Source organism: Mesorhizobium sp. M4B.F.Ca.ET.214.01.1.1 (assembly GCF_004791545.1).
GTDB classification, from domain to species: domain Bacteria; phylum Pseudomonadota; class Alphaproteobacteria; order Rhizobiales; family Rhizobiaceae; genus Mesorhizobium; species Mesorhizobium abyssinicae.
This window is the reverse complement of record NZ_SRUX01000007.1, coordinates 115343-229313: the sequence shown is the minus strand read 5'-3', so window position 1 is coordinate 229313 and position 113971 is coordinate 115343. Positions and strand designations below refer to the sequence as shown.

General features: G+C 60.9%; 103 protein-coding genes and 5 pseudogenes (1 of these 108 only partly in view). 47 read left to right on the top strand and 61 right to left on the bottom strand.

All coding sequences use genetic code 11. The features are described 5' to 3' along the window. On the top strand, window positions 1-1210 hold the 3' portion of the coding sequence (locus EN857_RS16205) for a glycosyltransferase (protein WP_127310183.1). 20 nt of this gene lie to the left of the window's left edge; 1210 of the gene's 1230 nt are visible here — the last part of the coding sequence; the start codon falls outside the window, past its left edge; the stop codon is at window positions 1208-1210. Further along, window positions 1207-2868, top strand: coding sequence for an O-antigen ligase family protein (locus EN857_RS16200; RefSeq protein ID WP_127310182.1), 1662 nt, complete (start codon window positions 1207-1209; stop codon window positions 2866-2868). The genes EN857_RS16205 and EN857_RS16200 overlap by 4 nt, the downstream gene beginning before the upstream one ends. A gap of 18 nt (window positions 2869-2886) precedes the next feature. Here EN857_RS16200 and EN857_RS16195 read toward each other — a convergent pair whose 3' ends face one another. Next, window positions 2887-4905, bottom strand: coding sequence for an acyltransferase family protein (locus tag EN857_RS16195; protein WP_187331235.1), 2019 nt, complete (start codon window positions 4903-4905; stop codon window positions 2887-2889). Between the two features lie 70 nt (window positions 4906-4975). Further along, window positions 4976-6991 (bottom strand): acyltransferase family protein, encoded by a 2016-nt coding sequence (locus EN857_RS16190; RefSeq protein WP_187331234.1) that lies wholly within the window; start codon window positions 6989-6991, stop codon window positions 4976-4978. A 394-nt stretch (window positions 6992-7385) separates the two neighbouring features. On the opposite strand from EN857_RS16190, the gene EN857_RS16185 reads away from it, so the two are divergent. Both EN857_RS16185 and EN857_RS16180 read left to right on the top strand, forming a co-directional pair. After that, window positions 7386-8399, top strand: a complete 1014-nt coding sequence (locus tag EN857_RS16185) for an NAD-dependent epimerase/dehydratase family protein (RefSeq protein ID WP_187331233.1) — start codon at window positions 7386-7388, stop codon at window positions 8397-8399. Between the two features lie 170 nt (window positions 8400-8569). Next, entirely contained in the window at window positions 8570-9184 is a 615-nt protein-coding gene (locus EN857_RS16180) for an undecaprenyl/decaprenyl-phosphate alpha-N-acetylglucosaminyl 1-phosphate transferase (RefSeq protein WP_245478345.1), read from the top strand. 235 nt (window positions 9185-9419) lie between these two features. Here EN857_RS16180 and EN857_RS16175 read toward each other — a convergent pair whose 3' ends face one another. Beyond that, window positions 9420-10142, bottom strand: coding sequence for a helix-turn-helix domain-containing protein (locus EN857_RS16175; protein ID WP_245478344.1), 723 nt, complete (start codon window positions 10140-10142; stop codon window positions 9420-9422). A 168-nt stretch (window positions 10143-10310) separates the two neighbouring features. On the opposite strand from EN857_RS16175, the gene EN857_RS16170 reads away from it, so the two are divergent. From EN857_RS16170 to EN857_RS34770, 10 genes are all read left to right on the top strand, one after another. After that, window positions 10311-13049, top strand: coding sequence for an MFS transporter (locus EN857_RS16170; RefSeq protein ID WP_127391737.1), 2739 nt, complete (start codon window positions 10311-10313; stop codon window positions 13047-13049). A 14-nt stretch (window positions 13050-13063) separates the two neighbouring features. Beyond that, window positions 13064-16804, top strand: coding sequence for a nitrate reductase subunit alpha (locus tag EN857_RS16165; protein ID WP_127311191.1), 3741 nt, complete (start codon window positions 13064-13066; stop codon window positions 16802-16804). Continuing rightward, a complete protein-coding gene (narH, locus tag EN857_RS16160; protein WP_127311190.1) occupies window positions 16801-18327 on the top strand; it encodes a nitrate reductase subunit beta in 1527 nt (508 codons plus the stop codon). The genes EN857_RS16165 and narH overlap by 4 nt, the downstream gene beginning before the upstream one ends. Continuing rightward, window positions 18327-19019, top strand: coding sequence for a nitrate reductase molybdenum cofactor assembly chaperone (gene narJ, locus EN857_RS16155; protein WP_127391736.1), 693 nt, complete (start codon window positions 18327-18329; stop codon window positions 19017-19019). Before narH ends, narJ begins: the two co-directional genes overlap by 1 nt. 12 nt (window positions 19020-19031) lie before the next feature. Then, window positions 19032-19811, top strand: coding sequence for a respiratory nitrate reductase subunit gamma (gene narI / locus EN857_RS16150; RefSeq protein ID WP_127282306.1), 780 nt, complete (start codon window positions 19032-19034; stop codon window positions 19809-19811). A 3-nt stretch (window positions 19812-19814) separates the two neighbouring features. Beyond that, the gene (locus tag EN857_RS16145) at window positions 19815-20714 is read left to right on the top strand and encodes a peptidylprolyl isomerase (protein ID WP_127311189.1); all 900 of its coding nucleotides are present in this window, start codon (window positions 19815-19817) and stop codon (window positions 20712-20714) included. Between the two features lie 11 nt (window positions 20715-20725). Further along, a complete protein-coding gene (locus EN857_RS16140) occupies window positions 20726-21007 on the top strand; it encodes a hypothetical protein (protein ID WP_127282308.1) in 282 nt (93 codons plus the stop codon). Further along, a complete protein-coding gene (gene glp, locus EN857_RS16135) occupies window positions 21004-22260 on the top strand; it encodes a gephyrin-like molybdotransferase Glp (protein WP_127310525.1) in 1257 nt (418 codons plus the stop codon). The genes EN857_RS16140 and glp overlap by 4 nt, the downstream gene beginning before the upstream one ends. A gap of 99 nt (window positions 22261-22359) precedes the next feature. Continuing rightward, window positions 22360-22956, top strand: a complete 597-nt coding sequence (locus tag EN857_RS16130; RefSeq protein ID WP_127310526.1) for a DUF2478 domain-containing protein — start codon at window positions 22360-22362, stop codon at window positions 22954-22956. 7 nt (window positions 22957-22963) lie between these two features. Continuing rightward, the gene (locus EN857_RS34770; protein WP_167509424.1) at window positions 22964-23101 is read left to right on the top strand and encodes a hypothetical protein; all 138 of its coding nucleotides are present in this window, start codon (window positions 22964-22966) and stop codon (window positions 23099-23101) included. A gap of 98 nt (window positions 23102-23199) precedes the next feature. Here EN857_RS34770 and EN857_RS16125 read toward each other — a convergent pair whose 3' ends face one another. From EN857_RS16125 to EN857_RS16110, 4 genes are all read right to left on the bottom strand, one after another. Continuing rightward, complete coding sequence (locus tag EN857_RS16125) at window positions 23200-26466, bottom strand: efflux RND transporter permease subunit (RefSeq protein ID WP_127310527.1); 3267 nt, start codon at window positions 26464-26466, stop codon at window positions 23200-23202. After that, entirely contained in the window at window positions 26463-27473 is a 1011-nt protein-coding gene (locus EN857_RS16120; protein WP_127310528.1) for an efflux RND transporter periplasmic adaptor subunit, read from the bottom strand. The genes EN857_RS16125 and EN857_RS16120 overlap by 4 nt, the downstream gene beginning before the upstream one ends. Before the next feature lie 65 nt (window positions 27474-27538). Next, window positions 27539-27742 carry a DUF2892 domain-containing protein gene (locus EN857_RS16115; protein WP_127310529.1) on the bottom strand — a complete coding sequence of 68 codons (204 nt, stop codon included), beginning with the start codon at window positions 27740-27742 and terminating at the stop codon, window positions 27539-27541. Window positions 27743-27767: 25 nt separating this feature from the next. After that, entirely contained in the window at window positions 27768-29060 is a 1293-nt protein-coding gene (locus EN857_RS16110; protein ID WP_127310530.1) for an FAD/NAD(P)-binding oxidoreductase, read from the bottom strand. A 168-nt stretch (window positions 29061-29228) separates the two neighbouring features. On the opposite strand from EN857_RS16110, the gene EN857_RS16105 reads away from it, so the two are divergent. The 4 genes and pseudogenes from EN857_RS16105 to EN857_RS16090 all read left to right on the top strand — a co-directional run. Continuing rightward, window positions 29229-29525, top strand: coding sequence for a metalloregulator ArsR/SmtB family transcription factor (locus tag EN857_RS16105; protein ID WP_127287183.1), 297 nt, complete (start codon window positions 29229-29231; stop codon window positions 29523-29525). 136 nt (window positions 29526-29661) lie between these two features. Continuing rightward, window positions 29662-30066: a host attachment protein gene (locus EN857_RS16100; protein ID WP_127287182.1), complete on the top strand. Its 405-nt coding sequence runs from the start codon at window positions 29662-29664 to the stop codon at window positions 30064-30066. Window positions 30067-30783: 717 nt separating this feature from the next. Further along, entirely contained in the window at window positions 30784-31227 is a 444-nt protein-coding gene (locus EN857_RS16095; RefSeq protein WP_245478313.1) for a pyridoxamine 5'-phosphate oxidase family protein, read from the top strand. 139 nt (window positions 31228-31366) lie between these two features. Beyond that, window positions 31367-31558: pseudogene (locus EN857_RS16090) on the top strand (NapC/NirT family cytochrome c); the annotation flags it as partial. A 142-nt stretch (window positions 31559-31700) separates the two neighbouring features. Here the strand turns inward: EN857_RS16090 and EN857_RS16085 are convergent. Further along, window positions 31701-32153, bottom strand: coding sequence for a pyridoxamine 5'-phosphate oxidase family protein (locus EN857_RS16085; protein ID WP_127310531.1), 453 nt, complete (start codon window positions 32151-32153; stop codon window positions 31701-31703). Window positions 32154-32499: 346 nt separating this feature from the next. Here EN857_RS16085 and EN857_RS16080 point away from each other — a divergent pair, with 346 nt between their 5' ends. The 5 genes from EN857_RS16080 to EN857_RS16060 all read left to right on the top strand — a co-directional run bounded on the left by EN857_RS16080 (window position 32500) and on the right by EN857_RS16060 (window position 41429). Next, on the top strand, window positions 32500-33339 hold the full coding sequence (locus tag EN857_RS16080) for a universal stress protein (protein ID WP_245493231.1): 840 nt from the start codon (window positions 32500-32502) through the stop codon (window positions 33337-33339). A 12-nt stretch (window positions 33340-33351) separates the two neighbouring features. Then, entirely contained in the window at window positions 33352-34989 is a 1638-nt protein-coding gene (locus EN857_RS16075; protein WP_127391759.1) for an MBL fold metallo-hydrolase, read from the top strand. Window positions 34990-35063: 74 nt separating this feature from the next. Beyond that, a complete protein-coding gene (locus EN857_RS16070) occupies window positions 35064-37622 on the top strand; it encodes a cation-translocating P-type ATPase (RefSeq protein WP_127309462.1) in 2559 nt (852 codons plus the stop codon). Between the two features lie 182 nt (window positions 37623-37804). Next, window positions 37805-40192 (top strand): phosphoketolase family protein, encoded by a 2388-nt coding sequence (locus EN857_RS16065; protein ID WP_127309449.1) that lies wholly within the window; start codon window positions 37805-37807, stop codon window positions 40190-40192. Between the two features lie 70 nt (window positions 40193-40262). After that, window positions 40263-41429 carry an acetate/propionate family kinase gene (locus tag EN857_RS16060; protein WP_127309450.1) on the top strand — a complete coding sequence of 389 codons (1167 nt, stop codon included), beginning with the start codon at window positions 40263-40265 and terminating at the stop codon, window positions 41427-41429. A 43-nt stretch (window positions 41430-41472) separates the two neighbouring features. Here EN857_RS16060 and EN857_RS16055 read toward each other — a convergent pair whose 3' ends face one another. Beyond that, window positions 41473-41988: a GNAT family N-acetyltransferase gene (locus EN857_RS16055; RefSeq protein WP_127309451.1), complete on the bottom strand. Its 516-nt coding sequence runs from the start codon at window positions 41986-41988 to the stop codon at window positions 41473-41475. 64 nt (window positions 41989-42052) lie between these two features. Next, window positions 42053-42700 (bottom strand): helix-turn-helix domain-containing protein, encoded by a 648-nt coding sequence (locus EN857_RS16050; RefSeq protein ID WP_135858863.1) that lies wholly within the window; start codon window positions 42698-42700, stop codon window positions 42053-42055. A 486-nt stretch (window positions 42701-43186) separates the two neighbouring features. On the opposite strand from EN857_RS16050, the gene EN857_RS16045 reads away from it, so the two are divergent. The 3 genes from EN857_RS16045 (at window position 43187) to EN857_RS16035 (ending at window position 45700) form a co-directional block, all read left to right on the top strand. Next, on the top strand, window positions 43187-43435 hold the full coding sequence (locus EN857_RS16045; RefSeq protein ID WP_127309452.1) for a hypothetical protein: 249 nt from the start codon (window positions 43187-43189) through the stop codon (window positions 43433-43435). 104 nt (window positions 43436-43539) lie between these two features. Beyond that, on the top strand, window positions 43540-44280 hold the full coding sequence (locus tag EN857_RS16040; protein WP_127391760.1) for a metallophosphoesterase family protein: 741 nt from the start codon (window positions 43540-43542) through the stop codon (window positions 44278-44280). A gap of 19 nt (window positions 44281-44299) precedes the next feature. Further along, on the top strand, window positions 44300-45700 hold the full coding sequence (locus EN857_RS16035; protein ID WP_135858861.1) for a bifunctional serine/threonine-protein kinase/universal stress protein: 1401 nt from the start codon (window positions 44300-44302) through the stop codon (window positions 45698-45700). Window positions 45701-45734: 34 nt separating this feature from the next. On the opposite strand, the gene EN857_RS16030 is transcribed toward EN857_RS16035, so the two are convergent. Both EN857_RS16030 and groL read right to left on the bottom strand, forming a co-directional pair. Beyond that, entirely contained in the window at window positions 45735-46556 is an 822-nt protein-coding gene (locus EN857_RS16030) for a universal stress protein (protein WP_127309455.1), read from the bottom strand. A 137-nt stretch (window positions 46557-46693) separates the two neighbouring features. Next, window positions 46694-48316 carry a chaperonin GroEL gene (gene groL / locus EN857_RS16025; RefSeq protein WP_127309463.1) on the bottom strand — a complete coding sequence of 541 codons (1623 nt, stop codon included), beginning with the start codon at window positions 48314-48316 and terminating at the stop codon, window positions 46694-46696. 363 nt (window positions 48317-48679) lie between these two features. Between groL and EN857_RS16015 the strand changes: the two genes are divergently transcribed. Continuing rightward, a complete protein-coding gene (locus EN857_RS16015) occupies window positions 48680-49201 on the top strand; it encodes an SRPBCC family protein (protein WP_245511326.1) in 522 nt (173 codons plus the stop codon). Here the strand turns inward: EN857_RS16015 and arcC are convergent. The 4 genes from arcC to arcD are packed head-to-tail and all read right to left on the bottom strand — an operon-like array spanning window position 49156 to window position 53831. Further along, a complete protein-coding gene (gene arcC / locus EN857_RS16010) occupies window positions 49156-50118 on the bottom strand; it encodes a carbamate kinase (RefSeq protein WP_128345999.1) in 963 nt (320 codons plus the stop codon). The two genes, EN857_RS16015 and arcC, sit on opposite strands and share 46 nt — an antisense overlap. Before the next feature lies 1 nt (window position 50119). Then, entirely contained in the window at window positions 50120-51121 is a 1002-nt protein-coding gene (argF, locus tag EN857_RS16005; protein ID WP_127393371.1) for an ornithine carbamoyltransferase, read from the bottom strand. An 18-nt stretch (window positions 51122-51139) separates the two neighbouring features. Further along, window positions 51140-52354, bottom strand: coding sequence for an arginine deiminase (locus EN857_RS16000; RefSeq protein ID WP_127309464.1), 1215 nt, complete (start codon window positions 52352-52354; stop codon window positions 51140-51142). Between the two features lie 10 nt (window positions 52355-52364). After that, window positions 52365-53831, bottom strand: coding sequence for an arginine-ornithine antiporter (gene arcD / locus EN857_RS15995; protein ID WP_127393370.1), 1467 nt, complete (start codon window positions 53829-53831; stop codon window positions 52365-52367). A gap of 301 nt (window positions 53832-54132) precedes the next feature. Between arcD and EN857_RS15990 the strand changes: the two genes are divergently transcribed. Beyond that, window positions 54133-54627 carry a sulfocyanin-like copper-binding protein gene (locus EN857_RS15990; protein ID WP_127309460.1) on the top strand — a complete coding sequence of 165 codons (495 nt, stop codon included), beginning with the start codon at window positions 54133-54135 and terminating at the stop codon, window positions 54625-54627. A 58-nt stretch (window positions 54628-54685) separates the two neighbouring features. Here EN857_RS15990 and EN857_RS15985 read toward each other — a convergent pair whose 3' ends face one another. From EN857_RS15985 to EN857_RS34765, 6 genes are all read right to left on the bottom strand, one after another. Further along, window positions 54686-55276 carry an NAD(P)H-dependent oxidoreductase gene (locus EN857_RS15985; RefSeq protein WP_127282009.1) on the bottom strand — a complete coding sequence of 197 codons (591 nt, stop codon included), beginning with the start codon at window positions 55274-55276 and terminating at the stop codon, window positions 54686-54688. A 32-nt stretch (window positions 55277-55308) separates the two neighbouring features. After that, on the bottom strand, window positions 55309-55695 hold the full coding sequence (locus EN857_RS15980) for a hypothetical protein (RefSeq protein ID WP_127282046.1): 387 nt from the start codon (window positions 55693-55695) through the stop codon (window positions 55309-55311). A 74-nt stretch (window positions 55696-55769) separates the two neighbouring features. Beyond that, window positions 55770-57014, bottom strand: a complete 1245-nt coding sequence (locus tag EN857_RS15975) for an MgtC/SapB family protein (RefSeq protein ID WP_128346000.1) — start codon at window positions 57012-57014, stop codon at window positions 55770-55772. A 13-nt stretch (window positions 57015-57027) separates the two neighbouring features. Then, on the bottom strand, window positions 57028-57477 hold the full coding sequence (gene trxC, locus EN857_RS15970; RefSeq protein ID WP_127393769.1) for a thioredoxin TrxC: 450 nt from the start codon (window positions 57475-57477) through the stop codon (window positions 57028-57030). Between the two features lie 33 nt (window positions 57478-57510). Continuing rightward, window positions 57511-59364 carry a heavy metal translocating P-type ATPase gene (locus EN857_RS15965; RefSeq protein ID WP_135858859.1) on the bottom strand — a complete coding sequence of 618 codons (1854 nt, stop codon included), beginning with the start codon at window positions 59362-59364 and terminating at the stop codon, window positions 57511-57513. Window positions 59365-59550: 186 nt separating this feature from the next. Further along, window positions 59551-59727, bottom strand: a complete 177-nt coding sequence (locus EN857_RS34765; RefSeq protein WP_187331232.1) for a hypothetical protein — start codon at window positions 59725-59727, stop codon at window positions 59551-59553. 284 nt (window positions 59728-60011) lie between these two features. Between EN857_RS34765 and EN857_RS15960 the strand changes: the two genes are divergently transcribed. Next, entirely contained in the window at window positions 60012-62693 is a 2682-nt protein-coding gene (locus tag EN857_RS15960) for a bifunctional acetate--CoA ligase family protein/GNAT family N-acetyltransferase (protein ID WP_128271877.1), read from the top strand. A gap of 16 nt (window positions 62694-62709) precedes the next feature. Here EN857_RS15960 and EN857_RS15955 read toward each other — a convergent pair whose 3' ends face one another. Next, window positions 62710-64275, bottom strand: a complete 1566-nt coding sequence (locus EN857_RS15955; RefSeq protein WP_127282014.1) for a bifunctional aminoglycoside phosphotransferase/ATP-binding protein — start codon at window positions 64273-64275, stop codon at window positions 62710-62712. A gap of 47 nt (window positions 64276-64322) precedes the next feature. Then, complete coding sequence (locus EN857_RS15950; protein WP_127282015.1) at window positions 64323-64721, bottom strand: cytochrome c; 399 nt, start codon at window positions 64719-64721, stop codon at window positions 64323-64325. A 176-nt stretch (window positions 64722-64897) separates the two neighbouring features. Here EN857_RS15950 and EN857_RS15945 point away from each other — a divergent pair, with 176 nt between their 5' ends. Then, window positions 64898-65734 carry a universal stress protein gene (locus tag EN857_RS15945; RefSeq protein WP_127392835.1) on the top strand — a complete coding sequence of 279 codons (837 nt, stop codon included), beginning with the start codon at window positions 64898-64900 and terminating at the stop codon, window positions 65732-65734. A 45-nt stretch (window positions 65735-65779) separates the two neighbouring features. On the opposite strand, the gene EN857_RS15940 is transcribed toward EN857_RS15945, so the two are convergent. The 8 genes from EN857_RS15940 to EN857_RS15905 all read right to left on the bottom strand — a co-directional run bounded on the left by EN857_RS15940 (window position 65780) and on the right by EN857_RS15905 (window position 73210). Next, window positions 65780-66976 carry an HlyD family efflux transporter periplasmic adaptor subunit gene (locus EN857_RS15940; RefSeq protein ID WP_135858857.1) on the bottom strand — a complete coding sequence of 399 codons (1197 nt, stop codon included), beginning with the start codon at window positions 66974-66976 and terminating at the stop codon, window positions 65780-65782. A 4-nt stretch (window positions 66977-66980) separates the two neighbouring features. Then, entirely contained in the window at window positions 66981-69344 is a 2364-nt protein-coding gene (locus tag EN857_RS15935) for an FtsX-like permease family protein (protein WP_127392834.1), read from the bottom strand. Between the two features lie 4 nt (window positions 69345-69348). Further along, entirely contained in the window at window positions 69349-70056 is a 708-nt protein-coding gene (locus EN857_RS15930) for an ABC transporter ATP-binding protein (RefSeq protein WP_187331231.1), read from the bottom strand. A gap of 89 nt (window positions 70057-70145) precedes the next feature. After that, window positions 70146-70580: a pyridoxamine 5'-phosphate oxidase family protein gene (locus tag EN857_RS15925; RefSeq protein ID WP_127282018.1), complete on the bottom strand. Its 435-nt coding sequence runs from the start codon at window positions 70578-70580 to the stop codon at window positions 70146-70148. 11 nt (window positions 70581-70591) lie between these two features. Beyond that, on the bottom strand, window positions 70592-71311 hold the full coding sequence (locus tag EN857_RS15920) for a phosphoribosyltransferase family protein (RefSeq protein ID WP_127282019.1): 720 nt from the start codon (window positions 71309-71311) through the stop codon (window positions 70592-70594). A 3-nt stretch (window positions 71312-71314) separates the two neighbouring features. Continuing rightward, window positions 71315-71743 carry a DUF2267 domain-containing protein gene (locus EN857_RS15915; protein WP_127282020.1) on the bottom strand — a complete coding sequence of 143 codons (429 nt, stop codon included), beginning with the start codon at window positions 71741-71743 and terminating at the stop codon, window positions 71315-71317. Window positions 71744-71863: 120 nt separating this feature from the next. Beyond that, window positions 71864-72640: a hypothetical protein gene (locus EN857_RS15910; RefSeq protein WP_245478242.1), complete on the bottom strand. Its 777-nt coding sequence runs from the start codon at window positions 72638-72640 to the stop codon at window positions 71864-71866. A gap of 21 nt (window positions 72641-72661) precedes the next feature. After that, a complete protein-coding gene (locus EN857_RS15905) occupies window positions 72662-73210 on the bottom strand; it encodes a Spy/CpxP family protein refolding chaperone (protein ID WP_245478241.1) in 549 nt (182 codons plus the stop codon). 143 nt (window positions 73211-73353) lie between these two features. On the opposite strand from EN857_RS15905, the gene EN857_RS15900 reads away from it, so the two are divergent. Next, window positions 73354-73581 carry a hypothetical protein gene (locus EN857_RS15900; RefSeq protein ID WP_127282021.1) on the top strand — a complete coding sequence of 76 codons (228 nt, stop codon included), beginning with the start codon at window positions 73354-73356 and terminating at the stop codon, window positions 73579-73581. Window positions 73582-73655: 74 nt separating this feature from the next. Here EN857_RS15900 and EN857_RS15895 read toward each other — a convergent pair whose 3' ends face one another. Continuing rightward, window positions 73656-74195 carry an Hsp20/alpha crystallin family protein gene (locus EN857_RS15895; RefSeq protein WP_127282022.1) on the bottom strand — a complete coding sequence of 180 codons (540 nt, stop codon included), beginning with the start codon at window positions 74193-74195 and terminating at the stop codon, window positions 73656-73658. Window positions 74196-74554: 359 nt separating this feature from the next. Between EN857_RS15895 and EN857_RS15890 the strand changes: the two genes are divergently transcribed. Further along, window positions 74555-74893 carry a phasin family protein gene (locus tag EN857_RS15890; protein ID WP_127282050.1) on the top strand — a complete coding sequence of 113 codons (339 nt, stop codon included), beginning with the start codon at window positions 74555-74557 and terminating at the stop codon, window positions 74891-74893. Between the two features lie 40 nt (window positions 74894-74933). Then, a complete protein-coding gene (locus tag EN857_RS15885; protein WP_127282023.1) occupies window positions 74934-75293 on the top strand; it encodes a cytochrome c in 360 nt (119 codons plus the stop codon). Window positions 75294-75332: 39 nt separating this feature from the next. Here EN857_RS15885 and EN857_RS35745 read toward each other — a convergent pair whose 3' ends face one another. Further along, complete coding sequence (locus EN857_RS35745; protein WP_245511330.1) at window positions 75333-75749, bottom strand: lipoyl domain-containing protein; 417 nt, start codon at window positions 75747-75749, stop codon at window positions 75333-75335. Between the two features lie 175 nt (window positions 75750-75924). On the opposite strand from EN857_RS35745, the gene EN857_RS15875 reads away from it, so the two are divergent. Beyond that, window positions 75925-76737: a universal stress protein gene (locus EN857_RS15875; protein WP_127310000.1), complete on the top strand. Its 813-nt coding sequence runs from the start codon at window positions 75925-75927 to the stop codon at window positions 76735-76737. Further along, window positions 76731-79406: a magnesium-translocating P-type ATPase gene (gene mgtA, locus EN857_RS15870; RefSeq protein ID WP_245493248.1), complete on the top strand. Its 2676-nt coding sequence runs from the start codon at window positions 76731-76733 to the stop codon at window positions 79404-79406. The genes EN857_RS15875 and mgtA overlap by 7 nt, the downstream gene beginning before the upstream one ends. Before the next feature lie 70 nt (window positions 79407-79476). Here the strand turns inward: mgtA and EN857_RS15865 are convergent, their stop codons facing one another. Next, window positions 79477-79944, bottom strand: coding sequence for a DUF2231 domain-containing protein (locus tag EN857_RS15865; protein ID WP_127390799.1), 468 nt, complete (start codon window positions 79942-79944; stop codon window positions 79477-79479). 117 nt (window positions 79945-80061) lie between these two features. After that, window positions 80062-80457 carry a hypothetical protein gene (locus EN857_RS15860; RefSeq protein WP_135858855.1) on the bottom strand — a complete coding sequence of 132 codons (396 nt, stop codon included), beginning with the start codon at window positions 80455-80457 and terminating at the stop codon, window positions 80062-80064. Window positions 80458-80469: 12 nt separating this feature from the next. Here EN857_RS15860 and EN857_RS15855 point away from each other — a divergent pair, with 12 nt between their 5' ends. From EN857_RS15855 to EN857_RS15845, 3 genes are read left to right on the top strand one after another with little or no spacing between them, the layout of a single operon-like run. Continuing rightward, window positions 80470-80796 (top strand): PepSY domain-containing protein, encoded by a 327-nt coding sequence (locus tag EN857_RS15855; RefSeq protein ID WP_245478069.1) that lies wholly within the window; start codon window positions 80470-80472, stop codon window positions 80794-80796. Then, on the top strand, window positions 80793-81458 hold the full coding sequence (locus EN857_RS15850; protein WP_127282029.1) for a response regulator transcription factor: 666 nt from the start codon (window positions 80793-80795) through the stop codon (window positions 81456-81458). The genes EN857_RS15855 and EN857_RS15850 overlap by 4 nt, the downstream gene beginning before the upstream one ends. After that, a complete protein-coding gene (locus EN857_RS15845; RefSeq protein WP_127308696.1) occupies window positions 81458-82801 on the top strand; it encodes a HAMP domain-containing sensor histidine kinase in 1344 nt (447 codons plus the stop codon). Before EN857_RS15850 ends, EN857_RS15845 begins: the two co-directional genes overlap by 1 nt. Before the next feature lie 7 nt (window positions 82802-82808). On the opposite strand, the gene EN857_RS15840 is transcribed toward EN857_RS15845, so the two are convergent. From EN857_RS15840 to EN857_RS15830, 3 genes are all read right to left on the bottom strand, one after another. Then, complete coding sequence (locus EN857_RS15840) at window positions 82809-83273, bottom strand: hypothetical protein (RefSeq protein WP_245478070.1); 465 nt, start codon at window positions 83271-83273, stop codon at window positions 82809-82811. A gap of 447 nt (window positions 83274-83720) precedes the next feature. Beyond that, the gene (locus EN857_RS15835; RefSeq protein WP_127308697.1) at window positions 83721-84230 is read right to left on the bottom strand and encodes a nucleoside kinase; all 510 of its coding nucleotides are present in this window, start codon (window positions 84228-84230) and stop codon (window positions 83721-83723) included. Between the two features lie 305 nt (window positions 84231-84535). Continuing rightward, window positions 84536-85954, bottom strand: coding sequence for a LuxR C-terminal-related transcriptional regulator (locus tag EN857_RS15830; RefSeq protein ID WP_245493249.1), 1419 nt, complete (start codon window positions 85952-85954; stop codon window positions 84536-84538). Window positions 85955-86221: 267 nt separating this feature from the next. On the opposite strand from EN857_RS15830, the gene EN857_RS15825 reads away from it, so the two are divergent. Then, window positions 86222-86485 (top strand): hypothetical protein, encoded by a 264-nt coding sequence (locus tag EN857_RS15825; protein ID WP_245478071.1) that lies wholly within the window; start codon window positions 86222-86224, stop codon window positions 86483-86485. Here the strand turns inward: EN857_RS15825 and fixJ are convergent. Both fixJ and EN857_RS15815 read right to left on the bottom strand, forming a co-directional pair. Beyond that, window positions 86482-87096: a response regulator FixJ gene (fixJ, locus tag EN857_RS15820; protein WP_127284842.1), complete on the bottom strand. Its 615-nt coding sequence runs from the start codon at window positions 87094-87096 to the stop codon at window positions 86482-86484. The genes EN857_RS15825 and fixJ overlap by 4 nt on opposite strands. Next, window positions 87086-88639: a PAS domain S-box protein gene (locus EN857_RS15815; RefSeq protein WP_127284841.1), complete on the bottom strand. Its 1554-nt coding sequence runs from the start codon at window positions 88637-88639 to the stop codon at window positions 87086-87088. The genes fixJ and EN857_RS15815 overlap by 11 nt, the downstream gene beginning before the upstream one ends. Window positions 88640-88826: 187 nt before the next feature. Between EN857_RS15815 and EN857_RS15810 the strand changes: the two genes are divergently transcribed. Further along, window positions 88827-89636: a universal stress protein gene (locus tag EN857_RS15810; RefSeq protein WP_127308701.1), complete on the top strand. Its 810-nt coding sequence runs from the start codon at window positions 88827-88829 to the stop codon at window positions 89634-89636. 100 nt (window positions 89637-89736) lie between these two features. Next, entirely contained in the window at window positions 89737-90006 is a 270-nt protein-coding gene (locus EN857_RS15805) for a DUF6455 family protein (RefSeq protein ID WP_127284839.1), read from the top strand. Window positions 90007-90759: 753 nt separating this feature from the next. On the opposite strand, the gene EN857_RS15795 is transcribed toward EN857_RS15805, so the two are convergent. The 11 genes from EN857_RS15795 to EN857_RS15745 form a co-directional block, all read right to left on the bottom strand. Beyond that, window positions 90760-91527, bottom strand: coding sequence for a CBS domain-containing protein (locus tag EN857_RS15795; RefSeq protein ID WP_320254843.1), 768 nt, complete (start codon window positions 91525-91527; stop codon window positions 90760-90762). After that, entirely contained in the window at window positions 91524-91697 is a 174-nt protein-coding gene (gene ccoS / locus EN857_RS15790; protein ID WP_127284837.1) for a cbb3-type cytochrome oxidase assembly protein CcoS, read from the bottom strand. The genes EN857_RS15795 and ccoS overlap by 4 nt, the downstream gene beginning before the upstream one ends. Beyond that, window positions 91694-93985: a cation-translocating P-type ATPase gene (locus tag EN857_RS15785; protein WP_127308702.1), complete on the bottom strand. Its 2292-nt coding sequence runs from the start codon at window positions 93983-93985 to the stop codon at window positions 91694-91696. The genes ccoS and EN857_RS15785 overlap by 4 nt, the downstream gene beginning before the upstream one ends. Beyond that, a complete protein-coding gene (locus EN857_RS15780; RefSeq protein WP_127308703.1) occupies window positions 93982-94479 on the bottom strand; it encodes a FixH family protein in 498 nt (165 codons plus the stop codon). Before EN857_RS15780 ends, EN857_RS15785 begins: the two co-directional genes overlap by 4 nt. Continuing rightward, window positions 94476-96035, bottom strand: coding sequence for a cytochrome c oxidase accessory protein CcoG (gene ccoG / locus EN857_RS15775; protein WP_127308704.1), 1560 nt, complete (start codon window positions 96033-96035; stop codon window positions 94476-94478). Before ccoG ends, EN857_RS15780 begins: the two co-directional genes overlap by 4 nt. A gap of 179 nt (window positions 96036-96214) precedes the next feature. Then, window positions 96215-97078: a cytochrome-c oxidase, cbb3-type subunit III gene (gene ccoP, locus EN857_RS15770; protein ID WP_127308705.1), complete on the bottom strand. Its 864-nt coding sequence runs from the start codon at window positions 97076-97078 to the stop codon at window positions 96215-96217. 2 nt (window positions 97079-97080) lie between these two features. Continuing rightward, window positions 97081-97230: a cbb3-type cytochrome c oxidase subunit 3 gene (locus EN857_RS15765; RefSeq protein WP_127284833.1), complete on the bottom strand. Its 150-nt coding sequence runs from the start codon at window positions 97228-97230 to the stop codon at window positions 97081-97083. 11 nt (window positions 97231-97241) lie between these two features. Further along, on the bottom strand, window positions 97242-97973 hold the full coding sequence (gene ccoO, locus EN857_RS15760) for a cytochrome-c oxidase, cbb3-type subunit II (protein ID WP_127284832.1): 732 nt from the start codon (window positions 97971-97973) through the stop codon (window positions 97242-97244). Window positions 97974-97984: 11 nt separating this feature from the next. Beyond that, window positions 97985-99595: a cytochrome-c oxidase, cbb3-type subunit I gene (gene ccoN / locus EN857_RS15755; protein WP_127284831.1), complete on the bottom strand. Its 1611-nt coding sequence runs from the start codon at window positions 99593-99595 to the stop codon at window positions 97985-97987. A 231-nt stretch (window positions 99596-99826) separates the two neighbouring features. Further along, window positions 99827-100531: a Crp/Fnr family transcriptional regulator gene (locus EN857_RS15750; RefSeq protein ID WP_127308706.1), complete on the bottom strand. Its 705-nt coding sequence runs from the start codon at window positions 100529-100531 to the stop codon at window positions 99827-99829. Window positions 100532-100678: 147 nt separating this feature from the next. Further along, complete coding sequence (locus tag EN857_RS15745; protein WP_127308707.1) at window positions 100679-101407, bottom strand: Crp/Fnr family transcriptional regulator; 729 nt, start codon at window positions 101405-101407, stop codon at window positions 100679-100681. Window positions 101408-101541: 134 nt separating this feature from the next. Between EN857_RS15745 and hemN the strand changes: the two genes are divergently transcribed. After that, window positions 101542-102915, top strand: a complete 1374-nt coding sequence (gene hemN / locus EN857_RS15740) for an oxygen-independent coproporphyrinogen III oxidase (RefSeq protein ID WP_127308742.1) — start codon at window positions 101542-101544, stop codon at window positions 102913-102915. Between the two features lie 22 nt (window positions 102916-102937). Here the strand turns inward: hemN and EN857_RS15735 are convergent, their stop codons facing one another. The 6 genes from EN857_RS15735 to EN857_RS15710 all read right to left on the bottom strand — a co-directional run bounded on the left by EN857_RS15735 (window position 102938) and on the right by EN857_RS15710 (window position 107404). Beyond that, window positions 102938-103369 (bottom strand): potassium channel family protein, encoded by a 432-nt coding sequence (locus EN857_RS15735; RefSeq protein WP_127284771.1) that lies wholly within the window; start codon window positions 103367-103369, stop codon window positions 102938-102940. Between the two features lie 100 nt (window positions 103370-103469). Beyond that, the gene (locus EN857_RS15730) at window positions 103470-103919 is read right to left on the bottom strand and encodes a group III truncated hemoglobin (RefSeq protein WP_127390802.1); all 450 of its coding nucleotides are present in this window, start codon (window positions 103917-103919) and stop codon (window positions 103470-103472) included. Window positions 103920-103943: 24 nt separating this feature from the next. Beyond that, the gene (locus EN857_RS15725; protein ID WP_135858852.1) at window positions 103944-104816 is read right to left on the bottom strand and encodes a formylglycine-generating enzyme family protein; all 873 of its coding nucleotides are present in this window, start codon (window positions 104814-104816) and stop codon (window positions 103944-103946) included. Between the two features lie 72 nt (window positions 104817-104888). Continuing rightward, window positions 104889-105998 (bottom strand): copper-containing nitrite reductase, encoded by a 1110-nt coding sequence (gene nirK / locus EN857_RS15720; RefSeq protein ID WP_127308709.1) that lies wholly within the window; start codon window positions 105996-105998, stop codon window positions 104889-104891. A 238-nt stretch (window positions 105999-106236) separates the two neighbouring features. Next, window positions 106237-106683, bottom strand: coding sequence for a pseudoazurin (locus tag EN857_RS15715; protein WP_127284774.1), 447 nt, complete (start codon window positions 106681-106683; stop codon window positions 106237-106239). 142 nt (window positions 106684-106825) lie between these two features. Then, complete coding sequence (locus EN857_RS15710) at window positions 106826-107404, bottom strand: NnrS family protein (RefSeq protein WP_127390796.1); 579 nt, start codon at window positions 107402-107404, stop codon at window positions 106826-106828. Between EN857_RS15710 and EN857_RS15705 the strand changes: the two are divergent. After that, window positions 107403-108099, top strand: a pseudogene (locus EN857_RS15705) (NnrS family protein); the annotation flags it as partial. The gene EN857_RS15710 and the pseudogene EN857_RS15705 overlap by 2 nt on opposite strands. Window positions 108100-108213: 114 nt before the next feature. Next, window positions 108214-108920: pseudogene (locus EN857_RS15700) on the top strand (Crp/Fnr family transcriptional regulator). Here the strand turns inward: EN857_RS15700 and EN857_RS15695 are convergent. Beyond that, window positions 108917-109132: a DUF1858 domain-containing protein gene (locus tag EN857_RS15695; protein WP_127284777.1), complete on the bottom strand. Its 216-nt coding sequence runs from the start codon at window positions 109130-109132 to the stop codon at window positions 108917-108919. The pseudogene EN857_RS15700 and the gene EN857_RS15695 sit on opposite strands and share 4 nt — an antisense overlap. A 345-nt stretch (window positions 109133-109477) precedes the next feature. Further along, window positions 109478-109631 (bottom strand): annotated as a pseudogene (locus EN857_RS15690) (FAD-binding oxidoreductase); the annotation flags it as partial. A gap of 748 nt (window positions 109632-110379) precedes the next feature. On the opposite strand from EN857_RS15690, the gene EN857_RS15685 reads away from it, so the two are divergent. After that, entirely contained in the window at window positions 110380-111633 is a 1254-nt protein-coding gene (locus tag EN857_RS15685; RefSeq protein ID WP_091595769.1) for a site-specific integrase, read from the top strand. Here EN857_RS15685 and EN857_RS15680 read toward each other — a convergent pair. After that, on the bottom strand, window positions 111614-111868 hold the full coding sequence (locus tag EN857_RS15680; protein WP_091595894.1) for an AlpA family phage regulatory protein: 255 nt from the start codon (window positions 111866-111868) through the stop codon (window positions 111614-111616). The two genes, EN857_RS15685 and EN857_RS15680, sit on opposite strands and share 20 nt — an antisense overlap. Window positions 111869-112124: 256 nt before the next feature. Here EN857_RS15680 and EN857_RS34760 point away from each other — a divergent pair, with 256 nt between their 5' ends. Both EN857_RS34760 and EN857_RS15670 read left to right on the top strand, forming a co-directional pair. Continuing rightward, window positions 112125-112262: a hypothetical protein gene (locus tag EN857_RS34760; RefSeq protein ID WP_164746654.1), complete on the top strand. Its 138-nt coding sequence runs from the start codon at window positions 112125-112127 to the stop codon at window positions 112260-112262. 1245 nt (window positions 112263-113507) lie between these two features. Continuing rightward, window positions 113508-113702 (top strand): annotated as a pseudogene (locus tag EN857_RS15670) (transposase); the annotation flags it as partial. Window positions 113703-113971: the final 269 nt, after the last annotated feature.

Below are 113971 nucleotides of genomic sequence, written 5' to 3'. Positions count from 1 at the left end.
GACATCCGCTATCGTTCCTTCGACGGCCATCGCCAAGAGTCGTCGTAAGGGCGTACTTTTTGTGATCGGATCGCTAAACCTTGGCGGCACGGAGAGCCAACTCGTACTCCTCGCCAAGGAGTTGGCGCGCCGAGGATGGAGGGTCGAGGTTTTTGCGCTTACGCCGGTAGGCAACATACTGGCCGAACCTCTGACCCGCGCCGGTGTACCAATTTTCTACGGCCGCCACCGACCGAATTCCCCTGCCGCCGGTTCAAGGACGTCGCCGGGTTTGAAGGAGTTGATGGTCCTCCTGGCTGCGGCCACCTGGGTTTTCAGGCGGGTGGCTTGGACACGACCGAGCGTGGTCCATGCGTTTCTGCCGCTGACCAATTTCCTCGGCGCCATAGCCGGACGGTTAGCGTTGGCACCACTTATCGTCACATCACGGCGTGGCCTCGGCAGCCACCAGGAACGCTGGCCTTGGCTCAAATGGATGGATCGGTCCGCTAACCGTTTTTCCGATGTCGTGGTTGCGAACTCTCTTGCTGTCGCGGCAGACACGGCGACGCGGGACAACTACAGCATCAACCGCATCAAAATTGTCGCAAACGCCCTCGATTTTAGCCGGTTCGACAATATCGGCGATCGTCGCAATGGGACCCGGGCTCGACTTGGTCTCGGCCCAGATGAGGTGGGCATCGTCATTGTCGCCAATTTGATACCGTACAAAGGTCATGACGATCTGATCGAGGCGATTGCCCTTGCGTGCAAAGTGCGCCCGAACATCAAACTCTTTATGGCCGGGCAGGACCGGGGAATCGGATCGGCTCTGGCGCAGCAGGCTGAACGCCTCGGCATCGGGCGCAACGTGCAAGCCCTCGGAGTTCAGAGTGATATCCCGGGCTTACTGGCAGGCATGGATGTCGGCGTGATCGCGTCCCATGAGGAGGGCTTTTGCAATGCCTTGATGGAGAAACTGGCGGCCGGCCTCCCGGTAGTGGTTACAGACGTAGGCGGAAATCCGGAGGCAATCTCAGGCCTGCCAGGATGTGTTTTGGTACAACCTCGCGCTCCCACTGACCTCGCTCGAGGTTTGCTGGAGACAGTAGACCGTCTGCCAAAGCGCAAAACGGAACAGGAGTTTCGCCAGCGGATAATGCGCCAGCGCTATTCGATTGAGGCTATGGCCGACGCCTATGAAGCGCTCTACTTCACGGGGAATGAATGAGCGGGGTTGCAGATGTGGATTGCTCACTAGGCCCGTCGCTGCAAACGAAGTTAGTGAACCTTTCGGCCGGCTTCTGCGCTTTCACAGTCGTTGTATATCAGGCCTGGTTTATGCCTTTCTCCCTGCCATTGTTCACCGGGCGAGATGGCTATCTCAGGTTGGTCTTATACGCGCTCTATGGCGTTGTACTTATCGTCTCTTTGGCAGTGGTAGTGACGCGACGTGACGTGCGCAAAGCTATTTTGCCGCTGGCAATCGGCGCCGCGATTGCGGTGGTACCAATCGCTCTGCACCCTATAGGGATCGTCAACAGGAGCTATTTGACAACTCTTGCTCTTGGTGGCTCTGCAATCACTCTGATGCTTGCGTTTGCCCCACCGATTGTGCTGCGGCTGTCCGCTTCGGTTACGGCCCTCAATGCTATCGCTTGCTTCCTGGATGTGCTTTTCACCCATGGCTTTACCACTACGGTTGGCCGTGCTGCGGGGTTAGCAGTCAACCCGAATGTGGCCGCTGCGGGACTCTTGCTCGGCGGCGCGGCGAGCTATCGCGCCGTACCCAAGGAATGGCGCCCTGGTTTTCTCGTCCTGGTTGGTGGGGCGCTTGCAATCACCTTGTCCCGCTCCACCATTCTTGCCGCCGTCGCCACCGTCTTCCTTCCAAGTACGGTTGGCATCTGGCAATATTACAGAGCTGCCCGAAGATTCCGGATCGACACCGCTGCTTGGATGCGGGCTCTCGCTGTGGCTGTTGTGCTGCTATTGGTAACTTCCGTAGCACTGACCACTAACCGCTACTTTCGAGCTGCCATTAGCCAGTCTTTCGCAGGAGTGTTGTCCGTAAACACGGACCTTAGTGAGGCAGGCGAAGCTGTCGACACGTCGCTCGCCCGGGCAGCGGCTCCGATAGGACATCCTCCCCAAACAAATGACGCGAGCCCGCTTTCGATTGAACCGCCTGAGTTGGCGTCTTCTAGAAGCGGCCCAGCTCTATCCGAGGAAAGCCTGCCAGGAGATGTCGCCTCTCCTCCCAAAGCGAGTCCGTCTGCATCAGGCGCGGCCAGGATTCAGGCCCTCAGCGAACGGCTGACAGGTGAAGGTAAGAGAAATTCTATCTCCGCCCGCGCTCTGTTTTTGGAACGCGGCCTATTGGCATACCGGACAGGCGGTTTTTTTGGTCGTGGGCTGGAGGAGGCTCATGTCTTTGTTCCTCACAACACTTTTGTCCTTTTTGCTATCGCTTTCGGCCATATCGGCTGGCTGGTCCCACTCGGCTTCCTCGTGTTCGCCTTCTCGTTGGTTCGTGACGCCGAAGATCTGCCACTCGGGGTCGCTCTCTCAGGCGTTATGCTGACTTCGCATGATGTCTTGCTGACGCCGAGTTTGTTCATACCCGTGGCTATCGGCATAGGCAGCATGCTCGCCGCAAAGACCAATCCCAGCCGAAGCAGAGAAGCATATTCGAGCTTTGTGTTTGGAATAGGCGGAGGCGTCGGGTTATTCGCTGCCGCTTCCGTTGTCCTGTTGATTTCGCCGCCGACCGGTGTCGATCTCACGGCTAATCCGCTCTACTTCATGCTTTTGGGGACCGTCGTCGCCTGGGCTGTTGCGACACTTTATTTTTTCTGTCGCTCTCGTCGAAGCGGCCCCGGCGCATAGGCGAGGCGCTTGGCGCGACTATCCGGCCCGCCGAAGGTCGATCGACTGGACGGTCAGATCACCTCGGAGCATCTCGATAATTTTCGGAACAATGAGCCTCGCGCCGAAGATCGAGAGGTGGTTCTCGTCGACGTAGAGGCTGTGCCCTGCGCTGTTTGTCATTCGGCATTCCGCGGCGGGGCAGATCGCGTCCAGCGGATCAACGAATTGAAACTGGGAATGGCGGCCTGCAAAAGCCGCGAAAGCCGCTTTGAATGCGACATGCTCTACCTTCGAGGACGCCGGGCATGGAAGCGAGAAATAGTTCGGCCTGAGAGCACAGATCAGGTTCGTGTTTGGAGCGTGTCCGATCAAGATGACCGGTCCGCGAAACCCGGTGTACAGCTTGGAGATGTCTTCGAGCATTGTCGGAAACAGCTTTGCCAGATTACGGATATCGACAGGCGCCCCATCAGCCTTCCTTTCTAGAATGTTGCGATATCCTGGCCAGCGCTGAGCGTGGACGATGGCAGCGATCCCCCCAGCGTTCAACCAACGGGCTGCTTGTTCTGTTGCGGCTCGACAATGTTGCGTCACCGCGCCTCTAGGCCGGCTCTGAAGGTCCGCTCCGAAATAGCAGCTGCCGGCTTGCGCTAGCAGGAAGTGAAATTCCTTCCCGCCAAGCTCTTCAAGGGCGCGGGTGTAGTGGTCAACGTGCGAGTCCCCGACGATGAGAATCTTCGTCGGGCTTTGAAGATTTCCGAATTCGCAGAAATCCTCACAGCCACGAGAGCCCGTGATCGATTTCAAGGTCGATCGATCGGCCAGTTCACCTCCCGCGATCGCCGATGGCGACCGCCAAGGCATACCGTCCCACATTGAGTAGCTGATCAGCGAGAGGGTAAGCAGGCCTGCCAACGCAAGCCCTGCGGGTCCGACGAAGCCGCGGCCAACACGATACGGCTGTTCAACGAAGTGAAACATCATGACTGCCAAGGCGAGAGACAGGAACCCGACGAGAACAGCCTCTTTCGGCAGCAGCGGCCGCAGAAGGCCATACTCACAGAATACGATCAGGGGCCAGTGCACTAGGTAAAGTGAATAGCTGATGCGCCCGACATAGGCTGCGGGGCCATTGCGTAAAACAAGCGCCACATGTCGTGAGCGATCCGCGTAAAGCACCATCGCGGCTCCGACTGTAGGCACGAGCACATTGAGGGCGGGTGCGTGCGCCGTGTCGTCCAGAAAGAAGACGGCGCTGCCTATGAGCACCAATCCAAGCAAGGCGAGGAGTTCGTGGGTAGCCAAGGCTCGCGGGTGTGGAAGCCAGACCAATACCGCGCCACAAGCAAATTCGAACACGCGGAAAGGCATATTGTAAAAGACGGTCGCCCGGCCGTCCGAAAGCCATTCGGCAGTCCGCGTTCCAGCAAGCAGCCAAAATGATCCGTCTTGGAATGCGAAAATTAGCCAGAAGCCCAAAACTGCGATCGCCAGGATTGGCCAAACCATCCGACGTCGGAATAGGGCGAGCAAACCCGAAAGCAGGAGCGGCCACACGCAATAGAACTGCCACTCGACACTCAGGGACCAAGTGTGCAGCAGGGGCTTCATACGCGCGGCCAGGTCGAAGTAGCCGGATTCTCGCCAGAAGAGTACGTTCGAAACCCCTAGAGTGGCGGCCAAAAGCGACTCTGCGAAGGTCTCCAAGTGCTGTGGAGCGAACAGAAGAACCGCAGCAATGCACGACAGGGCCAGTGTCGCAAAGAGAGCCGGCAGCAGCCGGCGAGCGCGGCGCCGATAGAACTGCGCCAGGCTGAAACGCCCTCCGTCGATATCGGCTACAACAATCTTCGTGATCAGAAAACCGCTGATCACGAAAAAAACATCGACACCGACAAAGCCACCGGAAAACCCGAAAATCCTCAAATGAAAGCAGAGCACTGCCAAAACAGCGAGCGCTCTAAGGCCATCTATCTCTGCCCGATGATGGTTCAGCCTGTCCCGTGTTGCGAGTGACGCAGCGGAGGTCGAACCGCCTTGCTCCTCAACGGGCAAGGCAACGCTGCTTCCCCGCCAAGTTGCGCCAGCCGTAGTTGAAGACAGGGCTTGGCGGTTTCGCATGCCCCTAGTTGCTCTTGAGGGTTGTCGGAGACCGTGGAACGTTCATGACCGATACCCGCGTCTGCCTGTCATCAGCAGCGAGGGCCTGGTAGAGGCCCATCACCCGCGCGAGCACGTCGTCGGTCTCCGGCTTCAAGTTTCTGCGTACATGCGATGCATCGCGGTAAATGAACTCACCATTGATGTAGGTGGCGCACTGCCCGTTCGGGCACATCCCTTTGAGCGGATCGACAAAGAACACCCCGTCATGCTCAGTGAGCGACGCCAGCGCGGCGACCATCGGTGACCACACCCGCAGGATCCGCTCACTGTCGATATCGGTCGAGCAACGCCTCAATATCCTGCTTTCGCGCATCGCCGCGCACGAGGTCAAATCCAAACCTGGCCCAGGCACCTGACCAATGATTCCAACGCGCCGCTCGGGAGCGGCGATTTCTTCAACGAGGCTTCGCAGGCCGTCGCGCATCAGCAGGACTTGGTCCGCTTGCCGCCCGTCGTCAGCAACGACATTGGTGTAGGCAAGGCTTGTCCAGGCTGAGGACAGAACCACGAGGTCGATGTCCGTGCGCTGTCTCAGCATGCTGACCGCGGCCGTTCGGGACGATGCGCAGCTTTCCCGGTAGTTAGGTTGCTCCGGAAAGTCGCGATGGACACCTTCTCCGAATGCGGCCGGGCAGGCATGATAAAGAAAGAAGGCCGTATTCTCCCTTTGGCCAACCGCATCCAATAGCGGGGCGAGATGCTCCGCATGGCTGTCACCCCACAGCATGGCATGGCGTGCCGCCTTGTCCCAAGGTGCTCCGAATGCGCAAAACGTGCCGTCCAGCTCGGCGATCTTGACCATCCGCGGACACGGCCAGTCCCACATCACCTCGAGGCTGCGCATCGCCTCAACCTCCCTCGGGATTCTGCTGGCGATACCCCCCGCTTGGAAGATTGAATTGCCGCACAGACCGACCATCAACGCTGCGGTCGCGCCGGCGATGACGGTTCTCATCGGGGGCGGCCGCAGCCGGCGAACGGGTTCTTCGACGAATCGCCAGGACAAATAGGCCGTCGCCCAGGCTGCCGCGATGAGGATCAGCGCTTCGCCCGCTGTCGGCATCGCGCCGCCGGCATAGTGACGGAAAAAGACCAGAATCGGCCAGTGCCAGAGGTACAGGCTGTATGAAATTTTTCCTGTAAAGCGGAGCGGCCCGCTTGAAAGAACCGCCGTAGCGATGGAAGGAGAACAAGGCCAGACGAGCAAGACAGCACCAGCCACCGGGGCGAGTGCACTCAGTCCCGGAAATGGCTGGCTCGAGGATAGCCAGATGGAGCTAGCGGCTATCAGGCAAAGGCCAACCAAGCCGAACGCCTCGGAAGTGCCACGGCGGCCGATCGGCGGAACAAAAACCAGCAGTCCGCCTAGTGCCAGTTCCCAACCCCGGCTGAAGGGAGCATAGAACGCTTGCTTGGGATCGACTGCCACCAGGTGCAGGGCAGTCGAAAAGCTGATCAACGCGACAAGGCAGATCGCCGCCACGGTCGGCGACCGCTGGCGCCGCCACAAGCGGTTGGCGATGAACAAGAGAGCTGGCCATACGAGGTAGAACTGCTCTTCGACGCCGAGGGACCAAAGATGCAGGAGCGGCAGTAGAGTCGCCTCGCGGTCGAAATAACCAGTGTTCCAGAGGAAATAGTAGTTTCCAAGCCCGGCAGCGGAGAAGGCCGCACTGCGCCCAAGACCGGCATAGTCACCCGGGAGCAGAAGAAACCAACCCGCCGTGAGCGACAGCCCGATCATCACCAGCATTGCTGGCAGGATACGACGCGCGCGCCGACCGTAGAATTCGGCGAACGACAGTTCGGCGCTCTCCGCAACCAAAAGGCGTGTGATCAAGTAGCCCGAGATTACGAAGAAGATGTCAACGCCGATGAATCCCCCCGGAAAACCGGGAACGCCGAAATGAAAAAGGATGACGGTGATGACCGCGACAGCGCGCAAACCGTCGACGTCTGCCCGATAATCGAACTTCAAAGGTTCCCCCGAGCTATCTGTCGAAACGTCATAGCGTGATTGCAATCGGTGAGTCGACGGCGCGACAAGGCGCGGCCTGCGACGTTGCGATTCCAATAGTTTCGAATACTACCGCTTCCTTGCAATGCTAGACCGCGAGAAACATGGGGATACCCTGACAATTCATTTCACGCTAGAACGACAAAAACCTACACAGGTGTACCGGAATCAGTTCTGCCTGTTGGGCTAGGGGCAGCTGGCTCCCGGGGACATGTCGGGGCTTCGTTGGAGATATCGAGGGCCACCGAAAACTCGGCCGACTTGTAGAAAACGAGTTGTTCATCGTGTCCTTGACTGTATAGAAAGGCTATCCCGTGCGTAGCGAGGGCCACGGGTCGTTCTGGAGGCGGCAACTTTGGACAACCATAGCCCGGACGTGGTTGAATTCGGCCCGCGGACACATGCCCTGGTTACAGGTGGCGCGGGCTTTCTTGGATCGGCGCTGGTCGATCTGTTACTTGACCGCAATTGCAGCGTAACCGTCATCGATGATCTCTCGAACGGCTCGCTTCGCAACCTTCCGGTCGGCAATCCCCGCCTGACGATCCGTACCTTCAGGGTCGGCAGCCCGGCCTTCAATGCGGCGGTCCATGACGAGGTTGGTCTGGCTGACGCCGTATTCCATCTGGCGAGCCCGATCGGGGTTCAGCTTGCCCACACGGAACGCTTTGCTGTCACCAGCGGCATTCTTGAATCAGGTTGCGCAATCGTCGAGGCGTGCCGGCTGCACCGGCGTCCGCTTCTCTATACGTCGAGTTCGGAAGTTTACGGCTCCGGTCGCGACCGTCCGATTACAGAGTCCGATCCTGTGGTGACGGATCTCCGACCGCGATGGGGATATGCTGCCGCCAAGGCAGCGGTTGAGCATCTGATAGCCGGATTGTTTTTCGATTTCGGCATTCCCGCCTGGATTGTGCGGCCGTTCAACATGGCTGGGCCTCGGCAGCGCTCGGCGACCGGCCTCGTGCTGCCGGTATTTGTAAACTCGGCCTTACGGGGCGAACCGCTTGTCGTTCACGACGACGGCGAGCAAAGGCGGGCATTCCTGCATGTTACCGACGCCGCCGAAGGGTTGCTCCTGGTCATGCAATGCCGATCCTTGCGAGGACGGCCGGTCAATCTGGGTGGCAGCGAGGCAGTGCAGATCGGAAATCTCGCAAGGATGGTGGTTGAGGCGACCAACACGAACGCGCCGATCGTCATGAAGTCTTCCAACGCGGTCTATGGCGAGAAGTTCGCCGTAACGCATGATCGCGTACCGGATACGAGTCTTCTGAGCACCATGACAGGCTGGCGCCCGCTGCGAAGCACAAGGCAGACGATTGCCGACTGCATCGAGCATATGCGTACCGAACGAGTGATGGCTTGACGCTTGGCTTATTGGTCCCGTTCATCGGGGCCCTGTTCATTGCGGTTCCTGGCGTATGGCTGTTCGCTCGCCTTGCGAGGCGCATCGGGGCTGTCTCCAAGGTCAAGAGCGACCGATGGCACACATCGGGCGAAGTCCCTCGACTTGCAGGGCCTGCCCTACTGATCGCGATGTCTCCATGGCTTCCGGTTGGCCATATCCTGTTGCTGGCTCTTCTCTGCCTAGTCGGCGCACTCGATGATGTCCGATCCCTTTCCGCCGGCGCCAAGGCAGCAGCGTTGGCCGCGGCGGCGATACTTGCCGGGATCATCACAGGTTTTTGGTGGGTACCGATCGTCATTTGGATCGCCTGCAACGCGGTCAACATGCTCGATCACGCCGATGGACTTGCCGCGACCACAATCGCAGCCGCCTCTTTCGGCCTCGGCGGTGATGCCGGGCTGGCCTGCGCCGGTGCCTGCCTCGGGTTCCTTTGCTTCAACTATCCGCCAGCACGTGTCTTCATGGGTGACAGCGGCAGCCTTCTGCTCGGCGCGGCAGTCGTGCTTCACGCTTCGGAAAGAGGTTTCGGCTCCTCGTTGGCGTGGCTTGCCGTCCCACTGATCGATGCAGTATTCGTTATCATCCGCCGCTTGCGACGAGGACGGCGGCCTTGGATTGGCGGTACGGACCACCTCGGCCATACGTTGCTGCGGCTGGGCGTAGGCGGTAAGACTTTACCGGCCCTTTATGGGGTAACGGCACTCGCACTAGGCTTGGCATTCACTGCTTGGCAAAGTTCATAGAACCAAACGGGTATCACAATCCCCAGGCCGCCTTCCGAAACCGCAGCCCAGCACGCTGCGAAATATGGCGGCAATTTTCGGTGCCCTCGACTTATGTGACCTGGGTGTTCGCGGCAGAAGGGTTCATTCAACCACGGCCGATATCATCGCCAGTCCTGACAGAAGGTTGGGGAGAGCACCTGCGGCAAATCCGCTGCCAAGCTCAGGTTGACTATGGCCGGACTAGGCGCGACGATCAGATTGCAAAGCCCTCACCGTCCGTCCCGTCGATGAGCGGGTCGGGAGCGCATGCGGCGGCGACGCGGGCCGCATCGAGAATTTCGATCGTCTGGCCGTCGACCCTGATGCCTGACTTTCCCAGGCTCGACAGTGCACGCGAAAAGGACTCGCGTGTTATGCCGAGCTCGGAGGCGATGAGCGTCTTCTCGAACGGCAGAACGGCTCGGTCCGGCGTGCCCTGCCGCTTCGACAGGGCCAGGAGATAGCAACCAACGCGCTCGGTCGAGCTCCTTAGCTTAAGGTTCTTGATCTGCCGGACCATGCGTCGAAATTGAGCGGCGAGGCTTCCGATCGCCGCATGAGCCAGCAAAGGCTCTACTTCCACCGCCGCCCGAAACGCTCCCGCTTGAATCAACAAGAACCGCGAAGGCTCTGGCACTCGGGCCTGCATGAGATAAGGCGCGCCGGTCAGGACGGCGGCGGGTATGACGAGATCTGGGGCTCTGACAGCCTCGATCAAGACTTCACGGCCTTCGGCCGATCGTCCAAACAACTGGGCCGACCCTGCCAGCACGATCAGCTGGAAGTTCGGCACGTCGCCTTGTTCGAACAGAACGGTGCCTGCGGACACGCTGTGCACCATGGCATGTCGCATCAAATCGGTCCGGCGGGGTACGGGTAACCCCCGAAACAACGGCAGCTCCTCCGGCGCCACGCCCTCATACGTCAGGTCATCCAAATGTGTCGTCTCCGATTTGAGGCTTCCCTTTGCTTCCGCATCCTGAGTGACAAATGTCACGGCATGCCTTGATTTGGATCAATGCCGGATGATGCCGGCTTGGTCATGCTGGCCTTGAGGGGGCGAGAGTCCGCTCCTTGAGGCCAACCGTCTAAGAGGCTGCCGACAATGAAAACAACCGCGGATCCGAAGTCCGGTCAAATCCTGGGCGCAAGCACGGCGGCATTTACGGTCTGCTTCGCGGTCTGGACCATCTTTTCCATCATCGGCATTCGCATCCGCCAGGAACTCGGCCTCAGCGAGACGGAGTTCGGCCTGCTCCTCGGCACGCCGATCCTGACGGGTTCGCTGCTCAGGGTGGCGCTTGGCATCTGGACCGACCGCTACGGGGGCCGGATCGTCTTCACGGTGAACATGCTCGCGGCCGCGGTCGCAACTTTCCTTCTGTCGTATGCTCATACCTATCCTCAGATGCTGGTCGCAGCCCTCGGCGTCGGGATCGCCGGCGGCTCCTTCTCGGTCGGTGTCGCCTATGTGTCGCGTTGGTTCCCGCCGCAAAGACAAGGTACGGCGCTTGGTATCTTCGGTGCGGGCAATGTCGGTGCCGCCGTCACCAAATTCCTCGCCCCCTTCGTGCTCGTCGCCTTCGGATGGCAGGCCGTGGCTGAGGCCTGGGCAGCGGCCCTCGTCGTCATGGCCGCCATCTTCTGGTTCATGACGGATGACGACCCGGTCATCGTCGAACGTCAGCGATCCGGCATCAAGCCGAAAAGCGCGTGGCTCGAACTCGAACCATTGAAGAACGTGCAGATCTGGCGTTTCGCGCTCTACTATTTCTTCGTGTTCGGCGCCTTTGTCGCGCTCGCGCTTTGGCTGCCGCAATATCTCATCAACGTCTACGGCCTCGACATCAAGACGGCCGGCATGATTGCTGCCTTCTTCTCCGTGCCGGCGAGCCTGTTTCGCGCCTATGGCGGACACCTTTCGGACAGCTTCGGCGCGCGTCGCGTGCTCTACTGGACCTTCATGATTTCGGTGGCGGCGACCTTCGTCCTTTCCTATCCACCGACCGACTACGTCGTCCACGGCATCAACGGGACGACCGCCTTCCACATCGAGATGGGCCTCGTCGGCTTCATCGTCACTATATTCGTGCTCGGCTTCTTCATGGCCCTCGGCAAGGCCGCCGTCTACAAGCACATCCCGGTCTACTATCCCGACCATGTCGGTTCGGTCGGCGGACTCGTCGGCATGATCGGCGGCCTTGGCGGTTTCGTGCTGCCGATCCTGTTCGGCTTGCTGCTTGACCTGACGGGCCTCTGGACGAGTTGCTTCATGGCGCTCTTCTTGCTGGTCTCCGGCGCGCTGATCTGGATGCATATGGCGATCCGCCAGATGGAACGCGGCACCGTTGGCGAGGCCCTCGCCAAGCTGCCGCCTTTCCCGGAAATGCAGGACATGCCCACGCCTGTGGCAAAGGCCCGGACTGGCGGTGCTCTAACCGACTGGCGTCCGGAGGACAAAGCGTTCTGGGCTGAAACCGGCCGCCGCATCGCGAAACGCAATCTGTGGCTGTCGATACCGGCGCTACTGCTTTCGTTTGCCATCTGGCAGGTGTGGTCAGTCGTCGTCGCCAAGCTTCCGCTCGTCGGCTTCACCTTCACCACCGACCAACTCTTCTGGCTCGCCGCTTTGCCCGGAATCTCCGGCGCGACGCTGCGCATCTTTTATTCCTTCATGGTGCCGATCTTCGGCGGCCGGCTCTGGACGACGCTTACGACCTGGTCGCTCATCATACCGGCCGTGGGCATCGGGTATGCGGTACAAAATCCCGACACGCCCTATGTCGTGCTGCTGATGCTGGCGCTGCTCTGCGGCTTCGGCGGCGGCAACTTCGCCTCGTCCATGGCCAACATCTCCTTCTTCTTCCCGAAGGCGGAGAAGGGAAATGCGCTTGCACTCAACGCCGGCCTTGGCAATCTCGGCGTCAGCGTCGTCCAGTTCATCGTGCCGCTGGCAATCACCACCGGGATCTTCGGCTGGCTCGGCGGCGATCCGGCCATGGTCAAGGGAGCTGCGGGCGATGCGCCGATTTGGTTGCAGAATGCAGGCTTCGTTTTCGTGCCCTTTATAGCGCTCTCGGCTTTCGCCGCCTGGTTCGGCATGAACGACATAGCTTCTGCCAAGGCATCTTTCAGCGAGCAGGCCGTTATCTTCCAGCGTCGGCACAACTGGATCATGTGCTGGCTCTACACCGGCACTTTCGGATCCTTCATCGGCTATTCGGCTGGTTTCCCGCTGCTCACGAAGATGCTGTTTCCGGACGTCAATGCGCTCCAGTTCGCCTTCCTCGGCCCGCTGGTCGGCGCTCTCTCGCGCTCGGGCTCTGGCTGGCTCGCGGACAAGTATGGTGGCGCGCGCGTCACCTTCTGGGCCTTCATGCTGATGATCGCAGGTGTTGCCGGTGTTTTGTGGTTCATCGGCATCAAGGATCAGCCGGGCGCGTTCACGGGCTTCTTCGTGGCATTCCTGCTGCTTTTCTTCGCCACCGGCGTCGGCAACGCCTCTACGTTCCAGATGATCCCGGTGATCATGGCCAAGGAGATGGGCCGCCTGATGCCCGACGCCGATACCGAAGCGCGTCGCAAGCAGGCGGAGAAGGAGGCTGCCGCCATCACCGGCTTTACCTCCGCGATCGCGGCCTTCGGCGCGTTCTTCATACCGAAGAGCTACGGCAGCTCAATCGCCCTCACGGGCGCGCCGAACGCCGCGTTGTGGGCCTTCCTCCTGTTCTACGTGAGCTGCCTTGCCATCACCTGGGGTGTCTACACCCGCAAGGGCGGCCTTCTGCACGACATCGAGCGCGCCAAGCGCGGCGCGCCCGTCCGCCCGGCCGCGGCCGAATAACCAGGGACAACGCAATGTCACATTTTCTCGACCGGCTAACCTTCTTTCGCAAGACCGTCGACAGCTTTTCGGACGGTCACGGGATAGTGACCAACGAAGACCGGTCCTGGGAAGACGGCTACCGCAAGCGCTGGCAGCACGACAAGATCGTGCGCTCCACCCATGGTGTGAATTGCACCGGCTCGTGCTCGTGGAAGATCTACGTCAAGGGCGGCATCGTCACCTGGGAGACGCAGCAGACCGATTATCCGCGCACGCGGCCCGATCTGCCCAACCACGAGCCTCGCGGCTGCGCACGCGGCGCGTCATACAGCTGGTATCTCTATTCGGGCGCCCGGGTGAAATACCCGATGATCCGCGGCCGGCTGTTGAAGCTGTGGCGGGCGGCTCGCGCCAAGATGCCGCCAGTCGCGGCATGGGCCTCGATCGTCGAGGACTCGAACAAGCGCCAATCCTACATCTCGATCCGCGGCCACGGCGGCTTCGTGCGCGCCACCTGGGACGAGGTGAACGAGCTCGTCGCAGCCGCCAATGCTTACACCGCCCGCAAACATGGCCCTGACCGCATCATCGGCTTCTCGCCGATCCCGGCCATGTCGATGGTCTCCTATGCCGCCGGCTCGCGCTATCTTTCGCTGCTCGGTGGCGTGTGCATGTCGTTCTACGACTGGTATTGCGACCTGCCGCCGGCGAGCCCGCAGACCTGGGGCGAGCAGACCGACGTGCCGGAGAGCGCCGACTGGTACAATGCCGGCTTCATCATCGTCTGGGGCTCGAACGTGCCACAGACGCGTACCCCGGACGCGCATTTCTACACTGAGGTCCGCTACAAGGGCACCAAGAGCGCGGTCGTCTCGCCGGACTATGCCGAAGCGACCAAGTTCGCCGACATCTGGCTCAATCCAAAGCAGGGCACCGACGCCGCGCTGGCGCTCGCCATGGGCCACGTGATCCTGCGCGAATACCACCTCGACCGCAGCGTCGCCTATTTCGACGACTATGCCCGGCGCTACACCGACATGCCCTTCCTGGTGCGGCTGGCGGAGCGCGACGGCAAGCTCGTTCCGGAGCGCCTGCTGCGTGCCTCCGAGATCAAGGGCGCTCTCGGCGAGAAGAACAACCCGCAATGGAAGACGGTCGCCATCGACGAGGCAACGGATGCGTTAGTCGCGCCACTCGGGTCGGCCGGCTACCGCTGGGGCGAGCAAGGAAAGTGGAATCTCGAGGAAAAGGATGGCAAGGGGCGGGACGTTCGGTTGAAGCTCTCCCTCGCCGGCGATGGAGCTGACATTGCGGCTGTCGACTTCCCCTATTTCGGAGGCCGGGCAACGGAGCATTTCGTGGCCACCGAGCATGGCGAGATCCTGACCCGCAATATCCCGGTCCGCACGATCAAGACCATCGACGGGGCGGTGAAGGTGGCAACGGTCTACGACCTGCTCATGGCCAATTACGGCCTCGACCGCGGCTTCGGCGGCGCCAATGTCGCCTCTTCCTACGATGACGACGTGCCGTTCACACCCGCCTGGGCTGAGCGCATCACTGGCGTGAAGCGCGACGCCATCGTCACCGTGGCGCGCGAATTCGCCACCAATGCCGAAAAGACCAACGGCCGCTCGATGGTGATCCTGGGCGCAGGTCTCAACCACTGGTACCACATGGATATGAATTACCGGGGGATCATCAACCTCCTGGTGTTCTGCGGCGCCGTCGGCCAGTCGGGCGGCGGCTGGTCGCACTATGTCGGCCAGGAAAAGCTGCGGCCGCAGACAGGCTGGACGCCGCTCGCTTTCGCGCTCGACTGGGCGCGCCCGCCGCGCCACCAGAACTCGACGTCCTTCTTCTACGCGCACACGGACCAATGGCGATACGAGACCCTGACGGCGGCGGAGATCTTGTCGCCGACCGCGCCCGAAGGAGACTGGAACCAAAGCTTCATCGACTACAACGTCCGCGCCGAGCGCATGGGCTGGCTGCCTTCGGCGCCGCAGTTGAAGCAGAACCCGCTCGATATCGCCAAACGAGCTTCGGCTGCTGGCCTCGAGGTGAAGGACTATGTGGCAAGCGCACTGAAGTCGGGTGAACTCGACCTTGCATGCGAGGACCCTGACGATCCGGCCAACTGGCCCCGCAACATGTTCGTGTGGCGCTCCAACATTCTGGGGTCTTCCGGCAAGGGCCACGAATACTTTCTGAAGCACCTGCTCGGCACCACGCACGGTGTCATGGGCAAGGACCTCGGCGCCGAAGGCAAGGTGCGCAACAAGGAGGTCGTTTGGCACGACGAGGCGCCGCGGGGAAAGCTCGATCTTCTTGTCACGCTCGATTTCCGCATGTCGACGACCTGCGTGTACTCCGACATCGTGCTGCCGACCGCGACCTGGTACGAGAAGAACGACCTCAACACCTCCGACATGCACCCCTTCATCCACCCGCTGTCGGCGGCGGTGGACCCTGCCTGGGAGGCACGCTCGGACTGGGATATCTACAAGGGCCTCGCCAGGGCCTTTTCCGAGGTCGCTCCGGAGGTGCTGGGCGTGGAGCAGGACGTCGTCCTAACTCCCATCCAGCATGACACGCCCGGCGAGATCGCCCAGCCCTTCGACGTCGCCGACTGGAAACGCGGCGAGATCGAACCGATCCCGGGCAGGACGATGCCGGCCGTGAGCGTCGTCAAGCGCGACTATCCGAACCTCTACGCCCGCTTCACCGCGCTCGGCCCGCTGATGACCGAGGCCGGCAACGGCGGCAAGGGCATCAACTGGAAGACAGCGCATGAAGTCGAGGCGCTGGGCGCGCTCAACGGCGTCCAACCCGCCGGCCCCGCCAAGGGCCTGCCGAAGATCGAGACGGATATCGACGCGACCGAAGTCATCCTGATGCTCGCGCCGGAAACCAACGGCGAGGTCGCGGTGAAAGCCTGGGAGGCGCTCTCCAAGGCGACGGGCCGCGAGCATGCTCATCTCGCCATCCCGAAGGAGGACGAGAAGATCCGCTTTCGCGACGTTCAGGCCCAGCCGCGCAAGATCATCTCCTCTCCCACCTGGTCCGGCATCGAAAGTGAGAAGGTCTGCTACAATGCCGGCTACACGAACGTCCACGAACTGATCCCGTGGCGCACGCTGACCGGACGCCAGCAGCTTTATCAGGATCATCTGTGGATGCGGGCCTTCGGCGAAGGCTTCATCACCTGGAAGCCGCCGGTCGACCTGAAGACGATCTCCGCCGTCAAGGGAGTCAGGTCCAACGGCAACAAAGAGATCGTCCTCAACTTCATCACGCCGCATCAGAAATGGGGCATCCATTCCACCTACAGCGACAATCTCCTGATGCTGACGCTCAATCGCGGCGGTCCGGTGGTGTGGATTTCCGAGACCGACGCCAAGGCCGCGGACATCGTGGACAATGACTGGGTCGAGGTTTTTAACGCCAACGGAGCGCTTACGGCCCGCGCCGTCGTCTCCCAGCGAGTCAAACAGGGCATGATGCTGATGTATCACGCTCAGGAGAAGATCGTGAACACGCCCGGCTCCGAACTGACCGGCAACCGCGGCGGCATCCACAATTCGGTGACGCGCACGGTGCTCAAGCCGACCCATATGATCGGCGGCTATGTCCAGCAGTCCTACGGCTTCAACTACTACGGAACCGTTGGCTCCAACCGCGACGAGTTCATCGTGGTCCGCAAGATGGCGACCGTCGACTGGCTCGAGGAACCCCTGCAAGCGAATGCTCCCAAGGAGGCCGCAGAATGAAAATCCGCGCCCAGATCGCGATGGTGTTGAACCTCGACAAATGCATCGGGTGTCACACCTGTTCGGTTACCTGCAAGAACGTCTGGACCAACCGTGAAGGCGTCGAATACGCTTGGTTCAACAATGTCGAGACCAAGCCGGGCGTTGGCTATCCCAAGGAATGGGAGAATCAGCAGAAATGGAACGGCGGCTGGCGACGCAAGAAGAATGGCAAGATCGAGCCGAAGATGGGCGCCAAGTGGCGCATCCTCGCCAACATCTTCGCAAACCCTGATCTGCCGGAGATCGACGACTACTACGAGCCGTTCACTTTCGATTACCAGCATCTGCACACGGCGAAGGAATCGAAAGCTTTCCCTACGGCTCGTCCGCGCTCGGCCATCACCGGCGAGCGGATGGAAAAGATCGAATGGGGACCGAACTGGGAGGAGATCCTCGGCGGCGAGTTCGAGAAGCGGTCGAAGGACGTGAATTTCGAGGGCGTCCAGAAGGACATTTACGGCCAGTTCGAAAATACCTTCATGATGTACCTTCCGAGGCTTTGCGAGCACTGCCTCAACCCGACCTGCGCGGCGGTGTGCCCGTCCGGGGCCATCTACAAGCGCGAGGAGGACGGCATCGTACTGATCGATCAGGACAAGTGCCGCGGCTGGCGCATGTGCGTCTCCGGCTGCCCCTACAAGAAGATCTACTACAACTGGTCGTCGGGCAAATCGGAGAAGTGCATCTTCTGCTATCCCCGCATCGAGGCGGGGCAGCCGACGGTCTGTTCGGAAACCTGCGTCGGGCGCATCCGCTATCTCGGCGTGATCCTCTACGACGCCGACCGTATCGAGGCGGCTGCCAGCGTACCGCAGGAGAAGGACCTCTATCAGGCGCAGCTCGATATCTTCCTCGATCCGAACGATCCGGCCGTCATCGCACAGGCCCGTGCCGACGGGATTCCCGACAACTGGCTGGAGGCGGCCAAATTGTCGCCGGTCTGGAAGATGGCGATGGAGTGGAAGATTGCCTTTCCGCTTCACCCCGAGTACCGCACGCTGCCGATGGTCTGGTACGTTCCGCCGCTCTCGCCCATCCAGTCGGCGGCTGCCGCCGGCAAGATGGGGCTGGACGGCGATATGCCCGACGTGCGCAGCCTGCGCATCCCGCTCCAGTATCTGGCCAATCTGCTGACGGCGGGCAATGAGGAGCCCGTGGCGCTTGCGCTCGAGCGCATGCTGGCGATGCGAAGCTACATGCGGGCAAAGACGATCGACGGCCGCCTCGACGAGTCGATCGCGACGCGGGTCGGCCTGACGGGCGCAGCCATCGACGACATGTACAAGGTCATGGCGATCGCCAATTACGAGGATCGTTTCGTCATCCCCACTTCGCACCGCGAATGGAGCGAGGACGCCCAGGACCTGCGCGGCTCCTGCGGCTTCTCGTTCGGCAACGGTTGCTCGGGCGGTTCCACCGAGACCAACCTCTTCGGCACCAAGCAGACCAAGCGGCCGACAAACCCGATGGAGATCGCGTGATGCTCTCGAACAGGACCTTCAAGGCGCTCTCGGCGCTCCTTTCCTATCCGACCGAGGAACTTTGCGCGGCGATCCCGGAAATCACCGCGGCGGTCGCAGACGAGGGACTGATATCGGACGAAGCAGGCAAGCACCTGCAGTCCTTGTTTGCCGATCTGGCCACCCTGGATCTCTACGATTTGCAAGAGCGTTACGTGGAATTGTTCGACAAGACGCGCCGCCACTCGCTGCATCTCTTCGAGCACATCCATGGCGAGAGCCGAGATCGCGGCCAGGCGATGGTCGATCTGGCCGAACACTACCGGCGTGGCGGGCTCGAGGTCGCGGCAAACGAATTGCCCGACTTCATCCCGCTTTTCCTCGAATTCCTCTCCGCCCGTCCCATTGAGGAGGCGCGCGGGCTGCTAAATGAAACCGGCCACATCTTCTCGCTGCTGGAAGGTCGGCTCGCCAAGCGCAACGCAGGCTATGCCGCTGTATTCACGGCCATACGCTCGATAGTCAGCGAGCCGGCCGTGGCCGTGGGCGCCGACGAACTCGACGAGCCCGACGACCTGGCAGCCATCGACGCCGCCTGGGAAGAGGCCGCGGTCGCATTCGGTCCCGGGAATGCGACCGACGGCTGTTCCGTCGACCGACTGAGAATCCAGATGCGCGCCGCCAATCGCGATGCGCGTAGTAGCGTTGCCTGACGGAGGAAAGCCATGTCCGACACAATCAACGCCGCGCTCTTTGGCTGGTATCCCTATTTCTGCCTGACCATCTTCCTGCTCGGTAGCCTGATCCGCTTCGATCGCGAGCAATATACCTGGAAGACGGGATCCTCCCAGTTGCTGCGGCGGCGTCAGCTCCGCTGGGGCTCCAATCTGTTCCACGTCGGTATCTTGATGATCTTCGCCGGCCACTTCGTCGGCCTGCTGACGCCGATCTGGGTATTCGATGCGCTCGGTGTCTCACACAGCTTCAAGCAGGGCCTTGCCATCACCGCCGGCGGCATCGCTGGCGTTGCCTGCTTCATCGGCATAGCGCTTCTGGCCCATCGTCGTCTGTTCGATCCTCGCATCCGCAACACGTCGGCGCCCGGTGACATCGCGATTTTGTTGCTGCTCTGGTTGCAGCTCACGCTTGGCCTTTCGACCATCTTCGTCTCGCTCGGTCACATGGACGGCCATGAGATGGTGAAATTCATGAACTGGGCGCAGGGCATCCTCACCTTGCGGCCGGCGGCCGCGGCCTACGTCGCCGACGTCAACCCGATCTTCAAGGCGCATCTCCTGCTCGGCATGACGATCTTTCTGGTCTTCCCGTTCACCAGGTTGGTTCATGTCTGGAGCGCGCCGGTCTGGTATCTCGGCCGTCCCGGCTATCAGGTCGTGCGCACACGCTTCGCCGAGCGCCGGTCGCCCGCGCCAGTGTCCGTGATGCGGTCGTCCGAGCCCTTGCGGCGCCCCGCTGCCGCTCCATCCCACCAGCCCGCGGAGTAAACCATGGCCGCGCTCGTCATCGATCATTCGGCCGGCCGCAAATCGTCCGAACATCCGCACGAACACCGGCCCGCAACTCCTGACACGGCGCCGTCCCGCGAACGCGTGGCGATGCCGCCGGTGACCGTCAACGGGGTGGCGATATCGCGCAAGGCGATCGCCGCCGAGGTGCAGAACTTTCCCGCCCGCAATCCCGGCGAGGGATGGCATGCCGCAACCCGTGCGCTCGTCATTCGCGAGCTGCTCCTGCAAGAGGCGCGGCGTCTCGACATAGCCGCCGACCAGCGGACCGACCAGGATGGACGCAGGGAGACCATCGAAGACGCGCTGGTGCGCGGCTTGATCGAGCGCGAGGTTCGCGTTCCCGAGGCGGATGAGGAGACGCTGCGGCGCTTCTATGAAAATAATCTTCGCCGTTTCATGACGCCGCCTCTCTATGAAGCCGATCATATTCTCATAGCGGCTCGTCACGATGATCGTGAGGCATTCGCCGCCGCGCGTAAAAGGGTGTCGTCGCTGAGATCTGCTCTGGCAGCTGCTCCAGAGCGTTTCGCGGCACTGGCGCGAGATTGCTCGGATTGCCCGTCGGGAGCCTTGGGCGGCAGCCTCGGCCAAATCGGGCCGGGCGACACCACGCCGGAATTCGAGGCTGCTCTCATCGAGCTCGTCCCAGGCGATATCTCGCAGCCAGTGGAGACGCGCTACGGCGTCCACCTCATTCGCCTGACGCGGCGCATCGACGGCCGCCAGCTTCCGTTCGAGGCCGTGCGGGAACGCATCGCGTCCTATCTGGCCGAGCACGTCAGCCGGCAGGCGACGGCGCAATACGTCTCCCTGCTTGTCGGCCGGGCGGACATCGTCGGGATTGCCATCGACGGCGCATCCTCGCCGCTGGTGCAGTGAAGGGGGAAGCAATGCTCGGAGATATCATCGCCTCACTGGAAGACCCGAAAGCGGCCATGGCAATCGTCGCCGCGTTCGAAGAACCGGCCTTGGCCGCGCGGTTGACCGCGGCCGCGGATGCATCCGGTCGTTCGCCGGCCGATATCGTCGGCTCGGCCGTTCGTAATTTCGTGGACACCGCATCCGACGATCGTTGGACGCAACTCATCGGTATCATGAACCGCGCGCAGGATCCGGGCCTTGCGGCCATGCGGGCGATTCTCGAAAAGACGCTGCCGGACGTCGCGGCATGACCGTCCCGGCAACACTGCCCGATAGCTGCCGCTGCGCAGGCCCAGGTGTCGTGCCATTCGAAACGGCGCGACGCGCAGCCATCGCATTGGCACGGCCGCTGGATGATCCGGAAATGGTGCCGTTGGCCGACGCCGTAGGACGTCTTCTGGCCGCGGCCATCGAATCCCCGCGCGCTATTCCGCCTTTCGATCAGGCGGCCATGGACGGCTATGCGATAAGCTTGGCCGGCAGGAGAGGCGTGCCTCTGGTTCTCCCTGTGGTAGGCCGCACGAGCGCGGGCGATCCGCCGCGCGTGCTGGCTCCGGGCGCTGCACACCGTGTCATGACGGGCGCGGCGTTGCCCAAGGGCGCGGACACTGTCGTCATGCAGGAGCAAACGACGCGGCGTGGCGATCTCGTGCAGTTCGCGCTCGACGCGGCGCCGGGCGCGCATATTCGCAGGGCCGGTGAGGATGTGACGCAAGGAGCCTGCGTCCTTCGTCCAGGCTGCATGATCGGCTGGCCGGAAATCGCGCTTCTTGCCGCCATTGGAATTGATCGCGTCCCGGTTGCGCGTCGCGTGCGGATCGCCATTGTCACGACCGGCTCCGAACTTCGTAAGGCTGGCGGGCCGCTTGCATCCGGCACGATCTATGACTCCAACGGGCCGCTTCTGGCCGCTCTGCTGAGCGAGCCAGGCACCGATGTGACGTTGTCGACCGTTCACGACGATACCGCGGCCATCGCGCGAGTGCTCGAAGACAGCGCGAGGGAGGCGGATCTGATCATCACCACTGCCGGGATGTCGGTTGGCGAAGAGGACCACGTGCGCGACGCAGTAATGCGCGCCGGGGGCCAACTCGAGATAGCCAAGGTGGCGCTGAAACCCGGCAAGCCGTTGGCAATCGGCAAGGTGGGGGAGGCGTGCTTCGTCGGATTGCCTGGCAATCCGCAGGCGGCGGCCTTTGGCGCGCTGGTCTTCGCGCGTCCGATCGTGGCGAACCTCCTCGGTCAGGTGCCGGCGACGCGCCTCACGGCCGAGTTGACCTTTACATGTTCTTGCAAGCCGGATCGCACGGAATTGGTGCCGGTTCGCCTGGATATTGAACAGGGGCGATTGACCGCCAGCCGCAGCGGGCCGGATGGCTCGCACAGAATGATGCCGATGGTATCGGCCGACGCCATTGCGATTGTGCCCGGTGCGTCGATCCCAATTGAGCCTGGCATGCCCGTTGAAGTGCTTCCATTCAGCCGTGGAATATTTGGGAGATAGGCCGATGGTTTTGGATATCGCCGCGCCAATCCCGCTGCATCGGAGCTACCCCGCGCCTGCTGGCCGACTGGCAAAGTACAAACTGAAGGAGATTCCCTCATGCAGAGCCTTCGTCCTGACTGCCCCATTACCGCTATCGTTTATTCAAACGGCGTGGAGTTCGAAGCACTCCTGCAGGAAATGACTACCATCATGGCCGAGCGAGGCGTGCGATTGGCCGGCCTTGTCCAACTGAGCGAAAAGAAACCTGATCGGGTGAAATGCGACATGCACCTTCGGGATCTCGCTTCGGGCAAGCTCCACGGTATATCCGACGATCGAGGTCCCCACTCCCGAGGCTGTGTTCTGAATACCGATCGGCTGCTCCGCGCCTGCGAAGCCGCCGGAGCTGCGTTGTCCGGCAAGACCGATCTTCTGGTTCTGTGCAAATTCGGAAAGACCGAGGCCGAAGGCGGTGGCTTCAGGGCCCTCATCGCAAAGGCGCTGGAACTCTCGGTACCCGTGCTGATCGGCGTTCCCGTCATCAATCTCGCACCGTTCCGCGAATTTGCAGCCGATCTTGCCCGGGAAATCGAACTGCCCCGTCTGCCGTCCGATCGGCTCGCGGCTTTGGACTGTTTGCTCGACCGCAGCGTGACGGCGCGCGGCCCCTATCAATCCCTGGACGGGAGAATAGCCGGTGCCGAGGTGGCTTGAGACTATCGTGCGTTCCGTCGTCGCTGGCGGCGCCGTGGGTGTTTCGGCGGCCATCGTCAATCTGACGGGGGGGCCATCGGTTTTGATTGTCTTGGCGGCGATCGTGATAATGTTCGGCGTCTCCGGCGATTTCCGCCAGAGCTAACGCAATTCCAGGGAAACTGTGAAACGGGTTTCCGACTGGACTTGCGTTAAAACAAAGAGATAGAGCGGCTCACCGTTTCCGTGAAGCGGTGAAACGATCTAGTGGTTTGCCGGCTCGGGATACTCAGTCAGCGCGGCTGCGACAGGTTCGCTCGGCCCAGCATCAGCACGCGGGCCACCGCGCAGCGCCACATAGATCGCCGGGATGACCAGCACCGTCAACAGCGTCGACGAGGCGAGGCCGAACAGCAACGAGATAGCCAGCCCCTGGAAGATAGGGTCGGTCAGGATCACCGCGGCGCCGATCATCGCCGCGAGCGCGGTGAGCAGGATCGGCTTGAAGCGGATAGCCCCGGCTTCGAGCAGCACCTCGAGCAGCGGACGATCCTCGCTCCGCGCATGACGGATGAAGTCGACAAGCAGGATCGAGTTGCGGACGATGATGCCGGCAAGCGCGATGAAGCCGATCATCGAGGTGGCCGTGAAGGGCGCGACGAACGCCCAGTGGCCAAGCATGATGCCTATCAGCGTCAGCGGGATCGGGGTCAGGATCACCAATGGCAGGCGGAAGGAGCCGAACTGCGCGACGACCAGGATGTAGATGCCGAGGATCGCCACCATGAAGGCAGCGCCCATGTCGCGGAAGGTTACCCAGGTCACTTCCCATTCGCCGTCCCACAGGAGCGTCGGCTTCGATTCGTCGTCCGGCTGGCCATGCAGCGCGATCTGCGGCTTTGGCAGCGCGCCCCAGTCCGCCTTGGCAATCGCATCGTCCACGGCGAGCATGCCGTAGACCGGCGCCTCAAACGCCCCGGCCAGCTCGCCCATCACCATCTCGGCCGGCCTGCCGTTGTGGCGGAAGATCGGGTAGGAGGCCGGCTCCTGGCTCACCCGCACGACGTCGCCAAGCTCGACAACGTCGCGCGCGCCGGGAAGCGCGTTGGCGGCAACCGGCGTGGCCAGGGCACGCTGATCGACCACGCCATTTGCCTTGGACAAGGCGATGCGGATCGGGATCGGCAGGCGCCCGCCGCCTCGGTGCGAGTAGCCGACCGTGGTACCGCCGTAGAGATAGCTCAGCGTGTCGTACACATCCGCCTGCTCGACCTTGTAATATTCCAGGTTGTCCTGGTCGATCGAAAGCCGGAGCCGTTCCGGCTGGTTGTGGAAGCTGTCGTCGACGTCGACGATGAACGGGATGCTGGCGAAGGTCTCGCGAACCTTGGCCGCAACCGCGCGGCGGGTTTCGGCGTCCGGGCCGTAGATTTCGGCCAGCAGTGTGCCGAGCACCGGCGGTCCCGGCGGCGGCTCGACCACCTTCAGCACCGTGCCCGCCGGCATCGCCATGCCCATCAAGCGCTCGCGTAAGTCGAGCGCAATGGCATGGCTGGCGCGGCTGCGGTCTCCTTTGGGAAGCAGGTTGACGGCGATGTCACCCTGTTCGGGGCTCGATCGCAGGTAGTAATGGCGCACCAGGCCGTTGAAGTTGAAAGGCGCGGAGGCGCCCGCGTAGGTCTGGAACGACACTACCTCCGGCACGGAGGCCAGGCGATTTGCGGCGGCCTGGAGCAGTCGGTCGGTGTCCTCGACCGACGAGCCCTTGGGCAAGTCCGCCACTATCTGGAGTTCGGTCTTGTTGTCGAAGGGCAGAAGCTTGACCGTCACGTGCTCGGTGTAGATCAGCGCCATGGACGCAATCGTGGCAATGCCCACGACCAAAAGGAACGCCCAGGCTCTGAGCCGCGACTTCAAGATCGGTCGCGCCACCGCGATATAAATCCGCCCCAGCACGCCGCCCTGCGCGCTGCCGGCGTGGCCATGGGCGCCGACCCGATCCTTTCCGCCGAGCTTCATCATCAGCCACGGTGTCAACATCACCGCGACGAAGAATGAGAAAAGCATCGCGGCCGAGGCATTGGCCGGGATCGGGCTCATATAGGGGCCCATGAGGCCGGAGACGAACAGCATGGGAAGCAGCGCCGCCACGACGGTCAGCGTCGCCACGATGGTGGGATTGCCGACCTCGGCAACTGCATCGATCGCCGCCTGGGCGCGCGAGCGTCCGCCGTCCATCGCCCAATGGCGCGCGATGTTCTCGATGACCACGATGGCGTCGTCGACGAGGATGCCGATGGAGAAGATCAACGCGAACAGGCTGACACGGTTCAGCGTGTAGCCCATCACGCGCGAAGCGAACATGGTCAGCAGGATGGTCGTGGGTATCACGACGGCCACCACCAGCGCTTCTCGCCAGCCGATGGCTACTGCGATCAGCAGGACGATGGAGACGGTCGCCAGGCCCAGGTGGAAGAGCAGTTCGTTAGCCTTCTCATTGGCCGTCTCGCCGTAGTTGCGCGTCACGCGCATCTCGACGTCGTTGGGGAAGATCTGGCCGCGCACCTGCTCGAGGCGCTTGACGATCATATCGGCGATGACGACCGCATTGGTGCCCGGGCGCTTCGCGATCGCCACCGACACGGCCGGCGCGCGCTCGAGACCGGTATCGGACTTAGTGATATTGGTGACGCGGTTCTCAGCCGGTGACGTCGCGAGCACCACGCTGGCAACGTCGCGGATATAGACCGGCCGCCCGTCGCGAGCCGTGAGCAAAAGGTTGCCGATCTCAGACAAAGCCTGCAGCGTCTGACCGGCCACCAGCACCCGCTGATTACCCCGGTCGCGGACCGTGCCGATCTGGAAAGAGCGGTTGGCGCCCGCGATCTTGCCCATCAACTGCTGCAGCGTGATGCCATACAGCGAAAGCTTTTCCGGATCCGGCTCGACCTGGATCTCATCGGGCTGCTCGCCAACGACGTAGGTGAGACCGATATCGGGAAGCTTTGCGACCTCGACCTGCAGCTCATGCGCAAGACGCGTCAGGTCCGCCGAGGAATACCGCGCCGCCACCTGCGGCGCCGGCGTCAGTGTCACCACCACTATGGCAACGTCGTCGATGCCGCGCCCAACGATCAGCGGCTCTGGAATCCCGACGGGGATGCGATCCATGTTGGCGTGCACCTTTTCGTGGATGCGCAGGATCGCGGCATCCGAACTGGTGCCGACCTTGAAGCGGGCGGTCACCAGCGCGCCATCATCGGTGGTTTGGGAGTAGACGTGCTCCACGCCGTCAATGCCCTTTATGATCGTCTCCAGCGGCTCGGTCACGAGCTTGGCGGCATCTTCGGCCCTCAGGCCGTTTGCGGAGACGTGGATGTCGACCATAGGCACGGAGATCTGCGGCTCCTCCTCGCGGGGCAGCGTGACCAAGGCCACAAGCCCAAGCGCCAGCGCGGCCAGCAGGAAGAGAGGCGTCAGAGGCGATGCGATGAATGAACGGGTAAGCCACCCGGCGATGCCGAGTTTCATGGCAGAGCGACCTTGTCGCCATCGGCAAGACCACTCAGGATCTCGATGCGCGGCTGGCCGGCATCCTGGAATGTGCCACCCCGCACCACAGTGACGTCAAGCGGCCCATCCGCCGTCTCGATTGTGACATAGTCTATACCGTGGACGATCCTAAGAGCCTCTGGCGGAACGCCCAACATGGTCCGCTTTGCGACCGGTATGGACACGAGGGTGCGCTCGTTGACGAAATAGGTCCCGATGTCGGCGACTTCGACGTCGGCAATCACGCGACCTTTCTCGATCTCCGGGTAGACCTTTGCGATCCGGCCTTCCCCAGCCTTGACGAAGCCGGCATTGGTACCCGTGCCGCGTTCGCCGATATCGACGCGGGCGCCTTCCGTTATCTCGACGGCGTGCCGTTCCGGCAAAGACAGGCGCAGGTAATACTGGCCCGATGCCACCCGCGCGACGGGTTCGCCCGCCATTATCACCGAGCCGGCGGCCACGGGAACCGTCAGCACCCGGCCGTCGGCTGGGGCCAGGATATCGCCTTCCCGTGTGCTTTGCTCGATGACCGCCCGCTCGGCAATCGCAGCCGCGAGCTGGTTCGTGACGACATCGAACTGCGTCTTTGACGCGTCGACCCGGCTTTGGGCGGCAGCACCCTTGGCCAGCAGGTCCTGTGCGCGCTGCAGATCGGTACGGGCACTGTCGAGTTGCGAATTCAGGGCCGCGATTTTGGCGTCGGCGGCTCTGAGCTGCAAGGCGAGCTTGTCGTCGACGACCGTGGCGACCATGTCGCCCTTGCCCACCTGGGCGCCCTCCGAGACGTGAACGGACGCGACGGTTCCCGAAATCCTTGCCCTGGCCGGCAGGATGGTGCGGCTCTCCACCTGTCCATACACGGCCTTCATCTCGGTGATGGTCGTGGACTTGACGATGAATTCGGCGGCGTGTGTATCGATCGCAAAAAGGCCGGCGGCGCCGACCAGAAGAATGTACGCCAGGGCCGAATGCAGTGGTCTCATTGGCTAATCTCAGTCGGTTGAAATGGATATGGAGGCGACGGAGCCGCCTCCCGGCTTAGCGGCCCTTACTCGAACGCTGCACCCGGCTTGCAGCCGAGCTTCTTGAAGACCATCGCTGCCGGGCAGAAGCCCGTGACCGAGGCCTGCATCATGTTGAGCCCGGCGAATGCCGTCAGCAGGAACCAGTAAGGCGAATAGTAGATGCCGAGCGTGAGCGATATCAGCACTACGACGCCCGCAAACCTGAGAACTGCCTTGTCTATCGTCATAATTCTTGTCTCCTGAACGCCGTGCCTATTCGGCCGGCTCGATGTGGATGGCCTTGAGTTTCTTGATGCCCAGGACGTCGAGCGCCAGCCCCTCGTAGAAGGTTTCGCTCTTTCCCTGCCGCACCTTGTGAAGGAAGTATTTCTCGAACCCCACTTTCGCCGCATGGACCCATTTGCCTTGCGAGGACCAGTTGACGTTGCGGGGAGGGATCTGCGGCTGCGCGACAAAGGCTATACCTTCATCGCCGAAATCGGCGAGGCAGATCGCGTTCCACGTCGCGACGGCCCTCGGTTCCTGGCCGCGTAGCAGCGCGCCGATGTTCTCGGCGGTGGCCGTGACCATGGATTCGATCATGAAGCCGGTCTTGGGAACGCCGACGGGAAGCGGCGTCTTGCCGACCGGCGGAATGGCCACGCAGACTCCGATCGCGAAGACGTTGGGATGGGTCTGGTTGCGCTGGTGCTTGTCGATGGTGACGAAGCCGCGCGGATTGACAAGGTCCTCGGTCCCCATCAGCGCCGGAACGCCACGGAAGGCAGGCAGCATCATCGAGAAGGCGAAGGGCAGGTCGCGCTTGGCTTTGGTCGTCCCGTCCTCGTCGACTTCCTCGACGTGCATCATGTCGGCGTCGACCGAAGCCACCTTGGCGTTGGTGATCCACTTGATGTGGCGATCCCGCATGGCGCTTTCGAGCAGGCCCTTGGTGTCGCCGACCCCGTCGAGACCGAGATGGCCGATATAGGGTTCCGGCGTCACGAAGGTCATCGGGACGCGGTCGCGTACCCTGGCCTTGCGCAACGCTGTGTCGAGGATGAAGGCGAATTCATAGGCCGGGCCGTAGCAGGACGCGCCCTGAACCGCGCCCACGACGACTGGACCGGGCTTGCGAACCAGTTCGTCGAACTTCGCCCGCGTGGCGACGGCATGGTCGATGTGGCAGATGGATTGGGTATGTCCGGCAGGTCCGAGACCCGGCACCTCGTCGAAGGCAAGATCGGGACCGGTCGCGATGATCAGATAGTCGTAGTCGACGAAGGTGCCGTCGTTGAGTTCGACGCGGTTTTCCTTCGGATGCACCTTCTTTGCGCCTTCGGGACGCAGCGCGATGCCGCGCCGCTTGAAGGTATCCGCCAGATCGACAGTGACATCATTGCGCTCCCGCCATCCTACGGCCACCCAGGGATTTGAAGGTACAAAGGAATAGGACGTGCCGAGCGTGACGACGGTCAGCCGATCCGCTCGGCGCAGCTTGTCGCGTATTTCGTATGCCATGATCGTGCCGCCGAGACCTGCTCCGAGGACGACGATGTGGGACATGATGATCCTCCCGTTGGTTCGATCTTCGAAGCATCCTGCGGGTGAAAGTCGCGTTCTTCGTTGATCGGGCTCAATTTCCAAACGGCGCGGCGCAATTGTAAGGTACGGCGTCGGCCAACCCGATTGGCAAGCTTGCATGTAACATTCAAAGATAATAAATTCAAGATTATGAATGTATCAGATTTGATCCCGGCCTCAGGCAGGGCGGCGGAACTGCTCCGGAGCCTGTCCCATCCACAGCGTTTGCTCGTGCTATGCGCCCTCGGAAATGAGGAGCGCTCGGTGGCCGAGTTGCGAGAGCTGCTCGACATCGACCAGGTGCCTATGTCGCAACAGCTTATGCGGCTGCGGGCCGATGGTTTGGTCGAGGCGCGCCGGGACGGCACGACGGTCTACTACCGTATCACGAGGCCGGAGGTGCTCACGGTGATCGAGGCGCTGCATTCCGCCTTCTGCCCGAGTTGACTCGGCGCATTCCGCTTGGGCTTGACTAAGGTCAATGCGACGCAGGTCGAACCGGCATTACCTGCCTGCCAATAGCAAAACGAAAAGATCGGACACGGCCCTACAGCGCTCGGCTGATCCAGCGTCGGAGAAACACATGATCCTGAACAACGGCACTCTCGTGGCGGTAACTGACGGCGAGATCCTGCGACTGTTTCATAATAAGGGGCATGAACCTCATATCGAGCTTATCGAAATCGAGGATCCCATCCTTGAAATGGCCCGCGCAGGATCCGGCGGGAGGCATCGCAGCTCAACCGCCAATCCGGACGAGTCTCGGCTGCGTGAGGACGACTTTGCGGGATCGGTCGCCGCTTATCTCAATGAGCAGTCGCATGAAGATTACTGTGAGCATGTTTTGATCATCGCCGACCCGCGCACGCTTGGAGAGCTGCGAAGGCACTATCAGCCCTCGTTGAGCGCCAAACTGGTCGGCGAGATCACCAAGGACTTTGTCAAGCATTCCGTCCTGTCGATCGAAGGTGCCATAGAGATTGCCTGATCAAACGCATTCTGCACCGCAGCGATTGGCATAGTGATCTCCATATAGATCGCTGTGTCCAATGTCTCGTGTCGGAGCGATAGGACGTTCGCCATGGCTGTTCGAGAAAACGCTGTCGTTCCACTCGGCGTATTGATGCGCTCGCGGGTTCTGCCGAGCACGCCACAACCTATGGCAGGCGCGCGCTGGGGGCACCCTTACTGAACCTTGATGGTTGCCCTTCATGAAATGATCGGGGACATTGCAGAAGACTGCGTAGAAGCCCGGCTTGAGGTTGAGGGTCAGTGACCCTGTCTTGCCTGGATCGAGCTCCGAGTCTTCGCCAAGGTGGCCCGCCGCATTCGTGTCGCCGTCCTTGTCCCGCGAATGCCGGCGCCGAAACTGCCAGCCTGGTCATGGCGCTCGCGACAATCGGGTTCCTCGTGCTGTAAGCCCCCAAGTCACAGCGAAAAGCGGTTCGTGGAGCCTGTTCCATGGGCTATAATGCGATTGCGCGAAGCATTGAGGTGGCGGCATGTCGGACTGGCTCGCTTGAGAGGGCCACAAGGCGGTTCCTGATTACAGCGCAACTTGGATCAGGGCACCCGTCGTCGTCTTTGCTAGAGTGGTGCTTGGAACACGGCGAGTAGCCCGGCGAGCGATCGTGCTTCTCGTGGAAGCCGCTTACGCAGCATCGAGATGCACAGCGTGAAGAACGCTCTTTACCGGGGGAGTCCCGTGATCATCAGTGAGATGACCGCCCAAGAATCCAGGATGCACCTAGCCGCGAGCAGGGTCGGGCGCCTTTGCGTAAGCGACGGGATGCCGTACGTTGTGCCGATTAGCTTCGTTTACGAACACGGCCACATCTACAGCTTCTCCTTGGTTGGTCAGAAGGTCTTGGCGATGCGCGGAAATCCTCAAGTTTGCGTCGAAGTCGACGAGATCCGTAATCCACGCAACTGGTGGAGTGTCGTTGCCTTCGGGCGCTATGAAGAACTCTCCGAAGGCCCCCGGCAGAATGAGCGCGACCATGCATGGTCGCTGTTGCAGAAGGCACGCCCCAACTGGTGGGAACCTGGCAGCGAGACGCCTCAATCCGAGGACAAGGTTGCCAGTCCGCCTCACCTTTTCTTCCGCATCAACATCGAGAGAATCACTGGCCGCCGTGCTCTCGCCTGACCCGGCCCAGTCTGGTTGTGACCGCGCAGGCCGAAGACCGGCAACACAGCGACATCGCCTTCGCGAAGCGCAAGGTCGCGCCAGGTCCGGACGCCCTGGCTCAAGCCGGTCCGTCGGCGGGGCGGAAAGTCGCTGAAACCATAGGCGCTACCTGCCTGCCGGCGAAGCGACCTGCATCGACTGTCATAACGGCATCGCGCATGAGCTGCCGAAAATGGAGGGCGTGATCCGGGCTGGAGGTGCCGCCGGAACTTCAGGGCGAGCAGCTTCCAAGTCGTCTGCCATCGACGAACTTGAACGTCTGATAGCGGTATATCATCCCGAGTCCTAACGAAGGCTACAGATCACCAACAAACCCAGAATCCACTTAGGACCCATCGTATGGGTGGGACCGTTAGCCCGCCGGGTCTGAATGCCTTGGCTTTGCCGGCCTCGCTCACGCAACCCAAAGGTTGTCTTGGGGGCGAGCGCGATCAGCAAGTGACGACATCGGTGTGGCCGAAACCCTTGGAGTAGTCGAGCACCGAGATGACCGTAGGCATCACGCGAAATATGCGCACCTGATCCGGAGTTGGCATCGGTCCTGGCAGCGAGACTTGCTGCGGATACTTCAGCGGCAGCATCCGCAGGACCTTTTCCGCTTCGGCCAGGTCTGTCACCGCCTGGGCTCGCGCCGCCATGGAAAGTCCGGTGATTTCCATCACCTGCGGCGTGTCGTGATCGATGGTCAAGGACACGCGATCGTCCTGCGTCAGATTCCCAGCCTTCTGGCTTTCCAGACCGCAGAGGAAGTAAAGGGTAAGGCCTTCGTTCACGTAGCCGACGGTGGTCGCCTGCGGCCAGCCGTCGGGCTTTAGCGTTGCGATGGTCATGATCCGATGCTGATCCAACAGCGTCACGATCTTCTTTCTGATCTCTTCCTTCATCCGTTGTCTCCAAAGTCATTGCTGACCCTGACCATAGTAGGGTCGTGGACCACCTCGCCTTGACGCACATCAACGCAAAGGAGGGCAAACGCGCATCTGCAGCATTGCCGGCGAAACGAGACGCAAATTATCTAGGCCCTCTCTGCGACCGAGCGGTCGATACCCTGGCTCTGCTGAATGTCAGCGTTCGCGGCGTCAAGGTGGGCTTGCCGAGTGAGTGCCTGTTCCTCGGCCCCACCGACGGCTGCATTTGCGGTGAATCAATGCGCACGCCGTCCACTGCCTCCATAGATGTCGCAGCAGCGCCGGCATCCAGTGGCCCGACCTCGCCGCAAAGGAGGCGAATATGATGAAGCCGATGGTATCCCTGTCTCTGGCGACGTACCCGGAGGCGAACACACCAAAGACCGCGTCTAATGCAGTCGCGGTTGCCAGGCGCATTGGAGCGACGCTGCACGCGGTCGCCATCAATGTCGACATTCCCGACGTTTCAAACGCTCTGTCGAGCTTCTTGCTCGACCTTCCCAACAAGATCAGGGAGGCCGAAGCGACCAGTCGCAGTTTCGGCAAGAACTTGCTGGAAACAGTTGCAAAAGAAGCATTGCAGGGCGGGGTCCGCTTGACGACGCAGGAGCTGACCGCGCCACCGGCCCTAATTGGGGACACAGCGGCCGAGCAGTGCCGCTACTTCGACATCTGCCTGGTCGGATGGGCGCCGGACAACCAGACGGCGCGAATGACAGCCGAGGCGGTCGTGTTCGGATCGGGTCGACCGACCCTGCTGCTTCCTGACGCCACGGATGTCGGCGCCCTTGACCATGTCGTCATCGCTTGGGATGGCAGTCGCGTGGCTGCGCGGGCCGTTGCCGATGCACGGCCGTTTCTGGAGCTTGCCACGATGATCACGGTTGTGACCGTGACGGACGAAAAGCCGCTGCCGGGACAAGACATCGGTGAACGCCTTGCGCAAGGCCTGAGGACGCGCGGTCTGGCGGCCGAAGCCGCATCAATTCAGGCGGGGGCGCGCTCGATCGCCACCGCTATCCAGGAGCATGCCCTCGAAATCGGCGGCAAACTATTGGTTATGGGTGGATACGGTCATTCGCGCGTCAGGGACTTCGTGCTCGGTGGGGCGACCGAAGGCATTCTCTCGGATTTGCGCCTGCCCGTTCTCCTGTCGCACTAGGGCATGATTCCCATGAACGCCAGTCGAGGCACGGATCCTGTTTTGCGCTTCCACGGCGCAGCCCACGGTGTTACCGGCTCTTGCTACGAGATCGAAACACCACGCGCGAGGATCCTCGTCGATTGCGGCCTCTTCCAGGGATCGAAGTCGGAGCGGGCCTTGAACTACGGCGCGTTCCCGTTCCCGCCGGAAGCGATCGACGCCGTCGTCCTGACGCATGCTCATATCGATCACAGCGGCCTTCTGCCAAAGCTGGTCACGCAGGGCTTTGCCGGGCCAATCTACACGACCCGAGCTACAATCGATCTTTGTTCGGTCATGTTGCCGGATGCGGCGCATATCCAGGAGATGGAGGTGGAACAGCTTAACCGCCGCAATGCGCAGCGCGGGCGGCCGCCGGTCGAGCCGATCTACAGGCAGCAGGATGCAGCAGCGTGCATGACCCTTTTTCGGGCCTTGGAATACGCCGCATGGACCACCGTAGCCCAAGGCGTTCGGGCTCGCTTTTGGAACGCCGGCCATCTGCTCGGCTCCGCATCGGTTGAGCTAGAGATCGACGTGGAACGTCAGAACATGCCGATGCGCATACTGTTTTCAGGCGATATCGGACCCGGTCACAAGCCGCTGCATACCGATCCGGAGGGCCCGGCCGGTGTCGACTATCTCATCTGCGAATCGACCTATGGCGACCGCGACCGCCCGGACGTTGCGCCTGAACAGCGGCGATCCATGCTCGGCGACGTGGTGCGCAGCGCTGCCGAGGCGAGCGGCCCCCTTATCGTTCCTTCCTTCGCCGTCGAGCGGACACAGGAACTGCTGGTAGACCTCCACCTGCTCATGAAAGCGGGAGAGGTGCCGACTGCTCCGATCTTCGTCGACTCGCCGCTGGCGACACGTGCCAGCACGATCTTCGAAAGACATGCCGACGACATCGAACAAGTCGACGGTCTGCGTCAGGCTCTCAGTTCACCCCAACTGCGCTTCACGGAAACCATCGAGCAAAGCAAGGCGATCAACCGCCTGAGAGGCTTTTTCGTCGTGATCGCCGCCAGCGGCATGTGCGACGCCGGGCGTATCCGCCATCATCTCAAGGCCAACCTCTGGCGGCGGAACGCGACCGTGATGATGGCGGGGTACCAGGCTCAAGGGTCACTCGGAAGGATACTGCTCGACGGCGCGCGGCGTGTGCGCATCCAGGGCGAAGAGGTAGAGGTCAAGGCCCGGATCAGCCTGTTCGATCTCTACTCTGGCCATGCCGACGCAAGCGAACTCGTCGCCTGGGCCTTGGCTCGAACTCCGGTCAAGCACACGGTGTTCCTGACGCATGGTGAAGAAGCAGGCTTGGTCGGCCTCAGCGGCCGGCTGGCTGGACCGATTCCTTCGGACAGGATCATCATGCCGGAGCTGGATAGCGCTTTCCAATTGACGTCCCAAGGCTGTTTGCCGGTCGACGCCAACGAGCCGCGCCGCCTGAAGCCGGAAAAGGTTGCCCGGCTGGATTGGCACAACGATCTTTCAAAGCTTCTCCTCGACGTCACGGAGGCCGTCAACACCGCGGCCGACGAACGGGGTCGCGCCGCAATCATCAGACGGATGCGCCGAGCGCTGGACGCGCCGGCGCTCGGCGCCTTCGCAAATGACGAAAGCTGATCGCGCATCTTTGAATTCAATTTTCGTCACACGGGAAAATGCAAGACGGCACGCTGGGACTCGAACAAGGCCAAATGTCTCGATCCGCTTCATCCACCATTGCAATGCCCGGCCTCAGCGAGGCCGAAGCACAGGCAAGGCTTGCCACCGAAGGCTTCAACGAAATGCCCAGGCCCAGTCGCCGCACGCCGTTGCGGATTGCCATCGAGGTCGTGCGCGAGCCAATGCTCGCCCTGCTGTTAGGTGGAGGTAGCGTCTATTTGCTTCTTGGCGATCTCCAGGAGGCGTTGATCCTGCTTGCATTTGCCACGTTGTCGGTTGGGATTACCATCGTCCAGGAGGCGCGGACGGAGCGTGTCCTCGAGGCGCTGCGCGACCTGACCAGTCCGCGCGCCCTGGTAATACGCGACGGCGAACGCAAGCGGATTGCGGGTCGCGAGGTGGTGCGCGGCGATACGGTCGTGCTGGGCGAGGGGGATCGCGTTCCGGCCGACATCGTGCTCATCCAGAGCCGGGATATCCAGACCGATGAGTCCTTGCTGACCGGCGAGTCTGTTCCGGTGCGCAAGATTGCTGCCAGGGATGCCGATCTGCCGGCGCAATGCAGGCCGGGGGGCGACGACCTGCCTTTCGCATTTTCCGGATCACTCATCGTTCGCGGTTCAGGCATTGGCGAAGTTCTGGCAACCGGGCCGCTCAGCCAAATCGGTGCGATCGGGCAATCGCTGAGCACCATGGAAACCGAGGCACCCCGCCTGCGGCGACAGACAAAACGCCTTGTCGGCATCTTCGCACTTGTCGGCGGCGCCGTCAGCGTTCTCGCGGTCGTGCTTTATGGCTTGTTGCGGGGCGGATGGCTTGATGCGGTGTTGGCGGGCATTGCGCTCGGCATGTCGATGCTGCCCGAGGAGTTTCCCATGGTGCTGACAATCTTCATGGCCATGGGTGCCTGGCGCATCTCGCAGGCGCGCGTGCTCACCCGTCGCGCAGCAGCGATCGAGACGCTTGGCTCGGCAACTGTCCTTTGCACCGACAAGACCGGAACGCTGACCGAAAATCGCATGACAATTGCAGAAATGAGAACGGCCGATGGAAAACTGCTTCGCCTGAACAGCTCAAGCAAGGAGATGCCAGCGGCCTTTGCAGAGTTGGTCGAGATCGGCGCGCTTGCCAGTGCCGAAATTCCCTTTGATCCGATGGAAAGGGCATTCCACAAGCTTGCCCAGGAGCGCCTGGCGAAGCGTGCTGAGGGTGCCGATTGGAAATTGGCCCGCGCCTACGGGTTGCGTCCTGAACTGCTGGCAATGTCGAACGCCTGGCGGCTATCGGCTGAGGGCAACGACTACCTGATTGCCGCCAAGGGTTCGCCGGAGGCCATCGCGGCACTCTGCCGTCTGCCTGCGGATCGTGTCGCTTCGCTCAAGGATGTTGTGGACGCCATGGCCACGGAAGGACTGCGCGTCTTGGGCGTCGCGCGTTCCAGCCATGCTGGCGATCAACTGCCGGACAAGCAGACTGAATTCGAATTTGAATTCTTGGGTCTCGTCGGGCTTGCCGATCCTCTGCGAGCGGAGGTTCCGGACGCGGTGAGCAATTGCCGCTCCGCCGGCATCAGAGTGATCATGATCACCGGGGACTATCCCGCGACAGCCAGAGCTATCGCCCGCGGGGCCGGGCTCGACTTCAACGATGTCGTCACCGGCGAAGAGCTCAAGGCGCAGGATGACGCAGCCCTGTCGGCGCGCGTGAAGACCGCAACGGTGTTCGCGCGGATCATGCCCGAGCAGAAACTGGCAATCGTCAGAGCATTGAAGGCCAATGGCGAGATCGTTGCCATGACCGGAGACGGCGTCAACGACGCGCCTTCGCTGAAAGCAGCCGACATTGGCATTGCCATGGGAGGGCGCGGCACGGACGTCGCGCGGGAGGCGTCTTCCATCGTCCTTCTCGATGATGACTTCGGGTCGATCGTCAAAGCCATCCGGCTGGGCCGCCGCATCTACGACAATTTGCGCAAGGCAATGGGCTTCATTCTTGCCGTGCACGTACCGATTGCGGGTCTGGCCCTCCTTCCATTGCTGTTTGGGCTGCCTATCCTGTTCGGACCTATTCACATTGCCTTTCTGGAGATGGTGATCGATCCGGTCTGCTCCCTGGTCTTTGAAGCGGAGACCGAGGAGGACGACACGATGAGGCGTGCGCCGCGACATCCGGAAGCTGCGCTCTTCTCGCGCTCGTTGATCGCGTGGAGCGTTGTGCAGGGCCTGCTGGCATTCGCGCTTGTTGCTGGCATCTTCCTCGTCGCCTTGCGCTGGGGAATGCCGGAGAATGAGATTCGCGCCCTGACATTCTTCTCGCTGGTGCTGACGATCGTTGGGCTGATTTTCGTCAACCGTACGTTCAGCGAGTCGCTGCTTGTTGCGTTGATCCGGCCAAACCGATCGCTTGCTTTCGTCGTCGTGGTGGTTGCCGCGGCGCTGGGCGGGACACTTGCATGGCCACTCGCAAGTGGCCTCTTCCAGTTCGGACCGCTGCACCTGGACGACCTCGCCGTGACGTTGGCGGCCGGGTTGGCAGTGCTGGTCTGCCTTGAGGTCCTGAAACACTTCTGGCGAGATGGGCTGAAAGCCTGATTGTTGGTGGCAGTATGACCGCGGTTCCAACCAGCGCGACGCCCAGCTTGCACAATGCTAGCGATGCAGCGAGCGGCCGCGCCGATCAGGTGATGAACTGAAAGTCGCGCGATGCGTTGGTGGCCCATGGCCAACGCGGAATCCCCGGGCTTTCGCAAAATGAGACAACGGAGCCAAGTAAGATGACCGGACAATCGGCAAAAACAGTCAACAGCAACAAACGGATGTCGGACCAGGAGTTGCACGACGTTGACGCCTATTGGCGCGCCGCCAACTATCTTACGATCGGGCAAATCTACCTGCTCGACAATCCGCTGCTTCGGGAGCCCTTGAAGCTGGAACATGTCAAGCCGCGGCTGCTAGGGCACTGGGGGACTTCGCCCGGCCTGAGCTTCATCTACGCCCATCTCAACCGCGCGATCCGGCTCAGGGATGCAAACATGGTCTACGTCTGCGGCCCAGGCCATGGCGGTCCGGCCATGGTCGCCAACACCTATCTCGAGGGCATCTACAGCGAGCTCAATCCCGACGTATCTCTGGACGAAGAAGGCATGCGCAAGCTGTTTCGGCAGTTCTCTTTTCCGGGCGGGATTCCGAGCCATGCTGCACCGGATGTCCCGGGCTCGATCCATGAGGGTGGCGAATTGGGCTACGCGCTTTCGCATGCTTTTGGCGCAGCCTTCGACAATCCGGATCTCATCGTCGCCTGCGTGGTCGGCGACGGCGAGGCGGAAACCGGGCCACTTGCCACCGCCTGGCATTCCAACAAGTTCCTCAACCCGGCGCGCGACGGCGCGGTGCTGCCGATCCTGCATCTCAACGGCTACAAGATTGCCAACCCGACCATCCTTGCCCGCATCCCGGAAGACGAATTGCGCGCCTTGTTCGTCGGCTACGGTTACGAGCCGCTGTTCGTCGAAGGCCATGAACCGGGGGCAATGCATGAGAGGATGGCGGTTGTGATCGATGATGCGCTCGACCGCATCGGGGCAATCCAGGGCGAGGCTCGCGGCGGTGGCGAAATTGCAAAACGCCGGCCGAAGTGGCCAGTGATCGTGCTGCGAAGCCCCAAAGGCTGGACCGGCCCGAAGGAAGTCGACGGGCTGAAAACCGAAGGCTTCTGGCGCGCCCATCAGGTTCCCTTGTCCGGCCTTGCGGAAAACCCCGAGCATTTGAAGATGCTCGAAGAGTGGATGAGGAGCTATCGGCCTGAAGAACTGTTCGATGCGATGGGTGCGCCTGTGGCCACGATACGTGCCACTGCTCCGCAAGGTACGAGGCGAATGGGCGCCAACCCGCATGCCAATGGCGGCTTGCTGCGCCGGTCCCTTGAACTGCCCAGACTGCGCGACCATGGCATTTCCGTTGAACGGCCCGGCGCGGTGAAGGCCGAGTCAACGCGAGTGATGGGCAAATTCCTGCGCGCCGTGATGGAACTGAACGATGGCGCGAAGAACTTCCGCATCGTCGGCCCGGACGAGACGGCTTCGAACCGGCTGCAAGACGTGTTCGAGGTTACCGAGCGCGCCTGGATGGAAACGATCCTGCCCGAGGATGTTCATCTCGGGCGCGACGGAAGGGTTCTGGAGATTCTCTCGGAACACACCTGCCAGGGCTGGCTTGAAGGCTACCTGCTGACCGGTCGGCACGGCTTCTTCTCCTGCTACGAGGCGTTCATCCACATCGTCGATTCGATGTTCAACCAGCATGCGAAATGGCTGGATGCATGTCGTGAAATTCCCTGGCGACGGTCGGTGGCGTCGCTAAACTACCTGTTGTCGAGTCATGTCTGGCACCAGGAACACAATGGCTTCAGCCATCAGGATCCCGGCTTCATTGATGTCGCCCTCAACAAGAAGGCCGATATCGTGCGCGTCTACCTGCCGCCGGACGCCAACAGTCTGCTCTGCGTGACCGAGCATGTGCTGCAGACATGGGACCGCATCAACGTCATCGTGGCCGGCAAGCCGCCGTCATGGCAGTGGCTTTCGATGGACAAGGCGATCGTTCACTGCAAAGCGGGCATCGGCATTTGGGATTGGGCTTCAACTGACGGCGGAGCAGAGCCGGACGTGGTCTTGGCCTGCGCCGGCGACGTTCCGACCCTGGAGACGCTGGCGGCCGTCCAGATACTCAGGCACCATGTTCCGCAGCTTCGGATCAGGGTGGTCAACGTGGTCGACCTGATGACGCTGCACCCCAGGGAGCATCACCCGCACGGGCTGTCGGATCGCGACTTCGACGCGTTGTTCACCAAAGAAAAACCGGTCATCTTTGCCTACCATGGCTACCCCTGGACGATCCATCGGCTGACCTATCGGCGCACCAACCACGACAATATCCACGTGCGCGGCTACAACGAGGAAGGCACGACGACGACGCCTTTCGACATGACGGTTCTGAACGGCCTGGACAGATATCATCTGGTGCTGAGTGTCCTTGACCGTATCCCTGAGCCGACCGGAGTCGGACTGAAACAGATCATGGAAGGCAAGCTGATCGAGCACCAAGCTTATATCCGCGCCCATGGACAGGATATGCCGGAGATCCTCGGCTGGAAGTGGGAGTAGTAGCCGGTGGAAATCAGTGCGGCGAACGGATCGGCAGTCGGGGTCCGTTGGCGGGCGCGGCGGACAGATCATGAATGACGCGATTCTTGTCCTTAACGGTGGCTCGTCGAGTCTGAAATTCGCGGTGTTTCAGCAGCGTGACGACCTTCACCTGCTGGTGCGCGGCAGCATATCGTCAATCCGGCAACGTCCACGGCTTCACGTCGCTCCAACGGCGCTGTCGTCCGGGATCGATCGGAGCTTGGGCGCAGGGTCGATCGATATCGCCAGCGCATTCGAAGTCGTGGGCTCCTTGCTTGCGGACCGCGGACTCCTGCGCCAGATCGGCAAGGTCGGTCACAGGATCGTTCATGGCGGACAGAGTTTTTCCAAAGCAGCCATCCTTGATGAAGAGACGACGAAGGCCTTGCATCTGCTGGAGCCGCTCGCCCCGATCCACCAGGCCATCAATCTCGAAATCGTCAGCTTGGCAGCTCGGCTATTGCCTGACGCCCTCCAGGTCGGATGCTTCGATACGGCCTTCCACGCGCGGCGGCCGGAACTTGCCAAGCTCTATGGCTTGCCGCGCGAGTTCTCGGAACAAGGCGTGATTGCCTACGGCTTTCACGGACTTTCCTACAGCCACGTCGCAACGAAACTTCGCAGCCGCTACGGCGCAAGCGCCGGCGGCCGGGTGATCGTTGCCCACCTGGGCAGCGGAGCAAGCCTATGTGCGATGAAGACGGGGGCAAGCGTCGCCACCACTATGGGGTTCTCAACGCTTGATGGCCTCATCATGAGCACACGTTGCGGCACGGTCGACCCTGGCGTGATCCTGTACCTGTTGCAGGACCAAAAGCTGTCATTGGGTGAGCTGTCCAACCTTCTCTACGAGGAATCCGGTCTGCTGGGTGTCTCCGGCATCTCGGGCGATATGCAGACATTGCTGGGCTCGAGCGACCCTGCAGCCGCGCGAGCCGTCGATCTCTTCATCTATCGTGTCGGGCGCGAGATCGGGTCACTTGCCGCGGCCCTTGGAGGTCTCGATACCCTCGTCTTCACCGCCGGCATTGGCGAGCACGCACCTGTGATCCGGCAAAAGATCTGCGAAGCCGCCGAATGGCTTGGCGTTGCGGTCGACAATGATTTGAACCAGAACGACGAAGGATTGGTCAGCAGCCCGCAGTCCCGGGTCGACGTCCTTGTCATTCCCGCAGACGAGGAAGCCGCCGTCGCCAGGGAAATCCTCGACGTCTGAACAAGAGCTTCGCTGCCGGCCCGCATCTGCGCGAGACCGGTCGTTACCGGGGCAGGGGGGTGCCGAGCTTTCGCCGAACCAGGAGAAGTGTCGGGTCGTCGGGGTCTGTGGTGACAGTGAATCCCATGTCGCGCTCAAGCTCGATTGCAGCGCGATTCTCACGGCTTTCGATCGACTCGATTGTCTCGAGGCCGATCCCGTCGGCCCACCTTGCGATATAGGCAAGCAGTTCCCAGCCGACGCCGAGATTCTTGCGGTCCTGGCGAATGCAGATAGCGACTTCGCCGCGCCGGTCGGCAGCGTCGCTGGCGAGTGTCGCCACTGCGATCAACGCTCCGTCAGTCGAGAACGCGAGAAAGTTATTGATATGCGGATCGTCGGAGCGAGTCATCGCTACCAGCCGTTCATGCGAGACCTCTTTCACTCCACCGAGAAAGCGGAAGCGCAGATCTTGCGGCGTCACATGGGTGAAGAACTCCGCCAGGGCGGGCTCATCTTCGGGGCGTGCGCGGCGTACATCGAAGCGAAACCCGGTATGCGTGGAAAGCGTGCTAACCATCGTTATATATGGTCTCCGATCCGAGGTGCGGCGCCGTTGTCCTGTCTCTCCAAGGCGCGCGACCTCACTCGCTCATGTATTGAAGCGCGTCCTGCTTGACGATTTCTATGCTGCGCAGGTTCAGCAGGCGGATGACGCCCTTGTCCTTCAGCCGGGTGAAGACTCGCGACACGGTCTCGATCGTGAGTCCGAGATAGTCGCCGATATCCGCGCGAGACATCGGCAGATCGACCTGCCGCAATCCGCCTTGCCGCTCTGCCATGTCGACCAGGAACGCGGCCACCCGTTCGATGGCATTCTGGCGACCGAGGACCAGGAGGTGTTCCTGCGCCCTGGTCAAACCTTTGAGGGCCAGGGGCAGCAACTGGCGCGAGACATCCGCCCCGGCAGCGAACCGATAGACCCGGATGCCGGTCGCGTTGATTGCTTCGGCGAAGAAATGATGTGTCGCGTCGGCTTCGAAACCGAATGTCTCGCCAGCCAAATGGAAGGCACTTATCTGCCGGCGGCCGTCGGCAAGGAGGCGATAGATGCGGACGGCGCCGAACTCGACCTGGTAGAGAGCTCCGGCCTTTTCCCCCTGCGCATAGATTTCCGACCCGGCCGGGTAGAAGTTGATGGGCTGCAACGGCACGCTGTCCAGAACTGCCGGGAGGTTCGACTGTGGCACGTGTGGCGGCAGTGAAATTGTGGAGGTCGTGTGAGCGTACATGGCTGCTTCTCCGTGATCCGTGGCATCAGCAATCGCGCGAATCGGAGGAAAGCGAAATTCGGTTAAGTCCCTACGGGAAACTACTTAGTGGGGGGACCCAGACGACATTGCATCCGCCGAGGATGGCATGGGCGCCACTGTTTGCCTTAACGCCAAAAAGACGGACTTTGCGATGTTGGCATGAGGAGAGCTGGCTGCATCGCAATTGCATCATCAAGGTGGTCGGCGCAGGCCGCGGGGGCAGCATTGTTGGGTGTGCTCGAAGCCCGCACCGACCGAGGCGGCAGGGGCCGCCTTGGTTGCGCTACAACATGTGAGAAAACCAGGAACCTGCCCGAACGCCGAACTTGGCCTTATGCACATACTTAGGTTCTGCGCGCCTGAATGGATTGGAAATATCCACGGTAAGATTTGATTCAACTCAAAGCGCGGGTGCCCCCGGAGGTTGTTGAAAGCCCTGTCGCTAAATGATCGGGGCAGGCCGCCATGTATTTTCCGCAATTTCTGGTGGGCATGCTCGTGACGTCGTTTGTCGTGGCGATCTGGATCGGTGTGGAAACAGGTTCGGGTTGGGTCGCACTCGGTGGGGCTTTGCTCACATTGGTCGTCCTGCAAGTTGGATATGTCCTCCTGATCATTCGCTTGGTCCTCAACCAGATACCGAAAACGGGAGCGGCGGCCTCGGCTTCGGTGAACCCGGCGCCACCGCTCCGCGGAGACGGGGTCTCGCTTTAGGCGAGCGAAGCACGAGGGTTGTTGGACCGCATGCGGTCCCATTGACTTTGTTAGCGCCGTTGTTTGACTGGTAGGGCGAGCTTGCAAGGTCCAGATGGAAACGAATGCGCATCGCGATCCTGTCTGACATCCATTCCAACCGTGAGGCGCTCGATGCGGTTCTCGAGGTGGTTGGCGAGCGCGGATGGGACGAGTTGGTATTGCTTGGCGATCTGGTTGGCTACGGGCCCGACCCAGTCTATGCGCTCGAGACGGCTGCGGACCTGGTCGATCGAGGCGCGCTCTGCGTCATGGGAAACCATGACGAAGCGATAGCCTTCAACAGGGGCGGCATGACGGAGAATGCTCGGACAGCGGCCAGTTGGACGCGTGAGCGTTTGACCTCGGCGCATGTCGATTTCCTGTCCCGTTTGCCGGTGTCGTTGACGTCGGAAGACCGGCAATATGTTCACGCCAGCGCCGAACGGCCGGGAAAATGGCTATACATCCGCGACGTGGATTCAGCAGAGCGCTGCCTGTCTTCAAGCGTGGCCCGTTTCGTCTTCTGCGGCCACACCCATATTCCGGCCATCTACTACGCGCTGCCAGGTCGCCGGCCGATCTGTTTTCAACCGCTGGCCAATGTGGCTGCGCCGTTGTCCGCGGTCGGACAGCTCGTCGTGAACGTCGGAGCGGTCGGCCAGCCTCGCGACGGCAATCCGGCGGCCTGCTTCGCCCTCGTCGATACGCAGCGGCACGAGGTCTCCATGATCCGTGTGCCTTACGACTACGAAGAGACCGCCCGAAAGATTGCTGACTCTGGGTTGCCGGCATGGCTGGGCATGCGATTGAAGATCGGACGATAGGGTTGTTGGAGACGATCGGGTGCAGCGGTTTGAATCAGGGGCAATCATTGATGGTTTCGAACTGGTCGAACGACTGCCGTCCGGCGGCATGGCCTCGCTCTGGCGCGCAAACAGCCCGCAGTTCGATTTCCCGCTGGTGTTGAAAGTCCCTTTCCTGGATCCGGGAGGCGATGTCTCCGTCATACTGGGCTTCGAGGCGGAAGAGTTGATCCTCAGGCGCTTGTCAGGTCCGCATGTACCCCGCTTCGTGGCCTCAGGAAACCTTTCAGAAATTCCTTTCATAGCCATGGAGTTCGTGGCCGGCACAAGTCTCGCCCAGCTGATCAGCAATGCGCCACTGCCAGCTGACGAGGTCGCGAGGGTCGGCTCCGAAATTGCCAAGGCGCTCGCCGCCCTGCATCGCCAAAAAGTGGTGCATCTCGATCTCAAGCCCGAAAATGTCATTCTTGCCGAGCGCGGCGCGGTGCTTCTCGATTTCGGGCTCGCGCGGCATGCAGAGCTTCCCGATCTTCTCGGCGCGGAAAGCTCCGTGCCGATGGGCTCCGCCGCCTACATGGCACCCGAACAAGTGCTTGCCGAAAGAGGCGACCCTGCAAGCGATCTTTTTGCGCTTGGCTGCATTCTTTACCAGCTGGCAACTGGCGAAGAACCGTTCGGGCGACCGGCGACTTTCGCCGGAATGAAGCGACGGCTCTACCACGCCCCCAGGCCACCGCGGGACCTGAACGGAGCCATCCCGCGGTGGTTGGAGGCAATCACGCTTCGGTGCATGGAGGTGGACAGGTCCAAGCGATATGTCGATGCCGCTCACGTGCTGTCCGATCTAAGGAACCCCGATCAGGTGGTGGTGCGGCACCTGCCTCGGAGCAAGGGAATTTGGGCCACGATCCTCGGTCTGCTTCGCAAGACTGACGACAAGTTGCTTCTCGGGATGCCGGCAGATCCCAGGCTTCTGGCCGGACCATCCATTGTTTTGGTCGCCGTCGATCTGGCCAACGGAAACGATCCGCTGGCCAGGGAGGTTCTGAGCGAGACCGCGCGCGTCCTTGGCTCGCGAGAAGACTCGTGGTTGGCCTGTGTGACAGTCCTGAAGACCGAGATTATCGGCGACACGCCCACGGTGGACGAGTCGGGCCGTTCGGAATATTTGAAGCGGCTGGTTGCCCTGAAGGATTGGTCCCGCCCGCTACATCTGCCGGAGGATCGCATCAGCTATCATGTTCTGGAGGCGGTCAGCCCCGCCGATGCGATCCTCAACTACGCTGAGCACAACGACGTCGGGCATATCGTTGTCGGGGCACGGGCGTCTTCCGCCATTCGCCGGCACCTCGGCAGTGTTTCTACCAAGGTGGTAGCACAGGCGCTTTGCTCGGTTTCAGTCGTGCGGTTGAAGGCGGTCGAAGAACAAGGGCGTCGGTGAGCCGCTGCGCGCAAGGACCCGCCGGGACGCCGCCTCAGTTTGATAGCAGTCGATTGATTGCCCCCTGTTTCAGCAGGGAGCGTGTCATGCCGCCGAAGGCCCATTCCCGGATCCGGCTGTGACCATAGCCGCCCGCGACCACAAGTCCTGCATCCATCGCACGGGCGAGTTCGGCAACGGCTTCGCAGGGATCTGCATTGCCGACGCCTATAACTTCGGATCTTGCCTTAACGCCATGCCTCGCCAGGAACCGGACAACGTCCTCGGCACTTTCGCGTGCGTTTCTCTGGCCCTGTTCCTCGATTGTCGCCACGAGCACATGTTGTGCGCCTGTCAAGAAGGGCATTGCATCGCTGACTGCGCGCCTTGCCTCGCGCGTGTTCTTCCAGGCGACAAGAACATTCTTTGGGTTGAGCGGAGCCAGGTTATCGACCGCAATCAGCACCGGCCGGCCCGCGGACAGCACCAGACTACCGGCATCTACGACACGGTGGCGATCGCTGGCGACGCCCTTTGCCGGCGCTCCCGTGACAATAAGGTCGGCGGCGCGGGCATGCATCGCGAGCAGACCTGTCGGATCTCCGATCTCCTCGCGCCAGAAAGCTCTGTCCCCGCCAATGCGGAGGAATTCCTCCTGCATCACCTTCAGGCGATCTTCGATTTCCGCCCTGCGTTGGCGCATTATCTCCGCAGCTGCAGCGGCGCCATTGTCTCCCGACACAAAGACATAGGCATCCGCCGCGGCGAAACCGATCAGTGTGGCATCGAACCGTTGCGCCAATTCCTGGGCATAACGCGCGCGGGGGGACGCCGGAGAATCGATGTCCAGTTGTACAATAATGGTGTTGAAGATCATTTTGTGTCTCCACAGCATGCTTGTCGCACGGTCGTTTGAGGTTCGGTCACGACACTTGTGATCACCAGCCGCGCTGCCTGCCGCGGCGGCGCATCGTCATCGCCTTTTCGACCTATGGAGGGTGCCCGGCGCACGACCTACATCGTCATTTCCGGTTCGAGAGCACGCTCCTTGGCCGGTTCGGGGATTTCCGTCATGGTCGCTTCGGTCAAGAGCAGAACACTGGCGACCGAGACGGCGTTTTCAAGTGCGATGCGCACCACCTTGGTTGGATCGATGATGCCGGCTTCGACGAGGTCAACATACTCTTTGCGTCCGGCATCGAAGCCAAAGTTTCCCGACCCCTCGATCATCTTGGCGATAACCACGCCACCGTCGACAGCCGAATTCTCGGCAATCTGCCGGACAGGCGTTTCGAGAGCGCGCCGGAGTATCTGCACGCCGGTCCTCTCGTCGCCCTCGGACAGTTTTTCTTCATCAGCTACCGTGGCGATGCAGCGCAGCAGCGCAAGCCCGCCGCCAGGCACCACGCCCTCGGCAACCGCAGCCTTGGTGGCGCTGATAGCGTCGTCTAGTGCCTCCTTCTTCGACTTCATTTCGGCCTCGGTTGGAGCCCCGACTTTTATGACGGCAACACCGCCGGCAAGCTTAGCCAGCCGCTCTTGCAGCTTTTCGCGATCGTAGTCGCTGGTCGTGCTCTCGATCTCGCGCCGGATCTGCTCTACGCGACCCTTGATTGCCTTGGCGTCTCCGCCACCGCCGATGATCGTCGTGTTGTCCTTATCGACGACCACGCGTTTGGCACGCCCCAACTGCGCCATCGTGACATTTTCGAGCTTGAGGCCAATATCCTCGGAGATGACCTGAGCGTCTGTCAGCACAGCTATGTCCTGCAGCATAGCCTTGCGCCGATCGCCGAAACCGGGCGCCTTGACTGCACAGTTCTTGAAGGTGCCCCGGATTTGATTGACGATGAGCGTGGCAAGCGCCTCGCCTTCGACTTCTTCGGCGACAACCAGCAGAGGCGAGCCCGACTTGGCCACGGCTTCCAGCAACTTGATGAGATCGTTCAGCGAAGCGATTTTCTTCTCCACGATCAGCACCAGCGCGTCTTCCAGGACCGCTTCCATCTTCTCGGGATCGGTCACGAAATACGGTGAAAGGAACCCGCGATCGAACTGCATGCCTTCGACGACGTCCAGAACGGTTTCAGTGGTCTTCGACTCTTCGACCGTAATGACTCCTTCACCGCCGACCTTTTCAATCGCCTCGCCAACCAACTGGCCGATGAGCGGGTCGTTGTGCGCCGAGATCGTGGCCACCTGTTCCTTTTCGCGCCGGGTCGAGACCGGTCGAGATATTTGCTTGAGTGTCTCGATCGCGCGCTTGGTGGCGCGATCGAGGCCGCGCTTGATGTCGATCGCGCTGGCGCCGGCGACGACATTGCGAACGCCATCGGCAAACATCGCGTGAGCGAGGATGGTCGATGTGCTGGTGCCGTCGCCAACCATATCGCCGGTCTTCTCGGCTGCTTGTCTCAGCATCCTGGCGCCGAGATTTTCTTCCGGGTCCTTCAGGTCGAATTCCTTGGCGATCGTCACCCCGTCGTTGCAAACGATCGGGGCACCCCATCTTTTTTCGATCAGTACAGATTTCGAGCGCGGCCCGAGCGTCACGCGCACGGCATCGGCGAGCTGTGTCGCGCCGCGAAGGATCTTTTCGCGTGCGGCTGAGCGGAACAGTACTTGTTTATGGGCCATGACCGTCTCCGAAATCTGTTGGCCAGTCTGAGCTAACAGGCATCCCGTCGGTCGGCCTTGATACGTATCAATCGCGATCAAGGGCCATGTTGACGAAGATCAATGACGACGGGACGCGTTACCTGCGTGATGGGATCGATCCAATCTGGAGGAGGACCATGCGGACGAATGAAACGCCCCGATACGACGACAGCGTGAATACCACGGGTTGCTGCCCCAGGTTCAATCGCGAGGGCTGGGACGGTAGCACCTGCACTTCAAGGGCAAGCGGTTTGTGAAAGCGAAAACCCACAGTGTCATGCACATCCCGATGAACATGGGCGGCGTGTTCGCGCGCGTTAGGACGAACCCGGAGGTGAGACGATGCCAGCAATGTCCCGCTCCAACGAGACTATCGTCGGAATAGAATGCGCGGCTGAGACCGTGTTTGCCTATCTTGATGACCACAGGCATCTGGGTGCTCATATGAGCACCTCGTCATGGATGATGCTCGGTTCGAAAATGCACTACGAATTCGATGCAGGCGAAGCCCGCTTGATCGGCTCCAAGTTCGGATTCCATGGAAAAATACTTGGAATTGCGCTGTCCGCCGAACAGGTGGTTACAATCCGGACGCCGCCCAAACTGAAGGTCTGGGAGACCATCGGAGCGCCAAGTCTATGGGTGATCGGCCGCTATCGGATGGGTTTCGAAATAGTGCCCGAGGCGAGAGGGTCCCGGCTTCGAGTCTTCATCGAATACGACCTGCCGGAGGCGGAACCGTCCCGTTGGCTTGGCCTGATCTTTGCGAATGCATACGCGCGCTGGTGTACTGGCCGGATGGCGAAAGACGCAGCCCGTTATTTCGCGACGGCGGGGGCTCGGGCAGTCCCTTTGAAAGGCTGAGCGGGACGAGCGGCGGCTTCGAACCGTGTGCCGCGCTCTCCTCTGACGATTTCGCTGGCATCATCGAGCTTGCCGATCGCTGCAGGTTTGCCCGTTGCATCAGCGAACTCGATTGCGGAGCTGACCTTCGGCCCCATGGAGCCGGCCGCAAAATCCCGCCCCGATATCTCGGTCGTTGCAACCCGACGGAGCGCGCGGGCGGTGGCGGTGCCGTGGCCACTATAGACCGCATCGACATCGGTCAGCATCAGCAGCATGTCGGCCTTCAGCTGGCGCGCGAGAAGTGAACTCGCCAGATCCTTGTCGATAACGGCTTCTACGCCGCACAGGCTGCCGTCGTCCCGCGCTATCACCGGGACTCCGCCGCCGCCCGTGCAAATGACGATGACGCCGCGTTCGACGAGAAACGAAATCACGGAGCCTTCAAGAATCTCCAGCGGCCTGGGCGAGGGCACGACCCGGCGCCACTTATCGCCATCGGGCGCGATCTGCCAGCTGCGTTCGTGGGCAAGCCTATGTGCTGTGTCCTCGTCATAGACCGGGCCGATCGGCTTCGTCGGGTGAGCGAAAGCCGGATCGTACGGGTCGACTTTCACCTGCGTCAGCAGCGTCGCGAACAGCCTTTCCTTTAAGAGGTTGCCGAGCTCCTGCTCAATCACATAGCCGATCATGCCAGCGCTTTCAGCGCCAAGGACGTCGAGTGGGAATGCGCCGCCATCCGGAGCGGCCGCCGCCTGGAGGGCCAGAAGCCCCACCTGCGGGCCGTTGCCATGCGTGACTACAATCGAGTGCCCTTCGCCGACGAGTGCCCCGAGTACGGATGCGGCGCGCTTGATGTTGGCACGCTGGTTTTCGGCGGTCATCGGTTCGCCGCGGCGCAGCAGCGCGTTACCTCCGAGTGCAACGACGATCAGCATCTCAGTTGCCGATCGTGGCGACGAGCAGGGCCTTGATCGTATGCATGCGGTTTTCGGCCTGGTCGAAGACGATCGATGCGCCCGATTCAAACACCTCGTCAGTGACCTCCATGCAGTCGATGCCATACTCCTTCGCGATGAACGCGCCTATCTCGGTGTCGGTGTCGTGGAATGCCGGCAGGCAATGCATGAACTTGACATGAGGGTTGCCCGCGGCAGCCATCACTTCGCTCGTGACCCGATAGGGCGTCAAAAGGCGGATACGCTCGGCCCAGCCCGATTTGTCCTCACCCATCGACATCCACACGTCGGTGTAGACAAAGTCGGCGCCCTGGACGCAGCCCATCACGTCTTCGTCCAGCCTGAAGCGGCCGCTGCTTTGTGCTGCAAGGTCTCTGACATGGGCGCAGAATTCCTCGTCCGGCCAAAGTTCCCTTGGCGAGGCAATGCGCATGTCGATGCCGACCTTGGCTGCGCCCAGTGCCAGCGACAGCGCGACATTGTCACGTCCTTCGCCGACGAAGGTGACGGTCATGTCCGAAAGGTGCTTGTGCGTGAACTCGCGCATGGTCATGAAATCGGCGAGGATCTGTGTCGGATGCGCTTCGTCGGTAAGGCCGTTGTAGACGGGCACGCCCGCGTGCGCGGCAAGCAGTTCGGCCTGGTGCTGGCCAAAACCGCGATACTCGATCGCATCGTACATGCGGCCGAGCACGCGCGCTGTATCCTTCATGGATTCCTTGTGGCCGATATGGCTGCCGGTGGGGCCGAAATAGGTGACGTGGGCGCCCTGATCATAGGCCGCCACCTCGAATCCGGTTCTGGTGCGCGTCGAGTCCTTCTCGAAGATCAGCGCGATATTCTTCCTGATGAGACGCGGTATCTCGTGGCCCGCGAGCTTGGCCGCCTTGAGGTCGGCGGCCAGTTTCAGAAGAAAGCGGATCTCGTCGGCCGTGAGATCGTCGAGCGTGAGCACCGAGCGGCCGTGAAGGTTGATCGACATCGGGAATTTCCTTTCCGGTCAAATCGGATCGCGGGCAATCGGGCAGGTCATACAGTGGCCGCCGCCCCGACCACGGCTGAGTTCAGCGCCTTCAACGGTGATCACTTCAATCCCGGCGCGACGCAGCAGCGTGTTGGTATAGACATTGCGGTCGTAGCCGATGACGACGCCGGGTTCGACGGCAACGACGTTGTTGCCGTCGTCCCATTGCTCGCGCTCGGCCTCGTAACGGTCGCCACCGGTGGCGATGATGCGCAGCGAATTCAGTCCAAGCGCTTCTGCAACCACTGCCGTGAAAGGCTCCGTCTCATCCGTGACCTTGACGGCCGCCTCGCCATCGCCCGGTCGCAGAGAGAAGGTTCGCAGGCGGTCGACCACCGGCGGGTACATGGTCACCAGGTCGCGGTCGCAGAAGGTGAAGACGGTGTCGAGATGCATGAAACTGCGGTCCCGCGGCATCAGGGCTGCGATGACGCGTGTCGCTTCACCGGCCGCGAACAGGCTGCGTGCGAGGTCGCCCACGGCTTGCGGCGTGGTACGTTCTCCCATTCCGACAAGCACTGTTCCGCCGCCGATCGGCATCACGTCTCCACCTTCCAGACTGGTGCCTGTTCCCAAACCTGGCGATACGAAGGGGAGGCCGCTGTCGCGAAAACGGGGATGGAAGCGGTACACTGCTTCCACGTTGGCCGCCTCCGGGCGCCTCGCCGGCCAGTACATGGCGTTGACCGAAACTGATCCGTAGATCCAGCAGGAACTGTCGCGCGTGAAAAGCTGGTTCGGCAGCGGCGGAAGCACGAAGTCCTGGGGAGCAAGTGTCCTTCCGGTCAGTCCCTTCGGCTGGAAAGGAAGCTCGGCACGGGCAATGCCGCCGACTAGAAAGGACGCCAGCTGCTCCGGTGGCATGTCGTTTAGCCATCCACGCAACTCGTCGACCATATCCAGTCCGACGACACCGGGATGGACCCGGCGATCGAGAAGCCAGTCGCGCGCCTTGCTGATGGTCATGGCCTCCGCAAGGAGCTCTCCAAAGGAGTGCACCACCACGCCGCGTTCGCGCAACGCATCGACGAAGACGTCATGTTCCTGGCGTGCGCGCTTGACCCACAATACGTCGTCGAACAGCAGCGCCTTGCAGTTCTCGGGCGTGAGCCTGCGCAGGCTGAGGTCCGGTCGATGGACCATCACCTCGCGCAGGCGGCCGACTTCGGAATGGACTCCCAGGCCTGTCATCGTGCGTCCTTCAGAGCGGGCTGATAGCGCCGGTCCACATCTCGTAGACGGCCAGGATGGCGACAGCGACGAGGGCTGCAGCGACAGCAGCTTCCACAGGATGGAAGACACGCTGGTTGGTTTCGCGACGTGCCCAGACGTAGAGAATGATGCCGGGCGCATAAAGGATCGCGCACATGAACAGATATGCCGGTCCTGCCGCGTAGACGAGCCACAGGCCGTACACTGTCGCCAATATGCCAGCGAAAAGGGGGCCAGCGCGTTGCTCGCCATTCTCATAACTCTCTCCGGTCAATGCGAGCTTGGCCGCGTAGGCCCCGGAGAAGATGTAAGGTACGAGAATGGCTGCCGACGCGATATAGAACAGTGCCTGGTAGGTGCTCTGTGCGAACAGCGTGATAACCAGGAACGCCTGCACGAGCAGGTTGGTGATCAGGAGCGAGGTCGACGGCACGCCCCGCTCGCTCTCGTGGCCGAAGAACTTCGGCATCGTGCCGTCTTTGCCGGCAACGTGCGGAATTTCCGCGGCAAGCAGCGTCCAACTCAGGAACGCGCCGACCACGGACACAACAAGCGCGATGTTGATGAGGATGGCGCCCCACGGTCCGACAACCGCCTCCAGGACACCTGCCATGGAGGGGTTCTTCAACGCGGCGAGCTCAGTTTGGCTGAGGATGCCGAGCGACAGCAGCGAAACCAGCGCGTAGAGAGCGAGGCAGGTGAAGAATCCGAGAACAGTCGCCTTCGCGATGTCGCTGCGGCGTTCCGCACGGGCTGAAAATACGCTTGCTCCCTCGATGCCGATGAAGACCCACAGCGTCACCAGCATCGTGCTCTTCACCTGTGCGGCAATCGAGCCGAGACTGGCGTTGCCAAGCCCGCTGAAGTCGAGAGACCAGACCTGAAGCTTGAAAGCCACAGCGACGATCCCGACAAACAGCACCACAGGAGCAATCTTCGCCACCGTGACGACCAAGTTGACGACTGCTGCCTGACGGATGCCTGCCAGAACCAGGACGTGGATCAGCCACAACAGGACAGACGCGCCGAGCACCGCCTGCCAGGTATTGCCGTCGCCGAAAGCTGGAAAGAAGTAGGACAAAGCGCTGAACACGATCACCGCATAGGAGACATTGCCGACCCAGGCGCTGATCCAGTAACCCCAGGCGCTGTTGAAGCCGATGAAGGGACCGAAGCCGGCCTTGGCGTAGGCGTAGGGACCCGCGTCGAGTTCTGGTCGCCTTACCGCGAGCGACTGATAGACGAAAACAAGCGCCAGCATCCCAACCGCGGTGATCGCCCAGCCAATCAGGATCGCAAGAGGGCCGGCGCCGGTCGCCATGTTCTGCGGCAGGCTGAACACGCCGGAGCCCACCATCGAGCCGATTACCAATGCGGTCAGGGAACCCAGTCGAAGCTTGGCAGAAGTCGTCGACGTGACTTTTCGGATCGGGATATCGATTCCAGCCGTAGCCATGATGCTCTCCCCAATTTGAAACTTTGATGGGGGATATTGAACAGGAAACAGGTCGGGGGCCTTGACGTGGGTCAAGCGGCAAATGGTTGGCGCGCGGCCGTAAAGCCCAACCGGCGGGCATTACCTGACGATCCGTCACGGCACCGATCTACACCCTCAAACTGGCTGGCAGTTGCACCGGCGCCGCTAATGAGTCGCGCCGATCAGTTTGATTTGGCGCAAGGACGGCGCGGGACTCCGCGAACAGGATGACAATCAGGACGTAGAGCGCTTTCTGCCGCCGTCCTGAAGGAGGTTCGCCATGAAAACCATATTGAAGAGAATAGCGCTCGGGCTGGCTGCTGCAATGCTGATGGTCGGCGATCGCGGAGCCCAGGCTGCGACGCTTGTCCAGATTTCGCTGTGGGACAAGGGCGCGGACGTGCAGATGCCGACGGGGATCGCCTATGCAGCGCCAGGACTCGATCTCACCAAGGCGACCATGGGTATCAAGGCTTCGCCGGGTGCGGTGAAGGCCGGAGAGGTCACATTCAAGGTGACCAACGACTCCAAAGACACCGTTCACGAAATGATAGTGATGTACCTCGCCGATCCCGGCAAGCCGCTTCCTTACCTCGAGGCCGAGAACAGGGTCGATGAAGACAGGGCTGGTGACAAGGGCGAGGTTTCTGAGCTCGATCCCGGCAAATCAGGCACATTGACCGTCGAACTGAAGGCAGGAAAATACCTGCTTATCTGCAACGTGCCTGGTCACTATGGCGCCGGCATGTGGGCCGAATTCACCGTCGATCCATAGGCCCTGAAGAAACGGCCCCTGTGGGGGGCAGAAATGTCCCGGTTTGCGGATCGCCATGCTATAGCCCTCGCTCCCCTAGCTTGCGCATCTGCCCGATCCATCTTGCTCTGGTCCTGTCGCTGGCGCCCGCGACCATCCCGAACAGGGTCTCCCGCACCGGTCTGATGCCGACAAAATGCAAGATGCTTCGCCGCATGCCGGCGATGCCGTGGCTGAAGAACCAAAGCCGGTAGAGAGCGGATGGCATGCCCATCGTTGCCACCACGCGAGCGGAGCGACCACGAAGCAACGTCCTGGCAAAGCCGCCGCCCTTGTCCGGGTAAGCAAAGGCGGTCCCCGGCCGCATGACCTGTTCCAGAAATGCCTTGAGCAAAGCCGGCATGGTCCCGAGCCAGAGTGGGAAGACAAACACGATATGCTCCGCCCAGACAATCGCTTCAGCGGCATGCTGGAGGCTGTTGGGGACGGCGCCGTGTTCGAATTCCTGCATTGTCCGCAGCACTGGAAAATCAATTGCCGCGATATCGATCCGGCGGACGCTGTGCTGTGCCTGCTCCGCCCCCTCGGCGTAGGCCTGCGCAAGAGAGCGACAGAGCCGGTCGGGGGATGGGTCGGGATGACCGACCACAATGAGGATGCGACGCGACATGGTCTGCACCTGGGAAGCCTGGCGTGGCGGTGTTACGGGCGCTCGACCCTTGCCACCTTGTAGGTGTGCATGGCTCCGTTGCGTTCGATCGAAACATATTCGCCTGTCACGAAGCGTTCGTCGCCAAGATGAAAACCGGTCTCGTCATCGCGATCGCCTTCGGCATAGTCGAAATACCATTGCCCGCCCGGCTTGCGGCGGAGGCGGCCGATCAAGTCGTCCTCGCCAGTGCAAAAACGGCGCACGCGGCAGGCGGCCCGGTGCGATTTCCATTCTTCCGCGTCAATCCTGCCTTCGCTGGTTAAGGGAGCAAGTACATCATAGCCTTCCTCGCGATCCCCTTCCGGGTGACCCTTCTCGCGAGCAAGCAGCAACCGCACATGGCGGAATTTCGGGGTGAGGTCCTGCAAACTGGTCATCGCGAACTCCTTTGATGTGATCCATAGCGCGGCCACGGGTGCCAGCCTTGATCCGTGTCAAAGGAGAGTTCTCGTTAGGGCACAAGCATGGTGAAACAGCCTGCTGCCGCTGCGACCAGCGTGATGCCAGCCAGAGGCAGCCAGAACCTCACTGGACCAGCAAATGCCGCCAGCGACAGGCGGCCGATCGCGTTTGCAGTGAGTGCTGTCAGCACCGCCAGGCCGACGGCTTCAACGGAGACCGAATGCTTCACCAAACGCAATGCGCTCAGCACTGAAACGTCGACATCGAACATTCCCGCAAGCGCTGAGCTCGCCAGCAACCCGTGTCCGCCGAACTGAGCTGCCAACGCGGCGCTTGCGGTCGAAACGATCGCGAAAAGCATGGCAAACAGCAGCAGCGGGCCCAGCTCAAATGGATTGCGCGCCGGGGTGCCCTTTTCTGGATCCCGGCCATGGTTGGTCAGCAGGAAAATTCCGCATAGGGCGAATGCGACCGACGCGGCAAGGGCCGGCAAGCCGACCGTGGCCAATAGGCTTGGCTCGATGGCCAGAACTACAGTGCAAACGCGCAAAATCGAAACCATCGCGGCAAGCGAAGCCGCGCCCGCGAGCGGCAGAGGATTGGCGGCAGAAGCGGCACTGCGAGCAAGGGTCATGGTCACCGCGGTGGAGGAGACGACCGCACCGGCGAGCGAACTGACGAGCAGGCCGCGCGTACCACCGAGGACGCGGATGGCCACATAGCCGGCGAACGATATCGAGGCCATCAGCACTGTGAGGAACCAGACCTCCCAAGGGTTGAACCCACCCCATGGGTCCATCGTGCGATTTGGCAGCAACGGCAGAACGATCGCGGTCATCACCGCAAGCATCAAGGCCGAACGAAGTTCAATCCAGGTCAGACGCCGCAAGAGACCGTGCAGGATTTCGCGACTTGCAAGGACGGCCGCGAGAGCTGCCCCGCCAGCCGCCGCGGCCCGATAGTCACCGGCGACCGAAAGCGCACCAAGCGCGAAGACGCCTAGGCCGGCGATGACGCTCGTAACGCTGAAATCCTCGTCGTGGGCCGCCTCGCGTGCCTTGTACCAGGCGAAGATTGCCGCAAAGGCGATGAACCCGCCGACCAGAACGGATACAGCGCCAAGCGCGTTGGCCAGAGCTGTCACAATGCCGCCGAGTAGGCCTGATATGCCGAACGTCCGAATTCCGGCCGTCCGGCTGCGATCGGGTGCATCGCGCTCCCGCCAGCCGCGCTCCAATCCGACGAGTAGACCTATTGCCAAGGCGAGTCCGCGCCGGGCTATGAGCGTATCCATGAGGTTGCGGCTCTCAGGCTGTGGCCATCGGCAGGTGGTCGCGAACCCACCTGACGATTTGCCTAGCACTCATCGCGCCGGAGACGCGCGCAACCTCTTGCCCGCCGTGGAACAGGATCATGGTCGGGATGCCGCGGATACCAAGCCTGGCAGCGACGGCTTGTTCCCTGTCCGAATTCAGCTTGATCAGCCGGACATGCGGCTCCAGTTCCTGCGCTGCCGCTTCATAGGCCGGTGCCATCATCTTGCACGGGCCGCACCAGGGTGCCCAGATATCGACGACAACGGGCAGATTGCTTCGCGTGATCTGTCGATCAAAAACCTGGGCATCGACGTCCTCAGGATGACCAGAAAACAGCCTGTTCCCGCACTTTCCGCATTTCGCAGCCTTGGCATTGCAGATTGCCGGCAGGCGATTGACCCCGCCGCATTTGCTGCAAACCACCAAATCCTGCTGCGTCATGGTGCTATCCATCCATCCGCTTCGTATCATCGGTCATCGGCGTCCGAGATGTCCATTGCCCAGGGCGCGTAGCGCATTCAGGATAACCGCCACGTCGATCCCCTCTTGCAGCAGTGCTCCGGCAACCGGAGTGATCTGTCCCATGGCCGCCGCTGCCATTGCCATCCCCGAAAGCGCCAGCCCGACGATGATGCTTTGCAGGGCAATCGTCCGTGTTCGCCGGGCAATCTCGACAGCCTCGGCGACTGGCTGCAGCCTGTCGGTCAAAACGACAATGTCTGCGGCTGCGGAAGAGGCGGTAGCGCCGCGGGCGCCCAAGGCGATGCCGACCGTTGCGGCGGCGAGGGCAGGGGCATCGTTGACGCCGTCGCCCACCATCATTGTCGGTGCCAGGGCCTTCTCGGCTTCGACCGTCGCAACCTTTTTCGCCGGAGTTGCATCGGCGATGACGGCATCGAGGCCAAGCAATGCCGACACTCGCTCTGCCGCGGCGCCGTCATCGCCGGTGAGCATGACCATACGCTCGATGCCGGCGGAGCGGAGGGTGCCGAGCGCATCGCGAGCATCCGCACGCAGGGCATCTCCGAAGGTGAATACGCCGGCAAGGCGCCCGTCGAACGCCACGAAGACCCTGAGCACGGGCTCGTTCCGGTATTGCTCCTCACCGCATAGCGTCCAGCGGGGCAGCGGCCTGCCGGCGAGCACCAGCATTCGCGATCCTGCAAGGACCGATACATTGCCAACCTGCCCTTTCAACCCCGCTCCGCGATATTCATGGACGCCATGCGGATGTGAAAGCATCAGCTGTCTGCCGCGGGCCGCGCGGATAATCGAGTCGGCGAGCACATGGTGCGAGGCCTGCTCCAACGATGCCAACGACTGCAGCAACTGGTCAGCTTCGTCGCCAGGTGCAACGTCGATCTCGACGAGCTCGGCGCCACCGATGGTCAAGGTCCCGGTCTTGTCGAAAATCGCGGTGCGCGCCTGCGCGAGGGCTTCTAATGCCGCACTACCTTTCATCAAGATGCCGGCACGCGCGGCGCGCGAAACGCCGCCAATGAAGGCGACAGGGGCAGCAAGGATGAGCGGACAAGGCGTCGCGACAACGAGAACCGCAAGCGCCCTGATCGGATCGCCGGATGCATACCATGCGGTACCCGAGACCAGTAGGGTGGCTGGCAACAGGAACAGGGCAAAGCGGTCGGCCATGCGGATGAACGGCGCTTTCGCAGTCTGCGCCGTGGCGACCATGCGCACGATCGCCGCATAGGTACTCTGTTCAGCCAGAGCGGAAGCCCGCATGCTGAAGGGCTCGCCGGCATTGAGGGTGCCGCTGCGCAGCGCATCGCCGGCGCTTCGCCGTACCGGCAGCGGCTCTCCTGTTACCGCCGACTCGTCAACAGACGCCGAAGCATCGAGCAGGATCCCATCGACAGGCAACAATTCGCCGGTTCGCACCAGGAGTTCTTCGCCGACGGAAACCTGATCCACGGAGATCGTATCTGTACTTTGTGCCGACTTTCGATGTGCGACGCGCGGCGCCCGGTCGGTCAGCGCCTTAAGGTTCCGCTCGGCCCGACCGCGGGCAAAATCCTCGAGCGCTGTGCCGCCAGCATACATTATCGCCACCACAACTGCGGCCAAGGGCTGGTCCAGGAGCAGTGCCGCGGACATTGAGACCAGCGCGATCGCATCGACACCGAAACGGCCGATCCAGAAGTCGCGCAAGATGGAAATGGCGAGAGCCACCACTACGGGCAAGGTCGCCACCGTCCAGACCGTGCCTGCCTCGATGGATCCAAAGCCGAATTGCCTGATCCATAACCCGATGGCCAGGCCCAGGATGGCGATGACCAGCAATGCGCGTCGCAGGGCGGACTCGTTCATGCGATGCTTTCCGATTTTATCTAAGGCACCGGAGGTCGCGAAGCCGGGTCTTCGTCTATCCGGTCTCGCTCGATCAACGGGGGAGCGCTGGCCACCAGGTTTCAGCGTGCCACCTCACGCGGATGCTGGCCCGCTCTGTCGCGATCATGTGGTGAAGCGCAGCCCTGTGCCGCCTCATGCAAACGATTAGCCGCCGTCGTTTAACGGAAAGAAATGGACCACCTTTAACGTGATCGGGACGTCGTAGCCCTCGATCAGGACCGTGGCCCACTGGTCACCTAGATCGTCCTGCCAGGTGTCGGTGACGCGGCACCTCACGGCCAGATCCATGCCGACCTCGATCTTGTCCGTTCTCTTCGCCATCACCTTATCCTTTCAGCGGTTCGTAGACGGCTTCCGCTGAACTCTATGCTTGCCGATCTTGTGGGCCTTGATTTTGGTCAACCGCCAGAGGTTTCGGTTTGCGCCGCGATCACCTTTCGCGCCCTGAGACGACCTGGTGCCAGTCGCATTGCGAGCAGTCGTCTGGGGCAACCGGCCGCGGCAGAACCCCCGCAGTTGAAAGCGACAACCGAAGGCGACTTTGATCCAACGCAATGAACGGGCAAGATCGACCGGCAACTATCGCCACGAACGGAGAAACAGGGGTGACGATCCGAAATCTCGAACATGCTTTCGCCCCGAAGTCGGTTGCCGTGTTCGGCGCATCGGTGCACGACGGCTCTGTCGGTCGTGTCGTCTTCGACAACATCGTCAACGGCGGCTTCGAGGGCGAGATCTGGCCGGTCAATCCGAAATATTCGCAAGTGGCTGGGCGACGCTGCTATGCGACAGCGGCCGAATTGCCGGGCGTTCCGGATCTGGGGGTAGTCGTCACGCCACCAGAGACGGTCCCCGGTATCGTGCGCGACCTCGGGGAGAAGGGGACACGAGCGGCAGTCGTCCTGACTGCGGGGCTTACGCGCGAAAACGGTTTGCGCCAGGCGATGCTTGATGCCGCCAGGCCCACACTCTTACGCATCATAGGGCCGAATACGGTTGGTCTGATGCTCCCGCCCAAAAAGCTCAACGCCGGTTTCGCGCATATGGCAGCCAGACCCGGCAACATAGCCCTGTTGTCGCAATCCGGCGCCATTGCCACTTCGCTGATCGACTGGGCGGCGGACAACAATATCGGCTTCTCGCAAATCGTCTCGCTGGGCGACATGGCGGATGTCGATGTTGGAGATTGCCTCGACATGCTGGCTGGCGACGCGCGCACGAGGGCCATCGTTATGTATCTCGAAACCGTACCCAATCCGCGCAAGTTCATGTCTGCGGCACGGGCGGCCGCACGCATCAAGCCGGTCATCGCGATAAAGCCGGGTCGGCATGAGTTGGCGGCAAAGGCCGCGGCGACGCACACCGGCGCACTTTCAGGAGCCGATCGGGTAGTGGAGGCAGCTCTCCGGCGGGCGGGCATCTTGCGCGTGAAAGGTCTCGCTGAATTGTTCGATGCCGCTGAAACGATCGCCCGCTTCTCGCCTCTGGAACGAGCCCGTGTCGGTATCGTCACCAACGGCGGTGGCGCAGGCGTGCTCGCCGTCGACCAACTCGTCGACGGCAATGGCGAGCTGGCCGAGCTTTCGCAGACAACGATCGAGCGATTGAACGACGTGTTGCCGCGCACATGGTCGCACGCCAATCCGGTGGACATCGTCGGCGATGCGGCGCCCGAGCGCTACAAGGCTGCGGTCGAAGCCGTCGCGGCAGACCCTGGAACTGACGTCGTCCTGGTGATGAACTGCCCGACGGGACTTGGCTCGCCGCTCGCGGCGGCAGGTGCGGTGGCCGAACTTGCCAAGGCAGGCAGGATCTGCGGAAAGCCGGTATTGGGCTGCTGGCTGGGAGAACGCACGGCGCGCGAGGGCCGGCGTGTCCTGCAGGGTGCCGGAGTGGCCAGCTTCGAGACGCCTGCAGACGCCGCGATCGCCGTTTCCTACCTCAGCGACTGGTCGCAAGCTCAGCGGGCGCTGCTGCGCACGCCATCGAGCCGCCGCGAGGATACAGTCGGCGGCCGCGACACCGTGCTTGCCATATTCAGACAAGTGGCGAGCGAGCGACGGCGCATGCTGACGGAGCCGGAGGCCAAGGCCGTTATTTCCGCCTATGGCATTGCCGTGCCCGAGACGATCGTCGCCAGATCTCCTGCCGAGGTAGAGGCGGCTGCCAGACACCTGCTCAAAACGTCCGAACTTGTCGTCGTCAAGCTGTGGTCGAAGGCAATTTCGCATAAGTCGGACATTGGCGGGGTAGTGCTCAATATTGCCGCCGCCTCTGTCGCTAGGGACGCCGCAACCGCGATCCGGGCCCGGTTGCGCAAGCAGGCTCCGACAGCCACTGTTGAAGGCTATGCCATCCAGCCCATGGTGGTGCGAAGATACGCCCAGGAACTCATCCTCGGCATGAGCCGGGATCCGATCTTCGGTCCGGTCATCCTGTTCGGCTCCGGCGGAGTGGCGGTCGAGGTGCTGGATGACACAGCGATCGCCTTGCCGCCACTCGACGATGTTCTCGCGGGCGACCTGATCGAACAGACGCGCATCAGCCGGCTGCTTGCCGGTTATCGCGGTCGCCAACCGGCCGATCGTGGGGCAATCATCGCCGCGCTCAACGGGCTGTCGCAAATGGTCGTCGATTTTCCATGTCTCGTCTCAATGGACATCAACCCGCTGCTGGCTGATGCCGACGGCGTGATCGCGCTCGATGCCCGCATCGAGATCGATCCAGAACGCGTGGAGCAGCCAGCGCCAAACCCGGCGCTCGCAATAAGGCCCTACCCATCAGGCTGGAGCAGGGATTTTTCCGCGGACGGCGCCCGCTATCATATCCGGCCGATAAAGCCGGCCGACATTGTGCTCTATCCCGAATTCCTGGCGAGGATTTCGCCGGACGATCTGCGCCTGCGGTTCCTATCCCCGCGCAGGAACTTCCCGGACCAGATGCTCAAGCGGTTGACCCAACTCGACTATGACCGTGATATCGCTTTCGTCGCGCTGGAGGCGGGCACCGGCGCGCTGGCCGGGGTCGGCCGGCTTTCCTGCGATCCTGACCATAGGGTCGGAGAATATGCGTTGTTGGTCCGTACGGACCTGCAGGGCCACGGCCTTGGCTGGGAACTGCTCAGGCAGATCATCGACTATGCCAGGGCAGACAAGATCAACCGAATCGAAGGTATAATGCTTAGCGAAAACAGCAAGATGTTGGCTATGTGTCGCGAATTCGGCTTCTCCATCGCGCACCACCCCGACCAGGCAGGCCTGTCGTTGGCAACCTTGGAGGTCGGCTGAACGCGATAGCTTCTTCTTACGATGCTTCCTTCAAAGAGACGCTCCGAGAAGAGGAAGAAGCAGATAGCAAGCAATCCAGCAATTCAGCGGTGATGTCGGTGAGCTTTCGATCGGCCTCGACCCTGCGCCAGGTGGTCTGAGCTTCGCGACGCTGCAATTGCCGGGAGAGTATGTCGACAGTGGCGTCGGAAGGGCCACCCTTGCGCTCACTCACGCGCTGCCAGAGAACGAGCGCGTCCGCCGCCAACCAAAATCCGGCAAACGCGATGCCCCGCTCACGGGCGACCTTCTCAATCCGGTCACGGTCTATCTCTCGGTCGAATACGGCATCAGTGACAACGCAACCGCCTTGGGAAAGGATCAATTCGCTGCGCCATACCATTTGGCGATAGACTCGTTCCGACACGCCCGGTCGATAGGCCCTGTCCGGCAACGTCGTTTCGGCGGGCACCCCATGCATGGCTTTACGGATGCGGTCGCTCTCGACAATGCGCGCGCCAGGCGGCGCGCCGACATAGGGGGCGAGCGCCTCGGCGACGGTCGTCTTGCCGGAGCCGCTCAGGCCGCCGATCGCGATCAGCCGCGGAGGCTCGCTTCTGAGCAGAGTTCGGGCGAGTTCGAAATACGACCTGGCCTCGGCAACCAGCCTCTCGGAGTCGGAGCTGCCTTCCTCTACCTGCGTTGCAGTGACATGCGCGCGCACCGCGGCTCGCACCGCCATGAAAAAAGGCAGCAGGATGAACCCGTCCTCGTCGTCGGCTTCGTCTAGGTAGCGGTTCATCACCAGATTGGCGAATTCCGGAAAGCCCCGGTGCCAGAGGTCCATCAACAGGAAGGCGAGGTCGTAGAGTACATCGATGCCGGCTATCTTGTCATTGAATTCGATGCAGTCGAAGAGCCGGGGCCCGCCGTCGAACAGGCAGATATTGCGCAGATGCAGATCGCCGTGGCAGCGGCGGATCTTGCCCGCGGCCTCTCGCCGGTCGAGGAGGGCGGAATGGCGGGCGAGGGCGATACGAAAGGCCTCGGTGAACTGCTCAATCTCGTCTGTTTGAAAGACATGGCTGGTAGCAAAGCCGGCCGCGTTGATGTCGATCACGTCAGCGAGGTTCGATGACCCGCTGCCTGTGTGGATCTCCGACGCGCCGCGATGGTATCGCGCAATCATGCCCGCGACCGTCGTCAGCAGCGCGGGCGTCAGTTGGCCTGCGACCGCCATTCGATCGAGAAGCTTCGACTGGTCGAAGCGCACCATTTCGATTGCGGCATCAACCAGCTCTCCGGCTCCGTCGAACGCGAGCCTGCCGTCGATCCCTCGCGTGATCCGTCGCACACCCGCATAAAGGCCCGGCGCGGTCTTCGAATTGAGCTCCACTTCCTTCTCGCAGGCGGTGAGGCGGAGGGCAGGCGTCGAGAAATCGACATAGGGCAGCTTGACCGCTCGCTTGAGCTTGAAGGCGTGTCGGCCGACCAGGAAGATGCGCGAGATATGGGTTTCAACCACTTCCACTGGTCCGGTCTCGCCATATGTGGCGGGATCGAGCAGCAGCGCGCCCGCGGCTTCCTGCCTTTCAACGATCATTGCATGGCTCCTCTGCGCGGTGCCCGCGAGAACGTTCCACCTGGCGTCTATCGCTGCAGTGTCTGGACGTAGCCTGCCAGGTTGTGGATCCGTTCCGTGGTGACGATTTCTCCGGCGCTTGGCCCGTATTTCCTGACGTCATCGGGCAGGAATTGGCGGCCCCAGACCGGCATATCGCGCTCGCCATGTTCGGGCACCATGGTGCGGCCGTCGATCATGGCAAAGACGCGCCAATACGGAAATTCGCCACCATTGTTTTTCGAGAGACGCGTCAGGTCGGCCGGGCGCTTCATCAGTTCGTCGCCCAAGGGGCCGTCGCCTTTGCCATCGAGACCATGGCAGACCGCGCAGGAGTTCAGGTATTCCGCCTGGCCGTAGCTCATTTCCTGCGCAGTTGACGCATTGAAGGCCAGGCTTGTGGAAACTGCAGCGATCAGGAGCTTCATCTTCGTGTCCACCGATTGATCGGTTGAAGCTTACGCCTTCGGCGCGCGTCGCAGTTGATCGGGATCAATTGAGGCGCCGCAGATGATCTTTGATTCAGCTCAATGAACGCCGCGACCCATCTCGTTACGGTTGCAGGTGCAATTGAAGCCAAACTCAGCGGTCAGGAGCAGCTGCGATGTCATTCAAAACGATACTCACAGTCACGGAGCCGGGCATGAGTGACGTCGATCTGGAACTCGCTGCCGGCCTGTGCGAGCAGGTCAGTGCGCACCTCGCTGTTCTCGTGGTGACGCTCGCCGCGCCGCCGCCGGTAGGAGAGTTCGCAGTGGTCGTCTCAGAAGACTGGCTGAAGGAGCGCCAGGCAGATGAGAAACTCCTGAAGAAGAGAACAGCGGTCGTGGCGGCCTTCCTTGCTGGCCGCGCGCTTTCCGCCGATACCGTCAGCGCATATCCGGAAGCCGGCTGGGCCGACGAGACCATCGGTCGTCGCGCCCGGTATGCCGATATCACCATTGTGGGACCGGAAGTGCTTGCCGGCGAGACGCTGAAAAGCAAAGTGGTCGAGGGCGCGCTATTTTCTTCCGGAAAGCCTTTGCTGCTCATCCCCAAGGGTTCTAGGCCGACGCTGAAGCCGAAATGCGTAATGGTTGCGTGGGATACCCGCCTGGAGTCATCGCGCGCCGTTCGCGAGTCGCTCGACATGCTGATCGGCGCCGACGAGGTGCATCTCGCCCTGGTCGATCCTGTCGAGGGCGAAACCCATCACGGGGCGGAACCTGGTGCCGATGCCGCAGCCTATCTTGCCCGGCACGGCGTCAAAGTCACGGTCGACCGTCTGCCGAGTGCGAACCACTCTGTCGCTGACGTTCTTCGCCAGCACGCAGTCGATTGTCGCGCCGAGCTGTTGGTGATGGGCGCATACGGTCATTCGCGGTTGCGTGAACGGATTTTCGGCGGCGTCACCAAATCGATGCTCGAAGGCCCGTCCCTGCCAACCCTTCTGGCGCGCTGATCAACGAAAACACTTGGACCGGCCCGTTTCTGCGGTCGGCCAGGGCTATTGACGCCTCTCCACCGGGCCACCATCGCCAAGGGTGTCGGACGGGTGGACGACAACGGCAGCGCCGGGCTTCAGACCCGTCAGCACCTCGGCGACATCGTCATTCATGTGCCCGACCTGCACTGCCACTTGCCTAGCGCGACCACCGTCAGCGACAAAGACGTTCCACCGGTCGCCGTTTCTGAACAGCGCGCCGATCGGCACCTGCAGGCATTGGGCGCACGCCCAGACTGTCATTTCGACAAAGACCCGATATCCGTGGCCGAGCCGGACGTCGGTGTCTTCCAGATCCAGAACGACCGTAACCCTCTGCTCCTCGATGCCAAGCGCGGAAACCTTGGTGAATGCCGCTGGATCGACGCGTCTCACCGTCGCACGCAACCCATGATCGCCGCCCCAATCGCTGATCTTAGCCCCTGTCCAAGGGGCAATGCGAACGGCATCACTTGAAAGGAGGTCGACAGCGATTTCCAGATCGTGGACGTTGCCGATCTCGGCGATCTTGGCGCCAGCCGCTACCGCTTGTTCGCTCCTTGCCATGACGGCAAGAACCGTTCCGTCGATGGGTGCGAGAAGGTTGACGCAGCAGCTGTCACCGGTCGGGTCCGACGGATCGGGCTGCAGCAGGCGAGCCTCTGCGTTGGCAAGTTCGGCGTTTCTGAGCCGAATGACTGCTTTCGCCGCATCCACCGCGGCTTTCCGCACGTCGACTTCGTTGGTGAGCTTCTGCAAAGCGCTCTCCGAGACAAAGCCGGATCCGAACAGTTTGAGCGCGCGGACCAATTCGTCCTCGGCAAGCTTCAAAGCCGATTGCGCGCGCTGCAATTCGACCTCTGCAACACCGACACCAGCGCGCGCTGCATCGCGGCTGGCGAGCAATTCGGCTTCCGCCCGCCGGTCGATCAGTGGTGGGTCGAGCGGATGGATGGCAGCGACAACAGTATTGTTCGCCTTCACCACATCACCCTCGTTGACCACCGTGCGCGTCAGATGGCCCGCAATCGGCGCCGATACTGTGTAGACGTTGCGCACCCGCGTCATTCCTTCCTCTCGGACCGTGACTCGCATCGGCGCTGCGGCAACTTCAGCCAAATCCACCAGCGTTGGCGGCTCGCGCAAAGCCCAGCCGAAACCTGCAATCAACACAAGCGCGACAAGCGCGAGTCCGAGGCGTTTCATCCAGATCGACTTCATCGGACTAATCCCTTGTCTTGAGGACACGCACGAGATCCAGTCGGTCGATGCGACGCCGCACAATCAGTGCCGACAGCGTGGCCACTGCGAGCACGACCAGGCTGGCAAGCGCGAAAGTCGAACGGTTGACCACGAACGGTATGCGGAAGAGATCGCTTTCGAAGCCCCTGACCACCGACCACGAGAAGAGATAGCCGAGCATCCAGCCAAGAGGCTGCGCCAGAGCCACGATGGCTGCCAGTTCTATGAGCAGGACGCTCGAAACCTCGCTTCTGGTGAAGCCGAGCACGCGCAAGCCGGCGAGTTCTCGGGCGCGCTCGGAAAGCTGAATGCGGGCCGAGTTGTAGACAACGCCGAAGGCAATGATGACGGCAAGCGCCGTGTAGACGGTGGTCATGATTGTGATGTTCTCTCCAATCGTCTCACGGAAGCGCTGACGCGATATGCCCTGCAGCGCGATCGAGGCGATAGCCGGCGTTTGTTTGACGGCGCTGTAGAGGTCGCCGAGGCGTGCCGGATCGATAGCTACCCTGACCCCGGAAATGCGTGGTCCGCCGCCAACCAGCCGGTCGAGTGCCTCGGTCCGCATGTAGACGGCGAGCCCGACATAGCTCTGGACAATGCTGGTCACGGGAACGCGGACCATTTGATGCGCCCGTTCGAGCAGTTCGACCTCCGCCAAATCTCCAATTCGCAGGTCGAGTAGCGATGCGACCCTTTCGGATAGCGTGAGGCCGGCCGGTGGCGGATCGATCGGAGCGAGATCGAGATCGAGAACCCTGGCGAGATCGGCCTTTGGCGGAACACTGGAGATCACCAGCCGGCGCTCGCGATGGCCGTGGCGCAGGATCACAGCCGTTGCCCGGAACGGTTCGGCGCGCAGCACGCCAGGCATGGCGGCGACCGACTGCAGGGCGCGTGTTGATTGCTCCACACCGAATGACAAGGTCGCGTCCTGCCGCTCGGCACGGAAGAAAACCGTGTCGACCATGAACGCTATGGAATCGAAAGAGAACAGCGCAGTGACCAGCAGAGCGACGGCGAGTGAGGTCCCCAACGCCGTCAGCAAGGAGCGCAAAGGCCAGCGCAGCAGATGTCTGAACGCCATGATGGTCAATTGCGAAAACGCTGAAAGGAGACGGCCCTCGCCCGTGAGGAAGCTCTGGTATAGGGCCGGTGCAGGTGGTTGCATGGCGACCGCCGGCGGAAGCGTGATGACGCTCCAGATCGCCCGTGCCGCGCCTAACAGGGCCGCCAGTGCGCTTGTGGTGGCGGCGACGGCATAGAGGTCGAGACTCTGCTGGAAGATGAGGAAGGGAAAGGAGAAGAACCGCGCATAAAGCGTGGTGAGGCCGTGGCCTAGCCAATTGCCGGCACCCGCGCCAATAGCGATGCCGATCGATGCGATCACCAGCGTCAGCTTTCCATAGTGCCAGCCGATTGCCCCCGATCCGTATCCAACGGCCTTCATCAACCCGATCTGTTCGCGCTCGAGCACGATCAACCGTGACAGGATCATGTTGACCAGGAAGGCGGACACAAAGAGGAACACCGGGGGGATGACGGTGGCCATTGCACGGAGCTGGATCAGCTCATTGTCGAGAAATGCATGCGATATCTGGTCGGTGCGCCCATGCGTCCCGATTCCTCCATATGGCTTCAGGATACGATCGACTGCGTCCTCGACCGCCTGGATGCCGGCACTGCGCTGGGTGCGCACGGCGACATCGTTGAATGCGCCATCCATGTCAAAGATGCCGGCAAGTACGGTTCGGGGCATGAAGAAGACGCCGAAGCGCCGCGGGTCTGGCACCATGTCGCCAGGGCCGAGCGCGTAGATGTATTCGGGTGTAAGTACAATGCCCGTGACGGAAAGCGTCCGCTTGCGGCCGTTCAGGATGGCATCGAACGTGCTTCCGGGCGCCATGCGGCGCGCGGTCGCGAAACGCTCGGTCACCGCTACCTCGCCGGGCCGTCCGGATTCGGGCAGCCGGCCGTTGCGCAGGTAAAGTCTGTTGACAGCAGGCTCGCCGCGATCGGGGATGGAGACGGCAATGGCGGTTGCCGGCTCCGCCATGCCAGGCATGTCCAGCAAAACCGGCTTGACGATACGCAATTCGATGCCGCTTATCCCCGCGATCGATGCGATGCGCTCGCGAAGATGCAGCGGCGCGCGCGTCAGCCCGGAAAAGACGGTGGCAAACCTGTAGCGGTTGTAGAATGCGTTGCGGGTTTGCTCCAGCGAGCGATAGCCGCCGACGGCGATGACGATCGTCGCGACGCCGCATGCCATGACAAGCGCAATGGCGAGGACTTGCGCCCACATTCGCAGCAGATCGCGCAGAAGTTTGCGATCGAGAACCGACACGACGCTACCAACTCACGTCGGCGGGCCGTGCCCGCTGGTCGTTGATGGCGACATCGGCAATGCGACCGTCCCTGAAAGTGAAGACGCGATGCGCGATCTGCCGGATACCGGCATTGTGGGTGATGATGGCCATCGTCGTCTTCATCTCCTCGTTGATCCGCGACAGCGCCTCCAGGACCAGAACGCCCGTCTTCGAATCCAGGGCGCCGGTGGGCTCGTCGCACAGCATCACTTCCGGCCGCTTGGCGATTGCCCGGGCAATCGCCACCCTTTGCTGCTCGCCGCCGGAGAGCTGGGCGGGGAAATGCGTCAGGCGGTCCTTGAGCCCGACCATCTCCAGCGCCTCCTCGGGTTTCATCGGGTTGGACGAAATCTCTGTGACCAGCGCGACGTTTTCCCAAGCGGTCAGGCTCGGGATCAGATTGTAGAACTGGAACACGAAGCCGACGTGAGCGCGCCGGAAGCGGGTGAACTGCCTCTCTGAGAAGGTGGTCAGATCCTGGTCGCGAAAGTGCACCTCGCCTGCGGTCGCGCGATCAAGCCCGCCCATAATGTTGAGCAGAGTCGACTTTCCGCTGCCCGATGGCCCAAGCAGGACGGCGATCTCTCCCTCGTACAGATCCAGATCGACGCCACGCAGGGCGAACACCTCGATCTCGCCGGCGTGGTAAACCTTGGTCACCCCATGGGCAGAAAAAATCGGAGTTTGCATGCCTTGCGGTCCTGTGGAACGCATCGACTGTTGTGGCATTCGCGGCCGGGCACCTTGACGCTCATCAAACAGTGCCTTCTCGGGGCGGCTTACTCGCTCGCCGCCCGGCCTGACACCTGCTCGATGAGGATCCGGAAGAAAACGTGCGGCGCACTGTCGGAGGCGGGAGGAATGACCGGTTTGAGCGCACCCGGTTCCCACCAATCGGGGTGCTTGCTCAACACCGACCATGCATGATCGCGCGGGAGCTGATCACGTAGTTCTTCATAACGGCCGTCGACAATTACGCTTCTCCATCCTCGCCCTTGGCCGTGTTCGTCCACCTGGACCGACACAAGCGGGTTGGTTCGCATCCAGTCAATCTTCTTGCCGGGCATGGAAAATGCATAGAGATGATTGTCCGCATGGGCGTAGTAGAACGGTACGACGTAGGGCTGTCCGTCTTTTGCGCAAGCCAGATGGCCGACACGATTGGCCGTGAGCAATTTCGTGCATTCCAAGGTAGAGAGTGTGCGGACCAGCATGGACCGACCTCCTACTTTTCTGCGACTGTTTCGCGCCGCTGTTTCTTTGTCGCGATGATCTGTTTTTGCTTCCCGCGCTGCCTGGCACTTTGCGACCGGGCCGCTTTGTCCATCGCGGAGACGACGTCTCCGTCGGACAGCTGCCGGAAGCCGAGATAGTGTTGACTGAGAGCATGAAAATGCGCCGGTTGACTGAGGCAAACAATCCAATCCGCTTCGCAGGCAAGCTCAGCCAAGGTGTCCGGGGGCGCCACGGGAACGGCCACGACGACCTCTCGAGGCGAGCGTCTTTTGAGGGCACGGATCGCGACCTTCATCGTCGTGCCGGTCGCGACGCCGTCGTCGACGATGATTGCGGTCTTTCCAGCGATCGACAACGGCGGATGTTTTCCGCGATAGGCAAGCCGCCGGCGCTCCATCTCGGGCCGCTCTCTGGCGATCAAAGTGCGAAGTTGGTCATCGTCTAGCGAGTAGGCTTCGACGATGTCTCGATTGAGCACGACATCCGGAGGATTGCCATCGACGATCGCCGCAACAGCCAGTTCGGGGTTCCCCGGCGCTCCCACCTTGCGCACGATAATCAGGTCAAGTGGGGCCCTGAGGGCCTTGGCCACTTCTGCGGCGACAGGAACGCCGCCCCGCGGCAATGCCAGCACGACAGGCTGATGCAGCCGGAGCTTCTCCAGTTCGATGCCGAGCTTTTGTCCGGCTTCCTGACGGTCGCGAAACATCGGTCAACCTTCCGGCCACAGATGACGGAGCGACGTCTTCATCGAATTGCGAACCTGCACGATCTCGCCATGCGAAATGTGACGGTCGAGGAGCTTGAAGACCGCTTTGATCGCCGTATCGATATCGACGCCCGGTTCGTAGCCAAAGCTGTCCCTGACGCTGATGACGAAGTCGCGCTTCTTTCGTTCCGACACGGGTGCGTCCGACGGCTTCCAGCCTTCGAAATAGACACCCCTGATAAGCGTTGGCAGCTGAGCGGAAAGGTCGGCCATTTCCTCCGGCGACAGCCAGTTCCGCAACGTGTGAAGGACGGATTTCAGAAACCGGTATGCGTTCCGTTCATTCCAGCCCAAGTCCCGGGCGAGCTCGCTCACCCATTGCTGCGCCTGCTCGGCCGAGTGGGTAAGACTTGCAGTCGAAGTGTGGATCATCAGGGAACTCCTTCATCTCCATACGGGCATGTTAATGCATAAGAAGACTCTCGCATTGAGCCGCATCAAGTTGCCGGCGAAAAGCTGAGTATGTTCCCCTTTTATAATGGGATGATCTTCCTACTCTTGGTCTGCCGTCCTTCCTTGACGTTGGCGGGTGAAGGGTTGACCTGCCTGATCCGATGTCATGCTGACCCCGTTGCCACCTCCCTCCCGTTGCGCGCTCATCTTTGTCGATATCGATGATCGAACCTGCCGAGACTGCATCGCCAGGCCATCCATGCAGCGAATGAAGTTGTCCGCAATGGTCTCGGACGGAGCAGGCAGGATCTTGTAGGTCCTCATTTCGGCACCCGGTTCCGAGCGGGAGAAACTCAACTCATAGTTTCCGGCAAGCACGGCGTTGAGGAAGGGAGCGGCAAACTCGGCGTTCTGCGTCGTCGCCATTATCGTACCGTCATCATAGGTTTCGTAGTTCAACTGGCCCAGCGAACTGAAGGTCGCGGAATTGAAGTTCGCGTTCGCAATCTGCGCGAGGTCGGCTCGTTCGACTGCCACAATGTCGGCCACACCCATGAGAAAGCCGGCCAGCACCGCCCCGTCGGCCTTGGTGTATCCGCCAAGCGTTATGAACTTGACGAGTTCGCGCGATGGCGGGCTGCTGACATCGAGGATGATCTCGCAAACCCTGGCCTCTTCGGTCTCTTCGGTCCTGTTGCCGTAGACAACTTCCGTTGGAAAGATCGTCGAGCCAGATGCATGGGTCATGCCGGGCGCAGCCAGTGCCGCCAGAAAGCCCAGAAGTCGAAACACGACGAGGTTGCGCCAGATTCCTGCGCAGATTGCCCGCATCGGCGGCTCGCACGATGGATATCCCACTCCGCTCTCTATGGCCATGTCTCCTTCAGCGAATGGAGACTATCTGAACATCATTCCATGCCCGAAGCCGCCCGACAGCCCCATGCCCATCATCGGCAGGACGATCTCGTCGGCTGCCTTCTTCTGCTGGTCGCTCAGCGTCGCGTACAGTTTCTCAACCGCCGCCCTGATCGATTTCACCTGTTCGAGGCGTGCTTCGAGATGGGTTTGCTGGTAGGCGAGCCGCTCGGGCAACGGCTTCTTCAGGAAGTCACCGTCATGAAATTCCTGCATCATACCGCGCATCAACTCGTTGTGTGCCTCGGCCGTGCTACGGATGACGCCGGCAAGCTCATCCCAGGCCGGCGCCTGTTCGTCCGTGATTTTCAGTTCCGTCTTGAGGAAAGCAACTCGTCCGTCAATGCGATCGAGCATCTCGTCTGAGTCAAAGCCGCCCATCGGGCCGCCCATGCCCCATTGGCCCATCATCATTCGACTCATGCCCCAGCGGGGCCACCAGCCGGAATCATCGTCGGCACCGGCCATTGCAGGCGCCACTGAGGCGGCCAGCATGAGTCCCGCTGCCAGAATACTGGGCAAAGTGCGCATCAGAGCCTCCTTCAGGCGAGCTACTCCATTTGCCCACAAGCCATATGATTGGGGATGCCGGCATTGATCTCGGTCAAAAAGAGCTAGGCCCGGAGCGCTCTCGAGAGTAAAATATGCCAAGTTTCCATGCGTTGAGGCATGTCATGGACCGCTATATCGCGCGCGCCAATATTGCGCATTTCGCGGATCTTCTTCGATATGAGGTGGACGCCGAGCGACGCCGCGTGATCGAGGACTTGCTGGCGCAGGAGCGCCAGAAGTTGGAGATTGCTGAAGCAAAAGCGCGCAAGCAGACCCATGCCGCCAATCCGGCCGAAGGCAGTGAACTTCCGGTTCGAATGGACGAGCAGAGACGGCGACGCCCTGCTTGAGCGGCGCCGGTGTCGATTGCTATGCCCATCGCCTCAAACGCCGGCTGGGCGTTGAGCGGTGACCGAACTTCATATCAAGCGGCCTTGACTGTGATCTTCTTCTCGGCCTTCTGGGCTTCCGCGGTCTTGGGCAGCTTCACCGTCAGCACGCCCTTGGCGAAGGTCGCATCGATCTTGTCGGCGTCGACGCCTTCAGGCAGCTGGAACGACCGCTGGAAGGAACCATAGCGACGCTCGGAGAGATAGTAGTCGTTGTCCTTCTCTTCCTTTTCCTCCTTCTTCTCGCCTTTGAGCGTCAGTATGCGATTGGCGAGCTTGATCTCGACGTTCTTCTCGTCGATGCCGGGCAATTCGACTGTGATCTCATACTCCTTGTCCTTCTCGACGAGATCCATCGCCGGCGCGACCAGCCAGTCCGCATTGCGCAGCGCCGGCAGTTCGCGACCAAAGAGGGAGCGTGTCGAAGGCAGGCGAAAGTCGAACGGATGAAAATCGTCGAAGAGCCGGTCGATTTCACGCCGCAGGCTTTCGAACGGACCAGTCCAGTTGCCGGCTGGGGCCGGCGCAGTGCTCTTTTCTGTTTTGACAGGCAGTTTGGTGGCAGCTTCGGCCATGGGTCTTCTCCTTGCGAGCGAGTTGATCGGCAGGTACCGCCGCCTCGACCCGTCCACCCCTCCAGGGAAGGGGCGCCAGAGCCCGAGGTCGGCGGACCGCTCGCCAGGAACCCTTGCCGAGTTGGTTCATCGCTTCGCGAATCCGCGCTTTCGGCGCGATCCTCCGCGCCCGCTTCGCCAAAGCCGGTAAACCTGACGAGGGCTGCATCAAAGCACCTCGCTGACGGAGCCGTATTGATCTGGGTCAAGGGTTCCGCGCCTGGGTACTGCGGCAAGGTGATACATTGATCTCGATCAACGACGTTCCGTCGGCTCGGGTTAGCTTTCTTGAAATACCCATGACGAACGGAATGGACCCAATGACGATGACCAATGGCCAGAAGTTCCTCTTTGCCGCGGCCGACCTTCAGGCGACTGCTCTCAAGGCCGTCATAAGTTATCAGATCGAAACGCTTTCCTTCCTCAAACGCCGCTGCGAGCAAAACGTCAAACTGATCGATGATCTCTTCGCTGGTGGCGAGTTCGTGGACGTTTTCGATGTCACCAGCAATTTTCTGCAGAACGCGACCTCAGCTTATGCGACCGAGGCCGGCAACTTCGCCCGTGTTGGGTCGCGGCTCACCTCGGACATGGCCAGACGCGTGCGCAGGCAAGCCGAGAGCGCCATCGAAGACATCGCGGCGAGCACGGCAGCGTGATCGGCTATCGAGGAAGTACAGCTATGGACAAAACCACCGGATGGGTATTGCGATGAACCCGCCACGGCTGAGCCGGCTTTCAGCATCTGCTCTCCATGTGGTGACCCTTGCTGCGGCACTTGGCCCGTCCGGCGGTTGCGCAAGCGCCGACCCGGTATCGCACGGGAAGGCATTGGTCGAAGCCAATTGCGCGCGCTGCCACGCCATCGGAAGAACGGACAAAAGCAGCCACCCCGACGCGCCTGCATTTCGCGTCTTGTCGCAGCGCTATCCGATTGTCGATCTCGAGGAGGCGCTGGCCGAGGGCATTTCAACGGGCCATCCCGACATGCCAGAGTGGGTTGCCAGCCCCGATCAAATCGACGCCATCCTTGCTTACATCGAAAGCCTCCAACGGTAATGACCGCTGCGGCCATGACGATCTTGAGCCGATCTGCGGCTAGCCTCCTCCTAGGAGGACGCAACCGGTCGGCGGCGCGGCCAGGCGACGGGGTGTTGGGTCTGCAGTGGCTACGCTCTTGAGACTATGGTTGAGGGGCGCGCGCAATTGTCGGCGTGAGGCGTCGCCCGCCTCACGCAGATCGGGACCGGGTTCGATGACGGCATTCGCCGCGGCGACAATCGTCGCGCGGCCGGCTGCAGGCGAGACAATCTCGTGCAGCGCATCCTCGACTCGAATTTCTGCTATCCGATCGCCAGCCCTTACCGCGTCACCGCTGGCAATGAACCAACGCTCCAAGATACCCTCGGGCAACATGCTGGATGCCCATAACGCCTCATCGGCTTTGATATATTCCATCGCAATTCTCCTTCGCGACTGCACGATATTCCCTTCACCAAGGTTGGCCTTGATCATGATCAAAGGACAGATCGAGCGCGAGTGATCGCGTCGGGTGGCCCACCTTGCAGAGGTTCTTGCCGTCGCCCGGGGGGTAATCGAAAGGCGTTGCGTTTTGACCCGCGTCAAGGCGACGGAGGCTGGCGGATGCACTTCATCGAACGTCGACATCTTCACCGAAGGGCGCCCCGCAATGTCTTACAAGTCGATCATCGTTAACCTCGCTGTGGATGCATCTCCTGCACCCATTGTGAAACTGGGCGTCGAACTGGCCGAGCGTTTTGGAGCGCACCTTATCGGCCTGGCGGCTGCAGATGTTCCGCCGCTCGTCGCCACCGGCAGCGGCATGGTCTACGAAGGCGAGATCTTGCAGGTCCAGCGAACCGAGATCGAGAAGCGGCTTGCGGAGCTGCGTGCCGAATTCGAGAAGCTGGTTCCGGCATCGGTGAGCAGCGAATGGGGGCAGGCAGTCAGCAGTCCAACCCGCTTCCTGAGCGTTTCCGCCCGAGCCGCCGACCTCATCGTTACCGGTGGTGGGGATGGAGAAGATGTCTTCCGTGCCGTGGATGTCGGGAGCCTTGCGCTGGGAACAGGCCGACCAGTCCTCGTCACCGCAAGCAATGTCGAACATGTCATGGCACAGACCGTGCTGGTCGCCTGGAAGGACACCAGGGAGGCGCGACGGGCGATAGCCGATGCATTGCCTTTCCTGGCCGTGGCCAACGAGGTCATTGTCGCCACCATCGATACAGACCGCAGCGAGAGCGCCCGATACAGCCTCGCCGATGTCGCGGCTTATCTCGAAAACCATGGCATCATGCCGCAAACCGAACTGCTGGCTGGCGAGGCGGAGGGCGACCGGCTGGTTGCGTTTGCGCGTTCAATCCATGCCGACCTGATCGTCTCCGGCGCCTACGGCCACAGCCGCCTGCGGGAATGGGCCTTTGGCGGTGTCACCCGCTCGCTGATCGAAGACAGCAGCATCAACCGCTTCATGTCATGCTGATGGTTTCTGGTATCGTGCCCGGCGAAGTCGGCCAACAACCCGTCCCCGCACCGACGGGAATTGTTGACGACGACGCCTTTTGGTCAATGGAGATCAATGATCTTCTGCGACGCCTCAAGACGTCGGTCTCTGGGCTTGGCACCTCCGAGGCCGTATCAAGGCTGTCGAAATTCGGCACAAACACACCAGCATCGCAGTCAGGCACCTCGATACTAACAGTGTTCGTCCGCCAGTTCCGTAGCCCGCTTGTCCTGATCCTCATTTTCGCGGCCGCCGTGTCGGCCTTCGTCGGTCAGAGCCAGGAGGCTGCGATTATCGGCGCGATTGTGCTGGCTAGCTGTGTCCTGAGTTTTACCCAGGAATACGGCGCGTCACGTGCGGCAGAGGCGCTCAAAGGGCGCATTTCGCGCAAGGTCGCAATCCTGCGTGACGGCGTCGAGCGCTCGATCGGAGCCGAAAAGGTTGTGCCCGGCGATGTGATCCGTCTCTCGGCGGGAAACCTTGTTCCCGCTGATGGCATCATTCTGGATGCGCGCGATTTCAATGTCAGCGAGGCAGTCCTGACCGGCGAGACGTTTCCAGTTGTAAAAGCGCCGGGCCGGTCGGCGCCGGGCGCTTCCGTCGCACAGCGCGCCAACGCCGTCTTCGCAGGGACGTCGGTCCGCAGTGGCACCGCGACTGTGCTTGCGGTGGCAACCGGCCAGCGCACCGAGTTCGCGTCAATCGCAGCGGCCCTCGAACGACGTGTCCCGGAGACGGACTTTGCCCGCGGGATCAGGCTTTTTGGCTATCTGATGACGGAGATCATGCTGGCGATTGTCATCCTGGTGTTCTTCGCCAATCTTCTTCTCCATCGGCCGCTGATAGAATCGCTGTTGTTTTCGCTGGCGCTGGCGGTCGGCCTTACGCCAGAACTCCTTCCGGCGATTATCAGCGTGACGCTGGCTCGGGGTGCTCACGCCATGGCGGCCAATGGCGTCATCGTTCGCCGTCTCGACGCCATCGAGAATTTGGGCAGCATGGACCTGCTCTGCACCGACAAGACCGGAACGCTGACGGAAGGGATCATTCAGCTCGATGGATGGCTCGATCCCGATGGCAACTCATCGGCGGATGTCCTGCTCTGGGCGCGTCTCAACGCGACCATGCAGACCGGTTTGAAGAACCCGCTTGACGAAGCGATAGCCGGCACGCAAGGCGGGGACGCAAGGTTGACCGCCTTTGCGAAGGTCGACGAGATTCCCTACGACTTCATCCGTAAGCGCCTTTCCGTTGTCGTGCGGACCAAGGACGCCGAAGACCTCCTGATCACAAAAGGCGCAGTGCAGAATGTCCTGAACGCCTGTGGGTTTGTTCGAACCGCAAAAGGGTCACAACCCTTGGACGACACGCTTCGCGCCGCAATCGACGAGAAGTTCCGACGATGGAGCGCGGACGGCTATCGTGTCCTGGGAGTGGCAATCCGCCACATCAAAAGCCAGGGCGCCGGATCTAGGAAGGAGGAGACCGATCTGACGTTCGCTGGCTTCCTGCTCTTCCTCGATCCGCCGAAGGACGGCGTCATGGAGACGCTGGCGGCACTCGCTCACCGCGGCATTACCGTGAAGGTCATTTCGGGTGACAACCGTTACGTCACCGCGCACCTTGCTGACGCACTCGGCCTGCGGGCTGACAGGATCATGACCGGTGAAGACCTGTCGAAACTGACAAAGAGCGGACTTTTCGCAGGCGTCCAGCAGACCGATCTCTTCGTGGAGATTGACCCTAACCAGAAAGAGCGCATCGTTCAGGCTTTGCGCAGCTGTGGCCATGTTGTCGGCTATCTAGGCGACGGCATCAACGATGCGCCCGCGCTGCACGAGGCGGACATCGGCATCTCCGTCGACAGGGCTGTTGATGTCGCCCGCGAGGCCGCCGACATCGTCCTCCTCAAACAGGATCTGGACGTGCTCGTGCGCGGGATTGACGACGGCCGCAAGACGTTCGCCAACACGATGAAGTACATCTCCATCACGACCAGTGCCAATTTCGGCAACATGATCAGCATGGCCGTCGCGTCGCTGTTCCTGCCTTTCCTGCCGCTCCTGGCGGCACAAATCCTGCTCAACAATTTCCTGTCCGACATTCCTTCGCTGGCCATCGCCACCGACAATGTCGACCGGGACCAGCTGCGCCGGCCGCGCCGTTGGGACATCAGCTTCGTCAGGCGATTCATGGTCGGCTTTGGCCTGGTCAGCTCGCTGTTCGACCTTGCAACCTTCGCTTTCCTGCTGCTTCTTGCGAATGCGACGGCGGCTACGTTCCAGACAGGATGGTTCGTCGAGTCGCTGCTGACAGAACTCGCCATCGTGCTCATCGTGCGCACGCACAAGGCGTTTTGGATGAGCCGCCCCAGCCCGCTGCTTGCCTGGCTTACGCTTGCTGTCGCGCTTGTCGCGATCGCGATGCCCTACGTTCCCGTCGCCGCAAACTTCGGCTTTGTGCCTCTACCTCTGCCTGTGCTTGTCGGGCTCATCGCCATCACCGGGGTCTATCTATTGGCCTCGGAGATGACGAAGCGCTGGTTCTTCGAACATGAAAACAGACACCAGCATCGATCAAGGGCGGGGCGCGCCTTCGGCGGGACCATACCCCATTCAACCAGCATCAAATCAGAGCCGCATGGCTGAGGTCGGGAGCATGGTGGGGAATGCAGGCACTTTGCCTATCGACAATTGTCGACAGGCTTGGAGACAGGCCTCAGCCGCCTGTGGCGGCTCTGGCCACATTCACACCCAGATCATAGACAAGCAGGCCGCCGTAGTAGGCGGTGACGGTTACAAGTGCCGCGCCTGCAACTTCGATTACAGGAACGGCGATCGCCAGGGATCCCAACTCGCGATTGCGGACCCACAATGCGAATCTGACGACCCCCCAGGTCAGAAGGGCAAATGCCGTGATTCCGCCAGGGCTTTCGTGCGTCTCCGCTATGGCGCTGCTGAAGCCGGCAGCTTCGGCATGGTCAAGCGCCAGTCCGCCGTAGAACCAGGTTCCTGTGGCGAAGACTCCTGCTGCGAGCGCAACGAAAGTGGAAATCGTGCCCACGCCCGAGCGTCTCGTCACGGCATTGCTGCTCGCAAGTGCCACGAGGTCGAGGACCACGAGCGTGTAGATGAGCACAATTGGAAAATGAACGAGGATGGGATGGATATGCTGGATTGCGATCATCAGAAAAAACTCTCCGGAGACGGGCTTGGAAATTGGCGAAGCGAAGGGGACTCGGCGTTGGAGACGAGCTGCGGGGCCTGGCGTCAATGATGCCCAGGCAAGATTAGGTCGGTGATTTCAGTCGTCTTCTCCCAAGCCGTCGTCGTCATCGGGGCTGTTCAAAGCGGCCTTGTCCGAGGTGAGACCGTCGCCGCATTCGTCGTCATCGCCCACGCCCCTGATGGCCTTGGGGCCGGTAGCATCCTGCATGGGGATAGCGTCGAGATTAATCGGTCCGGGCTGCGCGGCGGAAGACGATGCGCTGCATGAGCCTTCGTCCGATCCAGCAGCCGCCGGCGCGGCAAAGATGGTCAGGGTCCCAAGTGCTAGGAGCAAAAACAAGGAATTGCGCATGGTTTCGACGTCCTTCTCGGCGCTGCCATGATTGGCGGCCATCCTGCCTTGATAGAGAACTCTTGCTTGCAGGCAGCTGAGGATGGTTGACAGCGGATTGAAAGCTTCGACGTGCGACAAGCCGAGTTCATGATGGCCAGCTTGAAGCGCCTCGCTATCTTGGGCCTGACCGCGTTTGTCCTGGTCCAGCCGGTCGGCACGCACGCCGACGAGGACGACGATGGCGACCACGACCGGGCGCGCGACCTTTATGAGCAGGGCGAAATAAAGGGCCTTGCCGATATTCTCGACATCGTACGCACGCAGGCCCCGGGCGACGTCGTCGCGGTCAAGCTCGTGCGTAGAGCCAACAAATGGGTCTACCGGTTCCAGGTCGTCGGCGCCGATGGCCGGCGAACGATCGTCGATGTGGACGCCGGTGCCGGTGTCATCCTGCGCGACGGGGAGGGAGACAGATGAAGATCCTCCTGGCTGAGGACGAGGCCCGCATAGCTGCCGATGTCGCGACTGCTCTCAGGGCATCCGGAATGGCTGTCGATGTGGTGCACGACGGCGAAACTGCCTGGTTCGCTGGCGATGTGGAGAACTATGACGCTGCCGTTCTGGATATCGGTCTCCCCAAGCTCGATGGTCTTACTGTCCTGAAGCGCTGGCGGGCCAACGGGCGCCGGTTTCCGGTTCTCATTCTGACTGCAAGGGGGATGTGGACGGAGCGTGTCGAGGGCATTAATTCCGGCGCTGACGACTATCTTCCGAAGCCCTTTGAAATGGAAGAACTGCTTGCCCGGTTGCGGGCAATCCTGCGTCGCTCGGCTGGGCAGGCGGCACCCGTGTTGAAGTCCGGGCCGTTGCTTCTTGACACCCGCCAGATGCGCATCACTCTCCGTGGGATACCCGTTTCGCTTTCGCCGCTGGAATACCGGCTCCTGGCGTTTCTGATGCATCACGCCGGGAGGGTGGTGGCGCCGACCGAACTTGCCGAACATCTGTACGATTCAGGTAACGACCGCGATCCGAACACGATCGAGGTCATTGTAGCGCGGTTGCGACGGAAGCTCGGCAGCGATGTCATCGAAACACGACGCGGGTTCGGGTATCTGATGCCCGATGATCCCGCCTGATGGGCAACTCGATCCGCTTCCGGCTGTGGTTGGCGGCAACCATCTCGATTCTTGTCGCACTCGCGATCGCCGGCGCCGGCTTGCGCTATTTGTTCGAACTTCACGTCGAGCGGCGCGTGGTGGGCGAACTAACGGTCGACCTCAACGAACTCATCGGCGCAACAACTTTCGCCAGCGATGGTCGCCTTGTTGTGGCCCCGGTGCTGACCGACCCGCGGTTTGCCAATCCACTCTCCGGCTACTACTGGCAGGTGGAGGACATCGCCACCGGCAGCTTTGAGCGTTCGCGATCATTATGGGACGCCAAGCTGCTCCTCCCTGCCCGGAGCGCAAGTGGTGGGCTGCGAACCGTCGAGGAGTTCGCGGGCCCGGGCGGAGAACTCAGTATTGCGGTCGAGCGTACGATCATCGATGCTGGAGGCCACTCCTTTCGTGCAATCGTGGCGGAAGATCATCGAACCGTTGAGTTGTCTGTAGGCGAATATGTTCGCGATCTCGCTCCGGCTCTCTTGATGCTCGCTGCAGTCCTAATGGCCGCGTTTTTCATCCAGATCACCATCGGCCTTGCTCCGCTGGAGACATTGCGGGTCGCCGTCAGAAACGTGATCGCGCAGCGAATGGCACGGCTCGATGTGGTGGCACCAAGCGAGGTGCAGCCGCTCGCGGACGAAATCAATCGTCTTCTCGATGCCCAGGAAAAGGCGCTTTCGCGAGCGCGCTCGCGTGCCACGGATTTGGCGCACGGCCTCAAGACGCCACTGCAAGTCCTGTCGGCCGACATCCGAGCGTTGCGCAAGAAAGGCGAGACGGATCTGGCCGACGAGATCGAGAAGAGCGCAGGAGCGATCCGGCGCCATGTCGAGCGGGAGCTGGCGCGCGCGCGCCTCGCGCCCGGCGTCTCCGGCAAGGCATCCTGCCTTGTGTCTGACGTCGTGGCTGGCGTCGTTGCAGTCGTCAAACGGATACCAAGCGGCAAGCAGCTTTCATTCAAGATGGACGTTGCGGAAGATCTAACGGCGCCAATCGACGAAGGCGACCTGTCGGAAATCCTCGGCAATCTGGTCGAGAACGCGGCACGCTATGCAAAGTCCTCAGTCCGTGTCGATGCATCGGAGGCAGCTGGAGAGGTGATTGTCACCGTCGCGGATGATGGCCAGGGTATTGCGGATACCGATCGGGAGTCCGCCTTGTCGCGTGGCGTCCAGCTCGACAGCAGGGGCGGCAGCAACGGCCTTGGCTTGGCCATCGTTTCCGACATCGTCGAAGCCTACGGCGGACGCCTTGCCATGGCTAACGCCGATCCGGGTCTGGCTGTGACCATTTCCTTGCCGCGACACGGTTGAGCCTGCTTCAGGCAAAGCCCGGGAAATAGTCGACCTTTATCTTCGAGCGGCGAACGCCCATCGCCAGCAGTTTCTGACGCAGCGCCTTGACCATCGCTTGCGGGCCGGAAATGTAGAAAGTGCGCTCGAGGTAGTCGGGTATTGCCAGACGTATCAGGCGCTCGTCGATGTAGCCGGGATACTGCCCGCGCTCGCCACCGCGCGCCACAGCGTGGACCGTCATTATACCAAGTTCCTGCCTGGCCGCGCCAAGCACGTCGCGATATGCGATGTCCTGCTGTCCCTCGGTTCCGTAGAGCATGACGATCGGTCGCCGCTCCTTGCGGTCGAGGAGATATTGCAACATCGAGCGGAAAGGCGTGATGCCGATGCCCCCGGCCAGGAAAGCGATCTTGGTTTCACGTCGGGCGGGCAGCGTGAAGTTGCCGGCCAGTTGCGCGGCGTGGATCGTGCTGCCTGGCTTCATGGTCATCAGTCCGCGCTTGAAGGCGCTTGATTGCGGATAGAATTTTACGCCGAGCCGGACCGTTTCCTCCGTCGGCGCCGAGGCCACCGTGAAATAACGGCGGTTGCCGCGATTGTCGGCACGATCGAGGCCAAGCGTCCATTCAAGATATTGGCCAGCCTCAAAGGCGAGCTTGCGCGGCGACCGGAAGACGAAGTCAAAGCTATCGACGGCCGATATTGAGCCTTGCAGAGGCGACCCATCTGGTACGCTTCGGATGCAATATCCCACGACCAAGCTGACAACTGGCTGTCAGCCGAGGGCGGGCTGCGAGGCGCCGTGAAAGCTCAAGGGATACGCAGGCTGCGGCCGGGTACAGAGTCTCAGCGCCGCTGGTGAGCCGTTCAGGCGACTAGCGTCTTCCCGTAATATTTTCGAATGCTTCCCCATCCTATTCGCGATGCGTTCAGGGCTTCAGGCGAGTTGAGCGAGGATATTGTCGACGACGCTTGGAACCGTACCCGCCGTGTCGATATCGATGCCGACGAGAAGATATTCCCGGGTATGATGGTTGCGCAGTACCAGCCGCCGCTCGGCCGGATCGAAACCTGGCTCATTCGGTCGCCCATCTAATCGTCGGTTCAAAGTCTCAACGTCTACGTCGAGCACAAAGACCTTGTCGAATAAGTCCAGGAATTTATGGAAATTGCGCGATCCGCCGCAGAAGAAGGTGGCAGGATGGGTCGTGTCGGCAGCAATGGCCCGGACCTTGTCGACGGGCCAAATCCAGTGCGCATATGCCCAAACGATGCGATCCTCGCCTTCGGGTGGTCCTGGCAATGCCTTGCCTGTTTCAGGGTCGCCGACATAGGCCAGGACCCAGTCACCGTGGACGACATGATAACCCCGCCGCTCCAGTTCGGTAGCGACAGACGTTTTTCCAGTGCCGGAACCGCCTTCGATCAGATAATTCTTGAGTCCCATAGGCCCGCTTATCATGTCGTTCAATCCGGCGAGAAGAAGCTCTCGCTCAACCGACCGCTTCAGCTAATCAGGGCAGCAATCGGTCTGCGGATCAATGGCGAGTGTAACGTAGGAGCGGAACATCGGTTACGGTGGAAGTGAGGGCACTTCTGATCGTTAGCTCGCGCCCAGCGCCGCCCCCGATTGACGACCATTCAAAAACTAACTCGGTCGCAACGGCAGCTTTGCATCCATGAGCGGTCATTCGCCGCTTGTGCTAAGGCTGCTGGCTCAGGAAAGCTGCCGGCCTCAGAAACGGAAAGAAGTTACGATAGACCCGCACGCCGGGAGCCCTCTCTGATTGCGGCAATGGCCACTGGATTGGTGACCGGGTACGTGTTGATGAACAGTTCGGGAGTGAAGCTCGGGAACTCGTCCTTCAGTCGCGCAGCTATCTTGGTGGCCCGCAGGGTTTCACCAAGCATCGCATGAGCCATTGCAAAGAACAGAAGCGTGGCGGGCGAGTCGGACGGGGACCGACGCAGCCCAACCAACGATTCCCGGTACAGGCCAAGGACAAAGCAGCAGCGCCCCAACATTCCAAAGTACCACGGAACATTAGGATTTAGCCGGATCGCTCGCTTGGCCAATTCGTAGCCATGCTTGGCGTCGCTCCCAACAAGAGCCAAGCTTCCTGCAAGCAAGGCAAGTGTGTCAGCGTTGTTTGGGGACGACGCCAAGACTCGCTCATGTTCTTCGACAGCAGCGTCGATATCGCCCTGCAAAGCCCGAAGATCAGCGAGCATTATTCGTGCGTAAATATCGGCCGGATCGAGGGCCAGCGCTTTCTTGACACATGCGCTCCAGCTCTCAATAGAGACAGAAACATCATCGGAAAACCCGTTGCAAGCATCCACAGCATGCGCAAGAGCCAGCGCGGTCCAGGCTCTTGCAAGACCCGGATCAAGCTCGACTGCACGCGTCAGTAGCCGTATCCCTTCCTTGTTCGAATCTCGGGTGAAAAGGTGCTTCTGCTCAAGGCCAAGCAGGTAGCAATCATAGGCTTGCAAACTTGTTGGTGGCCTCCGACGCACTGCATCGCGTCGCAGGTTGGCGAGTTGACCGTGGCAAGTAGCAACGACATTGATGACGTTTTCGGTCACGCTGTCCAGCATCGCAAACAGGTTTTCTGCGGACCGATCATAACGCGCTGTCCAAACATCAACCCCTGTGCGGGAGTCGACGAGTTGCACCCAGATGCGTACCCGCTGGCCCTCCGCTTGCACGGTTCCTTCCATCACATAGTCGGCACTCAACTCTCGTCCGATGGATCGAACATCATCGCGCCGCTCCTTGTATGAGAGCATTGTCTGGCGGGCTATCACGCCCAAGTCGGGGTAACGGGCGAGATCAACGATGATGTCCGCCGACAACCCTTCCGCGATACGCGTCCAGCGTTCTTCTCCACCGAGGTTGTCAAACGGGAGAACTGCGACGACAGGCGGCCCACACAGGTCTGTCGAACGGCGTTCGAATGGTAACTGGTCGAGTTCTTGGAGGCGGCGATCCGCAAGCAATGCAGCGAGCGCCACTTTGCTGCGAACGTCGAGTTTCCGATAGATCGCCGACAGATGGGTCCGAACCGTGGCCGGCGCTATGAAGAACATCTCGCCGATTTCACGATATGTCATCCCCTCAGCGAACTTTGTCGCTATCATCCGCTCCCGGTTCGACAGAACGGTCAAGGGATTGTCTACGACTCTAAGCATCGCCCTCAACCTCGAACCGCTGTCGGCGAGAAGCCAGATTTAGCGAGGGCAGAAAGTACTACAAATGCGGGCCGAAAACACCGCATTTGGGTGATTCCGTCTGGCGGCCCTGGCCCAAGCCTATGTCGACCGGCGCACTCTCTCCGCGGTTAGCATGGTGATCTAGTCGGGACAGGAGGCGTGTCAAATCGGCGGCCCGGCCTGCCGGGCGTCGGGGGCAGACCTTCGAATGCTTTGAAAAAAATGATTCAAGTCAAAGCGCGGGCCGACATTTCCCTCAATGGTGGCGGGATGTGGAATCCGATCGCAAGCGCTCCGTTTGGTCGAAATCTCGAACTGGCCGTTATCGACGAGGACGGCCTGCACGCGCTCGTATTCCCCTGCAGGAAGGTGCAGGAAGGCTGGCGGGATGCCGTCACCGGCGTGCGCGTCGACATCCGCCCAACACACTGGCGTGACTGGGAAGCAGAAAATAGGCAGGCGGGTTCGCTTCCCGCCCCGGCCTAGTGCTTGGAATCGGCGATCAACGCCATGCGTACCAGATGCGACAGGCTGCCGGCGCCCATTTTGCTCATGACGTTTGCGCGATGGATCTCGACGGTGCGCGGACTGATGCCGAGGTCGTAAGCTATCGACTTATTAGGCAGTCCCGACACCAGTCCGTCGAGCACCTGTCGCTCACGCTCCGACAGGGTCGATAGGCAATTTCGGATCTCGGCGGCTTGCGGGTGCGTTGCGACCGCCAGATTGCGGTTGTCCAGCGCTGATCGAATCGCATCGATGAGCACCTGATCGTCGAACGGCTTCTCGATGAAGTCGGCGGCTCCCTCCTTCATCGCCTGAACGGCGAGCGCAACATCCGCATGACCCGTCATCACGATTACCGGGACGGTATGTCCGCGTGTCCGCAGCTGCCGCAGGAACTCTATCCCGTCGATGCCGGGCATACGCACGTCGGTGACGATGCAGCCATCGATAGTCTTCGGCGCAGTCGCGAGAAAGGCGGTCGCGGACTCATGCAGGCGCACGGCAAAATCAGCTGTCGCGAGCAGGAAGCCAAGCGACTTGCGAACATCGACATCATCGTCAACCACATGCACGACATCACTACCGGCCATTGGCGACCTCTTCCTTCTCCACGACGCGCAAGGTGAACCGGAAAGCGGTTCCTCCGCCTGGCATTGGCTCGGCCCAGATATGACCGCCATGCGATTCAACAATAGTGCGACAAATCGACAGGCCGACACCCATGCCCTGTTTCTTGGTGGTGACAAAGGGCTGGAAGAGCTGGGTCGAAACCTCGGGCGCCAAGCCCGGGCCGGTGTCTACCACGCTCACTTCCGCCATTCCGTCGCTACGTGCGGTCGTAGCCACCCGCAACTCACGGCGCGGTGCCCCCTGCATGGCCTCGACGGCATTGCGCATGAGGTTGAGCAGAACCTGCTGGATCTGGATGCGATCGGTGAGCACGAGCTCGGCTGCCGGGTCAAGATGATAGCTGACGCGGACATCGGCCTCCCTGGCGCCGACCAGGGCTAGCGACGCGGCCTCTTCGATCAGCTTCGGCAGCCGTTCGACCTGTCGTTCGCTTTCACCTCTTGAAACGAAATCGCGAAGGTGCCGGATGACATCTCCCGCCCGCAAGGCCTGTTCCGCCGCCTTCTCGACGGCGTCCCTCAACATTGGCGCGTTCTCTTCCGTGCTTTTCTCAAGCAGCCTGCGACTGCCCTTCAGATAGTTGGTAATGGCCGTCAACGGCTGGTTGATCTCATGCGCAAGCGTGGAGGCCATTTCGCCAAGCGCGGTAAACCGCGCCATGTGAAGCAGCTCCTGTTGCTGCTCCTGTATTCTGGCTTCTGCCCGATGGCGTTCGGTCAGGTCGCGGCAGAAGCCGGTGAAGAAGCGTCCGGTTCCCGGATGCATCTCGCCGACGGAAAGTTCCATGGGAAAGGTCGAACCATCCTTGCGCATTCCGGTGACCGTGCGACCAAGCCCGATGATCCGGCGCTCTCCGGTTGTCAGATAGCGGTGCAGATAGGCGTCATGCTCGTCGCGATAGGGTGCCGGCATCAGCAGGCTGACATTCTGGCCTATGACTTCGCTCGATGCATAGCCGAACAACGTCTCTGCGGCTGTGCTGAAGGATTGGATGCGGCCTTGCTCATCGATGACGACCATTGCATCCGGCACCGTTGCCAAGATCGAACGCAGATGGTCCTCACGCAGCCGAAGTGCGGCATTCGCAAAGGACAGCTCGCTAACATCCGTGCCTTCGACGAAGATCGCAGTGACGCGGCCATTGTCATCCTTGATCGGCTGGTAGACGAAATCGAGGATGCGCTCTTCTGCGGGCTCATCGGGCCTGTTGCGAAGGACGACCTTTTCCCCCTGGCCTCTATGTGGCTCGCCGGTCTTGTACACCTCGTCAAGCCGTTCGAAAAACGCTTGACCTTCGAGCTCGGGAAGCGCCTCGCGCACCGGCTTGCCAATCACCTGCCTGTTGTCGATCAGACGTTGGTAGGCGGCGTTGGTCAGTTCGAAGACATGATCCGGCTCACGCACGAGGGCCATGAAGCCGGGAGCCTGCTCGAACATCTGTGACAGAACGGATTTCAGCTTCGTCCCGCCGACCGGCAAAATAGGCGCTTCGTCTTGGCTCACCTGAAGTCCTTGGATTCGGCCACTCTTGCAAGAAGGGCTAATTATCACTCCTGGCCGCTTGCGCCAAACCTATCGAGGCAAACGTCTCAGAACGAAAACGGCGGCGCTTTTGACTCGCATCAAGGCATCGGGCGCCGGCGAATGCAATCGTTCAGGCACCCGACGACTTCTGAAAAAGGTGCCTTGCATGGCCTATAAGTCAATCATTGCAAATCTTGCGATAGATGCACCGCCCGCGCCCTTGGTGAAACTGGGGGTCGAACTGGCCGAGCGCTTCGGAGCGCACCTTGTTGGCCTAGCGGCCGCCGATGTTCCGCCCCTCGTCGCCACCGGTAACGGTCTGGTCTACGAGGGCGAGGTCATGCAGATCCAGCGAACCGAGATCGAAAAACGGCTTGCCGAGCTTAGGGCCGAGTTCGAGAGGTTGGTACCGGCATCGGTGAGCAGTGAATGGGGGCAGGCGGTGTGCAGTCCCACACGGTTCCTCAGCGAGTCCTCCCGCGCGGCCGACCTTATAGTCACCGGCGGAGGTGGCGAAAATGTCTATCGCGCCGTCGATATCGGGAGCCTGGCGCTCGGCGCAGGCCGGCCCATCCTCATTGCCGCGAGCAATGCCGAACATGTCATGGCAAAGACCGTGTTGGTCGCCTGGAAGGACACCAGGGAGGCGCGACGGGCGATTGCCGATGCGTTGCCGTTCCTCGCCGGCGCCAACAGAGTGGTTATCGTCACTATGGATACCGACCGTCATGAAAGCATCCGCGACAGTCTCGCCGATATCGCCGCCTATCTCGAACATCACGGCATCATGGCACGGACTGAACTGATACCCGATGAGGCTGACGGTCACCGGTTGCTTGCATTCGCGCACTCGATCCAGGCCGACCTGATCGTCTCCGGCGCCTACGGCCACAGCCGCCTGCGGGAATGGGCCTTCGGCGGCGTCACTCGCTCGCTGATCGAGAGCAACGGCATCCATCGCTTCATGTCGTATTGACCGCCGGCCGGAATCATCCGAGCCGGAGTTGCCTGTTGACCAAGATCAAGGCGGCGGCCCCCAGCATTGACGATCATGGCTGAGAACAGGAGTGATCCCAATGACTTTTCTCGACTACCTGATTTCAGTAGACGCCAGGACCGCCTTGATGGGACGCATGATGCAGAAGCTCGGCGTCGACAGACAGTTGAAGGTCATCGCGGACCATGCCGCCGTTACCAACCGGGCGGTAGACCGCTGCCGCTCCTGCGGTCACCAGGATGAATGTTCGACCTGGCTTGACCAACACCTGCAAGCCGACGACCCACCAGATTACTGCCGCAACCGCGACCTCATTGCACGGCTGCAGCATGCGGCCGGCCAGCGATAGTTGCTTTCAGCAGCGGCCGACCGCATGTAGCGTCCCATCGCTTGCGCGTAGCGGAGAGGTCTGCGAATGCCGTTGGACTTCCGGGGTTTGACAAGTGCCACCGTGTCAAACCGAGTTTGCAGGTGATGGATTTGCCTCCACGGGACAGGCAGTTTTGAGCAGGCTGTTTTTCCTGGAAGCATTTCTGCTCTTCGTCGCGCCCGGGCCAACCAATGCTCTTCTGATGGCCGGCGCGGCCAAGCGGCAGAAGGCGATTGCACTCTTGGTCGCACAGGCCTGCGGATAGGGGATCGCAGCAGCCTGCTGGTTTGCGCTGCGCCTGCCGTCCGACGCGTTCAGGTACTCAAGCTGGGTGCAGCCGTATGGCTCGCAATACTTGGCGTGCGTCTGATAGGCATCGACCGGATCGACGCATCCGAAGACGGGGATGGCCTTTCTGTTCTGGTAACGACTGCCCTCAACCCGAAAGCCTTCATATATTGTCTGGCAACCGTGCCGGTAGACGCGAGGCCATATGACTTGGGCTTGTTCTGGATTGTGCTCTTGGTGACCACAGCCGCCTCCGGCTCGATGTGGCTCTTGCTCGGTAGGCGGCTCAGCGGAGGCGAAGAAATGGCAGACAGGATCGCGGGTGCGGCGCTTGTTGTATTTGCCTTGACGCTGCTGCGGCCTCTGTTGGCAATAGCCGCGACCTAGGTTCAACGCGGATATTAATTCGAATTTTGGGTCATGCAGAATTTCTGCCGTGCTGAACTAAGAGACAAGCACCACCGACAGCGGCCCCGCGCAGAAAAGGTTATCCGTCACCGCACTTACGCCGCCGACATTTTCAGCGGCGACAATGGCTGCCTGCCGTTCGCGTTCGTCGAAGATGGCACCGCTCAGTATCACTACCCCTTTGTCCACCGTCACGTCGATCATGTCCTTGCCGGCCAATTTCTGCTTCGCAAGCTCGGCAATAATCTTCTGACGGATCTGATCGTCGTCCGTGGCTGTAGGGGCCGATCCGGGCAAGGCATTCAGCAATGCCCGCAGAAGATCGGAGCGGGTGACAATGCCGACAACGTTGCCATCGTCGACGACGGGAATACGTTTGACGTGATGGCGCATCATGAGTTCGACGATCTCGGGCAGCGATACGCTGGGGGATACCGTAACGACATCCGTCGTCATTACCTCCTCGATACGCCGTCCGTTGGCTTGAACATATTCGTCGGCGGCTCTTCCGGGGCTCACGAGAAACTCCAGCCAACGCGAGCGCCTGCGTTGCGTGCCGAGCTCTCCGCGGCGCAGGAAGTCTCCTTCGCTGACAATGCCCACCAGCGCGCCGTCGCTGCCAATGACCGGAAGGCCGCTGATCTTCCTGGAGAGCATCAACCCTACCGCATCGGAGATCGACGCCGTAGGTCCTATCCCGATGACCGGTGCGGTCATAATGGCGTCGGCCTGCATGTCTGCCTCCCGTGATATCGATCGGTCATTGTCGAGATCTTGCGCGGCAGATGCCTTGATCTCAATCATTTCCGGCTTCGACGGATGTCATTTTGCTTGTCGTCGCGGTCGATGAGTATCCGCGCCGCGGCTCCATCAAGATCCTCGTACTGACCGCTTCTCAAGGCCCACAGGAAGCCAGTCAGTCCAAGCGCACCGAGGAACAGCGCTACCGGGATGAGGTAGATGAGCGTCGTCATGAGAGTTGAACCAGCATGCCGGGGCGCGCGCGCCGATCTTGCCAAGCGAATTCAGCCGATGAACTTCTCGCGGAACCTTGCAGCCGCAGGGCGTTTCCGATCACGATCAGCGACGAGGCGGACATCGCGACCGCCGCAAGCAGCGGCGTCACATGCCCCGATATGGCGATCGGCACCGCAAACGCGTTGTAGACGATCGCGATGGCGATGTTCTGGCGAATGAGCCGACCTGCCTTCCTCGAGACATCCAGGGCGAGAGGCACTGCCAAAAGGCTTTCGCGCAGGAAGACGAAGTCGGCGGCATTGCGACCGACGTCTGCCGCGGTCGCGGGGGCCATCGAGACATGTGCCGCACCAAGCGCCGGGGTATCGTTGAGCCCATCGCCCACCATCAGAACCTTGTGGCCCTGCCTCGACAGCGCCTCGATCCGCTCGACCTTGCCGGACGGAAGCAGCGCCGGAACGAAGCTGTCGATACCCAGCGCCTTGGCGACTTGGCCGCAGGCATTGGCGGTATCGCCGGACAGCATCTCGACGGCCACGCCGCCATTCTGCAACGCTCCGAGCGCGGCCTTGGCATCGGCGCGCGCAGCATCCTCGAACGCGAAGGCGGCGACGATCGCCCCGTTCTTCGAGAGCACCGTTCCGCCAAAGCCGCCAGATTTGCCTTCGCCGCCGGTTCGAGCCTTCCATCCAGCCCATCCGCGCCGGCCGAGGCGCCAGGTATTCCCCTCGGTGACGGCCTCGATGCCGTAGCCTGGGTGTTCGCTGACAGACTCGAGCCTGGGTTGACCGGAAAAACCCGCGAAAACGGCTATGGCCTTCGAGAACGGATGGCGCGAATGCGCGGCCATGTCGGCTGCGATCGCCAGCATGGTCGGGTCGATGGACGACGCGTTGACCAGCCTCGGCTGTCCGAGTGTGAGCGTCCCGGTCTTGTCGAACACCGCCGTGTCGATCGCGGCCAGCCGTTCCATGGCCGAACCGTCCTTGACCATGACGCCGGCCTCGAACAGGCGCCGCGCCGCGACCACCTGCACGATCGGTACGGCGAGGCCGAGCGCGCAAGGGCAAGTGATGATGAGAACGGCGATCGCGATCGTCATTGCCAAGTGCCAGTCGCCGGACGCGACCATCCAGCTCAGGAATGTCAGCAAGGCCGCGAGATGAACCACAGGTGCATAGAGGGCAGAGACCCGGTCGGCGATCCTGCGATACTGCGAGCGGCCACCCTCTGCGGCATCCATGAGTCGGACCATTTCGGCCAGGAAGGAATCCTTCGCCGCGGCCGTGGCCTGCATGGTCAGCGAACCAGTGAGATTGAGCGTGCCGGCCTGCACCTGCGCTCCCGAGCCCACGGTCCGGGGCGCGCTTTCCCCGGATACCAGCGAGCAGTCGAGATCAGAGATTCCGCTGAGGATATTGCCATCGACCGGAATCCGCTCGCCGGCCGCGATGAGCAGTTGCATGCCCGGTTCGATCTCGCCGACGGGCAGGTAGTCGCGTGTATCGTCACCCCGCAGCACCATGGCGCCGCGCGCCGCCAGTTGCGCCAGGCCGTTCACTGCGGTCCGTGCGCGCTCCCGCATCACGTGATCCAGCGTACGGCCGATCAGAAGGAAGAACAGCAAGGACACCGACGCATCGAAATAGGCGTGCTCGCCGTGCGTGATCGTCTCGTAGAGGCTCATGGCATAGGCGAGCGAGACACCGACCGCTATCGGGACATCCATGTTCATGCGACCGTGGCGCAGCGCATTCGAGGCCGAGCGGAAATAGATGCCGCCGGCGAAGGCGAGCGCGGGGATGGCGATCAGCGCCGAAACCCAGTGGAATAGGTCGCGGGTCGCGCCTTCTGCGCCGGACCAGACCGAGACCGAAAGCAGCATGATGTTGCCCGCCGCAAAGCCAGCGACCGCGACGGCGCGGATCAGTTCCGACAGCGTCTTGTCCTTCCCGTCAGGCTCCGGATCGAACAGGTGCGCTTCATAGCCCAGTCGTCCAAGCGTAGCGACGAATGCTGGAACCTCATCGCCACGCCAGCGGACCGAAACACGTTTTGTCGACAAGTTGACGCGAGCGCCTTCGACATGGCCCAGCTTGCCGATTGCCGTCTCGATCGTCTGGATGCAGGCAGCGCAATGAACCGTTGGCACCGAGAGGTCGGTCTGGTGCAGGTCATCGCCAAGCGAGCGGCTGGCTAGCCTGATTTCCTGGCTCGACGGCAGGGCGGATGTGGCCCCGTCGAGATCCAGCGCCATTTCGGCGCCTGGTGCACAACAGCTCATTGCAGCGCTCCATGGGAAATCATGATTCTGCGCACGTCGCGATAGGGCTCCGCCAGACCGGCGTCGGCATCGATTTCGACGATCCAGACGCCGTCCTTCGGTGTATGACGGACGCCGAATTCCTGGCCCGAGCCAGAAGCCAGAACGACAGTCTTGTCCTCTGCTTCATAGGCAGGATGACGGAACCGGACTTTCACGCCATGCAGTGGAACAGGCTTGCCGGCGGCGTCGCTCAAGCTGTAGCGCACGTTGCCCGACACGATCGTCAGTTCGCCAGTCCAGCCGAGCGCCGCCTGCGCGCGACCTTCCTCCGCCTTTCGGTTGAACTGCTGGCTCGCCACATAGGTGTTTTCGACGACAAGGCCAGTCCAGCTCTTGCTGGCGAGGGTCGCCATGGTCACGTTGACCCCAATGACCACGCCAAAGAAGCCGAGAATGGTGAAAAGCATGTGCCGGCCGGTGAATTCGCGGGATCTCTGCGAATGGGCACTCATCTGGCGTTCTCCGGTGCATTGAACGTGGCTGTGTATTCTGCGGACTCGTGGCCGGCCCTGTCGTCGATCCGGAACTTGAAGCTTTGCGTGATCCCAAGAATCTGTCCCGGGGGCTGGCGCACGAAAACCTTCAGCGTCTTCAACCGGTCAGGCTCGACCAGGGTGGCGAAAGAGCGAGCCGGAGTAAGATCGACGCCGACCGTGCTCATCTCGGCGCCCGGCAGACCTTGCAAGGTGAGGACGATGGTCCTTGGCTCAGGGATCATGTTGAGCAGCTTGACGGTGTAGCCGTTGCGGATCGAGCCGTCGGAAAGAGTGACGAATTGAGGGTTGCGGTCGTGCAGGACATTGATCTCCAGCCGCTCGCGGGTCAGCAGCGAGTAAACCAGTGCGGCTCCGACTGCCGACCAGGCGCCAAGATAGATAAAGGTGCGCGGACGGAAGATCTTGCGTATGTGGAAATGCGCCAACTTCTCGGAGAATGTGCCGCCGGCGGTTCGCACCAGCGAAGGGTCCACCGGGCGTTCACCGCCCCCAGTGGCCACAGCCATGTTGGCGTTGTAATCGGACAATGTCGCATAGGAGATCAATCCGCGCTCCCTGCCGAGCTTGTCCATAATGCTGTCGCAGGCATCGATGCAAAGCGCGCAGGTGATGCATTCAAGCTGCTGGCCGTCGCGAATGTCGATCCCCATCGGGCAGACTGCGACACAGGCGTTGCAGTCGACGCAATCGCCGATTGGCTGTCCAGCGGCTATGGCCTTCTTGGCATGGCGCGAGCGGGGCTCGCCGCGCCAGTCATTGTAGGTGACGGTGAGCGAATTCTCGTCCAGCATGGCGGCCTGAATACGCGGCCACGGGCACATATAGGTGCAGACCTGCTCACGCATCAGTCCGCCGAACGTGTAGGTGGTCGCCGTCAGCACAGCGATGGTTGCGTAAGCAACCGGTGCGGCAGCGCCAGTGAAGACTTCGCCAATCAGCGTCGGCGCATCAGCAAAGTAGAAGATCCAGGCGCCCCCCGTGGCTGCCGCTATGACTAGCCAGATCGCGTGTTTCGACGCACGCAACACAAGTTTGCGCGCGGTCCATGGGCCGGCATCGAGTTTCATGCGTGCGTTTCGATCGCCCTCGACCGCACGCTCGACGACGAGAAACAGGTCGACCCAGACAGTCTGCGGACAAGTGTAGCCGCACCAGGCCCGGCCGACCGTGGATGTGATCAGGAAAAGGCCGATGCCGGCCATCATCAGAAGGCCGGCGACATAGTAGAATTCCTGGGGCCATATCTCGATGAAGAAGAAATAGAAGCGGCGGTTGGCGAGATCGAGGAGCACGGCCTGGTCTGGGGCGAACGGCCCGCGATCCCATCTCAGCCATGGCGTCAGATAGTAGATGCCCAGCGTAATCGCCATCACCAGCCATTTGAAGCGGCGAAAACTGCCCGAGGCCCGTTTCGGGAAAATCTTCTTCCGGGCAGCATAGAGCGGCTGCCGGGTCTTGGCGGAATTGACCGCCTGGGCTTCCAGTCGTTCTACCTGTATCTGATCCAGCACGGTTGTCTCCACTCGCGCGCTGGCGATTGTCGTGCCCGCGCTGAGCCAAACAATGCCGCTCGGCCGGCCGAGCCGCGTTGATGCAGGTCAATCTTGGAATGTCGGAAATGAACCGAGGCCCGGCGCGGCCGGGCCTCGTCGCTTTGGCGGCTGAGGGAAGAGAACAGGCCCCCGCCTTCCTATTTTCCGCCGCCAAGCGAATGGACGTAGACCGCAAGTTCCTTGACCTTGGTCTCGCCGAGACGTCCGATCCAGGCTGGCATGACGCCATGTTTCGGCTCGCGGACCTGGGCCGCGATGGCCGTCTCGCCCGATCCGTAGAGCCAGATCGCATCGGTCAGGTCAGGTGCCCCGAACTCCCTGTTGCCCTTCGCATTAGCGCCATGGCAGGCGACGCAATTTTCCGCGAACACCTTGGCGCCGGGCTCGATCAGGCCTTTGTTCTGGACCGGACCGGAAAGGCCGGCGACATAGGCGCTGACCTGCTTGATCTGGTCGCCCGTGATGATGGCACCAAACGCAGGCATTTCCGATTGCCGCGTATCCGGATCCGAGGCGAAGCGGATGCCGTGCATGATCGTCTGCTCAACCTGGGTGGCCATGCCGCCCCATAGCCAGTCGTCGTCATTGAGGTTGGGAAAGCCTTTGGATCCTTGCGCACCCGAGCCATGGCACTGGACGCAATTGACCTTGAACGTGGCTCCGCCGGCCGCGACCGCGAATTCACGCAGCGCGTCGTCAGCAGCAATCTGGGAGACGGTCTTTTCCTGGATGGCAGCGACATATTTGCCTTTGGCGGCTTCTGCGGCCGCCAGCTCGTTCCTGACATCGTTGCGGCTGGAATAGCCGAGCACGCCCTTCGTCGCTGAAGATAGCATCGGCCATGCCGGATAGGCGATGGTGTAACCCACTGCCCAGATGATGGTGACGTAGAAAGTTATCACCCACCAGCGGGGAAGAGGATTGTTGAGTTCCTTGATGCCATCCCACTCATGGCCGGTCGTCGAAATACCCGAGACGTCGTCGATATGCTCTGAGCTCATGATCAATCGTCCTTGAGGGGAATACGGGCGGCTTCATCGGCCTGGGCGCGGCCACCCGGCCGGAGTGCGAAAGCAATGCATCCGACAAAGAAGACCGCCATGGCGAGCAGGCCCCAGCTGTCTGCGAATTCCCGCATCAGAGTGTAATCCATGTTCGCTCTCCTCAGCGGTAACCGGCGGCTTCGTCATAGTTTTTGAAATCGACCAGGGTGCCGAGCATCTGGAGGTAAGCGACCAGGGCATCCATTTCGGTGACCTGCTGCGGATTGCCATCAAAGTCGCCGATCTTGGCCTTCGGATAGCGTTTCTCGAGGCCAGACGTATCGGCGTTCGGGTCTGCCTGCGCGATCAGATCGGCGTTGGCGTTGGCGATCATGTCATCGGAATAGGGGACTCCCACACGCCTGTTCGCGATCAGATGCGTCGAGAAGTCCTTTATTTCGATCGGCGCGTCCTTCAGGAAGGCATAGCTCGGCATGATTGATTCCGGCACCACCGAACGTGGGTCCATAAGGTGCTGGACGTTCCAATCGTTCGAGTATCGGTCGCCGACCCGGGCAAGGTCAGGGCCAGTACGTTTCGAGCCCCACTGAAACGGATGATCGTACATCGACTCGGCGGCCAGGCTGTAGTGGCCGTAACGCTCGACCTCGTCGCGGAACGGCCTGATCATCTGGCTGTGGCAGAGATAGCAGCCCTCGCGCACATAGATGTTGCGGCCTGCAAGTTCGAGTGGCGAATAGGGCCGCATGCCTTCGACTTTCTCGATCGTGTTGTCGAGATAGAAGAGCGGCGCGATCTCGACGATGCCGCCGACAGTCACCACAAGCAGCGAGCCGACGAGAAGAAGCGTGGCGTTCTTCTCGATGATCGCGTGTTTGTCCATCAAGCCCATTGTCTGGCTCCTTATTCGGCAAGCTGGAGGGCGGGTTCGGAACCCGGCAATGGTTGCTCCTCGCGCTGATAGCCGAGGATGGTCATGGTGATATTCCAGGCCATGAGCAGCGCGCCGGAGAGATACAGCGCGCCGCCCGCCGCGCGCATCACATAGTATGGATGCATGGCGGCGACGGTTTCGGCGAAGGAGTAGACCAGGAAGCCCTGCTCGTCGTACTCACGCCACATCAGGCCTTGCATGATGCCGGAGACCCACATGACCGCGGCGTAGACGACGATCCCGAGGGTCGCCAGCCAGAAGTGCCAGGTGACCAGCCGCAGCGAATAGAGCCGTTGCCGGTTCCATAGCTTCGGCACCATGTAATAGATCGCGCCGAACGAGATCATGCCCACCCAGCCGAGCGCACCCGAATGGACGTGCCCGATGGTCCAGTCCGTATAGTGCGACAGCGAGTTGACGGTCTTGATCGACATCATCGGACCCTCGAAGGTCGACATGCCGTAGAAGGCGATAGCCATCACCATCATGCGGATGATCGGGTCTGTACGGATCTTGTCCCAGGCACCGGAGAGCGTCATCAGGCCGTTGATCATGCCGCCCCATGAAGGCATCCAGAGCATGATCGAAAACACCATGCCGAGCGTCTGTGCCCAGTCGGGGAGGGCGGTGTAGTGCAGATGATGCGGCCCGGCCCAGATGTAGAGGAAGATGATCGCCCAGAAGTGGATGATCGAGAGCCGGTAGGAATAGACCGGCCGGTTGGCCTGCTTGGGCACGAAATAGTACATCATGCCAAGGAAGCCGGCGGTCAGGAAGAAACCGACGGCGTTGTGGCCGTACCACCACTGCGTCAAGGCATCCTGCACGCCCGAGAAGGCCGAGTAACTCTTCGAACCCAGGAAGGAGGCCGGCATCGACAGGTTGTTGACCACGTGCAGCATTGCGATGGTCACGATGAAGGATAGGTAGAACCAGTTGGCGACGTAAATATGCGGTTCCTTGCGCTTCATGATCGTGCCGAGGAACAGGAGGAGATAGGCGACCCAGACGATGGTCAGCCAGATGTCCACGTACCATTCGGGCTCAGCGTATTCGCGGCTTTCGGTGATGCCGAGGAGGTAGCCGGTGGCGGCCATGACAATGAAAAGCTGATAGCCCCAGAACACGAACCAGGCGAGATCGCCGCCGAAGAGCCGTGCGCGGCACGTACGCTGCACGACATACAAGGACGTGCAAAGCAGCGCGTTACCGCCGAAAGCAAAGACAACGCCGGATGTGTGCAGCGGCCGCAGACGGCCGAAATTGAACCAGGGCTGGATATTGAGATCCGGATAGGCAAGCTGCAGCGCAATGACCACGCCGACCAGCATGCCGACAACACCCCAGAACATGGTGGCGATGGCGCCGTAGCGGACCGGGCCATCCATGTAAGCCTCTGGGTCAATCGGGGCCGCCGGCTTGAACTCCGTCTTGCGCAACAGGATCGCAGTGAAGCCGGCCACGGCGAAGAACAACACCCACATGTGCTGGCGGAAAGGCTCATCCGCGCCGAAGCCTGCCGCGACGAGGGCCGCAAAGGCAAACAGGCTTAGAAGGACGATCTCCGTGCCAAATCTCATCGCGAAGTCCCCGATCTCGAATTTCCGGCGGATCGTGACCGCCATCGGCACGAATTCGGGATTTTCCCTTTTCTGGCCTTGATCCAGGTCAAAGGGCGGCTTCTTTTTTGTTTGGGGAGCGACAGTTCTGCAGAACGATGCAATGGGGCAGCCTGCAGGCGAACTGTTGGATTCAGATAGGGCGGCCGAAGCGGATATTATTACTTTCCCGGAGAAGGGACGATTGGCAGTTCAATCGCCGCAGCGTTCCTCAAGCCGAGCAACGCTTTCCAGGCTGATATGCCGCCTATTTGCAATCCTAATCACACCATCTGTTCGCAGCTTGGACAATTCGCGACTGGCAGTCCCGATCGTCAGTCCAAGAAAGTCAGCTATATCCGCGCGTTTGACTGGCAAGTCGAAGCTCATCGAGTTCGCCGAGTGGTTGCCAGGACCTATGTTCCTCAGAAGGAAGCTTGCGACCTTTTCCGAAGCAGTCTTGCGCCCCAACGCCGCCATCCAATAGCGTGCTTCGTCAAGCTGCTTCAGCGCGTGCTTTAGCAGCACACGCCTAAGCGCTGGCGTTTCCTCCATCATGCGCTCGATGATCGTCTTTGAAAACGAGCATAGCGTCACCTTCGTGAGGGCTCGCGCCGTGATGGGCCATTGTGCCTTGAAAGGCCTGCCCAGAAAATCGGGCGCGAAATGGAAGCCGACAATCTGCTGACGTCCATCCGAGAGGTTTCTCGTAAGTTTGATTACGCCGGACAGTACATTCGAGTAGGCTCCGTCGTCGGCCAATTCTGTCCCCCCCGGGATTTCATGCCTTGATGAAGCCTTGGCCAGGTTGACTAGTTGCCCAGTCTCAAGTGCGCCGCATAATCCACCTTGTCGCGCTTCGCAGGACTCACAGATCGTGGGAATGTCAGCTTGTTGAGCACCCTGTTTGATGGCCATTGTGACGCCTATGATCAATAGGACGCCTATTTGCTCCGACTGTGGCCTGCACCGCCTTGATCGAGATCAAGGCTTTGTCGGTGCTTGTTCCTAGGCCGGTGGCACCAGCGCTGCAAAGAAGAACAGTATGGGCTCTGTCGCCAATCATCAGCCGCCGCAGCGTTGTTCCAGCCGGCTCAGGCTGTCTACGATTATGTGTCGATGGTTCTCGATGCGGATTACCCCATCGGCTCGCAGCCTGGTCAACTGGCGACTTACCGTCTCGATCGTCAGCCCAAGGAAGTCAGCAATATCGGAGCGTGATAGGGGCAGATCGTAACTTGTCGGCCCAGCCGCGACATCAACGGCCGGATCGATATTCCTGGTGATCATCAGAAGAAAGCTCGCGACCTTCTCCGAGGCTGTCTTGCGCCCCAGCGCCACCATCCAGCTGCGCGCATCGTCAAGCTCGTTCAGCTTCTGCTCAAGCAGGCGATGCTCCAGCTCCTGCGAGTCTTTCATCATCCGCTCGATGACGGTCTTTGGAAATGAGCACAGCGACACCTCTGTCGCAGCTTCGGCATTGATAGCACTTTCCGCCTTGAACGGACGCCCCAAGAAATCCGGCGCGAACTGGAGTCCGACAATTTGCTGCCTTCCGTCCGGAAGGCTTTTTGTCAACTTAACCACCCCGGAAAGCACGTTTGAATAGCGTTCAACAGCTTCGGCATCGCCAACCAACTCACCGCCCGGGGGAACGGCACGCCTCGACGAGGTCTTGGCCAACTTGATCAATTGATCGGGCTCGAGCGCGCCGCACACCCCCCGGTGGCGCGCTTCGCAGGATCGGCAAAGAACGGGGATGCCGGCACTGTGGACATCCTGTCTGATCGTCATTGCATCGCTCGAGCCCAGAGAGAGAAATAGAATACCATACCGCATCTCGTTGCTGTTGCGTCAGTTTGTCCGTGGCGCCAAATGCCTTGATTGAAATCAAGGCTCGCCACACTTGCGCGGGCTACCTTGGCCCCATGCCAGCGAAAGCAATCAAAGACGCACGCCCCGTTTTGACGACCAATCCGGCAGAGAACGTGCCTCGTTACACGAGTTACCCAACGGCGCCGCACTTTTATCCGGGCGTTGACGCGGTAGTGGTTCGTGGATGGATGGACGCGCTCGAAGGCGATGACGAGATATCATTATATCTGCATATTCCGTATTGCGACCGGCTTTGCTGGTTCTGCGCCTGCCATACCAAGCAGACACGTCACTATGCTCCTGTGGCCACTTTTCTGCACTCCCTACATAGGGAGATCGAAACTGTCGGCAGGTTTGTGAGCGGTCGGGGCAAGGTCCGCGCCGTCCATTTCGGGGGCGGCTCCCCGACGATGCTGAAGCCCGACGACATCCTGGCGCTCGGTAGAGCGTTGCGGGACCGGTTCGACTTTCTCGATGATGCCAGTCTTAGCGTCGAGATCGACCCAAACGATATGGACGAAGGGCGGCTGGATGCCTTCGCTGCGATCGGCATGACGAGAGCGAGCCTTGGCGTCCAGGACTTCGATCCCAAAGTGCAGAGGGCTATCAATCGCGAGCAGAGTTTTGCCCTCACGAGAAGCATTGTCGATGCGGTCCGCGCGCGGGGCGTTGCATCCGTCAATCTGGACCTGCTCTATGGGCTGCCGCATCAGACTTGCGAGAGTGTTGCAACGACCGTCGCCCAGGCGCTGACGCTGGCGCCAGACAGGCTGGCTCTATTCGGCTACGCGCATGTGCCATGGTTCAAGAAGCACCAGACGATGATCGATGAAGCCTGGCTGCCCGATTCCGCCGCACGTCTGGCGCAGTCGCAGCTTACTGCACGACTGATTGTCGAGGCCGGATACGAGGCCTTGGGATTGGATCATTTCGCAAAACCGGAGGACACGCTGGCCATCGCCGCCCGCGCCGGCAAGATCCGTCGCAATTTTCAGGGCTATACCGAAGACCAATGCGAAACGCTTATCGGTCTTGGCCCCTCCTCGATCAGCCGATACCGGCAAGGCTACGCCCAGAACATCGTTGCGACCGGCGAGTACGAAAAGGCCGTCAATTCCGGACAGGTGGCGACAGCGCGAGGGATTGAATTCAGTGTCGATGATCAGGCGAGAGGCTGGGTCATCGAACGCCTGATGTGCCAATTCGCTTTCTCGGCGACAGACCTTGTCGAACGTTTTGGAAACGTCGGCCAACGGCTACTTTGTGAAGCGAGTCGACTGGCCATTGCCAGCGCAGGACAGGTTCTCCGGCTCGAAGGCGAGAATTTCGTCGTACCGGAGGAAAGCCGTCCGCTTGTCCGGACCGTGGCGGCGAAATTTGACAAATACCTGAAGAATGGAATCGGCCGGCATTCGGCGGCGGTGTGAACCGACCGCTCCAAGCCACAAGTCAAAAGTGCTCGCCAATCCTGAATGGACCGACGCGCGTGCCGGCGGCAATCAGATAAGCAGTCGACCAGCCGATCAGCAGAAACCCGTTGACGCCTTCCAGCGCCGCCAGGATTCGCCAGCCATGGGCGGGCACCACGTCCCCATAGCCGACGGTCGAAAAAGTGATGGTCGAAAAATAAAGCGCCGTCTCGAAGTCGCTCAAGATTCCGAGCAGCCGGTAGATACCAGCCCATAACCAGACTTCTGCCGTCATGACGACAAAAAGCCCCATCACCACGCTGATCATGGCGACGATCCGGCTGCGGCGGCCGTGCATGCGGAAGAGCGCCACAAGATGTGTCATCACGTGAGTGATCGCGATAAGACCGAAAGTGTGGATCAGGACCGTCAGGCTTATGACGATCGTGCCGACGCAAAGATTAAGGATCATGCGAGGAACCTACTGGCCCCGATCGCTTGGAGTCCTTGCGCAAAATCAAGCCCCGCACCGGTCTGGCAGAATCACAGCGCCCGGCGCTTGCCAAGCCGACCTATTCGCTACCACCGGCCGCCGCTGGAGCAAGGCGAAAGAACATCGCAAGCTTCAGACTTGTCGCTATCCGTTCCGCTCGGTCGACAAACACCGCCGCCGTTTCAGGTGCGAAGAGTTCAGCGGCCGTCTCGCCGAACAAATCCTGCCAGATACCGAAATCGGCTTCGGTGACGTCCTGGAGTTTGAGGTGCGCCGGCACCGGGCGGCCGTGATAGTCACCGCTCTTGAGGATGACCGAACACCAGAAGGCGGTCATCTTCTCCAGGTGCGGATCCCAAGCGCCGGTGATCTCGCGCGCGAAGATCGGCCCGAGCCGCTCGTCGCTCCTGACCTTGGCATAGAATTGGCGTACAAGTCTTCCTATTGACGCCCGATCGATGCCGGCGTGGTCCAAAGGTTGTTCTGCGACGGGGCGCACCCTGTCAGTCAATACTGGTTTCACTGTCATCATGCACTTTCGTTTACGGTGCTGTCAGGACAATTCTAGGTGCCGAAGGGCGGCCTGCACGGCACCGGACCGGTCGCGGACAAGCCGGAAACCCAGATTGTCAGGCGGCGTGCCGACCGCGCAACCGCCACTTTTGCCATCGCGGATGAAGTTCGACATGTAAGTGCGATGGAATCCCTCGACAACGTGCACTCCGCAATTGTCGATCGAGCTCGCAATCCCTAAGCCGTCGCTGGCGATAGTTGCGTGGACGTAGCACGTCGAGGTCCATTCCCAGATATTGCCAGCAACGTCCGCCAATCCCTTTGAGTTGGTGCCGAAAGCTCCCTGTACCCTTGGTTCAGGGTAGGGCTTCCGTCCAAGCGAACTCTCGGTGCGGTATTGGGCAAGCCAGCGACGGGCCGGGCTATTGGGGTCGTTTTCTTTACTCTCGATATCGCTCCGGAATCGTTCACCGGCGGCATAGGCCCACTCGGCATCCGTCGGCAGCCGCCATGCATCTCCAGTGCGGTTTGAAATCCAGGTCGCATAGGCTTCCGCATCAATATGGCTTACACCGGTGACTGCAACGTTGCCAATCTTGCGCGGGTCGGCTGGCTTGCAGGCGCCGTCCGCTACGCAGCGTGCATATTCGACGACGCTTACCTGATATTTCATGATCTCCAGTGGCGCGTCGATCCATACTTGCACGATGGGCGCCGCGACGGGGTGGTTCTCCTTGAGGAATTCCCCCGGCTCAGCGTGATCGAACACGCCTGGTCTGAGAATCACCATTTCGCTGACGGTTGCCGGTTGAGGGAACTCCATAGATCTGGTGTCGAGCGTATGGGTTATGCCCACGCCGATCAAGGCAGCAGCTGCAATCGTTCCGAAGGCAAAGACTGGGTCGAGGGACATCGCATCAAGTCCGGCTGTGGGTGCAACCCCTTGGCTCCGCCGTGGGATTGCACCGAGGTTCCGATCTCCCGACTACGAAGCGATGACCCTAGGCGCCTCGATCTGCATCATCAGATCGTCGTCCCAGCTGCCGTCGACCGTGAAGTGCGCGGTCGCGCCAAGCTCCACCGCCTCAATGAGATTGTGGTTCACATAGGCATAGACGCCCGGCTGCAGGAACGTGTAGAGCGCCGCCCCAGCGGACCCGCCACGGATGAACCAGGTTTCCATGTCCTTGGCCGGCGGGTTTGCAAACTTGCCCCCTTCCCAGACGAAGTCGCCATGGCCGCCGATAAGGTGCGGGCGGGTGTCGCGATTGGCCTGCGAGTGCACGATCAGGACAGTCTCGCCGACTTTGGCCTTCATGGCGTTGTCGCCGGTCAGCGATCCTGCCTTGCCGTTGAACACGACATGGGTCGGGATCAACCCGCGCATCACCTTCACGGTGTCGTCATAGTTGTCGCCGGCCGACTCGTACTTCTTGAATTTTCCCTGCTCGTCGCGGGGGATGTAGAAGTCGTTCTCGCCGATATAGTAGATGCGGTCATAGCGGACGGTCTTGCCCTTGTCGTCCTTCAGGCCGTCACGCGGCAGCACCATCACGGCTCCGCTCATCCCCGACACGACATGCCACGGGATCATCGCGCCGCCCGGCGCGCAGTGATAGACGAAGGTTCCCGTTCGCGTTGCCTTGAAGCGCAGCGTGACCTGCTCGCCGGGGTTGATCAGCGTCAGCGCACCGCCGCCTAGCGCGCCGGTCGCCGCATGGAAGTCGATGTTGTGGGCGAGACTGTTGGTGTCCGGGTTGATCAGTGTGAGCTCGAGATAGTCACCCTCATGCACGACCATGAGCGGGCCAGGGATGGAACCATTGTAGGTCATGGCGTTGAGCTGCGTGCCATCGGCATCGATGACCATCGGCTTCTCTTCGACATTCATGGTGAATTCGACGACCTTGGGGCCCCCCTTGGCCACCTGGTCGTGAGCATGCACGAAGGGCGGCGCGACGAGGATCACTTTCTCGCGCGGCAACCCGGCTACATCCTTCGGCTTGGCGGCTGCCATGGCCGGCGTTGCGCCAACGGCGGCAACGGCGGCTGCGGTGAGAACAGAACCCAATAGAGCTTCACGTCTCGTAAGCATCGTCATCTCCTTCGATTGCAACGGTTGAATGCCGTGAGGATAATTGATTTGCAGGCCGCGTCTTTGCGTTTACGCAAATCTCAAAAGAGAAGCCGGGTTGCTCTTGGAAACAGAGCGAGATCACGCGCTCCCAGGAAAATCACGGATGTGACGGAAATGGCCGGACAGACCCCTCCCTGGTCTGCCCGGCCAGTGCCTCCAGCCCGCCATTGCCGGAGGCAGTCCAAGAGATGTCAAATCAGTTCGAAGCAGCCTTGGTCGCTTCGGCGAAGAGTTCGGCAAAGACGGGCTTTGCCTTGCCAACCTGCTTGACGGCTTGCGCCGCATCGAGGTTGACCGGCTTGCCGACGACGATCAGTGCAACCATGCCCATGCCGTAGTGCGGGGCACACTTGACGCCATAGACGCCCTCCTTGGTAAGCGTCACGGTTACTTCTTCGCTTGGCTTGCTCTTGAAAGGCTCGGCGCCGTCCGGGATCATGTCCTTGATGCTCTCGGCGTTGTGGGATTTGTCGGTCGGCACGAACTTGACCGTGTCGCCGGGCGCCGCGCGGACAAAGGCAGGCTGGAAGACCATGGAGCCTTTCTCTCCTTTGTTCAGCATCTGTACGACGTGTTCCGCGGCATTGACCGGGGCAACGACAGACAGCAGGGCGATCGCTGCGGCAATCAGAGGCAGTTTCATTTGGAAGTCCTTTCTTGAAGTTCATCACGGCATCGACCGTCGTTGATGCTTGTAAGCTGCCGCGCGGCCTGCGATTTGAGCTGGCGCAAATTGGATGATGAAAAATGACTGGCGGAATCGAGCGCCAGCCGGTCGGCTTTTTTCAGCGAGCGTCCTTGCCACGCGCATGCAGACGCGGCTGCATTAGAATGCCGCCAAACTGGACTGCATAGCCGACGAAGGCGGCCACCCAGAGCACAGCTGAGACATGAAGGAAGATTGAGTAGGAAGGCGCCATGGAAGCCGCCACGCGCAAGATGGCAGCTATGACGATGGCACCGAAAACCGCGCATGTCGCGCTATTTGCTCTCAATTCTCGGCCAGTGTGGCCGAAGGTGGCGCGCGTCATGACGGCAAGCGTCATACAGGCGATCGCGCCCACCGCCAAGGCGTGAATTCCCGCCGCCATTGGGATGGTCTCCGGGGCGAAGGCGGACAGCCCGGCAAGCAGAAGTCCAACCGGTACAAAGACGAATGCGATGTGCAGGATCACAAGCAGGGGGTCGGACAGCGTCCGGGTGCCCGCCCAGCGGGCGAGTCGGACAGCATTGAAGATTGCGCCTGCGATCAGCAGAACGCCGGTACCCTTTGCTTTGGCATTGTTTGCGCTGGGGCAAATTGCACCCGTCAGACATAGGATAGAAGAACAATGAGGGCATCCCTGCCCGGCGAGGCATATCATGGCAATTCCGCGGACACAGCCAAGCGCTTATCCTGCAATTCTTTCCTATGGCTTCCGGCCCTTCTTTCTACTCGGCTCGCTGCAGGCCGGCCTCGCCATTCTTATGTGGTTGCCTCTCTACTACGGCAAGCTTGCAACGCTTAAGCCTGTTTGTGCCTGTGGATTGGCATATCCACGAACTGCTCTTTGGCTATCTGACGGCAGTCATTACCGGGTTCCTGCTTACCGCAATCCCGAACTGGACGGGACGACTGCCGGTTCAGGATTTCCGCTTGGCCCTGCTGGTATCGATCTGGATCGCGGGCCGGGTCGCCGTGTTCTTCTCGCAGGAAACCGGCTGGCTCCTGAGCGCAGTAATAGATTGCTCATTTCTTGTTGCCGTAGTGGTTGCAGCAGCGGCGGAAATCATCGCCGGTCGAAACTGGCGGAACCTCAAGGTGCTGTTGCCGGTCGCGACCCTTCTGGTGGCAAATGTCCTGTTTCATGTCGAAGCCCATTTCGTCGGGATATCCGATACGAGCCGCCGCCTCGGCCTGGGAGCGGTCGTCATTCTCGTCATGGTTATCGGCGGCCGCATCATACCGAGCTTCACCCGCAATTGGCTGGTTCGCGAAAAGCCGGGACGGCTCCCGACACCCTTTGGCAGATACGATGTTGGGACGATCGCGCTTTCCGCGGCGGGGCTTGCGGCGTGGACCGTCTATCCTAAGGATCGCAGACGACGGCGAACAGATGGCATCACTTGTCGATGGGCGGTCGTCCGTGACACAGTCTGGAATCGGATTGTTGAAGCCGGGGAGGAATGGCAGTTGGCAAGCCTCGATCGATCGCTGATTGCCGGGTTGTTGGTCTATCGAGGGCATGACTACCGCGGATCTCGATCGAATAGTCGGGCAGGCGAAGTCGATGCGGATCGCTCGGGACCAGCCGGTTTTCGAGCAGGAGCAGGAAGCACATTCCTTTTTCCTACTGCTGGACGGCCACGTGCGCGTGGTGAAATCGACGCCCGACGGTCATGAGGTGACGGTGCGCTACATAAGTCCAGGAGAACTGATGGGCATCGCTTATGCGCTTGGCCGCACCACCTATCCAGCGAACGCAATCGCCGCCGTCGATTGCGTGGTTCTGGCCTGGCCAAGCCATCTCTAGGCCGACATTCGCTGCCAGTTTCCCGAGCTTCAGCGCCAACACCTACAAGGCTGTCGGCACAAGGCTCCAAGATGCCCATGCGCGTGTCATCGAGATGGCCACCGAGCAGGTGGACCAGCGCGTCGCCCATGCGCTGCTCAAGCTGGTCAAGCAGACTGGCAAGAAGACCGTAGAAGGAATTCTCATCGACTTCGCCATCTCACGACAGGACATTGCCGAGATGACGGGCACGACACTCCATACGGTGAGCCGGCTGCTGTCGGCATGGGAAGACCAGGGATTGGTCAAAAGCGGGCGTCAAAAGGTGACCGTAGTCGAACCTCACCGGCTCCTTCTGATCGCGGAAGGCCGTGCCGAGAAAAGCTAGTCGGGGTCGGAATTCTCTATCGCCGCCTGCAAATCACTATTGAGTTGTTCCTCGTCCAGATCGTGCTCCCGTGCTGCGTCGGAAACGGTGTGGAACGAAGCAATCGGGCAGCCGACGCAAAGCATGCCGTGCTGTAGCAGGACCCGGACGGCGGCCGGCGACCCGTGCATGATTTCGTCCATCGTCGCATCGTCGTTGATCTTGCTTTTCATGCCGCTTGCTCGCGTCTTGGAAGCGGGTATCTTGCATCCTCTTTCCGGGAGGCTCGTTGCGCTGAGACAAAGAGCAAGCAGCTTGCTGCACCCCCTCGCGTCTGAACTACGCAGATCGTCGACCGCGTCAGAAACGGCTTGGCCGTCCCAATGGTTACGAAGCGGTTCGCCAAAATTCATTCAGGAAGCAGATCCGGCCACTCAGCGACCGTTTTTCCTCCACGCAATGGCAGCTTCGCGCCTGATATCGGCCGATGCGGTAAGGTTTGGCGTTTCCCAAAAGAGGTCATTGCTACCGGCCTTGGGGAGGCCAATTGTGATCAATTCAGATCGCTGGGCCGCGCCGCTGAAGCGATCGATCCTGAAATCATCGAGCGGCGTTTCGTTACGACCGGTCGTAATGAGTTCGGCCATGGCATCGCCGACGGCCGGACCGAGTTGGGCCGTGTCCGCAGAAGCCGAAGGCGTGGAACAGTCCCGGCGTCGTCGCCGAGCATCCATGACCGGCAGCCTATCCCGCACATCCCTCGCAGTACTCCTCCTGATACTTGGATTCGCCAGGCCATACGAGAGAATACGAAGGAAAGGGTTGGCTAACCACCCGCTAACGTATTGATTTTCTGTAGAAAACGATGGCCCTCCAGCCTGACATGACCATTGATTTCGCACGCGAAAAATGCGTCAATCTGGGGCGTGACGGTACTCTCTCCAACGGCCAAGGGCGCAGGCGGGCGCTACAAGGTGGCGTAAAATTGGCCGACTGCTGCCGATAGTTGCCGAAACCTCAAAAAATTTTTGCGGCATTTTTTGTCTTTGAAATTAATAGCGTAATTTTTTTACGGCCTTCATGCCGGAATTGTAGCAGACCAGGAAATATTGGGCAGTAATTTCAATGGGTTATACGCCAAGTAAATAATCGAGTGGGAATAAAGGTGCATCATTAGCTAGCTTTCGGTAAGTATCGATCAGAGTTGTATAAGCCTCTGAAATAAGTGTGTTTTCCTTACTGCATCTATCGCCATCTATCGCCTGGAAGCGGAATCATTTGGCGGTAAATTTGACGGCATGCGTTTCAGCGTTCTCTTTCCTGCCATGCAATACCGTCGTCCCGCCGATTGCAAGCGCACTCACTTCTTGCCCATCAAAGCATTGAAATACAATGATCGTTCCTAACAGTTGACGGTAAAATTAATGACGGTAAAATTGGCGGCCGAGAAACCCAAGTTGTGATCCGATCCTCTGTCATTATGTTAACAGATATTGCCCTTAAGCGGCTGAAACCGAAAGACAAAATGTACAAAGTTGCCGACCGTGACGGTATGTACGCTGCGGTGTCTCCGACTGGGCAGATTGCGTTTCGGTACGACTACCGGACCAATGGTCGGAGAGAGACTGTGACGCTGGGCCGATATGGGAACGGAGGTCTCACGCTGGCAGAGGCACGCGACCGCTGCCTTGCCGCGCGAAAAATGGTGGCAGCCGGAAAGTCGCCGGCGCAAGAAAAGCAGCGCGAGAAGCGTCGCCTGTCAGGCACGGCGAGCTTCGGGGATCAAGGCAAGCGCTGGTTAAAGGAAGCGAAGATGGCGGATAGCACCCGCTCGATGCGCAAGGCTATTTTCGATCGCGACATTTTGCCGATTTGGGAAAAAAGACTCCTAACCGAAATAACACCTGACGACTTGCGGGCGCTCTGCGCAAAGGTGAGGGATCGTGGTGCGCCGGCAACCGCCGTCCATATCCGCGATGTCGTGAAGCAGATCTATAGCTACGCCATTCTGCACGGCGAGAAGATCGCCAACCCTGCGGACGAGGTGGGACCAGCCTCAATTGCCACGTTCGAGGCGAAAGACCGCGCTCTGTCGCCTGCAGAAATCCGGATAATGCTGAAAGAGTTGGAAAACGTGCCGACGCTGCCGACGATTCGGGTCGGCCTAAAGTTCATCCTGCTCACGATGGTCCGAAAGAGTGAACTACTCGAGGCGACTTGGGACGAGGTCGATTTCGAGAACGCCGTCTGGAGCATCCCAAAAGAGCGAATGAAGCGGAAGAAGCCGCATAACGTCTACCTGTCACAGCAATCCCTCGATATCATGATCGCGCTCAAGACTTGTGCGGCGAACTCCCGATATGTGCTGCCGTCCCGCTACGATGCCGATGAGCCCATGTCGCGCGCGACGTTCAATCGGGTAACCGCGGCGATTGTCGAGCGGGCAAAGCAGCAAGACTTTCCGCTCGCGCCTTTCACAGTGCACGACCTTCGGCGCACCGGCTCAACACTCCTGAACGAGATCGGATTTAATCGCGACTGGATTGAGAAATGCCTTGCCCACGACGACAGGCGGTCCTCTCGAGGTGTCTACAACAGAGCTGAATATGAGCCGCAGCGTCGTCATATGCTGCAGGAATGGGCGGACATGGTCGATGCGTGGGCGGCAGGCAAAAAGCACACGCCCAGACTCCAGCCGCCTGCAGAGGCAGCGGTTATCCTTGATCCGATTTGACGGGTCTTGCCTTTCGTAGTCTTACGTCAGGCGCAGGCTTGGTCTTGATTTTTCCGACAGATGACGCATTCCGCCGCTCCTCGATCCACGCTTCGACTTCTGCCAAGTCCCAAACAACACAGCGGGCGGTGAGATTGAAGCGTCGTGGGAACTCGCCACGCTGTTCCATCTCATAGACGGTCGTATCAGACAGGGGAACGATTTCTCGCAGCTGCGACCGGCGAACAGTTCGCACTACTCGACGCGACGCGATGTGTGGTAGAACCAGAAGTGGATCCGGCTGCCCAATTTCGATGCCCTTGAATTTATCGACCTCGGAAGACTGCTGCCGTTTGACCATTTGCGTGACCGGGATGGATTGCCTTACTGGCCAACAATCGCGCAACTTTTCGAGGTTTCGTACAGCCCTCAATTGCGACCACGTATCCTCGCCTACTGACGTGAAGACTCAAGGGCATTTCACTGCGGATTATGTCAGGACCGCACCACCAATGGGATCCATCGAGCAGGCGCTGCATAAGGTCCGACAGGCGATCCTTGCTGCAGGCTTCTCGATGCTCGAATATCTCAAGCTGCGCGCTGACAATGACCTTGCGCCAATTGACGCGTTAATCGGCCGGCGCGGCTAGATCGCGGCGGAGGCGAAGCGCCGCGAGATCACGCTCACAGCCGAGGACGCGAAGCGCCGCCGGCTTCGCAGTTACGCCGTCGCCGATCTCACCAATCATGAGAGATTGCCGACATGGACAGCGAGACTTGGTCTTTGGTTAAACGGCAGCAGGCTCGGCGGTCGCAACGGCTACCTTGTCAAATACTGTGATGAGAAACGTTGCATCGCCAACATCTTCATCGAAGATGTGCTCGCATATTTCGAATTCCTGCGTGCCTTAGCGTGGCTGATCACGGAGGACGGCAGAACAGCCGATGCCGACCGACAAAAGGTGAAAGGCAATGAAGGCGAGCATAGTTCCTGCTCCGCTTGGTTGTTTGCGGAACCGGACCGAGTGTTGGAAAATGAAAGTTGGGGACAGTGCTCTCCGGCAGTTGATTGCAGACGCATCACAATGCGTATTACTCCGACTCAACCGCGCGGGGAAAACCAATGGCGAAGAAACCCAATGAGACTACGAGCAAGAAAGTTGCTTCGACGGCATCCAAGTTGCTTCGTTCTAACAGCTCCTCAAAGGCAGTCAAATCGGTCGCGGGATCCGCTCTTACGCAAAGGGTGAAAAAAAAGAAATAGCGCCGGTTTGACAGACATGAAGCAGTTTTGGCCTCATTCAGAAGAGCGCCAAGGAGTTTGGTTTCCGGCGAACTGGTTGTGTCCGAAAAGGTGGACTGCACGTTGGCGTCGACGCCATCCACAAACTGGAGAGCGCAGAGATTGGCGTTTTGGTTTGCCTTGATCCACCAACGGCACCGATGCTGAGAGAGGCTGCATCCGAGGGTGAGGTCGGCCCGCGCTCAAAGCAAGTTCCTAAAGTCCAGATTTAGAAGACGCCCGTCGAACGCCTGGGGGATGATAGATCTTCCGGAAGTAGGAAGACAGCCGGCTGTTTCGCCACAAAAGCTTGGCCGCAAGCGGGTTGAGGGTCAAACGGAAATGATGTTTCCAATGTCTTCAAACAGCAGAATGTCGAAGGGCCAAAACGCAAGGGAAATGGGCCCATCCGGACGGTCGACATCGAAGTGACCCGCGGACCATAGCCGAAAACAAAATAGCCTTTAAGGGCCCGCTCGACTGAATCCAGGAGCGGGCTTTTCTAATTCAGGGCGGGGTTCGAACCCACGAGACCGATGAAGGTCCACCTCCTTATCAGGGATGCGCAATCGACCGCTCTGCCACCTATCCACAACGTTGGTTCGATTGATCGATCTTCAAGCCCCGAGACATTCTCGGTGCGAATACGGCGGACTTTTGCCGCAAGCACGGCATTTCGGCAGCGACCTTCTATAAGTTCAAGGCGAAGTTTGGCGGGATGGAATTGTCCGACGCCCGTCCCCTGACGGCGCTGGAGGACGAGAACGCGCGGCTCAAGAAGCTGCCGGCGGAGCGGATGCTCGACAATGGATCTTGAAGGATGCTGCCGCAAAAATGTATGGTCCGCCCCGTCCGGGCAAGGTGTCGCGAGATCGCGAATGACCTATGGAAGGGCCGATACCCTCGAAGAGCGGCTTGGGTTGAAGCCGCTGGTTGGCCAGCGCATTGCGCCGATCATCATCTTCGCCGCCAGCATCGAACATCACCTGGAGCGGCGTTGTGGAAGCTCAAGGGCGTCAATCCAAAGGGCATTCGACCCGAGACCGACGCGAAGATGATCTCTGATTTGATCGGGAT

What these genes read in the sequence shown, in the direction of transcription:
- EN857_RS15795 (WP_320254843.1), bottom strand. Translation starts at nt 91,527, where the DNA reads ATGATTGAGATCAAGGCATCTGCCGCGCAAGATCTCGACAATGACCGA.
- EN857_RS15955 (WP_127282014.1), bottom strand. Translation starts at nt 64,275, where the DNA reads ATGATCGTTGAAAGGCAGGAAGCCGCGGGCGCGCTGCTGCTCGATCCC.
- EN857_RS16085 (WP_127310531.1), bottom strand. Translation starts at nt 32,153, where the DNA reads ATGAAGGAAGAGATCAGAAAGAAGATCGTGACGCTGTTGGATCAGCAT.
- EN857_RS16100 (WP_127287182.1), top strand. Translation starts at nt 29,662, where the DNA reads ATGATCCTGAACAACGGCACTCTCGTGGCGGTAACTGACGGCGAGATC.
- EN857_RS15900 (WP_127282021.1), top strand. Translation starts at nt 73,354, where the DNA reads ATGGACCGCTATATCGCGCGCGCCAATATTGCGCATTTCGCGGATCTT.
- EN857_RS15920 (WP_127282019.1), bottom strand. Translation starts at nt 71,311, where the DNA reads ATGTTTCGCGACCGTCAGGAAGCCGGACAAAAGCTCGGCATCGAACTG.
- EN857_RS16140 (WP_127282308.1), top strand. Translation starts at nt 20,726, where the DNA reads ATGCTCGGAGATATCATCGCCTCACTGGAAGACCCGAAAGCGGCCATG.
- EN857_RS16030 (WP_127309455.1), bottom strand. Translation starts at nt 46,556, where the DNA reads ATGATCTTCAACACCATTATTGTACAACTGGACATCGATTCTCCGGCG.
- nirK (WP_127308709.1), bottom strand. Translation starts at nt 105,998, where the DNA reads ATGCTTACGAGACGTGAAGCTCTATTGGGTTCTGTTCTCACCGCAGCC.
- EN857_RS15990 (WP_127309460.1), top strand. Translation starts at nt 54,133, where the DNA reads ATGAAAACCATATTGAAGAGAATAGCGCTCGGGCTGGCTGCTGCAATG.
- EN857_RS15730 (WP_127390802.1), bottom strand. Translation starts at nt 103,919, where the DNA reads ATGACAGTGAAACCAGTATTGACTGACAGGGTGCGCCCCGTCGCAGAA.
- ccoO (WP_127284832.1), bottom strand. Translation starts at nt 97,973, where the DNA reads ATGGGCTTGATGGACAAACACGCGATCATCGAGAAGAACGCCACGCTT.
- EN857_RS15715 (WP_127284774.1), bottom strand. Translation starts at nt 106,683, where the DNA reads ATGAAACTGCCTCTGATTGCCGCAGCGATCGCCCTGCTGTCTGTCGTT.
- EN857_RS16055 (WP_127309451.1), bottom strand. Translation starts at nt 41,988, where the DNA reads ATGGTTAGCACGCTTTCCACGCATACCGGGTTTCGCTTCGATGTACGC.
- arcC (WP_128345999.1), bottom strand. Translation starts at nt 50,118, where the DNA reads ATGCTGATCGTCGTTGCACTCGGAGGTAACGCGCTGCTGCGCCGCGGC.
- EN857_RS15910 (WP_245478242.1), bottom strand. Translation starts at nt 72,640, where the DNA reads ATGGCCATAGAGAGCGGAGTGGGATATCCATCGTGCGAGCCGCCGATG.
- EN857_RS15945 (WP_127392835.1), top strand. Translation starts at nt 64,898, where the DNA reads ATGTCATTCAAAACGATACTCACAGTCACGGAGCCGGGCATGAGTGAC.
- EN857_RS16045 (WP_127309452.1), top strand. Translation starts at nt 43,187, where the DNA reads ATGTATTTTCCGCAATTTCTGGTGGGCATGCTCGTGACGTCGTTTGTC.
- EN857_RS15905 (WP_245478241.1), bottom strand. Translation starts at nt 73,210, where the DNA reads ATGCGCACTTTGCCCAGTATTCTGGCAGCGGGACTCATGCTGGCCGCC.
- EN857_RS15710 (WP_127390796.1), bottom strand. Translation starts at nt 107,404, where the DNA reads ATGATATGCCTCGCCGGGCAGGGATGCCCTCATTGTTCTTCTATCCTA.
- EN857_RS16040 (WP_127391760.1), top strand. Translation starts at nt 43,540, where the DNA reads ATGCGCATCGCGATCCTGTCTGACATCCATTCCAACCGTGAGGCGCTC.
- EN857_RS16165 (WP_127311191.1), top strand. Translation starts at nt 13,064, where the DNA reads ATGTCACATTTTCTCGACCGGCTAACCTTCTTTCGCAAGACCGTCGAC.
- fixJ (WP_127284842.1), bottom strand. Translation starts at nt 87,096, where the DNA reads ATGGCCGGTAGTGATGTCGTGCATGTGGTTGACGATGATGTCGATGTT.
- EN857_RS16130 (WP_127310526.1), top strand. Translation starts at nt 22,360, where the DNA reads ATGCAGAGCCTTCGTCCTGACTGCCCCATTACCGCTATCGTTTATTCA.
- EN857_RS15750 (WP_127308706.1), bottom strand. Translation starts at nt 100,531, where the DNA reads ATGGCCATCAAACAGGGTGCTCAACAAGCTGACATTCCCACGATCTGT.
- EN857_RS15915 (WP_127282020.1), bottom strand. Translation starts at nt 71,743, where the DNA reads ATGATCCACACTTCGACTGCAAGTCTTACCCACTCGGCCGAGCAGGCG.
- EN857_RS16075 (WP_127391759.1), top strand. Translation starts at nt 33,352, where the DNA reads ATGAACGCCAGTCGAGGCACGGATCCTGTTTTGCGCTTCCACGGCGCA.
- EN857_RS16200 (WP_127310182.1), top strand. Translation starts at nt 1,207, where the DNA reads ATGAGCGGGGTTGCAGATGTGGATTGCTCACTAGGCCCGTCGCTGCAA.
- EN857_RS15975 (WP_128346000.1), bottom strand. Translation starts at nt 57,014, where the DNA reads ATGGATACGCTCATAGCCCGGCGCGGACTCGCCTTGGCAATAGGTCTA.
- EN857_RS16120 (WP_127310528.1), bottom strand. Translation starts at nt 27,473, where the DNA reads ATGAGACCACTGCATTCGGCCCTGGCGTACATTCTTCTGGTCGGCGCC.
- EN857_RS15885 (WP_127282023.1), top strand. Translation starts at nt 74,934, where the DNA reads ATGGGTATTGCGATGAACCCGCCACGGCTGAGCCGGCTTTCAGCATCT.
- EN857_RS16115 (WP_127310529.1), bottom strand. Translation starts at nt 27,742, where the DNA reads ATGACGATAGACAAGGCAGTTCTCAGGTTTGCGGGCGTCGTAGTGCTG.
- EN857_RS15780 (WP_127308703.1), bottom strand. Translation starts at nt 94,479, where the DNA reads ATGAGTGCCCATTCGCAGAGATCCCGCGAATTCACCGGCCGGCACATG.
- EN857_RS16170 (WP_127391737.1), top strand. Translation starts at nt 10,311, where the DNA reads ATGAAAACAACCGCGGATCCGAAGTCCGGTCAAATCCTGGGCGCAAGC.
- EN857_RS15925 (WP_127282018.1), bottom strand. Translation starts at nt 70,580, where the DNA reads ATGCTGGTCCGCACACTCTCTACCTTGGAATGCACGAAATTGCTCACG.
- EN857_RS16125 (WP_127310527.1), bottom strand. Translation starts at nt 26,466, where the DNA reads ATGAAACTCGGCATCGCCGGGTGGCTTACCCGTTCATTCATCGCATCG.
- EN857_RS16015 (WP_245511326.1), top strand. Translation starts at nt 48,680, where the DNA reads ATGCCAGCAATGTCCCGCTCCAACGAGACTATCGTCGGAATAGAATGC.
- EN857_RS15840 (WP_245478070.1), bottom strand. Translation starts at nt 83,273, where the DNA reads ATGACCATGAAGCCAGGCAGCACGATCCACGCCGCGCAACTGGCCGGC.
- EN857_RS15950 (WP_127282015.1), bottom strand. Translation starts at nt 64,721, where the DNA reads ATGAAGCTCCTGATCGCTGCAGTTTCCACAAGCCTGGCCTTCAATGCG.
- EN857_RS16105 (WP_127287183.1), top strand. Translation starts at nt 29,229, where the DNA reads ATGAATGTATCAGATTTGATCCCGGCCTCAGGCAGGGCGGCGGAACTG.
- EN857_RS16110 (WP_127310530.1), bottom strand. Translation starts at nt 29,060, where the DNA reads ATGTCCCACATCGTCGTCCTCGGAGCAGGTCTCGGCGGCACGATCATG.
- EN857_RS16065 (WP_127309449.1), top strand. Translation starts at nt 37,805, where the DNA reads ATGACCGGACAATCGGCAAAAACAGTCAACAGCAACAAACGGATGTCG.
- narJ (WP_127391736.1), top strand. Translation starts at nt 18,327, where the DNA reads ATGCTCTCGAACAGGACCTTCAAGGCGCTCTCGGCGCTCCTTTCCTAT.
- hemN (WP_127308742.1), top strand. Translation starts at nt 101,542, where the DNA reads ATGCCAGCGAAAGCAATCAAAGACGCACGCCCCGTTTTGACGACCAAT.
- EN857_RS15825 (WP_245478071.1), top strand. Translation starts at nt 86,222, where the DNA reads ATGATTCAAGTCAAAGCGCGGGCCGACATTTCCCTCAATGGTGGCGGG.
- EN857_RS15855 (WP_245478069.1), top strand. Translation starts at nt 80,470, where the DNA reads ATGGCCAGCTTGAAGCGCCTCGCTATCTTGGGCCTGACCGCGTTTGTC.
- EN857_RS15965 (WP_135858859.1), bottom strand. Translation starts at nt 59,364, where the DNA reads ATGAACGAGTCCGCCCTGCGACGCGCATTGCTGGTCATCGCCATCCTG.
- EN857_RS15985 (WP_127282009.1), bottom strand. Translation starts at nt 55,276, where the DNA reads ATGTCGCGTCGCATCCTCATTGTGGTCGGTCATCCCGACCCATCCCCC.
- EN857_RS15785 (WP_127308702.1), bottom strand. Translation starts at nt 93,985, where the DNA reads ATGAGCTGTTGTGCACCAGGCGCCGAAATGGCGCTGGATCTCGACGGG.
- glp (WP_127310525.1), top strand. Translation starts at nt 21,004, where the DNA reads ATGACCGTCCCGGCAACACTGCCCGATAGCTGCCGCTGCGCAGGCCCA.
- EN857_RS16000 (WP_127309464.1), bottom strand. Translation starts at nt 52,354, where the DNA reads ATGACAGGCCTGGGAGTCCATTCCGAAGTCGGCCGCCTGCGCGAGGTG.
- argF (WP_127393371.1), bottom strand. Translation starts at nt 51,121, where the DNA reads ATGTCGATCAACCTTCACGGCCGCTCGGTGCTCACGCTCGACGATCTC.
- EN857_RS15835 (WP_127308697.1), bottom strand. Translation starts at nt 84,230, where the DNA reads ATGGGACTCAAGAATTATCTGATCGAAGGCGGTTCCGGCACTGGAAAA.
- EN857_RS15865 (WP_127390799.1), bottom strand. Translation starts at nt 79,944, where the DNA reads ATGATCGCAATCCAGCATATCCATCCCATCCTCGTTCATTTTCCAATT.
- EN857_RS15850 (WP_127282029.1), top strand. Translation starts at nt 80,793, where the DNA reads ATGAAGATCCTCCTGGCTGAGGACGAGGCCCGCATAGCTGCCGATGTC.
- EN857_RS16060 (WP_127309450.1), top strand. Translation starts at nt 40,263, where the DNA reads ATGAATGACGCGATTCTTGTCCTTAACGGTGGCTCGTCGAGTCTGAAA.
- narI (WP_127282306.1), top strand. Translation starts at nt 19,032, where the DNA reads ATGTCCGACACAATCAACGCCGCGCTCTTTGGCTGGTATCCCTATTTC.
- EN857_RS34760 (WP_164746654.1), top strand. Translation starts at nt 112,125, where the DNA reads ATGGGATCCATCGAGCAGGCGCTGCATAAGGTCCGACAGGCGATCCTT.
- EN857_RS15875 (WP_127310000.1), top strand. Translation starts at nt 75,925, where the DNA reads ATGTCTTACAAGTCGATCATCGTTAACCTCGCTGTGGATGCATCTCCT.
- EN857_RS15805 (WP_127284839.1), top strand. Translation starts at nt 89,737, where the DNA reads ATGACTTTTCTCGACTACCTGATTTCAGTAGACGCCAGGACCGCCTTG.
- EN857_RS16145 (WP_127311189.1), top strand. Translation starts at nt 19,815, where the DNA reads ATGGCCGCGCTCGTCATCGATCATTCGGCCGGCCGCAAATCGTCCGAA.
- EN857_RS16080 (WP_245493231.1), top strand. Translation starts at nt 32,500, where the DNA reads ATGATGAAGCCGATGGTATCCCTGTCTCTGGCGACGTACCCGGAGGCG.
- EN857_RS15735 (WP_127284771.1), bottom strand. Translation starts at nt 103,369, where the DNA reads ATGATCCTTAATCTTTGCGTCGGCACGATCGTCATAAGCCTGACGGTC.
- EN857_RS16050 (WP_135858863.1), bottom strand. Translation starts at nt 42,700, where the DNA reads ATGTACGCTCACACGACCTCCACAATTTCACTGCCGCCACACGTGCCA.
- EN857_RS15810 (WP_127308701.1), top strand. Translation starts at nt 88,827, where the DNA reads ATGGCCTATAAGTCAATCATTGCAAATCTTGCGATAGATGCACCGCCC.
- trxC (WP_127393769.1), bottom strand. Translation starts at nt 57,477, where the DNA reads ATGACGCAGCAGGATTTGGTGGTTTGCAGCAAATGCGGCGGGGTCAAT.
- EN857_RS15890 (WP_127282050.1), top strand. Translation starts at nt 74,555, where the DNA reads ATGACGATGACCAATGGCCAGAAGTTCCTCTTTGCCGCGGCCGACCTT.
- EN857_RS15685 (WP_091595769.1), top strand. Translation starts at nt 110,380, where the DNA reads ATGTTAACAGATATTGCCCTTAAGCGGCTGAAACCGAAAGACAAAATG.
- groL (WP_127309463.1), bottom strand. Translation starts at nt 48,316, where the DNA reads ATGGCCCATAAACAAGTACTGTTCCGCTCAGCCGCACGCGAAAAGATC.
- mgtA (WP_245493248.1), top strand. Translation starts at nt 76,731, where the DNA reads ATGCTGATGGTTTCTGGTATCGTGCCCGGCGAAGTCGGCCAACAACCC.
- EN857_RS35745 (WP_245511330.1), bottom strand. Translation starts at nt 75,749, where the DNA reads ATGATCAAGGCCAACCTTGGTGAAGGGAATATCGTGCAGTCGCGAAGG.
- arcD (WP_127393370.1), bottom strand. Translation starts at nt 53,831, where the DNA reads ATGGCTACGGCTGGAATCGATATCCCGATCCGAAAAGTCACGTCGACG.
- EN857_RS15745 (WP_127308707.1), bottom strand. Translation starts at nt 101,407, where the DNA reads ATGACGATCAGACAGGATGTCCACAGTGCCGGCATCCCCGTTCTTTGC.
- EN857_RS16070 (WP_127309462.1), top strand. Translation starts at nt 35,064, where the DNA reads ATGTCTCGATCCGCTTCATCCACCATTGCAATGCCCGGCCTCAGCGAG.
- EN857_RS34765 (WP_187331232.1), bottom strand. Translation starts at nt 59,727, where the DNA reads ATGGCGAAGAGAACGGACAAGATCGAGGTCGGCATGGATCTGGCCGTG.
- EN857_RS16180 (WP_245478345.1), top strand. Translation starts at nt 8,570, where the DNA reads ATGTCTCCATGGCTTCCGGTTGGCCATATCCTGTTGCTGGCTCTTCTC.
- EN857_RS15930 (WP_187331231.1), bottom strand. Translation starts at nt 70,056, where the DNA reads ATGCAAACTCCGATTTTTTCTGCCCATGGGGTGACCAAGGTTTACCAC.
- ccoS (WP_127284837.1), bottom strand. Translation starts at nt 91,697, where the DNA reads ATGACGACGCTCATCTACCTCATCCCGGTAGCGCTGTTCCTCGGTGCG.
- narH (WP_127311190.1), top strand. Translation starts at nt 16,801, where the DNA reads ATGAAAATCCGCGCCCAGATCGCGATGGTGTTGAACCTCGACAAATGC.
- EN857_RS15765 (WP_127284833.1), bottom strand. Translation starts at nt 97,230, where the DNA reads ATGGATTACACTCTGATGCGGGAATTCGCAGACAGCTGGGGCCTGCTC.
- ccoP (WP_127308705.1), bottom strand. Translation starts at nt 97,078, where the DNA reads ATGAGCTCAGAGCATATCGACGACGTCTCGGGTATTTCGACGACCGGC.
- EN857_RS15980 (WP_127282046.1), bottom strand. Translation starts at nt 55,695, where the DNA reads ATGACCAGTTTGCAGGACCTCACCCCGAAATTCCGCCATGTGCGGTTG.
- ccoN (WP_127284831.1), bottom strand. Translation starts at nt 99,595, where the DNA reads ATGAGATTTGGCACGGAGATCGTCCTTCTAAGCCTGTTTGCCTTTGCG.
- EN857_RS15695 (WP_127284777.1), bottom strand. Translation starts at nt 109,132, where the DNA reads ATGAAAAGCAAGATCAACGACGATGCGACGATGGACGAAATCATGCAC.
- EN857_RS15845 (WP_127308696.1), top strand. Translation starts at nt 81,458, where the DNA reads ATGGGCAACTCGATCCGCTTCCGGCTGTGGTTGGCGGCAACCATCTCG.
- EN857_RS15940 (WP_135858857.1), bottom strand. Translation starts at nt 66,976, where the DNA reads ATGAAGTCGATCTGGATGAAACGCCTCGGACTCGCGCTTGTCGCGCTT.
- EN857_RS15895 (WP_127282022.1), bottom strand. Translation starts at nt 74,195, where the DNA reads ATGGCCGAAGCTGCCACCAAACTGCCTGTCAAAACAGAAAAGAGCACT.
- EN857_RS15725 (WP_135858852.1), bottom strand. Translation starts at nt 104,816, where the DNA reads ATGTCCCTCGACCCAGTCTTTGCCTTCGGAACGATTGCAGCTGCTGCC.